The organism is Clostridium sp. CAG:221 (assembly GCA_000435835.1).
Lineage (GTDB): Bacteria > Bacillota > Clostridia > Clostridiales > Clostridiaceae > Clostridium.
The window spans coordinates 1-115,343 of sequence record FR883366.1; the positions used below are offsets into that span (position 1 = coordinate 1).

Consider the following 115,343-nt stretch of genomic DNA (forward strand, 5'->3'; position numbering starts at 1 on the left):
TAATATATAAGAAAAGGAGGCGGCAAAATGAGCAGAAAGAAAAAGAGCTGGTCAACAACAAAAAAGGTAGTCTTATCTTTAGTAATGGTTTTAGTTATTTTAATAGGAACTGTATTAGGATTTTATAAGCATATAAAAAATAAAATTTATGTAAAAAAAGAACCATCAATTTCTAACAATGATTCAGAATTCAAAGAAGTTGAAGGAATTACAAATGTTTTATTAATAGGAGTAGATGCAAGAGATTTAGATGAACCTTGTAGATCAGACTCTATGATCATTGCAACATTGGATAATAATAATAAAAAAGTTAAATTAACATCGTTATTTAGAGATACTTTAGTAGATATACCAGGACATGGAGAAGCTAAACTTAATTCAGCATATATGCTTGGTGGGCCAGAGCTTTTAATGAAAACTGTTAAGGAAACATATAATGTAAATATAGATAAATATATAATAATTAATTTTTGGGGATTTGAAACTATTGTTGATTACATAGGTGGAATAGAGGTTGATGTAAAAGATTATCAATTAGAAGAGCTTAATAAATATATAGGTGAATCAACTGGTGGAAATGATTGTCCTGTTGAAAAGACTGGTATACAGACTTTAAATGGTAAACAAGCTTTATCGTATGCGAGAATTAGATATAACGTTGGGGATGAATATGAGAGAACTGACCGTCAAAGAGAAGTAATATTTAAAGTGATAGAAAAATTACAAAATACCAAGCCAAGTAAATATTTGGGAGTAATGAATACTATGCTTGAATATATCAAGACAAATATTGATCCGTTGGAAGCTTTAAATATGGCATATACAATATATAAGTTCCCAAGTCTTGATGTGGAACAATTACAAATTCCATTAGTTGCTTTATCTGAAACAAGAAACTATAAGGAGTTAGGTTCTGTATTCTTGATGGATAGACTACAAAATGCAAGTATATTATATAACTTTATATATGAAAATATATATCCAAATGAAGAACAATTTAATTATGATTCATTAAAAACAGAACTTCAAAAATATGCAAATCAAGAATCAGTTTATAATAAAATGTACGATATAAATCCAAATGATTATATTGAAGCACAAGATGGTGAAGTCAAAAGAGGTAATAATTCTATGGAAGCACCGCAAGAACCAAATTATGTACCGAATGAACCAATTTCTGCACCTGAAGAAGAAGCAGGTGATAATAGTGGACAAGTTCCACCAAATGAAGATTCTGGAGAGAATATACCAAGTACACCTGTCCCAGAAGTACCTAAAGAACCATCTGAAGGAACTGAAGATAGTAATTCTGGAACTGAAGAAACTGAAACTCCAAGTGAAGGAGTGCAGCAAGGGGTAAATGATAATTTAAATGGAAATTAAATTTAAAAGAACTGCAATGTTGCGGTTCTTTTAAATATGTAAAATTATAAACTTATTATTAAATTTATATTATTTGAAAAAAAATTATGATATAATAATAAGCAAATTATGCAAAAGAGGTGAAAAGATGAGAAATTTTGATTTATTTAATTTGATTATATCTGTACCAGCAGTATTGATAGCTTTTACAGTACAGGGATATGCTAAAGCTTTAGTAGCTGATAAGTTAGGGGATAAGACACCAAGATTTCAAGGAAGACTGACATTAAACCCAATAGCTCATATTGATCTTGTAGGATTTATAATGATTCTTCTATTTCATTTTGGGTGGACAAAACCTATAGAAACAAATCCAAGAGCTTATAAAAGAGGATATAAAGATGCAATAAAAGTATCTATTGCAGCACCTATAGGTAATTTAATAGCAGCATTTATTGGTATGTTTATATATGTATTCTTAATAAGATATATGGGAACAATGTTAACAGGTGCAGGTGGAACTGTATTATTAAGCATGGTTTATGCTGTTGTAAGTGTAAATGTAAGTTTATGTGTATTTAATTTATTACCGCTTCCAGGTTTGGCAGGATTTGAAATACTTAGAGATTTAGCGCCAAAACATTTTTATAAAATAGCAGATAAGATATATCAATATCAATTTTTAATCTTAATGGTTGTGGTTTTTGTGGGATCAAGTTTTCTTTATTATCCTGTAAGTTTTATAATTAATTTATTTTATAGAATTGTGAGAATTATACTTTAAAAGAAGTGGCTCTGCCACTTCTTTTGTCTTATAATTACTATTGAGATGTAGATATATTCAGGGAGAAGTTTATGAAGCATATAAATATTTTAGTGGGGATTATTGAAAAAGAACTTCAAGTTGAGAGAGAAATAATCAAAAAATCTATACGGATAAATGATTCAAAAGAGTATGGAGATTATACTATATTATGCTTTATGTTTAAAAATCATTTTAAAGAAAGCCCTTTAATTATTGCAAAAAAAATATCATCTATTTTAGCGGAAAATGGAATAAAAGGTTCTGAAGCAGTAGGGCCTTATGTCAATTTATATATAGAAAAAGAAAGAATGTTAGAAAAAATTTTTTCACAATTTAATGTTGAAGATAAAAGTATACAAATTGATGAAAAGATATTAATTATAAATAAGATCAAAAGTTCATCTACAGTAATACAATTAAATGATTTATATAAATTAATCATAAATGAATTTATTGAAGGGTTATATGGAAATAAGGGATATAAAGTTGAATGCTATAATTCCATTTGCGAGAAAGAAAAAATTCTAAGTATTAATTATATTTTAGAAAAAATGAAAAATATGGAACTAATAAAGTATTATGATAGTGAAGAAATAGTAGAGCTTAAAGAATTTAATCTTCCACCTTTAATAATTAGAGATAAAGATTATAATTTGACCATAGAAGATTTAGCTTATCCGTTACATAGAGCATATGATAAAAATACTACTAAGATAATAATAATTAGAAATAAATATGAAAATACCAGATACAATCAAATATATTCTATTATGAAAAAGGTAGATTATGAAATAGCAGAAAAGCTAGAAAGTGTATCCTTAGGATTTATTAAATTAAATGAAAATATAAAAAAATATATAAGGAATGAAAATCATATTATAAAATTATTATTAAAGAGGTCTAGAGAAGAAGTGGTTCTTGCTTTGGATAAAAATGAAATAAATATTAAAGAAGTAGATATTGAGAGGATAGCTATTGAAAATTTGATTTTTAAATTTTTTAAAAAAGATATAGGTAGTGATGTTATTTTTGATTACTATGAATCATTTAGCATTAAAGATAATAGCTATTTAAAAATTAAAATTATGGAATGTTATCTTAATGAAAAGTTTAATAATATGCAAGGAAAAGAGTCAGCTATAAATTATGATTATTACCACTTAAAAGATAAATTAGAGTTAATAAATTTAATAGAGGAGTATATACAAGCTATTAAAACTAGTAGAAAGAATTATAGTAGTGCACAAATAATAAAATTAATAGATAGAGTTGCAGAGCAAATATCAATAATACGTGAAGAAAAAATAGATGATGAAAAGATTTATTTATTAATAGCGATTTGTAATGTTACAAAAAAGGCTTTTAAGTTGCTAGGGGTCAGCAATGATATGTTAATAAATAAGATACAAAAGTTAACTGTATCTTAATAAATTTTTTGGTATAATCAAATTATGTAATAAAGGAGTGAAATGATTGTTTTTAAAAGATAATAAATATAAAGATGTAATAATAGCTGTTTTGATAACATTTGCATTTTGCATAATTATTTATAAAGCATTTGATATATTAGGTCCAGGAATAACTTATTTTTTTAAGGAGTTTGTATCATTATCAATGCCTTTTGTTTATGGAATTGTAATTGCGTATATTTTAAGTCCTGTTGTTAGGATTTTTGAAAGAAGATTAAAGTTAAGTAATGGAATTTCTATTGCACTAACATATGCAGTATTTTTAGGAATAATATTTGTTTTATGTATTTATGGTATACCATCTTTAATTGATTCCATAAAGGATATAGCTTCTAATGCAGATAGTTATATGGAGTCAGTACGAAGTTTTATTGATAAAATAACAAATAATCCTATGTTAAAGGATTTTGCAAGCACTACTGGAGTTGTAGCAAATTTGGAAACATATATTAGTAAGGTTGGCACAATAGCTGTTAATTTATTAGAAAGCTCATTAAGTGGAATATTTAGTGTATCTTCCCAAATAGTAAAAGTTATTTTAGGATTTATAGTATCCATATATGTTTTAATAGATAAAAATCGTTTAATTGCAGCAAGTAAGAAATTTTTAGAACTTTTTATTAAAAAAGAAAAAACGGAAAAAATTATTGAATTTATGAAAATTTATAATGATATGATAGGAGCCTATATAGGTATAAAGGCTTTAGATTCATTGATAATAGGCATAATGGCATTTATATTACTATCTATCGTTAATTCTGAATATGCTGTACTTTTATCAATTATTGTAGGATGTACTAATATGATTCCTTACTTTGGTCCTTTTGTGGGAGAAATAGTGGGATTTTTAATTAATTTATTTGTTTCACCTATAAAAGCAGTTATAGTGTTTGTGGTGCTATTTTCTTTACAGATGTTTGATGGATGGTATCTAGATCCTAAATTAGTCGGTAATAAAGTTGGTGTAAGACCTTTTTGGATTATATATGCTGTGGTTATTGGTGGAGGATTCTTTGGAGTGGCAGGAATGCTTTTAGGCTCACCTACAGCAGCAGTAATAAATATTTATTATAAAAGAATAGTTGGAAAAAAACTATCTAAGAAAAAAGCAGAAAAATAGAAGGCAGAAATTAATCTGCCTTCTATTTTTCTAATTTAATATTACAATTATCACAAGAACCTTTGCAGTTTTTGCATGAATTATTTTTTGAAGATCTATATAATATAAAGATAGCTGAAATTAATAATAAAGCTGTTATAAATATTTCAATATAAGATTTATTGTAAATAATTAGTGATCCTATATTATATACAGCAAATGATGCTATCCATGCTAATAATACTTGATATATAACAGAAAAAGCACACATTTTATTGCCAAATTCTTTTTTCATAGTTCCAATAACTGAAATACATGGTGTATATAAAAGTACAAAAACCATAAATGAAAATGCTGAAAGTGCCGTAAAGTGTAGTGGAAGCACAGCAGATAAATCTCCAGAGAAGATTACTGACATTGAGGCTACAACAGATTCTTTAGCTAATAGTCCTGTTAATAAGGAAACAGAAGATTGCCAGTTTCCAAAACCAAGAGGTTTGAATATAGGTGCAATAAAGGTACCTATTGAAGCTAATATACTGTCATTTACATCACATAAGCCATGGATATTAAAGTTTGATAAAAACCATAATACTATGCTCATAGCAAATATCACTGTACCTGCTTTAGTTAAAAAGCTTTTAGTTTTTTCTAATAATTGATTAGAAAGATTTTTAAATGATGGTGCTTTATATTCAGGTAATTCTATTAAAAATGGTTCTTCATCATTTTTAAATATAGTCTTATTAAATATAAGACCTATTACAAAGGCCATTATTATACCTAAGAAATATAATGAAGCAACTACTATTCCAATATGTTTTGGGAAAAATACTAAAGCAAAAATACTGTAAACAGGAAGTCTTGCATTACAACTCATTAAAGGAACAAGCAATGCTGTTAACTTTCTATCTTTTTCACTTTCCAATGTTCTTGCATTCATTATAGCTGGTACAGAACAGCCAAATCCCATGATCATAGGAATAAATGCTTTGCCAGATAAACCAATTTTTCTCATAATCTTATCCATTAAGAAAGCTACTCTAGCCATATATCCACTATCTTCAAGGATTGTTATGCATGTAAAAAGAGAAAGTATTATAGGTAGTAATACTATTATTCCTCCTACACCAGCAATAATACCATCTAGAATTAATGATTGAAACCATGGGTTAAAACTAGAAATAGAATTTGCTACAAAAGGAGTGAAATAATCATCAACTAATACTCCTAATAAATCTGAAAGAGGTTGTCCAATCCAAGAAAATGTTACTTGGAACATCAATGCTAAAATCATAAAGAATATAGGATAAGCAAGCCATGGGTTAAGAAGTAGACTATCTAGCTTGTCATTTCTTTTAGAAGTCTTTGATTTGATGTTTTTTTGAGACTTTGACAAAATTGTCTCTATGTATTTATAAGTTTCTTTTTCAGATGAAAAACTATTTATTTTATTTGTACATTTTAAAGCTTCTAAATTTTTCAAAGTAGCTTTGATTTCACTAATACCTAAGCCCTTAGAAGCTTGAATTGGTACTATAGTAACATCTAATAGAGAAGATAGTATATTGAAATCAATAAAAATACCTTTCTTTTCAGCTACATCAATCATATTTACTGCTAATACTATTGGTTTATTAAATTGTTTTAACTGAGTTGTAAGGTATAGATTTCTATCTATGTTGGATGCATCTACAATATTTAATATTATATCTACATCTTCATTTAGTAAAAAGTTCTTAGATACAATTTCTTCGTTAGAATAAGTATCCATAGCGTATATACCAGGCAAGTCCACAATTTTGATATCATCAAAAAATCCTTCCTTTTTATCAATGGTTACACCAGACCAATTTCCCACTTTTTGATTAGAACCTGTTAACAAGTTAAATAAAGTGGTCTTACCAACATTAGGATTACCAAGTAATGCAACAGTTTTCATATAATTCACCGCCTATTTAATTAAAAAAATATTCTTTGCATCTTTTTTTCTTATGGCTAAATCAAAGCCACGTATATTTATTACCAAGGGGTCACCAAGAGGAGCAACGCGTTTTAGTTCTACTTCCGTACCTTCTACTAATCCTAAAGCAGAAAGTCTTTTTGCTAACTTTAAGTCTCCTTTAATGCTATGAATTTTACCTTTTTCCCCTAATTTCAAATCACATAAACTCATAAAATCACCTCGAATTGAAAATCATTATCGTCTGATTAGTTATGTCAATATAATATCAAAATCTTTATAAAAGGTCAATGAGGTGTACTTGTTATCTAAAAATTACATATATCTATAACAAAATAATTTTGTGTGATATAATATATTTTATAAGTGTAGAAATGATTTATACAGGCGATAAAATTATGTAGAGAAAGAGTGATATTGTGATTATTCGAGAAAATGTCATTGAAGTTGAAGGCTATGATGAGATTGATATGCTAGAAGTTAATGGGGAAAAGTGTAAGCCAGAGGAATTGATATTTTTTGATTTAGAACATTATGTATATAAAAAGCCTAAATGTATAGGTGTTTTTGGTGCTTGTATATATAATAATATAGACAAAAAACTTTATGTTACCCAATATATGATTGAAAATAAAGGCGAAGTAGTAGATATATTAGTATTAGCAAAGAAGTATTTTTTAAAGATGAGGGAAATAGGTAAGAAGTCTATTGTGACCTTTTCTGGAAATAATGATTATACTGTTATTAATTATTTATTCAAGAAATATAATATAAATTTCAATATTGAAGGGGAATTTAAATCTATCGATATTCAAAAGGAATACGAAAAAAGTAAAAAGACTTCCATTGGGCTTAAAAACTTAGAAAAGCTATTTGAAATATTTAGAGAAGGCGAAGTAATAAGTGGATCAAACTTAGCTAAAACTTTTCATAAGGTTTTAAAAGATGACGAGTATATTGAAAGAATGCCTAAAGAAAAAATTGATACTATTTTGTTATATAATGAACAAGATGTAGTGAACTTATTTAAAATTCTTACCTCATGGGGAAGATATATGAAAGAAGAAGTTTTAAGTAATGATAATAAAAAAGAAGAAGAGGAAACTCAATAAAATAAATGAAAGATAGATTCTTAAAAAGAATCTATCTTTCATTTTTTCATTGATATAAGATTGAAAAAGATGAACCATCAGATTTTAAAATTATAGTTCCTAAAAGATCAGTTCTGTATAATTTTATATGGTAATTTTTTAAAAGATTTAATGTTGAAGCAGCTGGGTGCCCATACTTGTTGTTAGAACCTACAGATATAATAGCAACTTTAGGATTTACTGAATTTAAAAAAGCTTCACAGGTGGAAGAACTAGAGCCATGATGGCCAATTTTTAATATATGAGACCTGAGATTAATCTCATTTTTAATTAAAAATTCTTCGTTTTTTAGTTCTGCATCTCCAGTAAATAAAAAGGAAATATTTTTATATGTAAGTTTTATTATTGGTGAATAAAGATTTAACTCATCATCTGTATTTAGATTTGGTAAAGTATAAAACATAATAGAAGTTTCTTTTCCTAAATTAATAGAGTTAGAACCAGTGGATATAACGGAAATTTTTAAGTTTTTATCATTTAAAGCAGTAACCATATTTTCAAAAGTTAAGGTTGAAGCAGTTACTTTAGGGGCAAGAAATTTTCCAATGTGATATTTACGAATTATGGCATCCATATTTCCTATATGATCTTCATGAGGGTGAGTAGCTATTACATAGTCAAATTTACTAATAGATAGTTTATCTAAGTAGCCCAGAAGAGATTTTCTAGCACTGGATGGCCCGGAATCTATTAATAGATTATAACCATTAACATTAACTAAGATGCAGTCACCTTGGCCTACATCTATAAAATAAACTGTAAGGTAATTGCTATTTGAATTAGTTTTATTATATAATGAGGTGAATTGGAGACAATACAGTAAGGTAAGAATTAATATTAAAATGGTAGTAAAAGTTTTTAAGTATGTCTTCTTCATAATTCACCTCCGTGGTTAAGAGTTTTGACATGATGAGATAATAATATTCATTAAAGACAAAAAAATAGACTTATATTTAGATATGACAGAGTAAGGAGAATTAAAATTAATATGTTTTTTAAAGGGATAATGTACATAATATATATGCTTGCAGTAAGAATTAAAGGGATTAAATATTCTTATTTAAAAAAATATAAAGGAAATGAAGCTGCAGACAAATTTGTGGAAGAGATAGCTGTGAAATGGTCTACCTACACTATTAAAACCATAGGTATAGAAATTGAAGTTGAAGGAAAAGAAAATATTCCTACAGAGCCTTGTGTATTTATAAGTAATCATACCAGTATATTAGATATTCCAATTCTTTTTAAAACTATAAGCAAGCCTATAGGATTTATAGCAAAAAAAGAAATGTTAAAGGTGCCTGTACTGGGATATTGGTTAGAAAAAGCACATTGTGTTCCGTTAGATAGAAGTAATGCTAGAGAGGCTGTTAAATCTATTAGTGAAGGAGTAAAAAATATAAAAGAAGGATTTTCTATGGTAATATTCCCTGAAGGTACTAGAGGAAAAAGAGGGCGTGTAGGTGAATTTAAAAAGGGGAGCCTTAAATTAGCCACAAGAGCTAAAGCATTAATAGTTCCTGTAACTATAGAAGGAGCTAACAAGGGATTTGAAGATGAAAGAAGATTTAAACCTTGTAAAGTAAGAGTTGTATTTGGTAAGCCTATAAATCCTTCAGAATTATCTAAAGAGGAATTGGTTGAACTTGCTACAAGTATTAGAGAAGAAATAGTAATGAACATAAAAGAAAATGGATTAAATTGATGTGATAATTCAATTTAATCCATCTTTTTTATAAAAAAATAAAAAATCAAAAAAGAAAATGCAGGAAATGCATTGGGGAAATTGCAAAATATAATAAGGAAAATATTATATTATTATACAAAATTTAATATAGTGCTATAAAAATACAAATAATAGATATAAATAACAAGTAAAAAATCGAAAAAATCAGAAAAAGTCCATACAAAATATTTAAAACATAAAAAAACATACGTAAAAAAAGTAAGTAGAAATGAAATAATATTAAAAAATGAATAAAAATATTTTAATTATTGCAAAATAATGATATAATGTAGAAAAGCAATAAGTATATTTGTGATACAAATTGGTATAAAAGTATAAATGGAGGAGATAAAAATGAAAAAAGAATTTTCTATAAGTAATGATAAAGTTTTATTGAATTTTTCAGCAAAATATTGTACAAATTTTGAGTCTGTTTTAGATAGTGAAGGATTTAGAAGGGTTTTAGATGTATATTTAAAGAAGTCAGAAAAAAATGTTACTCTTTCATATAGATTTTTATCTGATTCTTTAGGCAGTAATGATAGTCATTTCATAAAGACAGAATTACTTAAATTATTTAAATGGCTTACTATAATGGATGCTAATGAGATATTAGAAATAGAGAGTAATTACAAAGCTATTTTTCAGGATAAGCAAGAGTTTATTAAGGTAGTAGAAGATTTATATTTATTTTGGAGAAGATTAGAAAGATATACAATTATTCATACAGATAAAGTAAGGCAAGGTATTGCAGCAATGAATTTTACAGAAGCTAACTCTGAATTTGCCAAGCTTATTTTAAGATTATATAGAAGAATAGAAGAAAATATCTTAGGAGTTTCTCCAAAGGTTTTCAGACAGATACCAGCAGGAGGTAACTGTAGTCTTATGATTAATTCTCTTTTATGGCCAGTACCTAGTGGTTATGAAATATTAGAGGATATAAATTTTATTGATTCTATATTATTAGAAGCTCCATTCATAACATATCCAAAGAAAAATACAAGGAATGGAATCTTTAAAGAAATAAAACATAACCCATTAAAATATTCACACATAACTAAAGAGCATTGGTTCTGTTACCCTGCTAAAGTAGGAGAACTATTAGCTTATGTATATTTCCATAGAGATTTTATGGAACATGGAGTTACTCTTTGCAACCTTTTTGAAATGGCAAAAGTTGAAGAGTGTAGAGGTAGAAAACCAGATATGATATATGTTTTTGGTGCAACTGATGAAGATAAAGAGTTAAAAACAGTATTTTATGATGATGAAGAAAACAATATAATGCTTGGATATGTAAATTATTCAGATGAAATAGATTATTTTGGTTACATGAAAAAAATGCTATTAACATTGCATAATCTAATAATGATAAAAAGAGGATATCTACCAATACATGGTGCAATGGTAAATATTGAAATGAAGAATGGAAAGCATGCTAATGTTGTAATAATGGGAGATAGTGGAGCAGGTAAATCAGAAAGCTTAGAAGCCTTAAGGGCACTTGGTGAAAACCAAATAAGTGGTATGATAACTATATTTGATGATATGGGTATCTTCAAAGAAAAAGATGGAAAAGTTTATGGCTATGGAACTGAAATAGGTGCCTTTGTTAGATTAGATGACTTGGATCAAGGGTATGCATTTAAAGAATTAGATAGAAGTATATTTATGAACCCAGATAAGATTAATGCAAGGCTTGTTATGCCAGTAGCACCATATAGCGAAATAATAAAAGGATATAAAGTAGATTTATTCTTATATGCTAATAATTATACTGAAGTAAAAGAAAATGAAAAGCATATAGATTATTTTGAAAATGCTGAAGAAGCAATTAAAGTGTTTAAATCTGGTGCTAGAATGGCAAAGGGAACAACTACAGAAAAAGGTTTAGTTGAAAGTTATTTTGCTAATCCTTTTGGACCAGTACAAAAACAAAAGGAAACAGATATATTAATTGAGAAATACTTTGATACACTATATAGTACTGGTGTTAAAGTAGGACAGATTAAAACATGCTTAGGGGTAAAAGGACAAGAAAAGAATGGACCTAGAGTAGCAGCTTTAGAACTATTTGATATAATTAAATCCATTAAATAATAATAAGGTATTGGCTTTTTTGCCAATACCTTATTTTCATATTTTATTAAAGGAAATTAACAACCTCCAATGAAGCTTGTCCTTTATCAGTGGTTTGTAAAAGTAATATTGATGAAAGGTGAGAGAAATTATACAACTTAGAAGCCAGTAAATGTTTTCTAAAAATATTTTTACAAAGGTTAATTTATATGAACTCATAATAAGGTCACCAATGAAATAGAATAGAATTAAAAAACAAATGGAAGTTAATTTGGTAGAAGGGATCAAAGATATAAGAAAAGAAATTACCGGATTTAATATTTTAATAACTATAATGGAACCAATACCCCAAATTAGAGAAAAGTAGAAACATATATATCCTTTTATATTTAAAGGATAAGAAGTATAATCCCAGTACCGTATATGGAAAAGAGTATCCAGAGCCCAACCTGTAATAAGCTCTAACGCAGAAGTGAATAAAATTGAAAAAATAAAAAGTGAGCAGATTTTGTTTTTGAATTTATTAAGAAATAAGTAAATCATAAGAAAGCCGAAGCCGTAAATAGTGCAAAAAGGACCAGTGAAGAATCCTCTATTGACGAAGTGATGATGAAGTGAATAAGCATATAATACTTCGCATGTCCACCCTAAGAAAGAATAAAAAGCAAATAAAATAATCATGGTACAAATATTTGAATTTATGAATTTATAAATTTTCATTAAGTATCAATCCTTTTTTAAAATATATCTATCATGAAAAAATATAAAAAAAGCCCTACATATAGTAAGGCTTTTTCATCATTAGTTTTATAATTAATCAATTACCTTACTTTTTGCAAAGAAAGAAATTGCATATAAGCCGCTTATTCCAACAAGGGCATATATAATTCTACTGAATATTGTCATTGATCCAAATAATGCTGCCACTAAATCGAATCTAAAGAAGCCTATTAAGCCCCAGTTTACTGCACCTATTATTACTAAAAGTAAAGCTATAGTATCTAATACTTTCATAAAAACAACTCCTTTATATTTTGTTTATATATATTTTTTACATAAAGAAGTATTTTTATGTATTCTAAATTGTAATGTTTCTGTCAATTGGCTGATTTAGTGAAATAATAGTATCAGTTCTTTGTATACCGTGGATTACATTTATTTTATTTAAAAGAATATCCTGTAAATCAGAGATATTTTTACATATAACCTTAGCAAACACAGTATAATCTCCAGTTGTTAAATGAAGCTCAACAACTTCGTTGATCTTGGACATTTCATTAACAACTTCTGTATAAGAAGAGGTTTTATCTATATAAATTCCTACAAAACAACATACATCATAACCAAGTTTAGGAAGATTTAAAAGAATTCTACTTCCTTTAATTATGTTTAATTCCTCCATTTTTTTCATTCTTACATGGATAGTACCGCCACTAACATGACACATTCTGGCAATTTCCAAGTATGGAGTTCTACAGTCTTTGATTAATATATCTAAAATTTGAAGGTCTAAGTCATCAAGTTGATAGTTTTGATTTAAACCCATAATAACACCCCTTTTAATAATTTAATAATATCTTTAATACATTTTATCAAAATATATATAAAAAATGAAGTAAAAAATAAAATCTTTTAATAGTGAGCTTTAAATTTAATATTTTATCAAAAAAATGGAACATAAAATTATGTTGAAAATATATTCATTTCCTTATAATATATAAGTATATTGTTATGAAAGGAGTATATTAATGTTGAATTTCTTAAGATGGATATTATATTTCATATTATTATTTGCTTTGACTTTGGGAGTGTCATTTTTAGGTAGAAAATATGTTTTTTCAAAAGTTAGAATAAATAAATTTATTCCATTGGCAATTGCAATTATATTATTAGTTATACAAATGTTCCTACCAAACATTGTTAGTTGGGGAAGTAATATCATTGTTGTGATTACAATGACTATACTAACAGTTACTTTTTTCATGTGGTTCTTAGAGATACAAGCTACTGGAGGCCCTAAGAAAAAAGAAAAAGAAATAGTTATTAGACCTAAGGCTAAACCTAACAGAGTTAAGCATTTAAATAAAGATGCAAAATAATCATATTTCATATTGGACTGCTGATTAAATTTCAGTAGTCCAATTTTTGTTTTTAATTAACGCATCTTCAACAAAGATAGGAGAGCTTAATGCTACTTTATTGTTTTCTTGCAACACTCGAACTACATACCATGTTTCGTTTTCTTCATGAATGTGTTCATAAAAATAGCGAATATAGTTTAGATTTATATTTTCAATACTCTTTATTATATTTCCTTTATTGGAGATAATTTGTATATGAAGTATTCTGTATTTTACATCTTCCACAAAGATACTGAATTTTAATTTATTTGAAGTAATAAATAATGTATCTCCCATGAATGTGTCATTTAAAAGGAAATGGAATTTTAAAAATTTAGATTCTGTTGAATAGGTACGATGGTTTCTAAATGCATCAATTAATGCGTTTTTAGATAATTCATTACCTATATAGGCTGTGAGGTACTCTGAATCAGAGAAGTTTATGCGGTGATTGTCTTGACCGTTTATGGCACTTAACTTCCAGCCTTTATCTAGTAGAGCAAAGTAATATTTATCATGCCTAGTGTATTTAGAAGCAGGATTTCCGTTACAAACTTCAATGGAAGTTATAAGCTTATTTAAAATAGAATTATACTGAAGATTAAGTATGTTTTTATGAGGATGATTTATTGATATAAATGAGTTATTATTATTTAGCATCCATAAGGTTAGTAAACGGATATCAGATACAGTTCCAGTAAAAAAAGAATTTGGATTTATTATATTTAAATCACCATAAACACTTTTACATTCAAAGCCTAAAATAGGAATAAAGTTAGAGGAGTTTTTACAAGCTTTAGTAGTAATTATGGTACTTAATTCCCATTTGGTGATAAGGTCATCTTTATATTTTGTTTTAGTAATTAAAAAGTCATTATGGTCAGTTAAGAATAAAAAATCCAGGCCGCATTTAATAGCTGCAGTATATATTTCAAGTGGATTTCCTTTTCCAGTTGAATAACTACAATGGCAATGAGGAATACCATAATAGTATTTAATTTTATTTGGATCAAAAGTTAAATTATTTCGATGCCTACTTTTACTCAAAAACTTTCCTCACAAAATGTTATTTATTCTATATATAGTATTCTAATCATTAAAATAATGACAATAATAACAAAGAGTGATAAAATAAAGTGATAATTTTAGCCAAGAGGTGAGTGGGAGTATGAAATTGCAGTTTAATGGCGTAGCCCCTAGTATAAATGAAAATGCATATGTATCGGAATCAGTAGATATTATAGGTGATGTTAAAGTTGAAGAAAACGTAAGCATTTGGTTTGGTGCCAGGTTAAGAGCTGATATGAACAAGATAGTAATAGGAGCAAATAGTAATATTCAAGAAAATGCTGTAGTGCATGTTGATATAGAAAGTCCTGTAATTATAGGTGAAAATGTTACTATAGGACATAGTGCTATTATTCATGGGTGCAATATAAGTAATAATGTTTTAGTTGGAATGGGTAGTATAATATTAAATAATGCTAAAATCTCAAAAAATTCAATTGTTGGAGCTGGTGCATTAGTAACTCAAGGTAAGGAGTTTGAAGAAGGGGTACTTATATTAGGTAATCCTGCAAAGGCTGTTAGGAAGTTATCAGAAGAAGAAATTAAAAGCATTAAGAGGTCAGCAGACAATTATGTTGCTTTAAGTAAAAAATATAAGTAATTAGGAGGTCTACATGTTAAGAATAGGCGAGTATAATAAAATGAAAGTTGATAGAGAAAAAGACTTTGGATTTTATTTAAGAGAATTAGATGGAAGAGCTGAAGTACTACTTCCAAAATCATTACTAGAAGGAAATAAAGTAAGTGTTGGTGATGAAGTAGAAGTATTTATATATAGAGATTCAAAAGATAGAGCTTTAGCTACATTTAAAAAGCCTTTAGCAAAGGCTTTTGACGTTGCGTATTTAAAAGTTGTACAACAAAGTGAATTTGGTGCATTTATAGATTTCGGTTTAGATAGGGATATTTTTGTTCCTCTAAAAGAGCAAAGATATAAATTACATACTGGTAAGAAATATTTATTCTATATTTATGTAGATAAGACAGATAGATTAGCAGCAACAACTGAAGTTGAAAATTACATAGAAATTGGTGAAGGATATAAAGTAGGTGACGAAGTTACTGCAATGGTATATTCAAAAACACCAGCTGGAACTTTAAATGTTGCCATAGATGGAAAATATAAGGGGTTAGTATTACCAAATGAATACTATTTCGAAGTTCATCCAGGTCAAGAAATGAAATTAAGAGTTAAAAGAGTATATGAAGATGGCGTAATTGGTTTAACACCTAGAAAGACAAGATTAAATGAAAGAGATGCCCTTCAAGAAAAAATTGTTAAATATATGGAAAAAAACGGTGGGTTTATGACTTTCAATGATAAATCAAGTCCTGAAGATATAAAAGCAACTTTTGGAACAAGTAAAAATTACTTCAAAATGGCTTTAGGTGGATTAATGAAAAAAGGATTAATAGCACAAGATGCAGAGGGATGCAGATTATTATAGTTTATGAAAAAATATAGGTAAATCAGAAAAGCTGATTTACCTATATTTTTATATTAATTTATAAATGAAACTATTTGGGGTGATTAATGCTATACTTTAAATCATCACCAGATATAATTTGAATATAATAATCATTAGGAATAGAAGCAAGTGAGTCTTTAAGAGCCTTGCTTATTGTACCAGTGGTCACTACAATTCCTTTATGAATATTATCTAAAATCATGGATCCTAACAAAGAATCGATATCATCTTTAGTAAGACTTTCAGTACTAGATGATTGCTTACAAAGTACATAAAATGTATTTTGATCTTTAGTGCATACTATATCTTGTGAATGACATTGAGAGTTTGAACAAGTAACAATATTGCTGAAGTTATTATTATATAAAAAGTCACAGGCCCAAATTGTAAATTCATCCTTGGTTAAAGACTGCATATAATTTAAGATATCTGCGGATTTAACGTATTCTTTCTTCAGTTTATAAATTAGATATATGTTTTTAATAAGCTTACCTATGAAAGGAGAAATAAGTACTAAAAATATATAGATATAATCAAACATATTTACCCTCCTTAGAAGTAAGTGTATTTAAATTTCTAATGAATCTGCTGAGTTCATAACCATCTATTAGCTTAATTTCAAAAGAAGAGTTATTGTTAAATGCATTGACAGCTTTAATATAATCAGTATTAAAAACTGAGTTAGTAAATAAAATTCCTTTTTTACATTGATGCTTTACCATATTAGCAATAAATATATCAAGCCAAGGTTTATTTGTTGAATCAGATTCTTTCTTGTGGTAGGAAATAAGCGAAATATAAATGTTATCTTCATTTAGGGAACAAGTAAGTGATGGATTTGATATATCTGAATCCTTTAATACTCTTATATCTTTATATCCTTTTTTAGAAAGATAAGTATTTACCAAGGATAGTAAATTACAAGAGTCAATGCCTATTAAGTCTTTTATTGATAAAAATCCTTTACTCTTTTGCATAGTGTTAATTTCTTTAGTGATTGCATGTTGTTTCAATTGAAGCAAATAATTTACAATTTTTATAAAAAATAATAAAGAAAAAAACACCATTAAATAAATTAAAAATTTCATAAATATATCACCTCTTAGTTTGAAGTATATCCTAAAAAATAACCTATTATACAAATGAAGAAAATGGGAAAAAGATAATAAAAGTGGTAAAAATAAAAAAATATTTGAATATTTTTGTCAGAAAGTTATAATAGAAATAAGATGAAAAATATATACATAAAATTAATTGATAATTTTTTATCAGTTATAGGAGTGGAGGATAGTATGGGAAAGGTTGTTAAATCTACTATAGTTATTTACGACGATTTTAAAAATATACTTATTGCAGAGAGGGGAAAAGGAAAGAACACTCCAAAGCAATGGGGGCTATTTAGCAAAGAATTAAAAGGAAAAGAAACGGCAGAAAGGGCTATAATAAAGGCTGTAGATAAAGATATAAAATGTACTATCTTTGATTTAGAGACTTTTAACGAATATAGTGTTAATGATAATAGTGATGAAATTATTCAAGTTTATACAGGAACAGTAAGAGAGTATATTACTACCCATAAATCAATTAACACTGTAAGATGGATAGGTAAAAAAGACATAGAGAATTATAATTTTTCTGATGAAGATTTAAAAATTATAAAAGAGTATTTTTCAATATAGTAAGAAATGCTTAAGATGGCATAGTGCATATGTATCTTAAGCATTATTTATATAAAAATAAATAAACAGAGGATGAATAATATGGAAATAGGAAGAGTTCGAAGAGGAAATGCATTGACTCAAGAAATAAAGATGTCAGGGAATAAAAAAGATTTTTCCCAAAGTTTTAATCAAGCTAGAGATAGGCGCTCACAAGAACAACTTAAGCAGCTTATTGATGATATAAAAAAGAAGGGCAATAGGCTTATAATAACAAAGACTTATATAGATGTAATAAATTATAAAAAGATGATTAAAGAATATTTAGAATCTGTATTAAAATATATGTATGAAACTAAGAAGGATATAAGCTTTTGGCAAACTCAATATTTTATTACAGTAAATACTATAGATGGAAAGTTAGAAGAATTAACATCCGCATTTTTGAATGGAGAAATGGAAAATATAAATATTGCAGCAACTGTTGATGAGATACAGGGATTAGTGGTGGATATTTATAGATAAATAAAAAAAGGGGGAAAATTAATGTTAAAAAGTTTTATAAGATTTTATAAGCCATATAAAAAATTATTCTTTTTAGATTTGTTGGTGGCAACCATAGCATCGGTATGTGAATTAATATATCCAATGCTTACAAGAACATTAATAAATGAAACTATACCTAATAGAAATATAAGGACTATTGGTGTATTTGCAGTAACTTTAATTATATTATATGTAATCAAGGCAGCCTGTGCATATTTTATGCAATATTGGGGACATGTAGTTGGTGTAAGGATGCAGGCTGATATGAGGAGGGAGTTATTCAATCATTTAGAAAGGCTTCCTAATAAGTATTTTGATAATACTAAAACTGGGGAAATAATGAGTAGGATGATTAATGATTTAATGGATATTTCTGAACTTGCTCATCATGGGCCAGAAAATATATTTATTTCGGCAATAATGTTTATTGGGTCATTCATAATATTAGCAGGAATAAATATAAAACTTACTTTTATTATATTTACAGTACTTCCTATTATAGTTGTCTTTACATTGTATGAAAGAAAAAAGATGAAAAAGGCTTTTATGCAAACGAGAATTGAAACAGCGGAAGTAAATTCAACTTTAGAAAATTCCATAGCAGGAATTAGGACATCTAAAGCTTTCTTAGGACAGAAGTATGAAGAAGAAAAGTTTGAAAAGGGAAATGTTAGATTTAAGGAAGCAAGAGAAAAAGCGTACAAGGTTATGGCAGAATACTCTTCAGGAGTGAATTTTGGACTTGATCTTTTAGATTATGTAGTTTTAATAATTGGTGGAATATTTACTTATTATGATTTAATAAATCTTGGAGATTTCCTAGCTTATGTCTTATATATAAAATTATTTAAGCAACCGATAAAAACAATAGTGGAGTTTATGGAACAATATCAAAATGGTATGACAGGATTTAAGAGATACCTTACCATCATGGAAGAGCAAGAGGAAAAAGAAGGAAGTGAAAAGTTAAGTGATGTAAAAGGAAAAATTACTTTTGATAATATTCATTTTAGCTATGAAGATAATAAGGTGTTAAACGGATTAAGCCTTAATATAGAAGCAGGTAAAATGCTTGCCTTAGTTGGACCTTCTGGTGGAGGAAAAAGCACCTTCTGTAATCTTATCCCAAGATTCTATGATGTGGATGGAGGAGATATATTAATAGATGATAAGAGTATTTATGACTTAACATTAGAATCATTAAGAAGCAAAATTGGTATTGTTCAACAGGAAGTATTTTTATTTACAGGAACTATCAAGGAAAATATTAAATATGGTAAGCAGGATGCCACTGATGATGAAATCATAGAAGCTGCAAAAAGAGCAAATATTCATAATTTTATTATAAATCTTCCAGAAGGATATGATACTTTCATAGGTGAAAGAGGAGTGAAGCTTTCAGGAGGTCAAAAGCAGAGGTTATCAATTGCGAGAGTATTTCTTAAGAATCCTCCAATATTAATTTTAGATGAAGCCACTTCTGCTTTAGATAATGTAACAGAATTTTTAATTCAAAAATCCTTAGAAGAATTATGTAAGGGAAGAACTACAATTGTAGTTGCTCATAGGTTATCTACTATAAAAAATGCAGATGAAATTATTGTGCTTACAGATAAAGGAATTGAAGAAAGAGGAAATCATGAAGAGCTTTTAAGAAAAGATGGAATATATGCAGAATTAAATAAATATGCTGAAAAACATAAGAGTATCAGCTAACTTAAAAATAAAATTAAGATAAATAAGATGGACATGCAATATGTATAATTATATCTATTAAAGGTAAATTATTAATATATAGTATGTTCCATTTTTTTATTGCATTAAGTTTAAAATAAAATAATATTGCATAGAATAGTGATGTATAAATAGTGTATTGACTTATTTATAAAGTAGTTGTAGAATTTAAACAAAGAAATACCCCATGGGGGTACAAGGAGGATTTAAAATGGTAGAACATATAAATGAAAATGATTTTGTATCTAAGGTAGTAGAATTCGACGGGATTTCAGTAGTAGATTTCTGGGCTGAATGGTGTGGTCCATGTAAGATGATAGCACCTATATTTGAAGAGGTTGCAGGAGAATTAACTAATGCTAAATTTGTTAAAGCTAATGTAGATGAATGCCCTAATTTAGCTGGTAAATATAGAGTTGCAAGCATTCCAACAATAATGGTATTTAAAGATGGTGCTCCAATTGAAACTTTAGTTGGATTTATGCCTAAAGATCAATTAAAGAACGCAATAGCTAAACATCTTTAAGAGATAGAGGTGCTAAGTGGAAAGAGTTGATATTGCTATAGTTGGAAGTGGTCCAGCAGGACTATCAGCAGCATTAAATGCAAAGATTAGAAATAAGAGCTTTATTGTCTTTGGGAATAACAATTTATCAAATAAGGTAATTAAAGCATCAAAGATAAATAACTACTTAGGTTTCTATGGAGTTACAGGAAAAGACCTAGCAGAAAAATTTAAAGAACATATAAATTCAATGGATATTAAAATAACTGAAGAAAGAGTTAATAATATTTATGCCATGGGTGATTATTTTGCACTTATGGTAAATGAAAAAATGTATGAAGCTAAAACTATTATTTTAGCCACTGGAATGGAAGTTGGTAAGACTTTAGAAGGTGAAGAAAGGCTGCTAGGAAAAGGTGTAGGATATTGTGCAACTTGTGATGCGCCTTTATATAGAGATAAAGTTGTTACTGTCATAGGATATAATAAAGAAGCTGAAGAAGAAGCAAATTATGTCAGTGAATTAGCTTCTAAAGTTAATTATGTTGCTATGTATAAAGATGAATATGATCTTAAGGATGACATAGAGGTAGTAGTTGACAGACCTTTAGAAATACTAGGAGATACAAAAGTAAATGCTGTTAGATTTAAAGATAAAGAAATTGAAAGCGATGGAGTTTTTGTATTAAGAGATAGCATATCACCTGGACAGCTTGTTCCAGGGCTATTGATGGAAAACGGCCACATTAAAGTTGATAGAACTATGGCTACAAATATACCAGGATGTTTTGCAGCTGGAGACTGTGTTGGTGTACCATATCAATATATAAAATCAGCAGGTGAAGGTAATATTGCTGCTTTAAGTGCAGTTAAATATTTAGATGGATTAGGAAAATAATATATTATTTAAAGATAGGTTATCATTAAAATTATTTAATGATGACCTATTATTTTTGCAAAGATATGTTACAATTATACATATATGGTATAAAGAGGGGGAAGAGGTATGGTTATAAGTAATTTATATAAAAATCTAATGGAACATTGGAAGAAAGATGGATATAGCATTTATAAAGATCAAGATCTAAGTGAAGCGGGTAAAAATGATTGTGAAGAATTATATCTAAATGACCCTCTAGAAGCAGAAGTAAAAAATCAGCTAGCTACAGAACTTATTGAGATGTTTTTTGAAAATTATCATAGACAATATGTTGATGATGATATAATAAATTATTTAAATAGAAATCCTTTAGTAAGATATTATTTTGCCTTTGAGGAAAAATTAAATGTTTATATTAAAGAAGGATTAATAAATAGAAATAATCTTTTTTCAATAGCACAATATTATTTATTAGATAGTAATGATGTGGAAGGAATAAAATTTGCTCTATCACTATTAAGATATTGTGGAAATGAAGAAGCTGAAGAAATATTAAAGGCATTTTCCAATCATAATGAATTTATTTTTTATTGTATAGAAGGCCTTAAAGAATATGATAAGTGTAATAGTATAATTTTTGAGATAGCAAAAGTAGCAAGAGGTTATGGCAAGATAATGGCAATAACTAATTTAGAATATATAAATGATGAAATAAAAAAATGGGTTATTGAAGCAGAGGCAGATAATGAAATGCTTGAAACTGTCCTTGTTGCAATGACTTACAATAATGATTACTATATTGAGTATTTCTTTGGTGATGAATATACAGAAGAAAAGTATAATTTATTGACTAAAAAACTAAAGGAATTATATACCTTAAAAGGATTTTTCATTGAACATATAACTATAGATATAGTATATGGTTATTGGAATTATTACAGAAAGTTTGGTAAGAATTTTAATTCTCTATATGTAATGTGCCAATTATTATCATTATTTTTAAAGGAAGATGATGATGATGTACAATTGATGGAAGTCATATCAATGTCATCAGAAGATAAGGTAAAGATAGAGGAAATGAAAAATATTTTAATAAATGATGATAATGATAGTATCATTAAGATGGCACTAGCTGATGAAAGTTGTAATGTAGATGAAATAGTTGACCTAGCCCTAGCTGTAAATGTATGCCTTAAATATGATGATTTTGAAGCAAGATTATGGAAAGATTCATCGCAAGTTAGTATTTATAACTATATTATGACTGAATGCCATAGAGAATCAAAAGAAAAACTTATTGAATTTGCAAAGGTATATTTAGATATAGACAGGGTTACAGAAGGTGCTGAAGCACTAGATGAGGAAAGTCTAGATTATAAATATATTGTTGATAGTTGTTTGTATTTAATTGTAGCATATATGGGTGAATTGAAAGATAAGTATATTGATATAAATATAAAAGCTTTAAGTGCAAGATACACCCCAACTAGACGAGCAGCTCTTAATAATTTGAGAGGTATGAATTATGAATACTTAAATAATTATATTTACATTATTGAAAGCTGTTATAAAAGAGAAGTGAATAGAGAGCTTAAGCAAAGTATCATAAGATTTTTAGATGGGCTTAATAGTAAAAAGAAAAGACAATATGAAAGCATTGGTGATGTAAGAGTATCTCCATATACAAAAGATGCATTTTTGACTATAACAAAAGTTGAGGAAATGGATAAATTTGATTTGACCATAGTAGAAAATAAAATAACGCCAGGAGCATTAGTTTATTTAAAGAGGGATAAAGATAACACTGAAGATAAAAATTCCATTATGGTGTTAACAGAAAAGGGATACTTGTTAGGATATGTGTCTAAGGAAAATAACTATATATTAAAAAATCTAATGGATTGGGGTAAAATATTATATGGACAAATAAAAAGTGTAGATGAAGATTATATGTCTATGGAAATAAAGGTATATTTAAGCTATGTTGATGTAATGAGGGAAGTTAAGGATACATTTAATATGGTGACAGATCAATCAATGGGGTATTTGAATTAAAATATAAGTGCTTGACTTTAATGTATTTTCCAAGTATTATATTTGAACGTACAAAAGAAAAAAAAGGAAAGGTGAAAGATGTTGATAGTTGTAGGTGGAATGATTGGCTTAGGAAAAAGCTCAGTGGCAGAAATATTAGGAAATCACTTTAATAGTGAAGTATTTTATGAAAGTGTGGATGATAATCCTATCTTACCGTTATTTTATAGTGAGTCTGAAGAAGAAATACTAAAAAATAGATATCCATTTTTATTGCAACTTTACTTTTTAAATACAAGATTTAAAAGTATTAAAGAAGCGCTATATAATGATAATAATGTTCTTGATAGATCAATTTATGAAGATTGGTATTTTGGTGCGACTTGTTGCTAGACAAAAGGAAGCGAGGGTTTCCTACAAAACTAGCCTAATTATTAAAGATTAATAATTAGAACTGTTATTGCGAAGAGTAGAATGATAGGGTAACGCCTTGAAATGCTCTCTCAAAGTTACGATTAGCATAACATTGAGTGAACAATGTTATGTTAAAAGCTCGTTAAAACGGATTAGGTATTACCGTAAGATGTGGTTAAACAAATCATAACACGAAAAGCGAACTAGAGGTAGTCGAGTAATATATGGTTCTAGAGTCCATAAACTATCTATGGTTAGGATGCTCAACATAAATTGAGCTGACGAAGTTGGGAATGTACGGGTCTAAAACCGGAACTTCTCGAAAGGGATGTATCATCTAAGTATGATTTTAGTGTGGGTAAGTAAAATTCGAAGTTATGAAAATCCATATAGTGTTACAGGCACTATCAAGCTAAAAGGCTCAGACCAACGACCTAAGGATAGATGTAAGGATAGCGATAATGGAACAAGGGAAGCATGGAATATGGAGTGTTCACTCACTATGAAGTATTAATAAGGAAAGGTTAAACAACTATAACTTATTTTAATCCATGTGAAAGTGGTGGCATGAAGCTATGAAAAATTTTGTAATGAAATGTGAGCAATAGCCACTAGACAATTTGAAGTTAAAACTTTAGAAGTTAAATAATTTTAATCAAGGTTCGAGTAAGACTAAGAGATGTTGGAGAGCTATCTGAAACCGAATTTCAGATAAGGAGACAGACTTGACAACTAAAATCTTAAAGAAACAGAAACTCAGGAACAATGAGTATTACGATATACAAGATGTTTTTGACAGCTTATACAGCAAGTCTCTAGAAAACAAAAACTTCACTAAACTCATGGAGTTAATTACAACTAGGGAAAACATTCTACTAGCATACAGAAACATCAAAAAGAATAAAGGTTCAATGACTAAGGGGACAGATGCAAGAGATATCACTTTTTACAGTAATATGCCACAAGATGTGTTTGTTAAACACATCCAAAATATGTTCCGAAATTACCATCCGAAAAGTGTAAGAAGAGTCGAAATTCCAAAACCAAATGGAAAAATGAGACCGCTAGGAATACCATGCATGGGAGACAGAATCGTACAACAATGTATTAAACAAGTTCTAGAACCTATATGCGAAGCGAAATTCCATAAACACAGCTACGGATTTAGACCTAACAGGTCAACACATCATGCCATATCAAGAAGTATGTCTTTAATAAATATGAACAAACTTCACTATGTGGTTGACATTGATATAAAAGGTTTCTTCGATAATGTGAATCACAGTAAATTAAAGAAACAAATGTGGAATTTAGGAATACAAGATAAAAACCTTATATCAATAATTGATAAAATACTTAAATCAGAAATCGATACTGTAGGTGCTCCAACAAAAGGAACGCCACAAGGAGGTATTTTATCGCCACTTCTTTCTAATATAGTTCTTAATGAACTTGACTGGTGGATAAGTAATCAATGGGAATCATTTCAGACAGCCCATGACTACACAACCGTTAGAAAGAATGGGTATGTAGACCAATCTAACAAATATAAAACAATGAAAACCACTAACTTAAAAGAGATATGGCTCGTGAGATATGCAGATGATTTCAAAATATTCTGTAGAGACTATAAAACTGCAAATAAGATTTACATAGCTACCAAACAATGGTTGAAAGAAAGACTAAGGTTAGAGATAAGCGAAGATAAATCTAAAATAACTAATCTCAAAACAAACTATACCGAATTTCTAGGTTTCAGACTAATGGCTAAACCAAAGAAAGGTAAATATGTATGTCAAAGCAGAATGTCTGAAAAGGCACGAAATAGTGTAACTACAAAGTTAAAACATCAGATAGTCTACATGAGAAGTAATTATGAAGCTAAACAAGTAAACAAACTAAATGCTATGATTCTAGGAGTCCATAACTACTACAAAATAGCAACAAATGTCAGTTTTGACTTCAATACAATAAATTACTTAACATCAATAACCTTACACAACAGATTAAAACAAGTAATTTCTAACAAACCCTCAACTTCCAAAGTCTTTAAAAAGTTTTATGGTAAGTATAAAGGGAAAATAAGAACAATTAGTAATGTAAGTATATATCCTCTTAACGGAATATCTACATCACCACCAATGAACTTCACTCAAGAGATTTGCAACTATACAGTTATAGGTAGAGAGTTAGTGCATAAGAAGTTAAACAACGATTATCACTTTCTAGTTAGATACCTACTAAACAACGTTAGAAATTGTGAATCCACTGAATACAGTGATAACAGAATATCATTAATAATAGCACAAAAAGGTAATTGTGGTGTGACAGGAGAACCGCTTAACATATGCGATATGCAATGTCATCATAAACTTCCTAAATCACAGGGAGGAACGGATACGTATAAAAACCTAATATGGGTTAATGAAGATATACACAAATTGATACACGCAACCAAAGAGGAAACAATAAATAAATACTTACAGAAACTAAGACTTAACGAGAAAAGTCTTGAGAAACTTAATTCTTTAAGAGAACAAGTTGGAAATTTAACTATTTAAATAATAACTGAAAATTGTTGGAACGCCGTATGAGCTGGAAACTCTCACGTACGGTGTGAAGTGGGGGAAAAGATGAAGATAACATCAAAGTCTTACCTATCACTATCTAAAAAGAACATGGAGCTTGGAAGAATTTCAGAACTTGAAATGAACACTTATGAAGGGCTTCTTGAAAATATGCTAGAAGAGTTAAAGGAATTACCTAAAAAATCACCAGATATAATGGTATATTTAAAAGGATCTTTTGAAACAGTAATGAAGAGAATAAATCTTAGAGGAAGAGAATTTGAAATAGATGAAAGCCTTAAAGAATATTACCATTTCCTATGGAAGGATTATGATAATTGGGTAAATAATCATTATAAAGCATCAGAAGTCCTTATAATAGATATGGATACCATGGATGTTGTAAATAATGAAGCTGATAAGCATAAGCTTATAGAAATGGTGGAAGAAAAGCTTAAAAAAGTTAGAAACAAAAATGACGGAGAGTAATCTCCGTCATTTTTAATTATCTAAAGCTGTTAAATGAAGCATCTGAAGGCATTCTCCAATCTCCTCTTGGGCTAAGAGAGATAGAACCAACCTTTGGACCATCTGGAAGGGCACTTCTCTTAAATTGTTGAGTAAAGAATCTGTAAATAAACTTATCTAGCCATTTAGCAATTTCTTCTGGAGAGTAATCATCCTTAAAGGCCACTTCTGCTAAGAATTGAATTCTTTCTTTTGAAGAACCATGTTTAATAAAATGATATAGGAAGAAATCGTGTAATTCATAAGGTCCTACTATATCTTCAGTCTTTTGAACAATGTCTCCATCTTTTCCTTTTGGAAGAAGTTCAGGGCTTACAGGAGTATCTAATATATCTAAAAGAGTTTCTTTAACTTCTTCAGTAGATTCTTTTTCTGCTACATATTTTACAAGATATCTTACTAGTGTCTTAGGAATTGATGGATTTACTGAATACATGCTCATATGATCTCCATTATAAGTACACCATCCAAGGGCAAGTTCAGATAAATCACCAGTACCTATTAATAATCCGCCTTCCTTGTTGGCAATATCCATCAGTATTTGAGTTCTTTCTCTAGCTTGAACATTTTCATAAGTAACATCATGAATATCTTTATCATGACCAATGTCTTCAAAATGTTGAAGAGCAGCTTTTACTATATTAATTTCTCTTAAATCACAGTTTAATTCTCTGCAAAGAGTTAATGCATTGTTATAAGTTCTATCTGTAGTACCAAAGCCTGGCATTGTAATGGTAATTATGTTTTCATGGTTTATTCCAAGCATATCAAATGTTTTCACTATTACAAGAAGAGCTAAAGTTGAATCAAGACCTCCTGAAATACCAATGACAGCTTTCTTTAAATTAGTGTGTTCAAGGCGTTTTGCTAAAGCTGAACATTGTATATTGAATATTTCCTTACATCTTTCATCTCTTGCAAGAGGATTTGAAGGAACAAAAGGATGTTTATCCACATATCTGTCAAAGTTAGTGATCTTAGTGTTTTTAAAGCAGAAATCTATAGTCTTTATATTAAAAGGTAAAAGCTTGTTCATATCTCTAAAGCTTAGATTTTTTAGTCTTTCAGAATTTAATTTAAATAAATCAATAGATGTTGTAATAACTTCATTATTTCTTTGGAATCTTTCATTTTCTTTTATTATTGAGCCGTTTTCAGCAACTATTAAATGACCACTAAATAGTAAATCAGTAGTAGATTCATGAACTCCAGATGATGAGTATACATAAGCTCCAAGGCATCTAGCACTTTGATTTTCAATAAGTGATAATCTATAATCTTTTTTACTTACCAGTTCATTAGAAGCTGAAGGGTTACCAATAATATTAGCACCAGCTATTGAAAGGTATGAACTAGGTGGAATTGTTACCCATAAATCCTCGCAAACTTCCACACCAAATCTTGCTTCGCCAGCTGTAAATATTAAGTTTGTTCCAAAAGGAATATTATCTTGGAAAGGTAATGATGTGGTTTCATCAATTACGTTAACACCTTCAGTAAACCATCTTTTTTCATAAAATTCACTATAGTTAGGTATATATGATTTTGGAACAATCCCCAATATTTTACCGTTAAATATCATATAAGCACAGTTATATAATATATTATTATGTAAATGAGGTGCTCCTATGGTTATAAGCATATCTTTGTAAAGAGAGTGTTCAAGTATATTTTTCATACCGTTTATAGAGGCATTTAATAAAGCAGAGTTTAAAAATAAGTCACCACATGTATAAGAAGTTACAGCAAGTTCAGGGAATACTAAGTACTTAACTTCTTTATCATAAGCTTCATCAATACATAAATTTATATTTTCTACATTAAAATCAACATCTGCAACTTTTGTTACAGGACATGCAGACCCTACTTTTATAAAATTCATAATATCATCTCCGTTATTTTAAATTTTAAATAAATTAAGTGATTCAATTTCTCCATAAGAGTCTGTCTCTTATCTTTAGTATTATATTATCTAACTAATAAAATACATAAGCGGAGGTTTGTTTCATATATAATGATAAAAGGAAAACCTTAGAAAATCAATGATTTATATTGTGTAATGTGGTTAAAATATAAGATAAAATGCCAAAATAAGGAATATAAATAAAAAGTGCATAGGAATATTAAAAGAGTTAATAAAAAACTTATTTAATAATAAAAAATATCTTTATAAGTGTTAAAAAGTATGATAATATAAGAATATACCAGTTGATGGTAAATAAAAAATACTATTTTATACCAATATGATATATAATTTAATATAACAAAAGATAAATATAAGAATGGATTAATGGTTGAAAGGGGGAATAATTAGTGTTTGAAATAATAATTTGGTTATTAATAGCATTTTTAGTTATAGTAATAGATATAGTAACCAGTAGTTTCATATTCATGTGGTTTTCCATTGGTGCAATTGCAGCAATAATTTTATCACTACTAGGACTAGCAATAAAAATACAGATACTTGCATTTCTGATTATTGGAATTGCTATGGTATGTGTAGGATATCCATGGGCAAAGAAAAAATTTAAAGTTGAAAAGAATCATACACCACTGATGGAAGAAACTTATATTGGTAAAATAATGACAGCAGAAAAAGACATTGATGAAAAAAGTGAGATAAAGGTAAGTGGTATATATTGGACAGCTATCAATAAAGGACCTAAGATAAATAAAGGTGATAAATTTATAATTACAGGTATTGAAGGAAATAAATTAACTGTAAAATTAAAGGAGGATTAATATGGGATTAATAGTTTTAGTAATAATACTTGCAATAGTATTGTTTGTATTATTATCATCAGTGAAAGTAGTAAACACAGGATATTTGTATGTGGTAGAAAGATTAGGGCAATTTAGTAGGATACTTGAACCAGGTTGGCATTTCATCATTCCAGGTATTGATTTTGTTAGAAAAAAAGTTTCAACTAAACAACAAATCTTAGATGTACCACCACAATCAGTAATTACTAAGGATAATGTTAAGATTTCAGTTGATAATGTTATTTTCTATAAAATGCTTAATGCAAAGGATGCAGTTTATAATATTGAAGACTATAAATCAGGTATTGTTTATTCAGCAACAACTAATATAAGAAATATATTAGGTAACATGACACTAGATGAAATATTAAGTGGAAGAGATTTGATTAATCAAAATTTATTAAGCATAATTGACGAGGTTACAGATGCTTACGGTATTAAGATACTATCAGTGGAAATTAAAAACATAATTCCACCAGAAGAAATACAAGAAGCTATGGAAAAACAAATGAAAGCTGAAAGAGATAAGAGAGCTATGATCCTTCAAGCAGAAGGTCAAAGACAATCTCAAATTGAAAAAGCAGAAGGTGAAAAACAAGCTAAAATATTAGCTGCAGAAGCTGAAAAACAAGCTAATATTAGAAGAGCAGAAGGTTTAAGAGAATCTCAATTACTTGAAGCTGAAGGTAAAGCTAAGGCTATTGAACAAATTGCCAAAGCAGAAGCTGAAGCAATTATGAAAGTTAACCAAGCTATTATTAACTCTGGTACTGATGAAAGAGTTATAGCACTTAAACAAGTTGAAGCTCTTAAAGAAATGGCTAATAATCCAGCTAATAAGCTTATATTACCAAATGAGACCTTATCATCATTAGGTAGTATTGCTGCCATTGGGGAAATGCTTAAAAAAGATAAATAATAAATTATGTTAATTAAGGAACTCTTGTGAGTTCCTTTTTTAGTTACATTATCATTGAAAAGGTATTGAAATATAGATATAATAACAATTAATTGAAAATATGTAATATTTTATAAGGTGGTAAAAATGGATATCAGAAAGATTAAAATGGAAGATGCAAATAGTTATTTATAGATGCTTTTAAATTCAGAACTTGATAAATGGGCTAGAGAAAATAATCTAACAAGGCTTGAACTTACTGTTGTTTCTTCTAATATAGTAGCTAAACATCTTTATGAAAAGAATGGATTTAAAATAGAAGGCACTAGAAAAAATGCAATGATTATAGATGATAAATATGTAGATGAATACTATATGGCCAAGCTATATAAAGATTAATGTTATTTCATAAAAAGCTTATCTTCAGTTTTAGCAGTTTTAATTTATTATATTCTACTGTATAATTATGTATAAAATGTAAAAGTAAAGAGGGGTGGGGATTTAAATGTTAGATAGAATTGTAATGTATTTAGTGCAAGCTAGGTACTATTTAGAAAGTTCCCTTGCTATATCTATGGGGATTTTTTTGGTAGCTTTGCTACTGATGTGGATAATCAGTAGATATGGATTAAAAAGAAAAATGAAGATATCAATAAAAAATATGATAATTACATATTTATTGTTGTTATACATAATAGTAATTTTAAAAATTACAGGCATCTTGGGAATGTCCTTTAAGATTACGTGGTTTTTAGATGCTATAAAGTACTGTGAAATAAGAATTCCTTTTGTAGGAAGTTCTATTCTTATGGTTACTTTGAATTTATTGCTTTTTGTACCTTTAGGGTTTTTGATTACAGCTGTATTTAAAAAGATTAATTTTAACTATAAAAAAGTATTATTAAGTGGATGCGTATTTTCATGTTCAATTGAATTTCTACAGTTATTTGCAGGAAGATTCTTTGAAATTGATGATATTATTGCTAATACCTTAGGGACATTAATTGGATATTTATTTTGGCAATCATTTAATGGCATGAGAGATAAAAGAACAAGAGGACAAGCTTTAATTAAAGGTATGGTGACAATTTTATCTACTATTTCATTAATTTTTTGCTTATCGCTGGTAGCAAACAATGATTTTATAACAGAAGATTATGATAAGTATAGTGAGATGGGATTTTTGGAAGAAGAGATAAATGATATTTACAGAGTATCGGTGTATGCTAATGGTGCTGAAAAAGAAATGACTGATTATGATACTTGTTGGCAAGTGTATTCTTCTATTGGAGCTAATATTGGCAATAATGCAAGTTCTTATGTTGAATATCAATGTAATCAAAGTAAAGAGGGTATTATAGGAGATATTGATCAATTATATATAGAAGTAGCATTCAATAAGAAACATAGCTTTACATTTTATAATAACCAAGACTTGCTTTTAGAGAATATAAATCATATTATCTATAGTTTAAAAGATGGAACAGTTTATCTTTCTAGGGAAGGTGATGAAAATTTTACTACTGTTTTAAAATATGAAAATAAAGAATATCCATTTATTATGAATGAAGATGTCTATGAAATGATGGATACATTGTATTAGGAATATTAGAAGTGAATATATTTAAGTAGAAATATAAAGAGGGATTAAATGGTTATAACGAAACGATTAAGATTAAGAAAATTTAAAGAAGATGACTTAGAAGAATTATACGACTATCGAAATAATGATAGTTGCAATAAATATCAAAGATATGATGATACTTCTAAGGAATATTTAAATAATTTTATTAAAGTTAACAAAAGTAGCGAATTTTTATTAGAAGAGGAGCAACATTTTGTAATAGCTTTAAGAACAGGAGAATTAATAGGAGATTTATCAATCTATTTTAATAATAATACAATAACCATCGGTTATACAATTTCTTATAAATATCAGAGAAATGGATATGCTTTTGAAATATTATCAAATCTTATAGAAGTAATTCATGAAAGATATAAAAATTATGAAATTGTAGCAATGACAGATAAGGAAAACGAGGCAAGTATTAATTTGTTGAAAAAATTAGGCTTTGTTAATGAAGGATATGAAGAAAGAGTAGAGTCGTATATCTTTAGTTTATATGCTGATTAGAGAAATAAATTGTGGGTCTATGGGAGGTATAAATGAAGAAAAATAAGATATAAAGACAGTTTCCTTAACTAAGGATCCTCTTAAATCATTAGGGGGCTTTACTGTTCTACCTGATTATGATATTCAATAAAAACTATTGCAGAAGAAACCTATTTTTTATCAAGATATCCTGAAGAAGTAATAACTGATTTAGATAAGGAAAAGGAAATACTTCAGGAGGTTTTAAGTAGCCATAGAGATGTAATGATAAGTGCTTTTATAAATGGAGAAATCATAGGCAATGTTGGTGTTAGAGCTTTAAATAGTAATCTTAAAACAAAGCATAGATCAGGATTAGGCATTGCTATAATAAAAAGATATTGGAATAAAGGCTTAGGTAATATATTAATGGAAGAAGCTTTAAAAGAAGCTGAAAAAATGGGATATGAGCAAATAGAGCTAGCTTTATTTTCAAACAATGAAAAAGCTAAGCATATATATGAGAAGCATGGTTTTGAAGTTTGGGGTATAATGAAAAGGGCTTTTAAACTTAAGGATGGCACGTATTATCATGAAATTAATATGAGAAAATTTCTTAAATAATAAAGGAACAAAACTTGGAGGAAGAAAAAATGATAAACATATCATACTTATATATAGCTATAGTATTGCTAGCTATTTGGACAATCTATAGAATATTAGTGTTAAAGAAAAGTAAAGATAAAAATTCATTTAGAGAATTAATTATAAATATATTTTTTATTTATTTCTTAGTGTTAATTAAAATAACTATTTGTAAAATGGATGCCTTGCAAATTGATTTAAATGGGAATAAAGTCATTAATTATATTCCATTAGTGGAAACAATAAAAATGTTTAAAGATGATGGTATGAGATTTGCATTATATAATGTTATAGGTAACATTATATTATTTATGCCTTTAGGTTTTTTTATACCCTTATTATTTAATAAGAAAAATAAAATAAGCTATATAGTTGCATATGGGGCTATAATATCTACAGCCATAGAAGTAATACAATTACAACAAACTTATAATATAACTGATATAGATGATATTATATTTAATACTTTAGGTGCCATTTTAGGATATTTGGTATTTAATATGTTTTATAAGCTTATGGAAAAAACTAAATATTCTAGAAAATTAAAAATAAATTTCCTAGGCAATGAATAGAGTGAAGTAAATAAAAAGTAAGATAAAATAATCCATTAGGCTTATGAGTCTAGTGGATTTCTTTGTTATAGTAAAATTTTAAATTAAGTATAAATATGGTAAAATATAAAAGAGTATTTTATGAGAGGGTTAGTTTTGGAAAAGATAAAAGTAAATGAAAAGGAATTTTTAATTATTAAGTTATTAGGTAAAGGTAAAGGGGGATACTCCTATTTAGTATCTGATGATAAAGATCAGTATGTAGTTAAACAAATTCATCATGAGCCTTGTGATTATTATAAATTTGGTGATAAGCTTCAGTCTGAAATTAATGATTATAAAAGACTTTATAATGCAGGCATAAATATGCCTAAAATGTTAGATGTAGATATTGATAATGAAAGGATACTTAAAGAGTATATAGAGGGTAATACTATTTATCAAATGGTTGAAGAAGATAAGATGAAAGATGAATATATCTTACAAGTGCAGAATATGTGCAAAATATTATATCCTCTTAATATTAATATAGATTATTTTCCAACCAATTTCATTGTGAAAGATGAAGTGCTTTGGTATATAGATTATGAGTGCAATGAATATATGGAGCAGTGGAATTTTGAAAACTGGGGAATAAAATACTGGTCTAAAACTAAAGACTTTAGGGAATATGGCTCTAAAAGATAAAAAGGAAAAAAATAATATGGAATAAAGGGGAGGAATAAGTGGAGATAGGAATGTGGACAAAGTTTGCAATTATCGCAATACTTATGGTGTTATTTATTTGTACAGCGTATTTTAGCAGTAGTAAAAGAAAAGAAAAATTGTTTTTAAAATATAATAAGAGTTTTGGTAAAGAACCGCAAAACTATAATAAAGAAGCTAATATAGAGTTTTTAAAAGATTTTTACAAAGCCAGGAAAGAAAATGAAAATGAAGAAGAGGTAATTGATGAAATTACCTGGAATGATTTGGATATGAATAATGTATTTCAAAGGATAAATTATACTAATACTACCCTAGGTGAAGCATATTTATATAAAAGTATTAAGGAAATAAAGTATAGTAAAGAAAAATGGGATGAATTAGAAGGTCTTATAAAGGTATTTTCAGAAAATGAAGATTTAAGAAATGAAATTAGATACAATCTTTCTACCATTGGAAAGCTAAATGATCCAAAAGTATTTAATTTTATATATAGACCACAATTTAATAAGGTGCAGGGATATTTTAAATATCCCATTTTAGCAGGCGGATTTATTGCTTCGCTGCTGTTATGTATTATAAATTCTAAAATAGGAATTGGATTATCCATATTTTTCTTTTGTGCCAATATACTATTTTATCAAAGTGGTAAAACTGTCTTAGAAGATAGCTTTAAGATTATGAATTATTTAATAAATAATGTTATTGTTTGTCAGAAGTTATGTAAAATAAATCATAAGGAATTTAGAAAATATAAAAAGAAATTTAGAAAGATATTAGCTAGTTGTAGAGAGTTAAATAAGATAAAAAGATATAGCTATTCATTAGTAAGAAAAAATAGTTCAGCATTGCTAGATGCTGATTTAGTTTTAGAGTATTTAAAGATGTTTTTTATGGTAGATATAATAGCATATCATAATATGGCCTCCATATTAGAAAAGAATAAAAAAGAATTCCAAGAAATATATGATTTAATAGCAATGATAGATTTTGCCTTATCTGTAGCTTATTATAGGGCAAGCCTTCAAGAATTCTGTCAGCCTATATTTTTAGAGCAAGATTATATAGAGTTGGAAAACCTTTATCATCCTCTTATTGATGAGCCAGTGAAAAATTCTATTTTCATAAAGGACAACATAATATTTACTGGGTCAAATGCTTCAGGAAAATCTACTTTTATTAAAGCTATAGCTTTAAATTGTATTTTGGCACAAGGATTGAATACAGCTTTATGTTCTAGCTATAAATGTAAGTTTTCTAAGGTTGTGACATCAATGGCCATTAAGGATGATATCTTAGAAGGAGATAGTTACTTTATTGCAGAAATAAAAAGTTTAAAGAGACTATTAAATTCATTAAATGGTGAAATACGTGTTTTAGCTTTTATAGATGAAATCTTAAAGGGGACAAATACCGTTGAAAGAATAGCTGCCTCTGCATCTATCTTAGATTATGGCAAAGAATCAAAGGCTAAGATTTTAGTGGCTACCCATGATATGGAACTTACAGAGATGCTAGGAGAAAAATATGATAATTATCATTTTAGAGAAACAGTGACAGATAAAGAAGTGTTATTTGATTATAAGCTTCATAAGGGGCCTTCTAAAACAAGAAATGCCATTAAATTGTTAAAGGCAATGGATTTTGATAAAGAGGTTGTAAATACAGCCAATGAAATCTATAGTGATTTTATAATTAATAAGAAATGGGACAGGCTATAAAGGGTAGAAAATGATTTATTTAAAGGATATTAGTGAATTTATTTTTTTATGTAATGAACCAAAAAAAGCAGATATTATTTTTGTGCCAGGAGGATCATATCCAGAGATTGCAGAAGAGGCTGCAAGGCTTTGGAAAGAAGGATATGCACCATATGTATTGCCCTCTGGAAGGTATAGCAAGCTTCTAGGGAGTTTTTCTGGCGTAGCTTCCAAGAATCATATATATAATAAAGAATATGAAACAGAATGGGAATTCCTTAAAGATGTATTAATTAAAAACGGCGTCAAGGAAGAGGCAATATTAAAAGAAGATAAAGCAACTTTTACATATGAAAATGCTTTATATTCAAAAATGGTTACCGACAAATTAGATATGGAAATAAAAACTGCAATTATCTGTTGCAAAAGCTTTCATGCAAGACGTTGTCTTATGTACTATGAAACTGTATATGAGAACACTAATTTTATTATTTGCCCTTCAGAAGTTAAAGGGATTAATAAGGAAAATTGGTTTAGTAGTGAAGAAGGTATAATTACTGTTTTGGGAGAGCTTGAAAGGTGTGGAAATCAGTTTAAAGATATATTTAAAGATAAGTATATAAGAAAATAGAGTGGAAAAAACACTCTATTTTACTTTGTTAAACTTTATTTTTAAAAGGTAAATAATATGTTATACTAAATAATAATTAATATTAGGAGTTGAAAAAGTATGAACATAATTATTTCACCAGCAAAAAAGATGAATGTAAATAATGATGATTTAGTTAATGAATATAAACCAGTATTTATGGATAAAACAAATATCCTTTATGATAAATTGAAATCTCTTTCTTATGATGAATTAAAGAAGCTGCTTGCATGTAATGATGATATAGCAGAATTAAATTATGATAGGTATAAATATATGAATTTAGATAAAAATCTATCGCCAGCAATTTTGACATATGAAGGAATTCAATATAAATATATGTCGCCAGATTCTTTTTCTGAAGAAGAATTTAACTATATAAAATCTCATTTAAAGATTTTATCAGGATTTTATGGTGTTCTTAATCCTTTTGATGGTGTAGTACCTTATAGATTAGAAATGCAAGCAAAGCTTAAGGTGGAAGATAGCAAAAATCTTTATGAATTTTGGGGAGATAGCCTTTACAAGGAATTAAGAAAAGAAAGTAATGTGATTTTAAATCTAGCATCAAAGGAATATAGTAAATGCATAGAGAAATATTTAAGTGACGATGATGTTTTTATAACTTGTATCTTTGGAGAACTTAAGGAAGATGGAAAAATAAAAGTTAAAGCAACAGAGGCTAAAATGGCTAGAGGTCTAATGGTAAGATATATGGCTTCTAATAATATTACTGATATAGAAGATATTAAGAAGTTTGCTGATTTATCATTTAAGTATTCAGCAGAACATTCCACTGATAAAGAATTTGTTTTTATCAAGCAATAAAATAAATATAAAAACTGTGGTATAGTTAATTTATATATTATAAGCTAAGGAGAGTAATATGGGATATTTAATTATTTTAATTATAGTTGTTTTTGCAGTATATTATATAGCAAATGACAAGAAAGGAAAGTTAGAAGTCTTTAAAAGATATAATGGAGAGGAAAAAGGTATAGTTAACTCTATAGGTGATATAAGGTGCTTTTTTGATATGAGAGATGAAGATGAATATACCTTAGATGATCAGACATGGTATGATTTGAACATGGATGAAGTCTATAGAAAGATAGATAGAAGTTATTCTAGTGTTGGAGAATCTGTTTTATATAGTATGTTAAGAAATCCTCTTATAAATAAGGAAGAAATAGTTGAAAGAGGCAAAAAGATAGAAGCTATAAATGATGATATAGATTTAAGAGCTCAGCTAAAATTAATTTTCTTTAACTTAGGATATGATAAGAAAAATAGATTTATTGAAATGATTGAAAGTGAAAAAGAACCAAATAAGGCAAAGTATATAATATACAATATTATGGGTAAAGCAATACCTATAGCACTTATACTTCTTTCGATATTTCTACAAAAGCCAGAATTTTTAGCAGCCTTGGCTTTTAATATGTGGATTAATCTTTTTATTGCTGAAAAAGAACGTAAAAATGTTTCAGCAGGGGGACTTATTTATTTAAATAGGATGCTAGAAGCCGCAGCAAAGGTAAGTAAGCTTAAAGGTGATAATATAGTAAATAAAGAAGAAATTAAGAAGATTGTGAAAGAGCTTCAGGGAATTGCAAGTAAAATAAAGTTAATACATATCTTTACTATGTATGGAGGAGTACTTGAAATATTTTCAGTACCGTTTTTAACTGTTGAAAGTGCTTATTATGGAGTAATTAATGAATTAGATGACAAAAAGGAAAGTATCTTAAAATTATACCAACTTTTAGGTGAAATAGAAGCCTATATATCTATAGGTGGATTCAAAGAGGCTAAAGAGGAATATATATCAAAGCCTGTATTCAAAAATGAAATTACTATAAATATAGTAAATGGAGTACATCCATTGCTAGAAGAACCTGTTGCAAATACCATACATTTAAATAAAAAGGGAATGGTGCTTACAGGAAGTAACATGTCAGGTAAGTCAACATTCTTAAGGATGGTAGGAGTAAACATTGTTCTTGCTCAGGTTTTTGATTTAGTATTAGCAGAAAAATATGAAGGTTCAATATTTAATATAGTTACATCCATAAGTCCAAAGGATGATGTTAACGCAGGAAAAAGTTACTATATGGCAGAGGTTGAGGGAATTCTTAGAATTATTGAAGCACTTAAAAAGGATGTACCAGTATTTTGCGTAATAGACGAAATATTTAGAGGAACAAATCCTGTTGAAAGAGTTGCAGCATCAGCAGCAATTTTAGAATATATAAATAAATACAATGCCATAACATTTGTGGCTACCCATGATAGAGAACTAACAGATATGCTTAAGGATAAATATGAATTTAGATATTTTACAGAAGATGTTGATAAGCAAAATGGAATGACTTTTGATTATAAGATGAAAAAAGGAATATCTAAGACTAGAAATGCCATTAAGGTATTAGAATATGTTGGGTATCCTAAGGAAATAACTGATTATTCTAAAGAATATGCTAAAGAGCTGGATAAAATAAGTTGATCTACTTATCTTTAAGAATATAAAAATATTAAACTGCACAAAATAATAAAGACTCGGAGCAGGGTTACGTAGGTTTTGCCGCATGCATAAGCATGTGGCTTTTTTCATATATAAAGATATATATTTAAGGTGAAAAGATTAAAATACATAAAACATATATAATCATTCGTAAATGCTGTCAATTAAATTACTAAATTGGTATAAAAAGAGAAAAAACTCGTTGACAAAGTAAAATTTGGTTGTTAGTATAATAGTATAAACGAAAAATAGTTGTATGAAATTAATTAATATTCGTATTCTCGGAACTGAGATGGAGGTATGATATGATAGGGTGTAAAAGTATATTTGTTGAAAAGAAAGAAGGATTTAATGTTGAAGGCAAAAGCCTTTTAGAAGATTTTAAGACAAATCTTAGAGTAGAAAGTTTAGAAAATGTTAGAGTAGTAAATAAATATATTTTAGGAAAGGTCAATGAAGAAGATTATAAAAAGTCATTATATTCGGTTTTTTCAGAGAAAACTGTAGATAATCTTTATGAAGAGAAGATACCTATGGACAATGAAGAAATAGCTTTTGCTGTTGAGTATCTGCCAGGTCAATATGACCAAAGGGCTGATTCAGCATCAGAATGTTATGCATTATTGACTGCAGGAGAGAGAATAGAAGTAAAAACTGCTAAAGTAATTATTTTAAAAGGAAACTTAAAAGAAGAAGAAGTTCAAAAAATTAAACATTACTATATTAATCCAGTTGATTCAAGAGAAGTAGATGTATATAGTAAAGAACTTTTAAGTGGGCTTGAGGATCCAGCAGATGTGGAAATAATAAATGGATTCATACAAAAAAATGATGAAGAAATTGCTTCTTACCATAAAGAATTAGGATTAGCTATGAGTGTTAATGACCTTCTTATGATAAGAGATTACTTCAAGAATGAAGAGAGAGATCCAAGTATTACTGAAATAAAAGTAATTGATACTTATTGGTCAGACCATTGTAGACATACAACATTTTCAACAGCTATAGAAAATGTAGAAATAGAAGAAGGAAAGCTAAACAATCCTCTTATTAAATCTTATAATGCATATTTAAAATCAAGAGATTTTGTTTATGGTAAGGAAACTACTAGAGATGAAAATCTTATGGATATAGCAGTAATTGTTATGAAGGAAATGCGCAAAAAAGGTTTATTAGAAGATTTAGATGTATCAGAAGAAATAAATGCTTGTTCTATAAATGTAAACATAGAAACTGATAAGGGTAATGAAGAGTACCTTGTAATGTTTAAAAATGAAACTCACAATCACCCAACAGAAATTGAACCTTTTGGTGGTGCAGCAACTTGTCTTGGAGGAGCTATTAGAGATCCATTATCAGGTAGAACATATGTATATCAAGCTATGAGAGTAACAGGAGCAGCTGATCCAACAGTAGAAATTGATGAAACTTTAAATGGAAAGCTTCCACAAAGAACTATCGTTTTAGGGGCAGCTCATGGATATAGCTCATATGGTAATCAAATTGGACTTGCAACAGGACAAGTATCAGAAATATATCATCCAAATTATGTAGCTAAAAGAATGGAAGTAGGAGCTGTTATAGCAGCAGCACCAAAAGAAAATGTTGTAAGAGAAGAACCAAAAGCTTCAGATTTAGTAATCCTTTTAGGAGGAAGAACAGGAAGAGATGGTATAGGTGGAGCAACAGGTTCATCAAAAGAACATACTGAAGAGTCAATAAATACATGTGGAGCAGAAGTTCAAAAAGGTAATCCACCAACAGAAAGAAAAATTCAAAGATTATTTAGAAATGAAAAAGTAGCTAAGATGATCAAGAGATGTAATGACTTTGGTGCTGGTGGAGTTTCAGTTGCAATAGGTGAATTAACAAGAGGATTAGATATAAACTTAGATATGGTTCCTAAGAAGTATGAAGGTTTAGATGGAACTGAAATAGCAATATCTGAATCCCAAGAAAGAATGGCAGTAGTAGTAAATAAGGAAGATGCTAAAGAATTTATCAGTCTTTCAGCAGAAGAAAACTTAGAAGCTATTGTTGTGGCAGAAGTAACAGATACTGAACGTCTAAGAATGTTCTGGAGAGGTGAAAAGATAGTAGATTTAAAAAGAGAATTCTTAGATACAAATGGAGCTAGACAAACTACTGATGTAAAAGTAGAACTACCAAAAGAATATCCATTAGCTATAGGTGAAGAAGTTAATGTTAAGGAAAGATGGATGAAAACTCTTACAGAACTTAACGTGGCTTCACAAAAGGGGTTAGTTGAAAGATTTGACTCTACCATTGGATCAGGAACAGTAATGATGCCTTTTGGTGGAAAGTATGCATTAACTCCAGCAGAAGGTATGGCAGCAAAAATACCAGTTTTAAATGGTGAAAGTAAAGATGCTACACTAATGAGTTATGGATTTAATCCTGAACTTGGTATGTGGAGTCCATATCATATGGCTTATTATGCAGTAATAGAATCTGTAACAAAAATAGCTGCTATGGGTGGAGATTATAGAAAAATAAGATTAACATTCCAAGAATACTTTGAGAGATTAGGTAATAATCCATCAAGATGGGGTAAACCATTTGCTGCATTACTAGGTGCATATCAAGCTCAAAGTGATTTAGGACTTCCAGCTATAGGTGGAAAAGATTCAATGTCAGGAAGCTTTGGTCAATTAGATGTACCACCAACACTTGTATCTTTTGCAGTAGCTGTGGAAAAGGCAAGTAAGATAGTTTCTAATGAACTTAAGAAAGTTGGAAGTAAATTAGTATTACTAATGGCTGAGAAAAATGATGATTATACATTAAATGTTGAAACATTTAAAAACAACTTAGAAGCATTATATAAATTAACTTCTAATAAAAAAGTGTTATCAGCTTCAACAGTTAGATTTGGTGGAATAGCAGAAACACTTTCTAAAATATCATTTGGTAATAAGATTGGTATTAAATTCCATGGTTTAAGCAAGGAAGAGCTATTTGGCTTAAATTATGGAAGTGTAATAGTAGAAGTAGCAGCTGATGAAGATTTAAATAAAGCCTTTGAGGGATGTAGCTATAAAGTAATTGGTGAAACTATAGAAAAGCCTGTAATTATATCAGAAGAATATGATTTCACTTTCAATATAGATGATTTAATAAGCATATATGAAAAGAAATTATCTACAGTATTTAAAATTGAAACTGAAAAGTCACAAGAATCAGTTCCAGAAATTAAAGTTGAAGAAAAGAAAATAATATTACCAAGTAGTCCAAGCATCAAGACTGCTAAACCAAGAGTAATTATCCCAGTATTCCCAGGAACAAACTGTGAATATGATTGTAACAGAGCATTTACTAAGGCAGGAGCTGAAACTACAGAGTTAGTGTTTAAGAATTACTCTAAGAGTGCATTACTTGAATCAATTGAAGCATTGGAAAAACAAATAAGAGAAAGTCAGATAATAATGATTCCAGGAGGATTCTCAGCAGGAGATGAACCAGATGGATCAGGAAAGTTTATTGCTACAATCTTTAGAAATGAAAGAATTAAAGATGCAGTAAATGATTTACTAAAAAATAGAGATGGATTAGTATTAGGTATCTGTAACGGATTCCAAGCATTAATAAAGTTAGGTTTAGTACCATATGGTGAAATAGTTGATATAGAAGAGGATATGGCAACATTAACTTACAATAATATCAATAGACATATGAGTTCAATAATAAGAACTAAGATTACATCTAACAAATCACCTTGGTTTAGTGAAGTAAATGTAGGGGATATTCACAATGTAGCAATATCTCATGGTGAAGGTAGATTTATTGCAAATGAAGAGCTATTAAGACAATTAATTACTAATGATCAAATAGCTACTCAATATGTAGATTTAGAAGGAAATGTATCACTGGATATGCCATTTAATCCAAATGGTTCAGTTTTAGGTATAGAAGGAATAACAAGTCCTGATGGAAGAGTTTTAGGTAAGATGGGACACTCTGAAAGAATTGGAGAAGACCTATATGTAAATGTTCCTGGAAACTTCGATCAAAAGATCTTTGAATCAGGTGTTAAATACTTTAGATAGGAGCGTTTTTTATGAGAGTTGCAATATTTTTTGGATCAAAATCTGATACGGAAATAATGAAGGGAGCTGCTAACTGTTTAAAGGAATTTGGTATTTCATATAAAGCATATGTTTTATCAGCTCATAGAGTTCCTGAAAAGTTAGAAGAAACTTTAAGAGATATAGAAGCTGAAGGCTGTGAAGTAATAATTGCTGGTGCAGGCCTTGCAGCACACCTTCCAGGTGTAATTGCTTCACAAACAGTAATTCCTGTCATAGGAGTTCCTTGTAAAGGAGCAATAGAAGGTCTTGATGCATTATTTTCAATAGTGCAAATGCCAAAATCAATTCCAGTGGCAACTGTAGGAATCAATAATGCTTACAATGCAGGAATGTTGGCTGTACAAATGTTATCAATTGGTGATAAAGAGCTTAAAGCTAAATTAATTCAATATAGAAAAGATATGAAAGAAAAATTTATTGCTGAAAATGGTGAAGGAGTGGATCTATAATGGAAAAATTAGAAATGATGTACGAAGGTAAAGCAAAGAAAATATATGCTACAGATAAAGCTGATGAAGTAATTGTATATTACAAAGATGATGCAACTGCTTTCAATGGAGAAAAGAAAGGTCAAATAGAAGATAAAGGTGTAATGAATAATGCTATAACAGCTACATTATTTGAAATTTTAGCACAAAATGGAGTACCAACTCACTTTATTGAAAAGTTAAATGATAGAGAACAATTATGTAAGAAGGTAGAAATAGTACCTCTAGAAGTAATAGTTAGAAATGTGGCAGCTGGTTCAATGGCTAAGAGATTAGGATTAGAAGAAGGAACAGAGCTTAAGACTACAGTATTTGAATTATCATATAAAGATGATTCTCTAGGAGATCCATTAATAAATGACTATCATGCAGTAGCTATAGGAGCAACTACATTTGAAGAGTTAAATAAAATATATGAATTAACAGCAAAAATTAACGAAGTTTTAAAGGGATTATTCTTAAAAGCTAACATTAATCTTATAGACTTTAAATTAGAGTTTGGAAGATATAACGGAGAAATAGTTTTAGCAGATGAAATTTCACCAGATACTTGCAGATTCTGGGATGCAACAACTGGAGAAAAGCTTGATAAAGATAGATTTAGAAGAGACTTAGGAAATGTTAAAGATGCCTACGTTGAAATATTAAGCAGACTTTCTAAGTAAAAAGATTTCGGGGGTATTAAGGATGAGTCTTAAGGTAGACAATATTATAATGGATCCAAGCAATGATAAATTTAAAGATGAATGTGGTGTGTTTGGTGTTTATTCAAATAGGGAAATGGATGTTGCTTCAATGACTTATTATGGATTATATGCACTTCAACATAGAGGACAAGAAAGTGCGGGAATAGCAGTTGCCAATGGCACTGAAATAAATATGCATAAAGGAATGGGGCTTATTACAGAAGCCTTTTCACAAGAAAGTCTTGCAACCTTAAAAGGAAATGTAGCTATTGGACATGTTAGATATTCAACATCTGGTGATACAAGAATAGAAAATGCTCAACCACTTTTAAGTCAAAGCAAATTAGGATCTATTGCAATGGCTCATAATGGAACGCTTGTTAATGCAGATGTTATAAGAGAGTTATTGGAAGAGGCTGGACATGTGTTCCATACATCAATAGATTCAGAAGTTATAGCAAACCTTATAGCTAGAGGAGCTAAGAAAGGTGTTGAAAAAGCAATTTTAGATGCTATTCAGGCAGTAAGAGGTTCTTTTGCCATGGTTATCTTAACAGAAAATAAGCTTATAGGTGTTAGAGATCCACACGGAATAAGACCTTTATGTTTAGGAAAGATTGATGAAGGATATATCTTATCATCAGAAAGTTGTGCCCTTGATGCTGTTGGTGCAGAACTAGTTAGAGATATCGAACCAGGTGAAATAATAGTTATAGATGAAAATGGTATTAATTCATACAGATATTCAGAAAATACTCAATGTCAAACATGTGCATTTGAATATATATATTTTGCAAGACCAGATTCAGTAATTGATGGGCTTGATGTACATGAAACAAGAGTAAAAGCTGGTGAACAATTATATAAAGAACATAATATTGAAGCAGATGTGGTTGTGGCAGTACCTGATTCAGGAATACCGGCAGCCATAGGATATTCAAAAGCTTCAGGAATACCATATGATACAGGTTTTGTTAAAAATAGATACGTTGGTAGAACATTTATTACACCATCTCAAGAAATTAGAGAAAGAGCAGTAGCAGTAAAGTTAAATCCATTAAAAGCTAATGTAAGAAATAGAAGGGTAATATTAATAGATGATTCTATTGTAAGAGGGACAACTTCTAAGCATTTAGTTGAATCTTTAAGAAGGGCAGGAGCAAAGGAAGTACACTTCTTAGTAGCTTCACCTGTAGTTAAATTCCCATGTTATTTTGGAATAGATACTCCATATAGAAAAGATTTAATAGGAGCTAATCATTCATTAGAAGAAATAAGAGAAGCTATCGGATGTGATTCTATTGGATATTTATCAATGGAAGGCATGTATAAATGCTTTAAAGAAGATCAAGGATACTGTGTAGGTTGCTTTAGCGGTGTATACCCTGTGGCAACACCAATTGAAAGTGAAAAAGGTGTTTAAGAAAGGTAGTGTTTTATAATGATAACTTATAAAGAAGCTGGAGTTAATATAGAAGAGGGTTATAAGTCAGTAAAGCTTATAAAAGAATATGCAAGTAGGACAATGAGTCAATATGTTTTAAATGGTCTTGGAAGCTTTGCTGGAATGGTTGAATTACCAGAAGGGTATAAGAAGCCAGTGCTAGTATCAGGAACAGATGGAGTTGGTACTAAATTAGAGTTAGCTTTTAAAACAAAGAAATATGACACAGTAGGTATTGATTGTGTTGCTATGTGCGTTAACGATATTTTATGTCATGGTGCAAAGCCATTATTCTTCTTAGATTATATAGCATGTGGAAAGCTAGAAGCAGAAGTTGCTGCCGATTTAGTTAAAGGAGTATCAGATGGATGTGTAGAATCAGGTTGTGCTTTAATTGGTGGAGAAACTGCTGAAATGCCAGGGTTCTATAAAGAAGGAGAATATGATATTGCAGGTTTTGCTGTAGGTATTGTAGATAAGGATAAAATCATCAATGGAAAAGACATTAAGCCAGGTGACAAGCTTATAGGTATAGCTTCATCAGGAGTACATTCTAATGGATTTTCTTTAGTAAGAAAACTATATACTGATTTAAATGAAGAGTTTAATGGTGAAGAGGTATGGAAGACGCTTATTACACCAACTAAATTATATGTAAAGCCAGTATTAAGCTTAATTGAAAAGTTTAATATTAAAGGGATGAGCCATATAACAGGTGGTGGATTTATAGAAAATGTTCCAAGAATGTTTAATGGAGCAGAGCTTACAGCTGAAATAAGAAAAGACAGCTATCCATTGCCAGCAATCTTTGAAGATATGATTAGCAGAGGCGTTGCTAGAGATCATATGTATAATACATTTAACATGGGTATAGGATTTGTTTTATGTGTAAATGAAGCTGATGTACAAGCTATTTTAAATGAATTAGAAGCTATGGGCGAAAAGGCATACGAAATTGGCGTTGTTACAGCTGGAGGTGAAGGAGTTTGCTTAAAATAGCAGTAGTTGTATCTGGTGGAGGTTCTAACCTCCAGTCAATTTTAGATTATGAAAACAAAAACTATCAAGTGGAAATGGTTATTGGCAGTAAGGAAGGTATTTATGGCTTGGAAAGAGCAAAAAATGCAGGTGTTGAAACTTTTGTTGTATCTAAAAAAGAATATGGCAGTGAAGTTTCAAATAAAATACTAGAGCTGACTAAAGGTAAAGTAGACTTAATAGTTTTAGCAGGATATCTTTCAATTTTGGATGGGGAAATACTGAGAGAATTTAAAAATAGAATAATCAACATCCATCCATCATTAATTCCAAGCTTTTGCGGTGATAAGATGTATGGAATGCATGTTCATAATGCAGTAAAGAAATCAGGGGTAAGATACACAGGATGTACGGTGCATTTTGTTAATGAAGAAGTAGATGGTGGAGCAATCATCTTACAAGAAACAGTACCAGTGTATTTTGAAGATACTGCAGAAGATATACAAAAAAGAGTATTAGTACAAGAGCATAAATTGTTACCAAAGGCAATAGAGCTTATTGGTCATAAGAAAATTCAAATAATAGACGGAATAGTAAAGATTGGTAAATAGGAGGCTTTTTATATGATTAAGAGAGCGTTAATTAGTGTGTTCAACAAAGAGGGTATATTAGATTTTTCTAAATTCTTATCAGAAAATGGTGTTGAAATAATTTCAACAGGAGGAACTTACAAGCATTTAAAGGATAATGGGTTAAAGGTTACTGAAGTTAATGAAGTAACAAATTTCCCAGAAATGTTAGATGGAAGAGTTAAAACATTACATCCTATTATTCATGCTGGTATTCTTGCAATAAGAGATAATGAAGAGCATATGGAAACTATCAAGGAAAGAAATATAGATACTATTGATATGGTAATAGTTAATTTATATCCATTCTTTGAAAAGGTTAGAGAAAATTTATCTTTTGAAGAAAAAGTTGAATTCATTGATATTGGTGGACCAACAATGCTAAGAGCAGCAGCTAAAAACTTCCAAGATGTTGTAGTTATTTCAGATGTAGCTGACTATGAAGCTGTTATGAATGAAATAAAGGAAACTGGCGATGTAAGTTATGCTTTAAGAAAGAAATTAGCAGGAAAAGTATTTAATCTTATGAGTGCATATGATGCAGCTATTTCTAACTTCCTATTAGGAGATGAAGAATATCCAGAATACCTTTCAGTATCATATAAGAAGAAACAATCTTTAAGATATGGTGAAAATCCACATCAAAGTGCAGCATATTACACATCAACTGAATTTGATGGAGCTATGGAAGACTTTGAAGTTTTAAATGGTAAAGAGTTATCTTATAACAATATTAAAGATTTAGATATTGCTTGGAAAGTAGCTAATGAATTTGAAGAAATAGCTTGTTGTGCATTAAAACATAATACTCCTTGTGGTGTAGCTATTGGAGAGTCTGTTTTAGAAGTTTATAAAAAAGCTCATGATGTAGATCCAGATTCAATCTTTGGAGGAATTGTAGCAATTAATAGAACTATTGATAAGGCAACTGCAGAAGAGATGTCTAAGATATTCTTAGAAGTTATTGCAGCTCCAGGATATGATGAAGAGGCTTTAGAAGTATTAAGAGCTAAAAAGAATTTAAGAGTAATTAAATGTAATACTAAACCATGTGCTAAAAAATATATGGTAACAGTTGATGGTGGTATTTTAGTTCAAGAAGAAGACACTAAGCTTTTAGATGAAGTGAAAGTTGTAACTGAAAAAGCTCCAACTGATGAAGAAATGAGAGATATGATCTTTGGTATGAAGGTTGTTAAATATGTTAAATCTAATGCCATAGTAACAGTGAAGGACGGAGTTGCTGTTGGTATTGGAGGTGGACAAGTTAATAGAATTTGGCCAACACAAGATGCACTTAGAAGAGGCCAAGGGGCAACTATACTAGCTTCAGATGCATTCTTCCCATTTAATGATATTGTTGATGAATGTGCTAAGTATGGTATAAAGGCAATAATTCAACCAGGTGGATCAATAAGAGATCAATTATCAATAGATGCCTGCAATAAACATGGAATTGCTATGGTATTTACAGGAGTAAGACACTTTAAACACTAATTAGGTTAATGATGAATTATGAATTACGAATTATGAATTAAGGATGAAATTCATAGAATTTCTGAAAATATAATTTTTTGAACTTCCTAGAAGTTCATTCCGCAATTCATCATTCATCACTCATCATTCATCATTATCTAAGTTCGTAATTCATAATTCGTAATTTTCATATGATGGAGGATTTAAAATGAAAGTTTTATTAGTTGGTTCTGGTGGTAGAGAGCATGCATTGGCTTGGAAGATGGCTAAAAGCAATAAGGTTTCTAAGATATTTGTAGCTCCTGGTAATGGTGGAACTGCCATAGAAAATAAATGTGAAAATATAAATATAACAGATATAGATGAATTAGTTGTTTTTGCTAAGAATAATGATATAGCACTAACTGTAGTTGGACCAGAAGACCCATTAACTAAAGGGATTACAGATAAATTTAAGGAAGCTGGCCTAAAATGTTTTGGGCCAGATAAAAATGGTGCACAGCTGGAAGGTAGCAAAAGCTTTTCTAAAGACTTTATGAAAAAGTATGGAGTTAAAACTGCCAAGTACGGTACTTTTACTGACTGTAATGAAGCAAAATCATATTTAGAAAGCTGTGAATACCCAATAGTTATCAAAGCTGATGGTTTAGCAGCTGGTAAAGGTGTTGTTATAGCAGAAACTAAAGAGATGGCTTTAAATACCATCGATGATTTTATGGTATCTGACATATTTAAAGGTGCTGGACAAAAGGTTGTTATAGAAGAGTTCTTGGAAGGTGTAGAAGCATCAATACTTTCAATTTGTGATGGTAAAACTATAATACCTTTTATTTCAGCTAAAGACCATAAGCAAATTTTTGATGGTAACAATGGTCCAAACACTGGAGGTATGGGAGTTGTGGCTCCAAACCCATACGTTACAGAAGAGGTAATGAAGGATTTTGAAGAAAATATCATGACAAAGACTTTAAATGGTATTAAGGAAGAAGGCTTTGATTTTAAAGGAATAATTTTCTTTGGACTAATGATTACTAAAAAGGGAACTTACCTTTTAGAGTATAATGTAAGAATGGGAGATCCTGAAACTCAATCAGTTTTATCTTTAATGGAAAGTGATTTAGTGGAGCTTATTGAAGCAGCACTAGAACAAAGGTTAAATGAAGTGAAAGTTAAATGGATGGATGGGTCTTGTGTTAATGTGGTTTTAGCATCAGATGGATATCCAGGAAGTTTTGAAAAAGGCTTTGAAATTACCATTGATGAATCTATAAAAGATAAAGTGTTTTTAGCAGGAGCACAGCTACAAGACGAAGTTTTAAGAACTAGCGGTGGTAGAGTATTATCTGTTGTTGGTTTAGGAACTACAGTAGAAGAAGCAAGAAAAGATGCATATGAAAAAGTGGAGTTAGTTAACTTCCAAGGGAAATACTATAGAAAAGATATTGGCATAGCAAAATAAAAGTATTTTTTTACCCTATAATAGTAAATTTATAAATATGGTCAATAATGAGTAAAAACGGATTAGTAATAATCCGTTTTTTTTTACTATAGCAATTTATGAATTAAATTATATCTTTATGAATAGTATATACTGCAAATAAAAAAGCAATGAGGAGAGCTATGAAGAAGAAAATTGTTAGTGTAATAGTAGCAATTATTTCAGTGGCTTGTTTTATTGGATGTAGTAGGTCAGCTGATAAAGAAAAGGTAGACATAGAGTCAATAAAAGAGCAAGTACGGGCAGAGCTTGAAGAGGAAAATAAGAAAGCTAAGGAAGAAGAGGAGGAAAAACGTCAAGAGGAAGAACGGATTAAAGAACAAGTTAAGGAAGAGGTAGAACGACAAAACGCTAAAAATGATAATAAGGATGTAAATATTAATATAACTGAGGATTCTAAACCAGATCCGGTGATTATTGTGCAAGAAAAACCACAGCCTGTATATTATAGTAGTGATTTTATTTTTCCACAAAGTAGCACTGAATATTTATCTCAAAGTCAAGTAAGTAGCCTTTCAGATTATCAACTTGGCATAGCAAGAAACGAAATTTATGCAAGACATGGATATATATTTAAGTTAGATAGATTTAAAAGTTATTTTGAATCACAAAGCTGGTATGTACCAAGGTACTCAGATGCCAGCAGCATAAGTTTAAATGAAATTGAAACGTATAATGTTGCCCTTATTAAGGCTGAGGAAGATAGTAGGGGAATACAGTGGTAATTTTAAAGATATTAGATGAGCAAAAGCGGAGTATGAACAATCCGCTTTTTTACGTTCTTTATTATTGAAATATTTATATAGGAATAAATAACATTCTTTAGTTTTAAGATTTGCCTCTGTTAGAATACTTCATTGGTGTATTTTGTGTTAAAATGTATATAAAATGCCCAGGTTTTATTTTATCTTTTTTTATTATAGCCTATCATGAAAAGTAGGAATATAATGACAGACTGTAAGTGTTTAATTAGCAGGTGTAGCAATAAGCCATTGTTGTACATCTTGATCTTCAGGTAATATTTTTTTGTCAAGCCACATATAGAAGAATCTTTCAGCAGGTACTATATGATAGCCATCTTGCATATGATCAGAAGTATCATATGGATCAGCAAGGATTATTACATCATCTCCAAAAGAATCAGTACCCATAGTATCATAACCAATTATATTTGACCAATGCCCTGCCCAGTCTATCCATTCTACCATTATAGGAGTATTATCTTTAAGGTTAGTTATAACCCAGTCTCTAAAAAGAGTAGGATCATCAAATGTATATCCACCTTCTAGAGTTCCTTCATTTAAGCTTGAAGTAACATTCCAACCTATTTGCTCAAAGAAGCTAACCATTCTATCAGTAGAAGTTCCATATTCACCGCGTTCATTAGCAACACCAGGATCTTCTGTATTATTGTTATTTAAATCTTTATGGCATTTCATCATTTCAGAAATTTGAAGCTCATCATAATTTTTTTCACCAAAATGCTCTAAAACCATAAGTGCAGTTGCAGGTCCACATGTATACTCTTTAGTTTGTTGATATGTCTTAAATTTGGGTAAAATAGTAAGTGTATCAGTAGATTTTAAATTATAAACGTCTAATTGGGCAAAGTACTTTGAATTTAAGTGATCTCCTGAGTTAGCATAAGAAGATGCGCCTTGAGATGTAGTATCATATCCTTCAGGATAAGAAATGATGTTATCCGCTACTGATGTGCTAGATACCTCATTAGAATTATTTTTAGCACAGCTTGTAAAACTTAAACCTAATAAAACTGCTGAAGTTAAAGTTATTATCTTTTTCATTCATAATTCCCCCTATTTAAATAAAATATTACATACTTTTACAATAATAACATATAATGAATATATATGCAATCATTTGAATAGTTGAAAACTATTAAGTTTCTTGATGAAGAAAAAAATATCATATACAAATTTTCATATAGGAATATAATATATTATTAATATCATTGAGGAAAAGTAATGAGGCATAAATATAAAAAACATCATAAAGTAGGGAAAAAGAATATATCTGAAAAAGATCAAAAAATTTTATATTTATTAAATATTCAGTTGCAAGCAATAATGATATATTTAACTGCAGATGTATTCTTTTGTAATTTTGCACTTATATTACTTGAATCAGCATGTGGCAATAAATCAGACCATAAGCCCAATGAAAATGTATTTTTAGTTAATGGTTGTGTTTTAGCACTTATAGCTAGTATATTAATATCCCATGTAAGTTTTACGGCTTATGAGAATATACACTTTAGAGATTTAAATGGGGAAATTGATTATAGTACCAATCCAGAAGAAAGTATAGCAATTTCTTCCTTATATCTAATATTACTTTTTTTTATTAATTTAATTGGTGCTATAGAGTTATACAAAAGAGTGAACATTTGCACAATAAAAATAACTCCTCAATGGACTGTGGTATTAAAGATTCAGCTTCAAGCATATAAAATTAGATTTTTAGGAGATTTTTCATTTTTAATTGCTACTTTAGAAAGTTTTGAACTTATAAATAGTAAGTATGATAATAGTAAAAGTAATGGTAAAAGTAATATTCAAAATCCAGATATTCCAGCATTAATTGGAGCATGTTTATACTTAGTTGAAAGAATTATGTTATTGTATGTAAGTTATCAAGTGTATTCACACTTAGTTAATGAGTGTGGTGATGTTATAGATTCTAAATACTTAGAACCTAATAAGCTTGCCATATTAGCAAATATAATAGGGATTATTGCAAATAGTATTTCTTTACAAGCTTTTATAGAAATTTATAAGAGAAATGTTGATAGACCTATATTTGGAAGATGAAAAATCAAACTTTATTGTTATAGAAGTGTAAAAATAAAGTTTGATTTTTTACTTTTAATAAAATAGACATAATAATAATATGATATATAGATATAAGATTTTTAAGGTATATTAAAGGAGCATAGTATGAAAAGAGAAACTGAGCAGATTATTCAGCAAACATTAGAAAATGTAGTAGGTTATATTGATCAATTACCTAATGGAGAGTTTATTTCTTCAGAATGGCAACCACCAAAAGGATTTAAAAATGAAAGATTTAAGGTTAATGATATACCAGTTGAGCATTTAGTGCCTAAGGAAAAAGGGACAAACAATATTATATTTCAAATCCATGGAGGTGGATATATAGTAGCATTATGTGACCCATATAGAGATACAGCAGTAAAGTATTCTGAAATGGTTGGGGGAGCAGAAGTATTTAGTGTAGATTATCGTGTTGCACCAACAAATAGATATCCAGCAGCTCTTGAAGATGCAGTAACAGTTTATAAATGGATACTAGAGCAAGGATATGATAGTAATAACATAATAATAACAGGAGATTCAGCAGGAGGTAACTTAGCATTAGCTACAACATTATATTTAAAAGATCATAATATACCATTACCAAAAGCAGTTATTGCTATTTCACCTTGGAGTAATGCAGCAAATGATTTTCCATCAGTAAAAACAAATATTGAAAAGGATGTGATACTTGGAAGATATGGTCTTAAAATGAGTAATCAGATAGATAATCCTATTTATTTCCAAGGTGCCAATTATAAAGAACCCTATTTAGAAGAAAGCAAGGCTGCTTGACAAGAAATGAGAGAATTCCTAGAGGAAATTTTCTAAGTTATATATTATTTTATAAGTTAAGTAGCTAAATTGAAAAAATAAAAAAGTTAATTGAAGCATTTTGTGATTCACCATATATTATGCAAAATAATTATGAAGAAACTTTAGAAGAATTGCAGGATATTTTTTATTTTTTTAAAGGAGAAGCCATGGAGCAGATATCTGATGGTGAACTTATTGAATTTATGAAAAGAGATTTTGATGGTAAATGTCAAGGCTCAATAGAGTATTTAAGTGGAACCAGTTTAGAAGAACTTTGCCGTGGCACAAGATATGGTCTTAATGGTTTAGAGTAAGGCTTAATAGGAGGGTGCTATGGATCATAATAATTTATATCTTGATATTTTAACAGAAAATAACTTGGAAAATCTAAATGAAAATCATAGAGAAATAATAGTATTAAAACTTTGGGAGTTACTGGGAAAAGTAACAGAAAGATATACTATGGGAGATAGTAGTTCTGTTCCGGAAGAAGTGGTAGAGGAGTTACTTAGGTCTATTTGCTTTTTATTAAAGAGAGAGTTAGGAGATTTAAAAACATCAGTTGTGTTATTAGAAAATGGAGATTTAGAGAAAATATTAAAGTTTGCATGGGTTAATATAGAAAAGGATATTGCTAAAGGAAAAAATTATTAGAGGCGGTAATAGATAGCTCTATAGGCGTAGATAATATATCATATATTGATACAATAGCTGAAATAGGGAAAGGCTTAAAGTATTATAACTATAGATTTTTTGCTCACCAGGTAAATTGTAGCATAGATTATCAGCTGTCTAATGCTCTACCTGAAAACCTTCAGGGAATTGAATATATTAATGAGTATCTTAAAAGATTACTTTTTGAAAATAAGTTTTGTAGCAATTTTAAAAAAGAAGATATTATAGAGGTTTTAAAGAGCTATTGTAGCAATTATGAAGAGTTATTAATAAACATTTTTGAACCAGTATTAACCAATGCTATTGGTCTTACTTTATTGAATAAAGACATATATGATTTGGAGATATCTAATATCCAGGCTAAAGTATTATTAGAAAATTTTAGAGGTAATAATAGTGATGATTTAAAAGCAAAAATAGAAAAAGCAGTTGATCACATATGTTTGAAGCTATCCATTAAGGATGATTTTGAAATAAAATATGTTAAGAATACTGCTTTAAATCTAGTTCCAAGAATAGAGGCGGCAGTTAGCAATAATGATTTGCAAAATATCTTTTTAAGCTTCAGATCACAGGAAGAAGAAATAATGCTATTAAAATACTATTTAGATAATAAGGGAAATGATAATCCTTCAAATACTGGGTGGGAAAATAAGTTTAAAGAGTTATTAGATAAATAATAGCTCCTTTAATTAATGAAGAATAATATGCTTTTTAGTGGTAAATATAAATATTGAGGTGAATTAAATGGCTGTAAAACAAAAAAACACTAAAAAGAAAATGGCACTATTAGGTCTTAAAAAGGATAAGGATGGAGATTACAGATATATCGCTCCAGATGATACAACTTCAGAATTTGTTCCTGTAAGAAATAGAAATAAGAATAAAGAAAATAAATAACAATATAAATATGAAAAAGGATGTATGAAAAGTAACCTTCATACATACTTTATGTATTTTTAATAATTAATATTTGTCAGCAAATTTAATTTTACCTAGAGGCTTTTCTGTAGCCCGCGGCAATTGCTTCCTCTTCACTATTAAAGTTAATAAGGTATACAGAGTCAGCCATATTTTCATAATCTCTTTGTCCAGGGCAGTGATATATCTTTGATTTAGAATTTCCTCTAATTATAGTTTCTTCAGTAGAAGAACTATCTGCTGTATTTGATGAAGATGAATTATCAGGAGATTTTCCACTAGGTATTTCTTCACCGGCAAGTGCACTATCCCCAGTGGCATAATCTATAGTTATTCCAGGTTGTACATTATAAACAAATACGTTAAATTCAATACCTTCTCCATTATCTTCTACAGATTTTGCTTCCATTTGTACTCCTGTTGCCACAAGGTTGTTTCCTTCAAAAACAGGAGTTACTCTGTATAAAACATGGTTATTTGTTTCTTTTACATAGTCAGCAACCATATTTTCATAAGGCAGCATTAATGTAGCATTAAAATATCTAGTTCCAGTTATTAAATTGTTTTTGTTGGCGTTTTCTGCTGTTAACTGAAATCCAATTAAGTGTGACCTATTGTAAAGATATTTACCTTCAACTATATCATATTTAATTGATTGCCATCCACTAGGTTTAACTGAACTAATAGATTCTCTACCTTCTGTAGGCATTAAATCAGTACCTATATTGGCATAGGCAACACCACATCTACCTAAGTTGTCCAGTGGGCTATATTCTTCAAATGAAGTAGTAGTTAAATCAGAGTCAGAAAAATTCGGCACATTATTATTTAATACTATGTAGTCATTTCCAGAATAAGCAGGGATATTATTAATGTTAATATTGCTTTCATTAGAATTTTCAGTTGGATTGTTTAAAACTATATTATTCTTATTAGAGCTGTCTATAACTTGTTCAATAATATTAAGAGCTTGTCCAATACCATCAGATGCTGAAGTGGACGAGCAACCAATAAGTCCACTTAAACAAAGTAGTGCTGCCATCAGCATAATTAATGAGTTTTTAAAATTAAGTAGTTTTTTCATTAGTAGTTCTCCTATATATTTCTCTTGTAATCTTTTCATGAGATGAACCATTGAATTCTTCAGAATCAATCAATTCCCATGACACATCATTTACATTAATATCAAAATGTAAATCAGCAGGATAAATTCTATTCCACTTATAAATAATTAAAGTATTGATTTTATCTTCATAAGGTTTTAATGATTTATCTTCTACTAAGAAAAAACCATCATGGGATAAATTTAGAAAGTCTTCAGAAACTTTGATGTTTCCAGTATCAATATCTTTAAAAAGCTTATAGGAATAATTGTTCATAAATAAATTTTTATTATGGATAAATTCCTTTATATTTAATCGAAGGATTTTATCTTGACTTTGTCTTCTTTTATTGAAGAGCATTCCGTTTTTATCATCTAGGCAGACAATAACATTCATATTAAACCTCCTTTTTCTTTTTAGTAATATTATATCAAAGATTACATAGTAAATATAAGGCATTTATTTCCATAGAAATAAATGAAGCTAGTACTTGTGCTAAAAATTATGATATACTTTTTATTAGACATTAAGGTTAATTAAAGAAGTAAGTATAGGAGTTTAGGAAATTATGAAGAAGCACAGGTTATTGGCAGTATTACTTATTCTAGGATGTATGATAAATGTAACTGGATGTAATAAGAATACAGTAAGAGTAGCAAGTAGTACAAATATTCAAAAAAAAGCTGTTGAAGCTAAAGAGATTAATGAAAGTAAGAATAATAATGATGAATATGATATAAGCGTTCAGGAAGAAATAACTGATATTATATCAGAAGATGATACTTTGGAAAAAATAGTAGCTCCAGGCTATGAAGAGGTGGAAAAATATTTAGATGAAGAAAGTGCATATAAGAGTTTTCAAGGAGTAGCATTGGTAGCACAAGGCAATGAAATTAAATTTGCTAAAGCTTATGGAAATGCAGATTATGATGATAATATAGTAAATAAATTAACTACACGTTTTGCTATAGCATCAAATACAAAACAAATTACAGCAGTAGCTATAATGCAATTGGTGGAAGATGGGAAAGTAAATCTTGATGATACCATTGATAAGTATTTTCCAAATTTTAAATATGCAAATCAGATAACAGTAAGAGAATTATTACAAATGAGATCTGGGCTTGTTGATTATTTAAATGCACCAGAATTGTATTTTAAAGATGAAGAAAGTTTAAAAATTTTAAATGATTATAGAGAAAAACCATATTTTGATGAGTATGTGTCAGATTCGAGATGGACAGCAGATATAATTTTAAATAATTTATATTTAAATGAATTACAATTTGAGCCTGGACAAGCATATGATTACTGCAATACAAATTATTATCTACTAGGTTTGATAATTGAACAAGCATCTGGAGTTTCATATGAAGATTATATAAAAGAAAATATATTTAAGCCTTGTGGAATGAAAATATCAAGTATGAGTGCAGAGGATACAGATGCAAAAGGTCATGGAAGTGTTGAATCAGGAGAAATTGTTGTAAATCCTAAATTTACTTTTGCAGCTGGTAATATATATACTAACGTATATGATTTACTTAGATGGGAGAGAATGTTCCATACAGGAAAATTACTTTCACAAGAGTCTTATAATGAAATTATAACACCTTCAGAAGATAGTGGATATGGATTTGGTTTAATAATCAGTGATGGAATTATAAGGCATAGCGGTGTTATTGATGGATTTAATTCTTACACAGAATATGATCCTGCAAAGGATATTACAATAATAATTTTAGAAAATTATGATCCATCAACATCAATTCTTCAAGCTAAGTATGATGGTGCCATCATACGTGGATTAATACAATAGAAATAGAAAAGCAACTTAGATTAATAATCTAAGCTGCTTTTTTTAAAAGTTTATTTTAGCATATTTATTATTTCATCTTCTGACATGGAAGAATCACAATGAATTTCGTATTTACCATTTTTACTGACAATAAATCCAGGTACTGTTACAACATGATATTTTTCTCTAAATGAGCTTATTTCATTATCGGAAAAATCTTCACTATTTACATAGTAAATTACAGTATTTAGCTTGTTATATAAGTTACCTAACTTTTTAGCAAATTTACGGCAATATGGACATGTTTCTCTACCTATATAAACAACAGTAAGTTTTTCTGATGATAATAATTTATCAGCTTCTGTTGAATGTATTTGTTTAAATGATTTTATATCTTCTTTATATGTATCTTCTCCAAACATAAATTTTCCTCCTTGTTTTTTAAAATTATTATATCAAAAAAAGATAATCTATCAACTTAAGTTTGAGCTTAATTAATTAAAATATACCTATAGTGGAAAATTACAATGTGTATGGATACAATTGATGAAATATAAAAATATTTGTAAAATATAGGTATAAGTGAAAATATTAAGGGGGTATTAATTTGAAAAACGGACTTAGATTAAAAAAATTAACTGAAACAGCATTAATGGCAGCATTATGTTTTGTATCATTTACTTATTTGCAAATCAAAATTCCAGTACCAGGAGGAGATGCAACATCACTTCATATTGGTAATGCTTTTTGTGTTTTGGCAAGCTTGCTTCTTGGTGGATGGTATGGGGGATTAGCAGGAGCTATAGGAATGACCATAGCAGATTTATTAGATCCTGTTTATATACTAGTGGCACCTAAAACTTTTGTGTTAAAGCTATGTATTGGTTTAATAACAGGTTTAATAGCACATAAGTATGCTAAGATAAATGAAAGTAATGATAAAAAGTATATTTTAAAATGGAGTATTATTGCAGCAATTGGAGGTTTAGCATTTAATGTTATAGCTGATCCAGTGGTGGGATTCTTCTATAAGCAGTATGTATTAGGGCAACCACAAGATGCAGCCATGATTTTAGCTAAATTAAGTGCTGCTACAACATTTATCAATGCTATAGTTTCTGTGGTGGTAGTAACAATCTTATATAATGCTATAAGACCAGTATTAAAAAAAGCAGATTTATTATTGCCGGTGTAAAAAAATAAAATATAAATATCAATAAAAAACTAGTAACAATATATGTTGCTAGTTTTTTTATGAAGAAGCTTTATTACAAGATTAGATTATAATATTTTTGATATAATACAAATATACTGTAAAATAATGTTAAAGACATATTGGTTATTCATGAGGTGTAATTATGAAAAGTAATTTATTAATAACTAGACTTACAGAAAAAGATATAGAAGGTGCATATGAATTATTTAAAATTACAATTCCTGATACATTTAAAAAATCAGGAGGTGAATGTGAAAAGGAATTAATTGAGGAAGAAATACATCATAAGAAAGAAATATTATATGAAGCTGTAAATAATAAAAGTATATTATTTTGGGTAGCTAAAGATAAATGAAAGTGAAATATGGATTCCTGTAAAAAGAAAATAATTAAGCTTTATAATATTTACTGTAAAAAAGTATAAAAAGCAAAAGCACCATAGAAAAAAGTTTGGTTTCTATGGTGTTTTATATTTAGAAAAAATCTATTTACAATCAAAATACATAATATGGAAAATGTGATATAATTATATATGGATTAATAAGGTGGTTTTAAAATAAAAAGGAAGGTATGAATTTAATGATGAATCTATCAGAATTAGAAATTGGAAAAGATGCAGTAATTGAATCTGTAGATTGTAGTGAGATTTCACTAAGGAAACATATCTTAGATATGGGATTAACACCAGGCACTGAAATTTCATTAATTAAGATAGCGCCAATGGGAGATCCTATGGAAATAAGAGTGAGAGGTTATGAACTTACATTAAGAAAAGATGATGCTAGCTACATAAAGATTAAAAACATACATGAAGCTCATAAGATTGAAGAATGTAAATATGATGATGATTTAAAGACTCATCCAGGCATGGGAGAAAAAAAATCATACCATGTGAAGAGGCGTGGAGAAGAAATTTCTGATGATGAGATAATTACTTTTGCTTTAGCTGGAAATCAAAACTGTGGAAAAACTACTTTATTTAATAGGCTTACTGGAATGAACCAACATGTAGGAAATTTTCCTGGGGTTACAGTTGACCGTAAGGAGGGAACAATCAGAAATCATCCTAATGCCAATGTAATAGATTTGCCAGGTATATATTCATTATCACCTTATTCCAGTGAAGAAGTGGTAACTAGGGAATTTCTTTTAAATCATAGACCACGAGGAATTATAAATATCGTTGATGCAACCAACATAGAAAGAAACTTATATTTAACTATGCAGCTTATTGAATTAGATATTCCAATGGTACTTGCACTTAATATGATGGATGAAGTGAGAGAAAATGGTGGAACCATTATGATTAATAGATTAGAGGAACTTTTGGGGATTCCTGTTATTCCAATTTCTGCAGCAAAAAATGAAGGAATAGATGAACTTATTGATCATGCTATTCATGTGGCTAAATATAGGGAAAGACCTGGAAGAATGGATTTTTGTGATTCTTCTGGTAAAGATGAAGGTGCAGTTCATAGATGTATACATGGAATTCTTCACTTAATTGAAGACCATGCCAAAAGAGCCAAAATACCTACAAGATTTGCAGCAACAAAACTAGTTGAATCTGATGGAATTATCTTAGATAAATTAAAAATGGAAGACAATGAAAAAAAAATGCTTGAGCATATAATAATTCAAATGGAAGAAGAAAGTGGTAGAGATAGACAAGCTGCTATGGCAGATATGAGATTTAATTTTATAGAAAACTTATGTAAGTATACAGTGGTAAAACCACATGAAAGCAAGGAGCGTAAAAGGAGCCAGGCCATAGATAAGATTTTGACAGGTAAGTATACAGCAATTCCAATGTTTATGGTAATAATGGGCACAATTTTCTTTCTTACTTTTGGAGTTATAGGAAAATCACTTTCAAATTTAATGGATATGGCTATTGGATGGATTACAAATATATGTGATAGGTCATTGGAGATTTATGGACTTAATCCAATTGTACATTCATTAGTAATAGATGGAGCTTTTTCAGGTGTAGGAAGTGTACTAAGCTTTTTACCTATTATAGTAGTGTTATTTTTCTTTTTATCAATATTAGAAGATAGCGGATATATGGCTAGAGTAGCGTTTATTATGGATAAGCCACTTAGAAAGATAGGATTATCAGGACGTAGCTTTGTGCCAATGCTTATTGGCTTTGGATGTTCAGTGCCAGCAATTATGTCCACAAGGACTTTACCATCTAATAGAGATAGGAAAATGACTATTTTATTGACTCCATTTATGAGCTGTTCTGCTAAATTACCAATATATGCATTATTTACAGCAGCATTTTTTCCAAAGTATGCAAGTTTAGTGATAGTTGCTTTATATTTTTTAGGGATTTTTATAGCTATTTTATTTTCATTTATATTAAAAACTACTGTCTTTAAAGGTAACCCTGTACCATTTGTTATGGAATTGCCTAATTATCGTATGCCTAGCTTAAAAAGTGTTTTAAAACTAATTGGGGACAAGGCTAAAGATTTTGTTACTAGGGCATTTACTATAATATTTATTGCTTCAATAATTATATGGTTCTTACAAAGCTTTGATTTAAGGCTTAATCCAGTAGCAAATTCATCTGATAGTTTGTTAGCAATTTTAGGTGGAGTTATAGCTCCTATTTTTAAACCACTTGGATTTGGTGATTGGAGAGTTTCTACAGCTTTAATAACAGGTTTTACAGCAAAAGAAAGTGTTGTTAGCACTCTTACAGTACTTTTAGGGGGCTCTACTGAAACAATAGGAAATTTATTTAATTCATTTACTGCATTTGTTTTTTTAGTTTTTTCATTATTATATACGCCATGTGTGGCAGCCATTGCAGCTGTAAGGCATGAGCTTGGTAAAAGGTGGACCATTGAAATAGTGGTAAGCCAGTGTATAATTGCGTGGATAATAGCATTTTTAGTAAAGATAATTGGCAGTTTATTATTGTAATATGAGGAGCGTTATATTATGAATTTATTTACCATAATAGTAATAGGTATTATAATTATTTGGATAATAATTTCAATAAGATATATTTATAAAAATAGAGATGCTGGTTGCTTGGGGGATTGTAGCAAGTGTAGAAATAACTGTGGGCATAATAGAAATAGATAACGTAATTATGGACAATAGATAAATTTTAATATCATCTATTGTCCTTTCTTTATAAGATTATGTTAAATTATTTAACATTATTTTTTCTATAAGTATTTAAGGTAATCACCGTATCCTTTTAGTTCCATCTCTTCTTTAGGAATAAAGCGAAGAGCAGCAGAATTTATACAATATCTAAGCCCACCCAATTCTTTTTAACTCCTTTTTCTTTTGCTCAGAAATTTTCCAGTTTTCTTCAATGAATGATTTTCTTCCAGATCCATAATAATATGCTTTATATCTAAAAGGATTTTTTAGATAATAATCTTGATGATATTCTTCAGCAGGATAAAATTCTGTAGCTTTTAATATTTTAACTAAATGGTTTAACCATACACCAAAAGCATCCCCCGCAAAAATAGCTTTTTTGTTATAGTCAAATTTAAGCCCTCCTAATATTTGTAATATAAATAAAGATGTCTATTTAATTAGTATATGGATAAATAATAAAAATATCAGTAGAAGAAGTATTTATATTAAGTTATCTATGCCATTTACATTAGCTTGCTCATCTTCATCTATAGGAATTACAAGATATTTTTTACCATCAATAACTTCAGATTTTATTTGTGATACTTTTTCTGGTTTTACCTTAAGAACAATATCATAATCTAAATCTTCACCAATAGATTCAGAGTTAGTAATTGTTTCAGAAACTTCATTTTCTAATATATCTTCATTTGAATCTGTAGCAGTTTCTTCAGATACATTATGCTTAAATCTTTCAAGCTTTGTTTCTAAGATTTTTACTTGTCTTTCAAGCATTTCTTCTTTTCTTTTTTGTGCTTTGGCTGCCAATGTTTTATTATCTAATAAAGTTTCTGCTAGCGGTGGAGTATTACCAAAGCTTTCAGTATATGATTTTTCAATTTTTGTAGTGATTTCTTCAGGCACTCCACTTTCCGTTAGAATTTCTTGAATGACATTATTAGTTAAAACTATAGGTTCATTGCTATCTTCATGGATTGTATTATGTTCTTCTATTTTATTATTAAGGCTTTCTTGGATTTCCATAAAGAAATGGTTAGATTTTTTTTCATCACTTCCTAAAGCGTTTTTAATAATACCATTAAATGTTTCTTTTTGTTCCGTTGCTGTTTGCTTAGATGTACAGCCTAAAGCTTCTTCCATTAATTCAGGATGAGGATCTTTAGCATTTTTAGTGTAATAAATAATTGAATTAACGTCAGAACCTCTATCAATAAAAGCTGGGAATACAAATCCATGTGCAGGAGATTCTACTATCCAATCTCTTATACGTGATTTTATAGCATTTTCATCTTCAAAATATCTTAAACCTGCTTTTGATAATTCAACAGGGCAAATAGCGCATAAAATATACTCGTATACTTCTTCAGATTCATCTAATTTAGCATTATCAGTAGTTTTAGTAATGATATCATAAGCATCATGGAATATTAATATAAGAAAGTTTCCTGTATAATGATAGTTTTCAATGATAAGTTTGTAAAAATCATCTAGTAATTTATCATCTTTTAATTGACTTTTTTTTAGTTCCATTAAAGAAAGCTGTCTTTCATTAATATACTCATCATTTAAAGGAAAATTAAGCTCTAGTAAATTATTGCCGATGGTTCCAGAAAGGACCTTTTTGGCGATTTCTAAATATTTAAAATAATCATCTTCTTCTAAATTTAAAAATGTTTCTCGAAATTTTAAAAGGATATTCTTTTCTCCATTAACATAGCAACCACACATTTTAGTAAATGTACAGTTATTTTTCTTAAAACGTTTTTTTAATTCTAATATATCTTTTTTATTCATTTATAATCCTCTCATTTCCTGTATTTAGTAATACATACCTTAGATTAGGTTACCAATATATAAGTATAGTGTTGATTTTATAGCTCTGCAAGTTCAGAAAAAATATTTTAATTCGTTTGGGATGATGTGCTTTTTCATTTATAAAATCCTTATGGTAATATTCGGTATTAATGTATTATTTTTGTCTAAGAATAGATAAAATTATGGTAATAATTTTAAAACAGTTAAAAAATTTTGACTAAAGCTAAAAAACATATATAATAGAATAAGTGATTTTTTTGCGAAAATAGATATGAGGTGACTTAGTTTTTATGAAGGATAAGGATAAATTACAAGAAGCAATTTTAAAGGCTGATATGAAGAGTGCTGAGAAGATATGGAAAGAGTTAGATGGAGAGCAGACATTAGCATCATTATTAGAAAAAATGACTAAAGATGAGTTAGTTAAGATTGCTAAAAAATATGATGTTAAAGGTATTACATCATTAAAGAAAGCCGAAGCTGTTGAAAGAATAAGAGAAGTCGTTATAAATAATGAAGATCATATGATTAATTCATTAGAAGAAACTTCAATAAGATTCTTACAGGAATTAATAAATGATGATGGTGTTAAAAAGTATCAATGTGATTTATTAATAAACTCAAACTTCTTAAGAAATAGAGGCGTTGTATTTACAGCATCTATAGATGGAGAATTATATGTTATTTTACCAGAAGAACTAAGAGTATCATTAAAAGAAAAGATAACAAAAGAAGCTATGGCTGCTGCTAGAGAAAAGAGTGATTTAATTAAGGCTATGGCAGGAAGTACATATTATTATGGAGTAATTTCATATTCAGCCATAAAAGAAATTTTAGAAGCTGCATTTAAAATTGAACTTACAGATGAAAAAATAAAAGAGTTAACTTTAATTGGAGAAGAATTAGGATATGACTATGTTATAGAAGAAGATGGATTATGCCATATTGATGTTGAAAATTCAAGTAAGATTGCTAAACTTCAAAAGAAAAACAAGAAGAATATTTGTAAATTTGATAAGAAGACTTTAATAAAAGCAGGTGTTCCAGACTTTATGGAAGAGCATAAATGTGGAAAGAATCTACAAAGAGTTTTAGGAGAAATGTTTATAATTGATAAAGAAATCCTAAAAGATGAAATGGATTCATTTACTATAAGTATTAAAAATGAAATGCCTATGGAAAAAGCTATAGATTTATTCTTAGATGCATATGAAATTGATACTGAAGAAGAAAAGAATATTTTGGCTTATGAATTAGAACATTTAGCTAAAAGTATAAAAAGATGGTCATTAAATGGATATTCTGAAAATGAAATAACAAAGCAGGAGCAAAGAGTTGTTAATGAAGTGAAGATAGGAAGAAATGATCCTTGTTTATGCGGAAGTAAAAAGAAGTATAAAAAATGCTGTGGAAGATAATATATAATATAGTACAACTATAACATTTTAAAATATGGAATTAGTGCAATTTGGTACTGATTTCATATTTTTTTATTTAAAAAAATTTTAAAAAAATATATATTTTTAAATAAATGGCATCAAGCACTGAGACTTTGTGAAATATTCTCTTAATGTACAAGAAACTAAAAATATCTTCATATAATATATTGAATTGATAGTAAGACTAGTATTTAGCAAGGAGTGGTTAAGGTGTTGAGAATGTTTGTTTTTGCTGCAGGTTTTATAATGATTGCTTTTGCAATAAGGTTTTTTAAAGATGAAATTATGCTGTACAAAAATGGCGTGAAAAATGAAGCAACTTTAATATTGATGAAGCCCTATAATCATGTTGATATAAATGAAGTAAGAAATAAAGTGTATTATGTTGGGATAGAACCTATTTTGGAGGTGAATAATGAAGATAAAAAGGTAATAATTGAATATGATGATTATGATGAATTTAAAGATTTGAAAGTTGGTGATAAGGTAAAAGTTATATATCCTAAAGAAAACATAAGTGAGATAAAGAGATACTCATTTTTAAAAATATTTAAAACCAGTATAGTATTATCTTTAATAGCTATTTTTATTATTTTTGTAGGAACAAGTTTATTATAAAAGTGGAACTTGTTCCACTTTTTCTTTTATGTAGATATTATTTCATTGATTTCGAGAGAAAATTTTATTATTATTAAATATGGGAGTGGCATATTTTTATGGAGAGTGAGCTTATGGAAAAAAATGAAGCAAAATTTGTTTTAAATAGATTATTAGTACAATTATATGGTGATATATTAAAAATTGAAGAAAAGTCTTTACAAGAAGGGGAATTCTCCGATTTATCAGTTACTGAAATACATATTATAGAGGCAATTGGTATTAATGGATCTAGAACTATGAGTGAAATTGCTCATGATTTAAGCATTACAGTTGGAACGCTTACTACGGCAATTAATAAGTTGATTAAGAAAGAATATGTAGAAAGAAAACGTATTGAAGAGGATAGAAGAGTAGTTCTTGTTAATCTTACAGATAGGGGAAAACTTGCTTACGATAATCATGCCAAATTCCATGCAGACATGATAGATAGGCTAATTGAAGGATTTGAAAAAGAAGAGGAAACTGTATTAATTGCTACTTTAAGTAAATTAACAAGCTTCTTTGAAGAAAAATATCATTTAATAAAAAAGAAATAATTATATTTAAGGAATTAATTTTATTTTAAAAAAATAAAATTAATTCCTTTTTTTAAAATAAATAAAAGGCCAGTGAAATATATATATAAATAAATATATATTTTATTGGAGGTGGTGAATAGATGAGGAAAAAAATGAAGCTATTAGCTATATTAAGTGAGGTGATAATGTTAAGTGTATTATATAGCTGCTCAAATAATAAAGAAAATTCAGGAAAAGATGATGAAATTTATAAAATAGGAATAAATCAAATTGTACAGCATTCTGCTTTGGATTCCGCAAGAGAAGGATTTATTGACGGGCTCAAGGAGAAAGGGTATGTTGATGGGGAAAATATAGAAATTGATTATGAAAATGCTCAAGGTGATGTATCCATTGCCCAAACTATAAGTAAGCAATTTGTCAATAATGAAGTTGATATGATTTTTGCAATTTCTACATCATCAGCTCAATCAGCCTATAATGCAACAAAAGAAATACCTATTGTTTTTACAGCTGTAACTGATCCAGTAGCTGCAGGAATAGCAAATAGCTTTGAAAGTTCAGGTAATAATGTTACAGGAATGTCAGATATGGTTTCTATGACAGAGCAAATCGCTTTATTACAGGAAATTGTACCAAGCATAAGGAATATAGGGGTTATCTATAATACTTCAGAAGCAAACTCAATAGTACAGGTTGATGAATTAAAAGCAGCAGCAAAAGAAAGTAATTTAGAAGTGAAGGAAATATCAATTACCACTGTCAATGAAATAAATCAAAATCTATCAGCAAATATAAAAGATATTGATGCATTATATGTTCCTACAGATAACACTGTAGCATCAGCATATGAATTGGTAGGTAATATTTGTTTAAACAATAATATACCGATGTTATGTGCTGAAGAAGCAGGAGTAAGTAAGGGAGGTTTATGTTCTATAGGAATAGATTATTATCAGTTAGGTAAAGAAACTGCATATAAGGCAGTGGAAATCATTGAAGGAAAGGAACCTTCAGAGATAAAAATTGAAAAATCATCAGATATGAATATTACTATAAATTCAGATGCGGCAAAGAAAATTAATATAGAAATACCTAAAGAAATTGAAGAAAAGGCTCAAATTATAACTGGAGGAGTGAACTAAATGAATCTTATAATTGATGCCATTGAAGAAGGTCTGTTATTTTCTATTGTTTCAATGGGAGTATATATAACATATAAGATTCTTGATTTTCCAGATCTTTCAGTAGATGGCACATATCCTTTAGGGGCAGCCATAACAGCAGTTCTTCTTATAAATGGAGTTAATCCATGGTTAGCAATTATAATTTCAGCAGTTGGAGGAGCAATTGCAGGAGGGACAACTGCTTTTCTACATGTAAAGCTTAAGATAAGTAATTTGATGTCAGGTATACTTGTGATGATAGCTCTTTATTCTGTAAACTTAAGGGTTATGGGAAAATCAAATACTCCATTATTTAGCACTAAAACCATATTTAAAAATACTAATTTGAAATCCATATTTATAATAATAATTATGGTGGTTATCTGCAAAATTATCATAGATACATTTTTAAAAACAAAAAGAGGGTTTTTACTTATTGCAGTAGGTGATAATGAGCAAGTAGTATCATCCTTAGGTATAAATAAAAATGGTGTTAAGGTGCTTGGTTTAATGATTAGTAATGGCTTAGTGGGAATGGCTGGGGCAATCCAAGCACAAAAGTATGGTTATGCTGATGTAACTATGGGACAAGGGATTGTGGTAATGGGGCTGGCAACAGTTGTTATAGGCATAACTATTTTTGGTAAGCTTTCGCTTTTGAAATGCACAACATTATCTATTCTAGGAGCAATTATATATAAAGTAGCTATAGCTATTGCTCTAAGGGTAAACTTTAATCCAAATGATTTAAAATTAATTACAGCAATAATAGTTATAATTGCCTTGGCTTCTAATAATGGAATTTTTAAATTTAAAAATAAAAAAATAAAGAGAGAAGGCAGAGAAAGTGCTGAAAATTAGAGATATGTATAAGGTGTTTAATGCAAATACAGTTAATGAAAATAGAGTGTTTGAAGGATTTTCTCTTGATGTTGAAAAAGGAGAGTATGTATCCATAATAGGCTCTAATGGGGCAGGTAAGTCTACATTGTTAAATTTAATAAGCGGAAATTTAGCTGTGGATAGTGGCAGTATAATTATTGATGGAGAAGAAGTTGCAAAAAAAGAGGAATACTATAGATGTCGTTATATAGGACGTGTATTTCAAAATCCTACCGTTGGAGTAGCTCCTAACATGAATATATTAGAAAACATGTCTTTAGCAGATAATAAAGGTAAACCATATGGTATGAAATTTGCCATAGATAAGAAACGTATCAATTATTATAAGGAAGAACTTAAAAAATTAAACTTAGGTTTAGAAGATAAGATATATAATAAAGTAAATTTATTATCTGGAGGACAAAGACAAGCTTTAACTTTAATTATGGCTGTAATGTCAAATCCTAAAATATTATTATTAGATGAACATACTGCAGCATTGGATCCCAAAACATCAATAAAAATAATGGATATAACCGATAAAATTATAGATGAAAAGAAAATAACCACATTAATGGTAACACATAATATTAAGCAAGCTATAGAAAGTGGCGATAGATTGATAATGATGCATGAAGGAAAGATTGTGATAGATGTTAAAAGAGAAGAAAAGTCAAAACTAAATAGAGATAAGCTTATTGAAATGTTTGGCAGAGCTAATATGAAAGATGTTCTCAGTGATAGGAGTTTGCTAAGTACATTTTAGTATATAGCAGATAAAAAGAGAAGAAATTATTCTAACTTAATTTCTTCTCTTTTTTTTGTATTATTTTTATAAAAAAAGATAAAGATAAAATTGCCTTAATATAAGAAGTTAAATTACTTTTAAAGGAAGAAATGGTGATAATAAAAATGCGAAGTTAGTTAAAAAATAATCTATGTCGAAGAAAAATACAAAAATAGACAAGATGTCTGAGAATGTTAATAATGGCTATAAAAAAGGGTTAAAACAATAAATGAATTAGTATAAGATAAAAAATATGAAAAAAATTAGAAAAAAAGTTTGACAAAAAATAAACGATGTAATACAATGAGGTTGTGGACATGTTAAAAATATAACGAAGTCCTGAAAGAAATAAGCAATTCAATAATAATTTATTAATTATAAATTTAAATTCAGGAGGAATTCAAATGAAAGTTACAAATGCTCAAGAGTTAACAAAAAGAATTGAACAATTAAGAGAAGCTCAAAAACAATTTGCTACTTATACACAAGAACAAGTAGATGAAATTTTCAGACAAGCAGCTTTAGCAGCTAACCACAACAGAATCAAGCTTGCTAAAATGGCAGTTGAAGAAACTGGTATGGGTATAGTTGAAGATAAAGTTATAAAAAATAACTTTGCTGCTGAATATATATACAACCAATACAAGGACATGAAGACTTGCGGTGTTTTAGAAGAAGATAAAACAAGTGGAATCACAAAAGTTGCAGAACCAATCGGAGTTATTTCTGCAATAGTTCCAACAACAAACCCAACTTCTACAGCAATATTCAAATGTTTAATAGCTTTAAAAACTAGAAATGCAATAATCATTTCACCACACCCAAGAGCTAAAAACGCAACAATTGAAGCTGCTAAAATAGTTTTAGAAGCTGCAGTTAAAGCAGGAGCTCCAGAAGGAATAATCGGATGGATAGATGAACCATCAGTTGAATTATCTCAAAATGTTATGAGAGAATCAGATATAATACTTGCTACAGGTGGTCCAGCAATGGTTAAAGCTGCTTACTCATCAGGAAGACCAGCTTTAGGTGTTGGTGCAGGAAACACTCCAGCAATTATCGATGAAACAGCTCACATTAAAATGGCTGTTAACTCAATATTAATTTCTAAAACATTTGATAATGGTGTTATTTGTGCATCAGAACAATCAATCATCGTTTTAGATAAAGTTTATGATGAAGTTAAGAAAGAATTAGCTGAAAGAGGAGCTTACATCTTAAAAGGTGAAGAAATCAATAAAGTAAGAAGCATAATCTTAAATGAAAGAGGCGGATTAAACGCTGATATGGTTGGTCAATCTGCTTATAAGATAGCTAAAATGGCAGGAGTAGATGTTCCAGAAACTGCTAAAGTTTTAGTTGGTGAAGTTACTTCAGTGGAATTAGAAGAACCATTCTCTCATGAAAAATTATCTCCAGTATTAGCAATGTACAAAGCTACATCATTTGAAGAAGCTTTAGATAAAGCTGATAGATTAATTGAATTAGGTGGTATGGGACATACATCAGTTCTTTACACTGATCAAGTTAAAAATAGAGATAGAGTTTTAACATTCGGAGAAAGAATGAAAACTGCTAGAACATTAATCAACATGCCAGCAGCTCAAGGGGCAATTGGAGACTTATTCAACTTCAAATTAGCACCATCATTAACATTAGGATGTGGATCATGGGGTGGAAACTCAGTTTCAGAAAACGTTGGTCCAAAACACTTAATCAATGTTAAGAGCATAGCTGAAAGGAGAGAAAATATGCTTTGGTTTAGAGTTCCAGAAAAAACTTACTTCAAATACGGATGTTTACCAGTAGCTTTACAAGAATTAGCTGATATGGGTAAAAAGAAAGCATTCATCGTAACAGATAGAGTATTATTTGATATGGGATACACTAACAAGATTACAGATGTTTTAGATGCAAACGGAATCCAATACAAAATATTCTCAGATGTTGAACCAGATCCAACTTTAAGATGTGCTAAAGCTGGTGCTGCTGAAATGGCTGCATTCAACCCAGACGTTATAATTTCACTTGGTGGTGGATCAGCAATGGATGCTGCTAAAATTATGTGGGTTATGTACGAACATCCAGAAGTTAACTTCCACGACTTAGCTATGACATTCATGGATATAAGAAAGAGAATATACAAATTCCCAACTATGGGTCAAAAAGCTATGATGGTTTCAATAGCAACTTCAGCTGGTACTGGATCAGAAGTTACTCCATTCGCAGTTATCACTGACGAACAAACAGGAGTTAAATATCCATTAGCTGACTATGAACTAACTCCAGATATGGCTATCGTTGATGCTGAATTAATGATGACTTCTCCAAAGGGATTAACAGCTTGCGCTGGTATAGACGTATTAGTTCACTCAATTGAAGCATACGTTTCAATAATGGCATCTGAATACACTAATGGTTTAGCTTTAGAAGCAATTAGATTAGTATTCAAATATTTACCAGATGCTTATAATGAAGGAACTACTAACATTAAAGCAAGAGAAAAAATGGCTCACGCTTCATGCATGGCTGGTATGGCATTCTCTAATGCGTTCTTAGGAATTAACCACTCAATGGCTCATAAGCTAGGTGCATTCCACCACTTACCACACGGTATGGCAAACTCATTAGTAATGACTGAAGTTATAAGATTCAACTCAGCTGATGCTCCAGTTAAACAAGCAGCATTTGCTCAATACAAATATCCAAATGCAGCATGGAGATATGCTAAGATAGCTGATCATTTAGGATTAGGTGGAAACACTATCGAAGAAAAAGTTGAATTATTAATCAAGGCTATAGAAGAATTACAAGCTAAAGTTAATATGCCAAAAACAATTAAAGAAGCTGGTGTAACTGAAGAGAAATTCTATGCTACATTAGATGAAATGGTAGAACAAGCATTTGATGATCAATGTACAGGTGCTAACCCAAGATACCCATTAATGAGAGAATTAAAAGAAATGTACATCAATGCATATGATGTAAAAGCTGAAGCTCAAGCAGAAGCTGCTGCTACAAGCAAGAAAGCTAACAAAAAGAAATAATCAAGAAAATAATTAACAAACTATAAATCAACTCTATAATGTTTATAAATTAATGCTTTGTGAAGTATCCCTAAATAACGAAAGTTATTTAGGGATATTTTTTTATTTAAGGATATCATAATTGATTTCTAAATTACATAATATTGAATATCAAACTTTTTTAGGAGAATTATTGTGAAGAAGCTAAGTATAGTTATTATGTTAATTTTTTTTATGTTTTTATCAGGTTGCTCAGGTTATGTGAGTAATTCTGATAAAAAAGATATCAAGGAAACTGTAGATAAGGTACTTTCCTATGACATAACATATGATGATAATCTTAGTAATTATATTAATGAGGAAAACTTTTATACTAGCAATTATCGTTTTTTCTATACTTTATTTTTGGGAGATTTAAGTACTTTTGAATATAACAGTGAAATTAAATCTGTTAAAAAATATGGTAAAGAGTATATTGCATGTTTTCTATTGAATTTAAAGGCTGAAGGTCAGTTGATTTATGAGGATCAAGAGGATGAAGAAAATGATGAAGGACACAGAGCCAGTGCAGAAGGAATAGATGTTCCTATTAAAGTTGTGCTAAAGAAGACTGATAAGGGATTTTATATTAAATCAGTAACAGAGTATGATACTTTAGATATAGCAAAAGAAGAAAGTGATGGATTTAAATAAAGAAAAATATACTGGTGATTAGTGGTAAGTATAAAAATGGAAAATTGCTTAAAAGCCTATTATATAAGGAAAGTTGCTTAAGAATATTATGGAAATAAATCTTTATATATAAACTAATAGTACATTATGGTCATTGTTCCTTTTATTATTTCAGCAATAACTAAAAAAATATGTTATAACTATACACAGGCAGAGTTAGTAGAAGTAAAAAGTACTTTAACTAATAAAATATTGGACAAGCTATTGTTCGAAAAAATAAAAAGGAGTGGTACCAATGAAAAAAAGACTAATTGCCATAATGTTATCAACATCATTAATAGGAGGAATAGCAGCTACTATAGGAAGCCAAACCACAGAAGCAGCCACATTAAAAGCAAAAAGTGGATGTATTACATCTATAATAAAGGATAATGTAAAAGATTCAGAAGTATTGAATTTAAGTAGTGATTGTGGAGTATATCAAAGAAGAGTTATATTCAAAAAATATTTTGGATGTATAAATGGACAAACTATAAATATATATAAACCTATTTGTAATGGAGGAATTATAATAGGGAATGGAAGCAATTCTAATAATGAAAATGATTCTAATATAGGAAATGACAATAATAACAATACAGAGAATAAAGATGAAATAAATAATAATAACAATAATAATGCTTCAAATGGAGATATAAGTACAATAGTACCTCCTACGCAAACTGAAAAACCATCAACAGATAAAGATACATCAATTGATGAAAAACCATCAATTGAACAAAAACCAAATATAGAACAAAAACCTTCAGTAGATGAAAAGCCATCAGAAGAAATAAAACCATCACCGGAAAATAATAGCAACTTAGGTGAAGTAAATGATCAATTTATGACACAAGTTGAAAATTTAATATATGAAAAAGTAAATGAAGAAAGAACTAAGGCTGGTTTAGAAACTTTATCATATAATACTACAATGGAAAAGTATGCAAGAATTAAATCACAGGATATGGGTGATAATAATTATTTCAGCCATGAGGATTTAAGTGGTAATTTAATAACAACGCAAATGAAAAATGATGGAGTTACATATAGAGCTTGGGGAGAAAATATAGCTTATATAGGTGGAGTATCTGATGCTAATGCATTAGCAGAGCAATTTATGACAAATTGGATGAATTCACAGGGGCATAGAGAAAATATATTATCATCTAAATTTTCAAGTATAGGTGTTGGTGTATATAAAATTGGAAATAAAGTATATGCAACACAAGAGTTTTATAAATAAGTAAAATTAAAAAATATGTATTAAGTTTAATTTTTAAATTACGACAGTTATAAAAATGGGGTAATTTTATTACTGTAAATAGGAGTGAAGAGGTTTGAATAAGAATAAAAAAATTAATAAAGAAAAAACTTTAGCTTTAGTTTTGGCTGGAGGATTAGTTACATCAACTTTAAATGTAGTAAATACTTCAGCAGATATGATACAAGATGTTAATTTAGTAGAATCTGTGAGTACATCTAATGAATCAGTTATACCAAATCAAACATTAAATTTTGATAAAAGTAAGCCATCAGACATAACTATAACTGGAGTTAAATTTAATAGCAAAAATTTAAATTCAATATCTATTACTGATGAAAATGGAAAACCACAAAATATTGAATTAAGTAATGTTAAAAAAGATGAAAGTAATGGAACAATAACAATACCTTCAAATGTTATATCAAATTTAAATTTAACTGTAGGTGTACATGCTATTTCTGTACATTTTTCAGATGGTTCAGCTACTATTGGAGCGGTATCGGTGAATGTAATTGATAGTAATTCAGCAGTGAACCCTCCAAAAGATGATAATACGATAGTTGTACCACCAGTTACACCGCCATCAGATGATAAAAATGATAAAGAAGATACTATCACAAAAAAACCAACAATAGAGTATCAAAAATTAACTTTTGATATGAACAATAAACAAGACTTAGTAGTAAGTAATGTTAATTTTGATAATACTAAATTAGAGTACATATATATTAATGGAAAAGAAATATCAGCAACAGAGCTGAAAATTGAAAATGATAAAATAATAATACCATCAAATGTTATATCTAATGTAATTAGTGTAGAAGGAAATTATACTATTTCATTTAAATTTTCTGAAGGAAGTTCATTAATAAATGCAGTAGACATTGAAGTTAAAGATAAAAATGTTATAGTACCACCAGTTACACCGCCATCAGGTGATACTGTAACGCCACCATCAGATGATACGGTAACACCACCAAGTATTGATAAAGAAAATACAATTGTTATTGATAAAAATAATCTTAAGAGTATAGAAATTCCTAATTTTATTCCTAGTGGAAGCAATGTAAAGTTTGTTACTATTAATGGTAAGAAATTACCTGTAAAATATATGAATATAAGAACTGCTTCTAATGAGGAAATAACTCCTGCAGTTTATGTTTATGGAGATAAATTAGTTATTCCTGTTGAAGTTTTAAAGTATGTTGGTATTGATGTTGATAAATATGATATTGAAGCTACTTTAGAAGATGGAACAACAGTTTCTAAATCAATACAATTAGAAGTGATAAATTCATCGAATAAAGAAGATGATAAAATCACTGAAAAGCCATCAGATAATAATCAAATAACAAATAAACCATCAAATAAACCATCAAACAATGAGATAGCAAATGGTAATGCTAATAAAAATGATTCTATAAAACTAGAGAATAGTTCAAATAACAAACTACCTAACACTGGTGCAGCAGTAAGCAGTGGATTAATTGGTTCATTATCAACTTTAATTGGTGCTGTGTTATTAAGAAAGAAAAAATAATTGAATATAGTTATAATTTTATAATGTTAAAAGGGCTATATTGAAAGAAATTTTGTACTAGTCAACAAAAAAGGGGAATTCAAATTAGAATTCCCCTTTTTTGAAGTTTAAATAAACTAGATGGTGTTTTGAAAGATACCTTCTATGATACCAGTAACACAACCAAGAATAGAACCAGCTTGAAAAGGTGATAAATATATATAATTTTCAAGTAAACTAAATAAAACTACCGATATAAGGAGTATTATGCTGTGTAACATAATTTTAGAGTTTATAGGTCTTTTAGAAATTAATAATTTTTTTTCTTTAAGAAAGAATTTGCTGTATAGATGTAATTTTAATTTGTTGATAAAAATAAAAAAAATAAAAAAGAATACAATAAAACTTAAGAGAATTTTACAAAGAGAAATAAAAATAGTCAATAAATCACCTTAAAAATTGTTGTCATTATAATATATTAAATAAAATGGAAATGTGTTTAATTTTTATGGTAATATATATAAATAGATACATAAAGGCGAGGTGAAAATATGAAGCCATTAGCAGATTTAGTGAGGCCTACAGAATTAGATGAGGTATGTGGTCAAGAACATATATTAGGAAAAAATAAAATACTAGATAGAATTATAAAAAGTGGACATATCTCTAATATGATTTTTTATGGACCTCCTGGAACTGGAAAGACAACAGTTGCTAATATAATAGCTAGAAAAGCTGGTAAGAGATTTTATAAATTAAATGCAACCAATGCATCTTTGAAAGATATACAAGATATAACCAAGGAATTAGATACTTTTTTAGGGATGAATGGTGTTGTCTTATATTTAGATGAGATACAAAATTTTAATAAAAAGCAGCAACAATCGTTGTTAGAATATATTGAAGATGGAAGGATTACTCTTATAGCGTCAACTACAGAAAATCCTTATTTTTATATATTTAAAGCCATCTTAAGTAGATCTACTATTTTTGAGTTTAAACCTGTAGGGGAAGAAGATATAAAGAAAGCTTTAGATAGAGCCATTAATTTAAGAAGTAAGGAGTTTAATGAGATTTCTATTAAAGTTACCAAAGAAGCTATAGAATATTTGGCTGCTTACTGTAATGGTGATGTAAGAAAGGCTCTTAATGGATTAGAGGTAGCTTTAAATTCCACTAAACCTAATGATGATAAAGAGATAGTAATTGATTTAGAAGTTGTTAAAGATTCAACTCAAAGCAAGGTAATAGCTTTTGATATGGATGGAGATGCACATTATGATATATTAAGTGCATTTCAAAAATCCATTAGAGGTAGTGATGCTGATGCAGCAATTCATTATTTAGCTAGACTTATAAAAGGGGGAGATTTGATATCTATATGCAGAAGGCTACAGGTTATTGCGGCAGAAGATATAGGACTTGCTTACCCGCAAGCAGCTTTGATTGTAAAGTCCTTAGTTGATTCAGCTAGGGAACTAGGTTTTCCAGAAGCTAGAATTCCACTAGCAGAAGCTACAATACTACTAGCAACTAGTCCAAAATCAAATTCTTCATATGTTGCTATAAACAGAGCCTTAGAGGATTTAGAAAATATGACTATAGATGATATTCCAATGCATTTAAAAGATGCACATTATGAAGGGGCTAGCAAAATGGGAAGAGGAATAGAATATAAGTATCCTCATGCATATGAAAATCACTATGTAAAACAGCAATATCTACCGGATAATATTAAGAATAAAGTGTATTATGAATATGGTGATAATAAGATGGAAAAAACTACGAAAGAATACTGGAACAGGGTTAAAGGTAAATAATATTAAGATGAAGTGCGTTAAGCTTCATCTTTTTTTATGCAAAATATAGACAATTTTTATAAGTAAATTCTTTTATAAAGAATATTGTTAGCTTTGAAAGAAAAGAATAGATTTATAAATACTATAAATTTAAAGTATTATGAAATGAAAGTGAGAAACAAAAGATGATTCTAAAGGAAAAAAATATAAAGCTACTAATTATAGTTCAAAGCCTTAATTTTTTGATATTAAATATGGGCAATGTATTTATAAGTATTTTCTTAATAAATACTTCAAATGATGTCATGGGAGCATTATTATATAATTTATTTATAGCAATAATGATTTTAGCAGGTTTTTTTATAATTGGACCTTTAGGTGAAAAGTATAAGAAAAGTGGTATCATATTTAGTAATATTTTAAATTGTATATTATATATTTTAATTTTGTTCTTAGGTGAAAAATCTAGTGGTTTGGTATGGATATTAGGTAGTATTTCGGGACTTGCACAAGGATTTTATTGGTTATCAAATAATATACTGACCATAGATTTAATTGATAATGATAATAGAAAAAGCTATAACAGTATTGTAGGTGTAATAAATTCAATACTAGGTATGGTAGGCCCTATTATTTCAGCTACCATAATATCAATGTTTGTTGGAATAAAGGGATATTTGGTTTTATTTGCAGCAATACTTACAATAATGGTATCTGCCATGGTGTTAACATTTTTTATAAAAGATCCACCATCAGGCAGGGAAAAATTTTCTATAAAAAAGACTTATATGAATCTTGATTTAAGAAAATTTAATATAATTATGAAGATAACTTGGAAGTCTCTTTTTAGAGATGGTGCTGTGGCATTTTTAATTAATATACTTATATATGATGTAACAAGATCAGAAATGTTATTAGGTTGGTTTACTGCAGTGATGACTTTAATAACTGTAATAACTTATTGGATAGCTGGAAAGGTGAAAAGCAGGGTGGAGAAGATATATGTCATAAGTGTATATATACAAATAGCTTCAGTATTGATTCTTACTATGTATTTTAAAAATATATATTTTATCATATTGTATTTGATTTTGTATGGCGTAGCCTGCCCACTAAATGCATTATCTTATGGAGTGATGGTTCAAAACTCCATAGCAGAGGCTGATCTAGAAGGTGAATATAGGTGTGAATTAAGTTGTATTAAAGAAGTTTGGATAGGTGTAGGAAGAATATCAGCAATAGCAATTATTGTTGCTTTATATTATTTTGTTAGTGATTTTTCACTTTTATGGATATTTGGTGTGCTATCTTCAGTAACAAGTTGGATGTCTATAAAGGATGCAAAGAGATTAATGGAACATTGACAACTGTGATGAAATCAGGTTTTTGTTTGATTTGAAAATTGCTGTCGATTTTTTTTTTATATCTTTGTTGACAAAAGCCGAGTATTTTGCTAAGATATAAACATCAAGTAAAACATAGTAAAACAGTCAGAAATAAAAAGGGGTGAAGAAATGAAACTTTCAACAAAAGGAAGATATGGAGTAAAGGCAATGGTGGATTTAGCAATTCACTATGGAGATGCACCCGTTTCTATTAAGACAATATCTAATAGACAAAGTATATCAGAGTATTATTTGGAACAATTATTTTCACCTTTAAGAAAAGCTAAACTTATTACTAGTATTAGAGGAGCTCAAGGTGGATATGTTTTAGCCAAAGAACCAAAGGAAATAAAAATCTCTGAAATTATGAATATTTTAGAAGGTCCTGTGGAAGTTGCAGATTGCATTGATAAGGCATCATGTGATAACATAGATTGTTGTGCCACAAGACTGTTATGGACAAAAATTAAGAACAGTATAGATGAAGTCATGGAATCAATAACTTTACAAGATATAGTAGATGACTATAATGAAATGAAATATAAAAATTCACTTTTAGAATTAAAGAGGAGAGAAGAATAATGAAAACAACTTACATGGATTATTCAGCTACAACATATGTAAAACCAGAAGTTCTAGATGCAATGATGCCTTTCTTTACAGAAAAGTTCGGTAACCCATCATCATTCTATGGAATATCAAGAGAAACAAAAATGGCAATAGATAATGCAAGAGCTCAAGTAGCTAAAGCAATAAACTGTGATCCAAATGAAGTATATTTCACTGGTGGTGGATCAGAAGCTGATAACTGGGCAATAAAAGGTATTGCAACAGCTCACATGAAAAAAGGAAATCATATAATAACAACTAAGATAGAACATCATGCAGTATTACATACTTGCGAATTCTTAGAAAAATTCGGCTTTGAAGTAACTTACTTAGATGTTAATGAAGAAGGATTCGTTGACTTAAAACAATTAGAAGAAGCAATAACAGATAAAACTATTTTAGTTTCAATAATGTTTGCTAATAACGAAATAGGAACAATTCAACCAATAAAAGAAATTGGAGCACTTTGTAGAGAAAAGAAAGTATTATTCCACACTGATGCTGTTCAAGCAGTAGGTTCAGTACCAGTAGATGTTAAAGAAATGAATATCGATTTATTATCTTTAGCAGGACATAAATTATATGGACCTAAGGGAATAGGTGCTTTATATATAAGAAGAGGTATAAGAATAGATAACTTAATCCACGGTGGTGGACAAGAAAGAGGAAGAAGAGCTGGTACAGAAAATATTCCAGGTGTAGTTGGTTTAGGAAAAGCTATTGAACTTGCAACTGAAAATATTGAAGAAAATAGAGCAAGATTAACTGTATTAAGAGATAAGTTAATTGATGGAATACTAGAAAGAATTCCATATGCTAGATTAAATGGACCAAGAGGAGATAAGAGATTACCAGGTAACTCTAACATAAGCTTTGAGTTTATAGAAGGAGAATCAATTCTTTTATCATTAGACTTTGAAGGAATTTGTGCATCAAGTGGTAGTGCTTGTACGTCAGGTTCATTAGATCCTTCACATGTACTATTAGCAATAGGATTACCACATGAAAAAGCACATGGTTCTTTAAGAACAACTTTAGGTGCTGCATCTACTGAAGAAGATGTGGAAAAATTATTAAATGAATTACCACCAATAATAGAAAGATTAAGAAATATGTCACCATTATGGTACGATTTTAAAAGAAAAGGAGAAAGATAATTATGATATATACAGATAAAGTAATGGACCATTTTAGAAACCCAAGAAATGTAGGAGAAATAGAAGACGCTAACGGAATTGGAGAAGTTGGAAACGCTAAATGCGGAGATATAATGAAAGTTTATTTAAAAGTTGAAGACAACATAATAAAGGATGTTAAATTCCAAACTTTTGGATGTGGATCAGCTATAGCATCATCTTCAATGGCTACAGAATTAATCAAAGGAAAGACATTAGAAGAAGCATGGGAATTATCAAATAAAGCAGTTGCAGAAGCATTAGATGGACTTCCACCAGTAAAAATGCACTGTTCAGTATTAGCAGAAGAAGCTATACACAAAGCAATCAACGATTACAGAAAAAATCAAGGATTAAGCTTAGAAGGTTGGGAATTTGAAGAAACTGATCACGATGAATTACACGATACAGTACACGGACACGAATAAAATTTAAGGTGTGATTAGATGGAAAATAAGAAAAAAGTAGTTATAGGTATGAGCGGCGGAGTTGATAGCTCCGTTGCTGCTTACCTTTTAAAGGAACAAGGTTATGATGTAATTGGTGTAACAATGCAAATATGGCAGGAAGACAAGGATTACACAGAAAGAGAAGGTGGATGTTGTTCACTTTCAGCAGTTGATGATGCAAGAAGAGTTGCTAATAAGATAGGAATACCTTTCTATGTAATGAATTTTAGAGATTCATTTAAAGAGAAGGTAATAGACTATTTTGTGCAAGAATACATAGATGGTAAGACCCCAAACCCATGTATAGCATGTAATAAGCATTTAAAGTTCGATGAGCTATTAAGAAAAGCAAGAGGAATTGGAGCTGATTATGTTGCTACAGGTCACTATGCTAAGATAGAAGAAAAGGATGGAAGATATCTTTTAATTCGTTCAGATGATGATAGAAAAGACCAAACATATGCATTATACAACTTTACTCAAGATCAATTAGCACATACTCTAATGCCATGTGGAGAATACACAAAGGATAGAATTAGAGAAATAGCTAAGGAAATTGGATTATCTGTATATAATAAAAAAGATAGTGAAGAAATATGTTTTATACCAGATAATGATCATGGAAGATATATTAAAGAAGCTAGACCTTTAGAGGTAGTTCCAGGAAACTTTGTAGATAAGAATGGTAATGTTTTAGGACAACATAAAGGGATAGTTTACTACACTATAGGTCAAAGAAAAGGTCTAGGAATAGCTCTTGGAAGACCTGTATTCGTTACAGATATCAATCCAATGACCAATGAAGTAGTTTTAGGACCTGAAACTGATATATTTAAGACAGATTTAGTTGCTAAAGATGTAAACTTTATTCCTTTTGATAAATTAGAAGGTGAAATTACTGTAGAAGCTAAAGTTAGATACTCAGGAAGACCAGCTGAGGCTGTTATATCACCAATGGAAAATGGTAGAGTTAAAGTTAGTTTCAAGGAAAAACAAAGAGCAATAACTAAAGGACAGTCAGTAGTGTTCTATCAAGGAAACATGGTTGTTGGTGGTGGAATAATCGAAGGACTTATTTAGTTAATGATGAATTAGTACCATTTAAGAGGAAACTCAATGATTTGAGTTTCTTTTTTTTTATCTATTTGATAGAATTTATTTATCGAAAAAAATAACAAGAGATGAGTAAATAAACTATGAAAGAATTATTAGAGCAATTAAAAAAATTAGTTATACATAAAGACTATAGAAAAATAAAAAAACTTTTAGAAGAAGCTGATAAATATATAAAAGGTAAGCTTTTTGAAGAGTTTTTAGCCATGCTTTTTGAAGGAAATGGATTTATAGCTACCATAAAAGGGGGAGCTTTTGATGGAGGAGCAGATATACTTTTATCTTATCCTGATAATCCTAATAAGATAGTATGGATTGTACAGGCTAAGAATTATATTAATCCATTAAATAATAGTGATATAATTGCCGAATTGAAAAAGTTTGAAGAAAAAGCCAGTGAGGAATATAAATGCAGGCAATTTATGATTATATCATTAAATGGCTATATAGAAAGTATAAGAATTTTTAATAAGACAAATATGTCTTTAGAAAATTTTAAATTTGTACAAGTGTTAATAGACAATTATAGTGAAGAGCAAAATAGAGACATAGTTTTGCCAGACTTAAAGCCCCATAATAGATATACATACAAAGAAGTAAAAGCTATCTTAGAAAGTGAAAAGAGAGTTGCTGTTTCCAATGCAACAGGTACAGGGAAAAGTTTTATTATATTGCAAATGCTATTTGATTATTTAGGTAGAAAATCTATTCTTATAGCACCTAGTAAAGAAATTATAACTCAGCTTAAAAATATAGCTCCGTGGTGTGTTAAAAGTTGCAAGTTTTATACCTATAGCAAGCTAGCAGCTATGGAGAGAAGTGGTAAATTAAATGATATAAATGTAGATTTAATATTATTAGATGAATTACATAGAGCTGGAGCTGAAACTTGGGGTAAGGCAGTGAAGAAAATCATTGAGACAAATAAGGAAGCAGCAATCATAGGTTTTTCAGCTACTCCTATAAGATTTTTAGATAATAATAGAGATATGGTAGAAGAACTTTTAGAAGGAAATTGTGCTACGCCACTTAGTCTTTCTGATGCCATTGTAAGAAAAGTATTACCTAATCCTGTTTATGTTTCAGCAATTTATAATCTTGACAAAGAAATAAAGAAGCGTATGGATCAAATGGAGGAACAAATCCTTACTAAAGAAGATAAAAAAAGATACATGAAAGAACTTGAAGATTATAAGAAGATATGGCAAAAGGAAAATAATATTTCAGATATAATAAGAAAGCATCTCACTTATGGGGCTAATATTAAGTTTATTGTATTTTGTGAAAATAATGTCCATTTAACAAAAATGATACCAATGGTAAAGGAATGGTTTAAAAAAGCATTTCCTACTTGTAACAAAATTAAGAGTTATATCATAACATCTCAAAGTAATAACATAAATAGAGAAATAAATGATTTTCAACAAGATAATAATAAAGATGAAATAAAACTATTATTTGCTATAAGTAAATTAAACGAAGGTCTTCACTTAAAAAATATCAGTGGCATAATGATGCTTAGAAATACTAGATCGCCAGTGGTTTACTATCAGCAGTTAGGGAGATGCCTCACTAGTGAAAATGTGGATAATCACCCAATAATATTTGATTTTGTAGATAATATTGATAATTTGGAGTTGATTAATTTTAAACATGATTTAATGAAAAGTGTGGAAGAAAATAATAAATATAGAGTTTCTTTAGGATTATGTGAAGAGAGAATTAATTTTGCCTTATATGAAGAACATGAAGATGTAATAAGCAAATTTAGAAATATTGAAAAAAAGATTACTTATAACTGGTATGATAACTTTAATAATTTAGTAAAATTCTATGAAGTAAATGGACATGTTGAAGTGCCTAAGGATAAAACAAATGAGAGACTTTATAAGTGGTGTACTTTACAAAGAAGTTTATATAATAAACAAGTTCTTAATGAGGAATTTGTTCAATGTTTGGAAGCTATAGATTTTAAATGGGATTTGAGGCTAGAGAGATGGAAGGATAACTTAAAGGCTTATCATAATATATTAGAGACCCAATATCATAGTAAAATATTATATTATGATATTATTAATGAGAACTATTATTTACCTATTTATCAATTTGAAGGACTATCTTTAGAAGAAGAAAAAATAATCAAGTGGTTTTATAGGCAGATAAACATATTTAAGAAGAATGAAATGGAAGAAAATAAAAAGAAGATTTTTATCAGTGAGTTACGTAATATTGAAAAGTATGAAGAGAATCAATGGCTTAAATCAATATGGAAGATAAAGAGTTTTTATAATTTTATGCTGACAGAATATAATATTGATTGCAATAAATTTAAAATTGCTCCTAAAAAGGATGAATTAAAAGAGCAAATTTGTTCAGTATTTAATAATAAGAGTATTATTGAAAATACAATAGATAAAAATTTACCTAAATCATCAGTAAAGAGTATAGTTAATTTAAAAGAAAAAGAAGAAATGTATTTTGTTGCATCATTTATTGAAGAAAATATGTATTTAGAGAGTATGGAAGGTTATATAGACCATTTAAACTATATTTATTATAAGAAATTATTGGAAATTTTAAATGATATATAACCATAAAGTGGAATTTATTCCTAAAAAAGCTTTGACCAAAATCAAAGCTTTTTTGCTATTTTTTAATATCTGAAAATTCAAAGTCAATTCTTTCACTTTTAGATGTTTCGAAATTATTGTTAATTGTATTATCTGTTCTTTTATTAGGTAGAGTAAAAGTAAAAGTACTACCTTCATTAACCTTACTACTTACGGTGATTGTTCCTTCGTGAAGTTCTATTAAAGATTTCACAAGAGCCAATCCAATACCACTTCCGTGTTTATTCATTGATTGTCCTTCCACCTGAGTAAAGCGATTGAAAATTGAATCTAACATGTTTTCAGGAATTCCTATGCCGTTATCTTTTACTGAAATGTAAATATATTCATTAGTTGTGCTAATGGTAACTAATATATTACCACCTTTAGGTGTAAATTTAATGGCATTGGATAAAAGATTTAAAATGACTCTTTCCATTAAATCAGGATCGAAAGTAATTATTTTTTCTTCACAATCAGTATCGAAGGTAAGGGATAATCCATTATCTTTTACATATGAAACAGCTGATAAGCTGATATTTTCAACAACTTTAACAATATCTTCATTTACTAAATTAATCTTAAAGCAACAGGTTTCTAGTTTACTTATATCAATTAGGTTTTCAATAAGTTTAGTTAAGGTATTTGTATTATGCTTAATTATATTTAAATATTTTATGTAGTTAGTATTATTAATATTTTTTTTTTCAATCATAAGCTTAAGCATTTGCTGTGCTGAGTAAATTATATTTAAAGGTGTTTTCAATTCGTGAGAAAAATTAGTAAAATATAGACTTTTACTGCTTTCTAATTCTTCAAGCCTTTTATTAGTTCTCAGTAACTCTAAATTTCTTTTATAATTATTAAAAAAATGAAGGTATAGATTATATGAGATAACTAATGAAAATAATAATCCTATAGTACAGCTTATAAAGGCTGATATTTTTATATTAAGTGGCATAGAATTATTATAAAAAATAAATAAAATAGTAATTAAATAGGATATTCCAAAGGTTGGTATGCTTGTAGCAGGAGGAATATAGAATATGGCACAAGCAATAAATATAATCATAATATATGCTGATATTTCAGAATAATTATTAGGATTATATAGTCCTATTAAAGTAGTGGCACATATTATTAAATTGATAAAAGTCCAATAAATAATGCGATTATAAATAAATTTTAAATTATTATATAATAGTTTATAATAAATACACCACAATACACAAATTATACATAAAAAAATATGAAGAAAGAATATTGTTTTTTTATGTAAGTAATTGCTTTTAAATCTATTATAAAATAAAACGCTAAAACAAGATAAAAAAAGCATCAAAGGAAAAAGTAAAGTAATACAAATATTTGTTCTAGAAGTATTAATTCCTATTCTATAATTTTCAAATTCTTTAAAATCATTTGAAGATGAAAAAAATTTTTTTCTATCAAAAATCTGATAATATAAGTTTTTTAACATTTTACAACCTCATTTTATAAATATATACATATAATACCAAAAAAATATTTATTAATCAATAAAACTGAAACTAATAAGTTGATTAACAATATAAGTTATATATGTTTAAACAAGTAAAAGTCAATATTTTTCATTGCATTAACTTAAAATTTAAAGTAAAATCATTATGTTTAATAAATTTTACTTTATGTTTAAGGAGAAAAGCATGAGAGCAGTATATAGAAATCCAAAAGAATTAGCTTCAAAAATAAAAGATTTAGTGGATACTTATTTAGAAGATATGATAACTGAAGAGAAATTTGAAGAAACTATCATAGCTATGATAGAAAGAAATGAAGATAGAGTATATAAAAATGGTTTTATGCCATCTAAGCTAATCAGTGTTATAGGTGAAGAAAGAAAAGCTGTAATAGATAAAGTTTATGAAAAAATGAATAAATAATATTTTTAAAGAACAGAGTAACATCTGTTCTTTTTTTATAAAATTTTAACTATTAATTAATATTATATAAAATATAAAAATAGTTACAAAATATATAAACAAAATTTCTTTCCTGCATAAATATATGTTATAAGGGGGATTTATTATGGGGCAGGAAAAGAAAATAAAAGACTTTAAATTTTTATATTTAAAAAATGACTATTTTAAAATAGGTATAAGAGAAGAAAGATTGAGAAATGACATTTTGTTAATAAAGTTTGATGATGATACCACAATCTGTAGAATGTATATGAACAATACCCATGCATATGTTCAGTTCCCTTATAATAAGACAATGTTAAATGAAATAAGGTGCAATACATGGACACTAGACAATATAGGACGTGGTAGTGGTATCTTTCTTAAAAGTCAAAGAGATGGCAAAAGTTTTAGAGAAGTATTGAAATGGTATGATGTGAATAACAAAGGATATGATTATACAATTCATGATTCAAGAAAAGATACGATATCAAAAGAAGAATATGAAAAAAAGAGAAAGCTATATATTCGAAAGCATCCATTATCCAATACTAGTTATGCAGTATAAAATAAATAGAAATCATAGTTAATATGATTTCTATTTATATAATATAAAGCAAAGGATGAATAAAATTATGCACGTATGAATAAAATTATGCACAAATGAATAATTTTATTCATAAAACTGAAAATTAAAACAAAAAAGGGATTTTAAGTAAAATAATATATAATAATTTTGTGAGAAAAAACTATAAAATGATTATGGGGTGAAGGGTAATGATATTTAAAAAAGACAGTGGAAAAAATTATATTTTTAGCAAGGATGTATATTTAGGTAGTGACGAAAGAGTGGAAAAACTTACAGAAAGTCAAATTGAAGAATTTGATGGAATGAATGTGAAAGTAGCACATAGCTATCTTGGATATATCAATGATGCAAGAATATCATCAAGCTGGTGTAAAGAGGCATAATGCCTACTTTACATAAGAATATTTTCTATTTATTAAAAATATCTTAAGAGTATATTTATTCTTTCATGGCTGTGCTAGAATATATTAAACAAAAGAAAAGAATTAGGTGAGAAAGATGAGTAGAAAAAGAAATAAGTTGAAATTAAAATTAAAAATATGTTCAGTAATGATGGTATTTTCATTTGTAGGATTGGCTTTTATGATGAAACAAAGAAATACATATTTGGGAGTTAAAGTTTATTATAACCAAGAAGATTCAAAGTGGGCTGAAATACCTTATGATACTGAAGAAAGTACAATTGGGACATCGGGATGTGGGGTAATAGCTATGGCCATGGTGCTTTCAACCTTAAAAGATAGGACCATAGATCCAGTAGAACTTGCTAATTACTCTATTGAAAATGGATACTGTGAAGGATACACCAAAAGACAATTTTTTAGTGATATAATTAATGAAGAAAAATACAAGCTTGGGCTTACAAGAGTTAGTGGAGAAGAAACAGAAGTTTTAAAGGAATTGCTAAGTGATGGAAAGCACATGGCTATTGCCATAATGAAACCAGGTCACTTTACAAAAGAAGGTCATTATATAGTTATATATGGCGTAGAAGAAATTGATGGGGAGAATTATTTTAAAATAATGGACCCTAATATGGATAATGAGAACTATGGAAATGATGGACAAGTATTATATAATCATAAGAAAAATGGAAAAGTAAAAGCAAGTGAATTTATATTTAAAAATGAATGTGATGAATATTGGATATATAGCAAAGTTTACTAAAATGTTAGAAAAATAAATTTACTCAGACATTGACTAGTTATGTAAATAATAATAATATGTTAATATAAATAAAAGTTAGCCATATTATCTGCTGATGGAGGTGAATTCCCTTTTATATAAGGAAAAAGGATGAAGAGTATGGATTTAAAAAACGAAAGAAATTTAAGTATGTTAGTGGATTTCTACGAACTAACAATGTCTAATGGATATTATGAAAACGGATATGCTGATTCAGTGGTATACTGTGATATGTTCTTTAGAAAAAATCCTGATGGAGCAAGTTTTTCAATTACAGCAGGCTTGCAGCAGTTTATAGAGTATATTAAGAACTTAAGCTTTTCAGAGGATGATATTGAATATTTAAGAGGAAAAAAGATATTTAATGAAGAGTTTTTAAAATATTTAGGAGATTTCAAGTTTAGCGGAGATATTTATGCAATTCCAGAAGGAACTGTAGTATTTCCTAATGAACCAATTGTTACAGTAAGAGCAAAGGTAATGGAAGCTCAGTTTATTGAAACAATGCTATTATTATCAATAAATCATCAAAGTCTTATAGCTACTAAAGCTAATAGAGTTGTTACAGCAGCTAATGGCAGAGTGGTAATGGATCTTGGAGCAAGAAGAGGTCAAGGTGCAGATGCAGCCATATTAGGTGCCAGAGCAGCTATAATCGGAGGCGTTTATGCAACAGCAACTACTATAACAGGAAAAGACTTTGGTGTAGATATAGTAGGGACAATGGCTCACTCATGGGTTCAATTCTTTGGAGATGAATATAAGGCATTTGAAGCTTATGCAAAAACTTATCCAGATAACTGTATGCTTCTTGTTGATACATACAGCGTTCTTAAGTCAGGAATTCCTAATGCCATAAGAATAGCTAAAGAAGTATTAGAACCAATGGGAAAAAGATTAAAAGGAATTAGACTTGATAGTGGAGATTTATCATATTTATCAAAGAAAGCAAGAAAAATGCTTGATGAAAATGGATTAAGAGATTGTAAGATAATTGCTTCCAATAGCTTAGATGAATTTATTATAAGAGATCTTGTAAGTCAAGATGCTAAGATTGATATTTATGGAGTTGGTGAAAGACTTATTACAGCTAAATCAGAACCAGTATTTGGTGGAGTTTATAAGCTGATGGCTGTGGAAGAAAATGGTGAAATAGTACCTAGAATTAAACTTTCAGAAAATGTAGAAAAGGTAACTAATCCTGGATACAAGCAAGTATGGAGATTATTTGATAGAGAAAGCAATAAAGCAATTGCAGATGTTATTACTTTAGCTCATGAAGTAATAGATGATAGCAAAGAATATGAAATATTTGATCCAGTTCATACTTGGAAGAAGAAGCTTGTAACTAATTTCTATGCTAAAAAGCTTCAAGTTCCTGTATTTTTAAATGGGGAATGTGTTTATGAAAGTCCAGCTGTATTAGACATTAAAGCTCATTGTAGAGAAAGTGTAAATAGTTTATGGGATGAACAAAAGAGATTTACTAATCCACAGGAGTATTATGTAGATTTATCACCTGATCTTTGGAATTTAAAAAATGAGATGATTAATAAATATAGCGAAAAATAATAAATAAAAAAAGACAGTAAATAGAATGAAAAAATCAATCTATTTATTGTCTTTTTTATTATAGATAACTAATCTGCTATAGTTTTCTATATACTCTGAAATTGCTTTATTTATAACATCATCTTTATTTAATTCAGGATGATTTTTTAAAAAAGTATTTAAGGTATCCATTACAGAATCTTTCAAAACTATTCTATCCTGAAGTGAAAAAGTTTCTTGTAATGCGTTACCATTATTTTGATGATTTTGTTTGTGATTTTGTAAATCATAATTAATGTTTCTAACAATTGTTTCTAATTCAAATATTCTCATTTCTAAGGCATATAATCTATCAGTTGGAGCAGAAGTTTCAGGGATGCAAGTTTTTGTAGATTTGGATACTTCCTTATATTTTAAAAAGTTTTTTCCATTGAAAGTGTAATTATATTTTTCCATAAGAGACTTAATAGAATTTTTCTTTATGCCTAAAAGAGTACTGATTTCATTTAAGCTATTTTTCTTGCTTAATTCTAAAATACAATTTACTTTGTTAATTTCGCTTAAACCATTAAATTTAATTTTATCCATAACTCACCTCATAAAATAAAGTATATGAATATTATACCATAAAATGGAAAACGATTAATAATTTTGTGGATAAATTTTCTTTGTAGTATAATATAGTAATTAACAGTAATAAAAGGAGAGAAAAACATTGATAAACCCATTATTTTTAATACTTCAAAGTATTTCAGGGGGAGTGGCAGGATATATTACTAATAAGTATGCTGTAAATATGCTTTTTAAGGAATACACACCATTAAAGCTAGGAGGAGTAGTTAAGAAAAATAAAGAAAAATTTATAGATGAAATAAGTACTTTAGTGGAAAAAGATATTATTAATGGAAAGACATTAAAGGAGCATATACATGGAGAAGAATTTAAGAAGCAGTTAGACATAACTGTAGAAGAGTTTTGGAATAGCGGTCTTAAAGAAGTATTTAATGATGTGAAAATAAAAGATATTTCATCATTTGAAGAAAGCAAAGAAAGTATCTTAGAATTTACAGAAGTTAAAATGAAACTTGTATCAGATAAGCTATTAAAAAATATAGTAGACAATGTAAAAATTACAGAAATTTTATCAGCAAAGCATATATCTTATATAACAGATATTGTTTATGAAGAAGCTTTTAAATACATAAAGTCAGAGCATAAGATTTCTGTTTTATTAACAGATATTTATCATCAAAATAATAGTTTGATAATAAAAGATATCATTGATGAAGCTACGGAAAGAAAGATAAAAGCCAATATAGAAGAATTTATAATCAATTCATTAGAAAAGATATTAACTGATAAAGAAAAATTATCAAATATGATGGGAAAGATATATGATGTCATTAATATAGATGAAATAATAAATAATTTATTTAAGTCAATAGGATCTAATACATTAAATGATTATTTTTCTGCAGAAGAAAAAAAAGAAATATCTTCAGCTTTATTTGCAAAAGGATCTGCACTTATAAATTCAGATAAGGGTGCTCATAGCGTAAATACTATTTTAAGTCAGTTAATAAAAATAGCAAAAGATCTAGATTTTACATTGTATGAGTTATTGCCAGAAGAATCATCCATTAATCTTTCAAAGTTTATTGAAGAAATGACCATCAAAGCTATACCAAGCATATCAGAGTGGATTAGATTTAATAAAAATGAAGTTAATAAGATAATTGAAGACTCTATAGATGAATCCATTGAAGGCATGAATGGAAGTATCAAAAGGATAATAGTACAAAAAGTTAGAGATAGTCTTTTTAGTGATATATCAGAAAAAGCCAGTGTGGTAGATAAAATTATTTCTTATATAGATTCATATGAAATTAATGAAGAATCAGTAAAGAAGATATCAGAAGGTATAATAACTTATTTAGAGAGTAATAAGGTAAAAGATATAATAGTTAAGCTTGAAGAAGCAAATATCATAAGTTCAGATAAAATAACTGCATTAAGTAAACTGATTATTGAAAAGATTAATATACATGGTGAAAAAATATTAAACCTATTAGTTGAATCAATATTTTCTAAAAAAATAAGTTCTTTCATTACAGAAGAAAGTGTTAATTTATTAAAAAGAAATGTGAAAGAAGAGCTTTTCTTATTGATTTATAAAGAAAGAAAAGAAATATTAAGCTACTTACAGCCAAGAGTTATTAATAGTATTAATAATAAAATTGAGGAAGTAATTCATACTCCAATGGAAAAGCTTCTGCCAGAAGAGAAATTTACTAAGTTTTTAAAGAATGTAGATAGCTCATTATTACAGCTGCTACAGAATAATAAAAGAGAAATACTAGAGCCTATTAATACAAGAATAATAAGTAAGGTAGCTGAAATAGATTTAATTAAGGTGCTAGATAATGAAAAAGACAAATTAGAAAATTTCATGGTAAAACTTGTGGTAAATCTTGAAAAAGAAATCATAAGTAAATATTCTGAAAATACTTTAGATGAATTTATAGATTATATATGCAATAAAGAAAAATTAATAGAAACTTCAAAGGATAAGTTATATAAGTATATAGATAACAATATTGAAGAAATGCTTAATGGCAATATAAAGAATATTATCTATGATAATTTGATAAAGTTTAATGAAGAGGAAATATGTGATCTTGCTCAAGCATTTATGGGAAATGAACTTAAGCCATTATCAGTATTTGGAGGTATTTTAGGGCTTATTGTTGGATGTATTTATGGGTTATTTTATGGAAATGCTTCTATAAGTGGATTTTCAAGTAGTATAGGTTCTACAGTGATATCTTGTATTATTATGGCTATGATAGGCGTAGGCACCAATGTTATAGCTTTAAAAATGTTATTTTATCCATATAAGAGAAATAAGTTCTTAGCTAAAATACCATTCTTAAGGAAATTTTCTTTGGGATATATTCCAGCACATAAGGATACCATGGCAAGAGGTATAGGTTATGTTATTGATGAAGAACTGTTAAATGGTGAAAGAGTAAAAATGCTATTAAGTTCTAAAAAAGATATGTTTAAGGGATATCTTATCAGCAGTATATCTGAAAGTAACTATAAAGTAATAATGGATTCAATAAAAGAAAAGAAAGAAACCATAGTAGACTTTTTATATAATGGAATGAAAAAAAATATAGAAAATAATAAAGCGAAGATAGCAGAAAGAGCAGTGGAAGGTATAGGAAATGTAAGTGTTGAAAAAATTGTAAAGCCAAGAACTATATCTAAAATCATCCTTGATACTAGAAAGCTATCATTAATTTTTGCAGAGAAAACAGCAGATTATCTTGAAGATAAAATAAAAACTGATAAAAAGTGTAAAGAGTTTATGAAAGAAGAGCAGTTTATTAAAATAAGAACAGATGTGAATAGTAGCTTAAAGGACGTTTTACTAAATAAGAGTAAAGACATATTAAATGAAGAAAATATTAAAAAGATAATCCTTAAAGGTGAGGATAAATATCAAACTATCATTAATAAGCCTTTATGTGAAATTATCTCTAAAGAAAAAAGTGAAAATTTAAGAAAATATATTAAAGATAAATCAATGTTATGGATATTTAATGAAAGTGAAAGCTATTTTGAAAATGAAATTTCAGGGTTTTTACAAAAAGAAATTGATGGTGATAATACCATTGGCAATGTATTTGGTGGAAAGCTAGCAGCATATATTGATAGTAATATACCTAAGTTAAGTAGATATGTTATTAGCAAAGGGGAAAACTATTTAAAAGCCAATAGAAATAATTTTAGTGAAAAGGTAAGAAACCAAATCAAATCAGGACTTAATTTCCTTGAAAGAGGAGCATATATGATGTTTGGTGGGGATGATATTGTTGACAGATGTGTAGATACAATAATAGATATTAAAGTGCCTATATTTTTAGATAATAAATATTTAGAAATTACGTCAATAGTTCAAAATACATTATCATATTCTGTTTATCCTACACCAATAAAGAGTTTACAGCTTAAAGCAAAAGAAATTAATTGTAGTAAAGTACTAGATAGTATATATATAAGCCTTAATAAATCTCAGTATGTAAAAGAAAATATTGAAGATGTTATTGATGAGGCTATTAACATAATATTAAATGAAAATCTTAAGGAGTTTCTATCTTTCACAGATTTGACTTCATTAAAAGATATCTGTCATAAATTTAGTAACCAGTTAAAGCTTGTTATAGAGGTCAGTAGAGATAATTTAGTAAATAATATAGATGAAATAATTAAGTGCACAGATAAGATAATAGATGAAGAATTTATACAGCATATACAAGAAACAGCTATAAATAAAGTAATGCTAGCAGTAAAAAGAGAAGATATAGTAAGGTGTACTAAAGGAATATTGAATATAGTTGTTAATAATGAGCAGTTTGCAATAACCCTTGAAAAAATAGCAAATGAATTTTATGAAGAGGTAGTTAGAAAAGCATCATTAAATGATTTTATTGATAAAGAATATTCTATAGAGTGTATGAAAGCTTATATTGAAACTGCATTTAATAATAAAAGCTTCAATGATACTAATAGAGAAATAATCAATGTAATTTATGAAGAGATAATTAATGACGGTGTGAACTTTATTAAAGAGGATACAAAGGATGATGTCATCTGTAGAGTTATTGAAGCTGTATTAAATGTTACATTTAACAATACTAGTGAACTTTTAAAAGCTGTAAATTTAAAGCAGGTCACTATGGAACAAATAGCAATAATGGAGCCAAAGGAAATACACATTATGTTTAATGGTTTTGCCGGAGATTTCTTTAAAAAATTATATTTATATGGAAGTTTTGGTGCTATCTTTGGAATCAATTTATGGCTTTCAATTGCCTGGGGAATAATAGAAGAGATTAATAATAAAAGGACAGCTTAAAATATTACTATGGAACATTTTCTTTTTTTAGAAGATGTTCCTTTTTTATCTAAAATTATATTGACAATATTTAAGGTAAAGAGTATATTATAAATGTAAATAATAGTAAAAAGTTTATTTGCTTTTTATACAGGGAGTCGATTTTATTCACTATTCTTGGGGAAACTGTGTTTATAATCCGTAGATGTAACAAAGTATGTAGCTTTGCGTATCTGCGGATTTATTTTATTTTGCAATGTAGAAAAATGTGTTATTATATATGCTGGTGAAAAAATAAAAAGGAGATGAATCAATGACAAACGATATGACAACAGGCAATCCAGTGAAACTGATATTGCTATTTTCAATTCCGCTTTTAATAGGAAATATATTTCAGCAGTTTTATAGTATGGTTGATACAATTATTGTTGGAAGATTTGTAGGAGTTGAAGCATTAGCAGCAGTAGGAACAACAAGTTCCATGGTGTTTTTAGTAAATGGATTTGTAATGGGGCTTACAAGCGGATTTGCAGTACTTATTTCTCAAAAGTATGGTGCTAAAGATGAAGCAGGAGTAAAGAAAGCTGTTGCAAGTTCAATTACTTTATCAATAATAGCCACTATAATTGTGACTTTCATAAGCGTAATTTCAGCAAAGCCTCTTTTAGCTCTTATGAACACTCCTTCTAATATAATGAAGGATGCGTCAACATACATAATTATTTTATATGCTGGAAATGTAGCTATTATATTCTATAATATGATGGCTGCCATATTAAGAGCTTTAGGCGATAGCAAAACGCCTTTATATTTTCTTATAGTATCTTCAGTACTTAACATAATTTTAGATTTAGTACTTATTATAAACTTCAAAATGGGAGTTGCAGGAGCGGCTTATGCAACAGTAATATCTCAAGGGGTTTCAGCGCTTTTATGTGTAATTTATACTTATAAGAAATATAAAATATTAAGACTTAAAAAAGAAGATTTTAAAGTTAAGAAAAAGTATTATAGAAAACATTTAAAAGTTGGTATACCTATGGCACTTCAATTTTCCATAACAGCCATAGGAATAATGACTGTACAAAGTGCTATAAATATATTTGGATCTACAGTAATTGCATCTTATGCAGCTGCTTCAAAAGTATTACAGTTAGTTATGCAACCAGCTACTACTTTAGGTGTAACAATGGCAACATATTGTGGACAAAATATAGGAGCAAAAAGATATGACCGTATTAAATTAGGAGTTAAGAAGTGCGTACAAATTTCTATAATTACAAGCTTGATTTCTGCCATGGTACTTATTTTCTTAGGAAAATATTTTGTAATGATTTTTGTTAGCAATCCAGATGCAGAAATATTATCTTATGCACAGCAAGTTTTAAATATTTCAGCAATTTTCTTCATTCCATTAGGGTTAATATTTGTTTATAGAAATGCACTTCAAGGAATAGGAGATTCATTTATTCCAATGATGGCTGGAGTTTATGAACTTGTTGCTAGAGCTGTAGTAGCTTTTACCTTACCTAAAGTTTTAGAATTTATGGGAATATGTCTTGCAGATCCTGTTGCTTGGTTTGCAGCAGTAATACCATTAGCTTATACTTATTATAAAAGAGAAAAAAGTTTTAAGTATGAAAGTGAATAAAATTTCTAAAAAAGTTAGTGGGAAATATTTACAATGGTTATTTGCCATAGTATAATATTAATATAGATAAGACAAAGGAGTCACAAAAGATGTTTTGTGACTCCTTTTTGTCTATAAAAACTTAACCATATATGTGTGAAAAGGGAGGGATGCTTGGCGATGATAATATCAAATGATATAGAGTCTTTTATTAAGACTAAGGGAAAGGAGGAATGCTCAAACCTTAATATTGTCCGTGAAGAAGCAATAGTTTATTGGCACCATAGTGATATGAATAACTATGAAGCAGCCCAGAGGGAGATGATCCAATTATCTAATCTACTGTAAGGGAGATGATAATTAAATTTATATAAATATTGTTAATGTTTAATACTTGAAAATAATTAAAATCATAGATAGAAAAAGGAGTAGAACAAAATCTACTCCTTTTGATTTATACTATAAATAATCTCTCCAGATAATAAGAGTACAAAGTTAAGGTCTTAAGAAAAAGGGGGAAGGAAGATGTTAAAAGAAATTATAGGAAGCGTAAATATAAAGGTTATTTTAGAAATTATTTTTAAGACTTTACTTTGCATAGTTCTTGTAGGAGCAATTGGTTATAATCGTGAAAAGAAAGGTATGGTTGTAGGAATAAGAACCCATGTGCTTGTAGGGATGGTTGGTCTTTTAATTCAAATTACATCCCTAGAATATTATCGCATTAATGGAGGAAATAATGATCTATTTAGATTGGCAGGACAATATATATCAGGCATAGGTTTTCTTGGTGCAGGTACTATCCTTAAGGATAAAAGAAGTGTAAAAGGATTAACTACTGCAGCATCAATATGCCTTGCAGCTTGTATAGGATTAGCTGTAGGATCAGGGGTATATTTAGGGGCTGTTATAATAACTATAGCATCCTATATTTTCTTAACAGATATCTTTAGATTAAAAAAAATAAAGTCAATAAAAAGAAACTCTCATGTTTTTATTGAACTTGATTTAACAGGTGATACAGTAGTGTCCATGGAAAAGGTAAGAGATGGCTTAAAAATTGCTGGAGTTTGCATAATATCAATAGAGACAAAAAAGGTATCTATTGATAAAGCAAAAATAATCTTAAAGCTTAATGTAGATGATGAAGTAGATATTAATGATATTTTATCAGAACTTACTTATATAGATGAAGTTACTAAAGTTGAAGTTATTGGATAAATAATTTTCAGGGGCCAAAATACCTGCATTTTATGCAGGTATTTTTATATTAACCACATTGAAGGTTTTGGTAAAATAATGTATAATATACCATAAAATAACAAGTAAGGAGATAAAGTATATTATGTGGGGAAAAAGAAATGGTAATAATGGAACATATGATAATGAAGATAAACCTTATAAAAGACTGAAGGCTACAGCTATAGTACTTGCTATTTTGGCTGTTGTCTTAGGAGTTAGCTTTGCCATTGAATTAACTTTAGGTGGAAGTTCTTCAAGTAAAAATGTAGCTGTCAGTAAAGAAAATGAAAGTTCTATAGAGTCTTCACCTAAAGAAACTTCATCACAACTTCAGCAGGTATCTAGTAGTGAAGTAGAAGTGGATAATGGGTATAATATAGAAGATTTATATTATGAAGTCCATTTAAGAGCTAACACAATAATTATTGCTGAAAATGATGAAATATGGGAAGAGATAGAAATAGATAAAGGCTTTTTAAATGAAACAGTACCATTATTAAAGGGTAAGGATGATTATTTATATAAAGAGTTATTAAAGTGGGATGATTTAGATTTTAGCAATGCTGTAGAAGTACATAATTATGTATGGGAAAAGCTTGGTGGAACAGTAGGTAAAGCAATTGCTATAAATGAAGATGCAGTACAAGCTTTAAAAGAAAGATTATCACAGTAATCATTAAAAACAGATAAATAAAAAAATAAGCCATAGCAAAAATTTTTGCTATGGCTTGTTTTTATCATAAAAAATCGTTACTTATATATACTATAAATAAGCAAAAATAAGAAGGTGATATAAAATGTTAGGATATTTTTTAATGCCACATCCACCAATTATAGTCCATGAAGTAGGAAAGGGAAAAGAAGTAGAAGTAAATAATACGGTAAAAGCATGTGATGAAGCTGCAAGAAGGATTGCTTCTTTAAAACCAGATACTTTAATATTAATAACTCCTCATGGTGCTATGTTTAGAGATGCAATGGCAATGGTTACAGAAAGGAGTATTTCAGGAAACCTTGCTCAATTTAATGCTGCAAATGTTAAATTTAATTATCATATTAACTTAGATCTTACCAGAAAAATAATTAAATATGCTGATGAGGAAAATTTAAATGTAGCAGCTTTAAATAAAGAAAATGCATATGTTTATGGCGTTGATTTAGAGTTGGATCACGGTGCCATGGTTCCTTTATATTTTATTGAAAAGTATGGCAAATATAAATTAGTTCATATTACTTATGGATTATTATCTCCATTAGAGCTTGCTAAGTTTGGTACTGTAATCAATAGAGCAGTAGAAGATAGTAAGGAAAGAGCAGTATTGGTAGCTTCAGGCGATTTATCTCATAGGCTTACTAAGGATGGTCCTTATCCTTATACACCTTTAGGTGCAGAGTTTGATAGAGAACTTATCAGTATTTTACAAAGTGGAAAATTAGAAGGCTTATTTAATATGGATAAGGTTCTTGTTAATGAAAGTGGACAATGTGGATTAAGATCTTTATACGTACTGGCAGGAGCAATTAATTCCAATGAAGCAAAAGCTGAGTTATTAAGTTATGAAGGACCTTTAGGTGTTGGCTATGGAATAATGGAGTTTAAGGGAAAAGAAACAAATTTATATGATAAATTATTGCAAAAAAGTGAAATGGAAAATCAACGAAGAATGAAGGAAGGAAATCCATATACCATTTTAGCCAGAAAAAATTTAAATAGCTATTTTGATAGGGGAACCTTGTTAACAATAGATGATGTTAAGGATGAGGAATTATTAAATGATAAAAAAGGTGTGTTTGTATCTTTGAAAATCAATGGAGAATTAAGGGGCTGTATTGGAACAATAGCACCAGTAACAGATACCATAGCTGAAGAAATAATAAGAAATTCATTAAGTGCTGCCATTAATGATCCAAGATTTTCGCCATTAACACAAGAAGAACTTAAGGAAATTGATATTTCAGTTGATTTATTACATGAACCAGAAAAGACTACATTTGAAGAACTTAATCCTAAGGAATATGGAGTAATTGTTTCTTCTGGCTCTAAAAGAGGACTACTTTTACCTAAACTGGAAGGAATAGATACAAGTGAACAGCAAGTAGCTATAGCCATGGAAAAAGGTAATATAAGGCCAAGTGATAATTATGTTTTAGAAAGATTCAAAGTAGAAAGATTTAAGGAATGTGAAGATGATGAATAAGGAAGCGATGTTTTATGAAGAAAAAGATGGATTAATAAATTGTTATCTTTGTCCCCATAGATGTAAAAAAATAAGTGAAGGACATAAAGGTGTATGTGGAGTAAGAGAAGTTAAGAAAGATGAAGAAGGGGCAATAAAGTTATATAGTATAAATTATGGTGAAATAACTTCTCTTTCCATGGATCCAATAGAAAAGAAGCCATTATATGAATTTTATCCAGGAACCATGATACTTTCAATAGGATCTTTTGGTTGTAATTTCAAATGTTCATTTTGTCAAAACTATTCAATTTCTCAATATAGAGCTGAAAGTAAGTATATACCACCAGAAGAAATGTCAGAGATATCTATGGAAATAGAAAATAATATTGGTTTAGCCTTCACTTATAATGAACCATCCATATGGTATGAATATGTTTATGATGTAGCTAGAAAGATTAAAGAAAGAAATAAAGAGCACAAGGTAGTATTAGTTACCAATGGCTATATTTGTAATGAGCCTTTAAAGAAGTTATTGCCTTATGTTGATGCATTAAATATAGATTTAAAAGGCGGAAAAGAGTATTATAAGAAGTTATGCTTTGGAGAACTAGAAGCAGTGAAAGAAACCATTAAAATAGCTTATGAAATGGGAAAGCATATTGAAGTTACCACATTGCTTATACCATGTGAAAATACTGATGATGAAACATTAATGGAAATAGCAACTTTTTTAAGTTCATTAAATAAAGATATCCCTTTACATCTTTCCAGGTACTTTCCAAGATATAAAATGAATCTTCAACCAACACCAATAGATGAAATTAAAAAAAGCTACCATATATTAAAGAAGTATTTAAATCATATTTACTTAGGAAATTTGACAGCAGAAGAAATTGAATACTGTATAAATGGGGAATAAGCTGTTTTATTAAGTTTATACCCATTTATTATGCATATAAAAAGTAAAAGTGAATAAATATTTATTAGAAATATGTTATATTAATTTAAAAAGGTATACAATATAAACATACTCATAATATTTATGGTATATCATAGGGAGTGTATGTTTTATGAAAGATATTAAAGGAATAATTTATAAAATAATATTAATCCTAGTAGCATGTAGTACAATTATAAATTTTATGTACTGTGAAAGAATCATTTCATGGGGATTTGTCTTATTAGGATTTATAATGATAATGATATGCAGCATTACTTTAAATTCAATTTCTATCAAAGAGAGAAAAGAGGAGCTTCCTCCAATGAAGAAAAGTCCTTTATTAATTTTATTAACTGCAGTTATATGTATAGCATGGGTTATATCATTTTGCATGACTTTTTCATCAAAGTAATTAAATGAAGGAAATTTATAAAATATAGCAAAAAAATTGTTTACAAAAGCCTAACTATCTAATATAATACTATTGAAGAAGAAAATGGCGCTATAGCCAAGTGGTAAGGCAGAGGTCTGCAAAACCTTTATTCCCCAGTTCAAATCTGGGTGGCGCCTCCAATAAAGCAGTTGTACTTTAGAGTATAACTGCTTTTTTATAAAGAAATTTAAATACAACTAGCATTTATAACTAATATGTTTATAATGAAGTAATATAATATTTAAATCAGAGGATGAAATTATATGAGTGAAAGAATTACAATGGATATTTGGCAAGAACTATATGATAATGCTGTGGCGGTAAAAACAGAAGAGCCTTGGAAAAGTCTATGCAATTTAGATATTATAGCAATAAAACTTAAAGAAATGGAAGAACCAATCTTTTGTGTAGTACAAGGTTATGGGGATTTATGTTACGGGGTAAATGCATATGTAGGTTATAGAGGATTTAAGGATTTTCTTTTTATAATTGAAAGTGAAAGATATGGTATGCCACCAGAATATGCTATGTTTGAACAAAATAGTATTAGCATGTTCTTAGGAGATAGAAATGAATTAACAGAAGGCGAAAGAAAAATAATTAGGGAAGTAGGACATAAATTTAGAGGTAAAAACCAATGGATATATTTTGAATCATATAAAAAGGGATATGTTCCAGATAAAATAAATAAAGAAGAAGCTATTTTACTTTCTAAAGTACTAAAAGAACTGGTAATAATTTTACGTGATTTTAAGGAAGGAAAAATAAAGGTAAACTTTGACCAAGGTGAAATGCTATTACGTAAATTTGATGAGGATGGTAATTATATTAATACCAAAGCAAAACTTCCATTTTATGAAAATGAATATTACTTATTAGTTATAAATGATGAAGTTTTAAAGCAAAGAATGAAAAAGCAACCACAAGTAGATATTTCGTTAGAAATGGATATGGTATATTTAAATACTGCAATAAATGATGAAAAAAGTCATAGAAAGATTAATGCTAAAATTGCTTTAATTATGGAACATAATAATGGAATGGTATTAGGGCAACAGTTAATGAATCCTCATGATGATGAAGAAAATATACTTTTAAATATGTTTATAGGTTTTATAATGCAAAATGGTAGACCTAAGGAAGTAGTAGTGAGAAATCCATTTATCGGGAGTATTTTATATGATATTTGCCAAGAATGTGATATTATATTGATTAATGATGAGCCACTAGATGCAACAAATGAATTTGTATATGGTATGGCAAGATTTAAAATATAAGAAGAAAAGGAGAAATAAAAATGAGTGAAAATAACAATGTAAGATTAGGATTAATTGAATTATATAAGAATAAGGTAAGATTTTTGAATTTTACTGATGTGGAAATTAATGAAAAACATGAAAGTAAATTCTTATCAGATGAAGAGTATGAAATATTAATAAACTTCTATAATGAATATAAAAGTGAAAATAAATAATTAAATTATAAACGAGGAATAAGAAATGAAAATTAGAGTCCCAGAATACTTTAAGGATTTTAAATGTATAGCATCAAAATGTGAAGATACATGCTGTGCAGGCTGGGGAATAGTAATAGATGATGCTACATATGATCGTTATAAAAATGTGCAAGGAGAATTTGGGGATAGATTAAGAAGTGAAATAGTTCATGAAGCAGGAGAAAATATATTTGTCCTTAAAGGTAATAATTGTCCATTTTTAAATGAAGAAAAGACTTGTGACATATATATAAACATTGGTGAGGAGAACCTTTGTTATACATGTCAGCAATATCCTAGATACACAGAAGAATTTGGTTCTTTAAGAGAAGTAGGAATATCACTTTCATGTCCAGAAGCAGCAAGAATAATGCTTAATAATTCAAAAAAAGTAGAGTTTGAATTAAGTGAAAATAATGAAGTTGTAAGTTCATATAATGATATAAATGCACAGCTTTTTATAGAATTACTTCAAAGTAGAAAGATAGTAATGGATATAATCCAGGATAGAACTATTGATTTAAGAAAAAGAGCTGTTGTGGCACTTTTATTTGTTGATGAAATTCAAGAAAAAATAGATGAAAGTGAAATTAAGGAAATAAAATCTGTAAGAGAGAAATATCTAGATAAAGGATTTTTAGAAGAACTTATAAATGAATTGGAAGAGTATAGAGATAATGAAGGTTCAAAGTATGATGATATGCATGAGTATTTCAAAGTCTTTAAAGATTTAAAACATATAACTCCAGATGATCCTTTAGGTCTTAACGATGCCTTAAGATATTTTTGGCAAACTGATGAAGATGAAGAATTATACATAATAAAGCATAGGCAGTTTGAAGAATATTACAAGGATAAGTTATATAAATTTGAAAACATATTAGTTTACTTTGTATTTAGATATTTTATGAAAGCTGTATTTGATTATGACATATTAGCAAAAATAAAGACTGCTCTTGTAAGTTATATGATCATAAGAGAGCTGGCTGTGGTGAGATATATAGAAAATAATGAGTTCACTGATGAAGACATGGTAGATATAGCTCATACATATTCTAAAGACATTGAACATTTAGAAGAAAATATAGAAGCCTTATCAGAACTTTTTGAAACAAATGATGTATTTGACATAGAGGAAATGGTAATAGCTCTAATGAATTAGAATATAGTTAAGTACTTGCTTTTTGCAAGTACTTATTTTTAGGAGAAAACATTTTTCATATAAAAATATTAATAGAAGATTATCATTTAAACACTTGCAGCTTGTAGGTGTTTTTTTGATTAGAAAAATAATATATAAATTTAAATATATGTAAGAAAAAAAATAAATGATGTATTGACATGTTATGGAAGTGAATGTATACTAATAATATAGTAAATGAAAATGATTATCAATATTAGGAAAGAGGATGATTGAGGATGCCTTTATCAATGGTTAAGAAAGGTGAAGCCAATATAATAAAAAGAGTTGGTGGAAAAGAAGAAGTTAGAAAGTTTTTAGGTAATATAGGGTTCGTTGTAGGAGCTGCAGTTACAGTTATATCGGAAATAAAAGGCAACATGATTGTGGAAGTTAAGGATTCAAGAGTTGCCATTGGTAAGGATATGGCTAATAAAATTATGGTATAAATTTTGCAAATAAAAGGAGTAAATATGAAAACTTTAAGAGATATAGCATGTGGAAACACTGTAAAAGTAAAAAAAATAGTTGGTGTAGGTCCAGTAAAGAGACGTATTATGGATATGGGAATTACAAAAGGGATAGAGATATATATAAGAAAGGTAGCACCTTTAGGAGATCCTATTGAAGTTACTGTGAGAGGATATGAGTTATCACTTCGTAAAGCAGATGCAGAAATCATTGAAGTTGAATAATTTTTATAGAAATTCAATGAGAATGATTCTAGATATTAATTAGCATAACAAAGGATTTAAAACTATTATTATAGAAGAAAGAAGTGATGGATAAAATGACAATAAAAATTGCCTTAGCCGGTAATCCTAATTGCGGTAAGACAACACTATTCAATGGTCTTACAGGTTCAAATCAATTTGTAGGTAATTGGCCTGGTGTTACGGTAGAAAAGAAAGAAGGAAGATTAAAAGGAAGTAAAGATACCATAATAATGGATTTGCCAGGTATTTATTCCTTATCTCCATATACTTTAGAAGAGGTAGTAACAAGAAATTATTTAATTCAAGAGCGTCCAGATGTAATTTTAAATATCATAGATGGAACTAACCTTGAAAGAAATTTATATTTAACTACTCAGCTTATGGAACTAGGTATTCCAGTGGTGGTAGCGGTAAATATGATGGATATTGTTGCAAAGAACGGAGATAAGCTGAATACGAAGAATTTAGCTAAGGAACTTGGCTGCACAGTAGTTGAAATTTCAGCATTAAAGGGAACGGGAGTGATGGAAGCAGCCAATAAAGCTGTGGAAGTTGCTAAAAGTAAAGTGGTTCAAAGTCCAAAACATAAATTTGCTGGATGCGTTGAACATGCCTTAGCACATATTGAAGAAGCAGTGCTTCATAATTTACCAGAAGAGCAACAACGTTGGTATGCCATTAAGATATTTGAGCGTGATGAAAAAGTTATTGAACAATTAAAAATAGCAGAAAAAATAGCTACTCATGTGGAGGCAGATATTAAGAGATGTGAAGATGAAATGGACGATGATGCAGAAAGTATCATTACCAATGAAAGGTATGTATATATTTCATCTATTATAGAAGATTGTTTTGTAAGAAAGAATAAAGGTGGACATACTGTTTCAGATAAGATTGATACCATAGTAACAAATAGATGGTTAGCACTTCCTATTTTTGCAGCAGTAATGTTTATAGTTTATTATGTTTCCGTTACAACAGTAGGTTCAATTTTAACAGATTGGACAAATGATACTTTATTTGGTCAGTGGATTATTCCAGCAGCGCAAAATGGCTTAGATACCATAAATTGTGCTCCATGGCTATCAGGGCTTCTTGTTGATGGTATTATCAGCGGTGTGGGAGCAGTACTTGGGTTTGTACCACAAATGCTTGTGTTATTTGCTTTCTTAGCATTCCTTGAATCTTGTGGATATATGGCAAGAATAGCCTTTATCATGGATAGAATTTTCCGTAAGTTTGGACTTTCAGGAAAGTCATTTATTCCAATGCTTATTGGAACAGGATGTGGAGTTCCTGGAATAATGGCCTCAAGAACTATCGAAAATGATAGAGACCGTAAAATGACTATCATGACCACCACATTTATTCCATGTAGTGCCAAGCTTCCAATTATTGCTTTAATTGCAGGAGCATTATTTAATGGAGCATCATGGGTAGCACCAAGTGCTTATTTTGTAGGAATAGCAGCAATTATTTGTTCAGGAATTATATTAAAGAAAACAAAGATGTTTGCAGGAGATCCAGCACCATTTGTTATTGAATTACCAGCATACCACATGCCAACAGTTTCAAATATTCTAAGAAGTATGTGGGAACGTGGATGGTCATTTATTAAGAAAGCTGGAACAATAATTTTACTTTCTACAATATTTATTTGGTTTGCTCAAAACTTTGGCTTTGCTAATGGTGGATTTGGAATGGTAGATGATATGAATGACAGTATTTTAGCAGCCATTGGAAGTATTTTAGCACCGCTATTCAAACCACTTGGCTGGGGAAATTGGAAAGCAGCAGTGGCAGCAATTACAGGTCTTATTGCAAAAGAAAATGTTGTTGGAACATTTGGTATACTTTATGGATTTGGTGAAGTTGCTGAAGATGGAGTTGAAATTTGGGGAACACTTGCAGCTAGCATGACTGCACTTGCAGCATATTCATTCTTAATATTTAATCTTTTATGTGCACCATGTTTTGCAGCAATGGGAGCTATTAAGAGAGAAATGAATAATGCTAAATGGTTCTGGTTTGCCATCGGTTATCAGACAGTGCTAGCTTATTGCGTATCATTATGTGTTTATCAAATAGGTATGTTATTTACAGCAGGAACATTTGGTATAGGTACAGTGGCAGCATTTATTGTAATAGTTATCTTTTTATATTTATTTTTTAGACCATATAAGGAAAGCGAAAACTTAACTGTAAATTTAAAGGCAGAGTAAATCTTAAATTGATAATATGGAGGGATTCATATGGGAACTGCTATAGTAGGACTTGCATTATTAGCAATAGTAAGCTTAATTGTTAGAAAAATGATAAAAGATAAGAAACAAGGTAAATCTATTCAATGTGGTTGTGATTGCAAACATTGTGGTGGACATTGCCATTAGAAAATAGAGCCTCAGCATTTGCTGAGGCTTTTGCTTATGAAATAAATAATATATAATAAATTAAAAGTACAAAGGAGAATTAAGTGATGATAGATGTAGTAGCTGCTGTAATAGTGAAGGATAATAAGTTTTTAATAACAAGAAGAGCGCCTAAGTTAAAGCTTGAAGGAATGTGGGAATTTCCAGGTGGAAAAGTAGAGCAAGGGGAAACGCCAGAAGAAGCTCTAAAAAGAGAACTGGTGGAAGAATTAAAAATTGAAACTGAAATAGGTAATTACATAGAGACAAGTATCTATGAATATCCTAATGTAACAGTAAAGCTTATGGCGTATTTTGCCACAGTGATTTCAGGAGAAATAAAGCTAAGTGTCCATGATGAAGCAAAATGGATAAGTATATCTGAAGTAGAAAACTTTAAATTTGCACCGGCAGATATACCTTTTATAGAAAAATTAAAGGAAGTTTTATGATAAAGTAATAAGAAAGAGGTTATTAAAGAAAAAATAGTTACAGCAGTTAAGGAAAATAAGAAAAGGACTATTGCAACTGCTTTATCTTTAATTTTAGGGATAAGTGTTGGTACAACATTAAATATTTCTAAAGAAGAACATAATAATAATATTAAAGCAATTGCAGCAATTTCAGAGCAAGTTAACCAATGTAACAATGAATATAATGAGCTTGAAGAACATATCCATAAGCTTACTGCAACTAAAGATGAATTAACTACCAAGCATACAACATTAACTACTACAGTAAGTTCTTTAAAAACTCAGATAGCCACAGAAGAAAGTAGAATAGCATCTGAAGAAAAAGCTAAGGCTGAAAGAGAAAGACTAGCAGCAGAACAAGCAGCTAAGGAAGAAGCAGCCAGAATAGCAGCTGAACAAGCTGCCAGAGAAGAAGCGGAAAGGCTAGCAGCTAGTCAAAATTATGCAAGTTCATCAAATGGATATGTGGCAACGGTAAATGAAGATAATATAGGATCTATGGTTTGGATAACAAAAACAGGTTCAAAATACCATAGTCATGGAAATTGTGGGAATTCAAAATATGTTTCACAAGTTACAAGAGAAAGTGCTGAAGCAAGAGGCTTAGACCCATGTTCTAAGTGTTATTAGGGGGAAATACAATGGAAAATAATTTTAAAAAGGAAAATAAAATGAGCTCTTACAGAAATAAGAGTATATTACTTTGTATTATTACTTTTCTTATAGGTTTTATGTTTTTAGACTTTGGAAAAAGGGATAATTCAAAAGAGGTAGAAAATATGAAATTTTCTTTAGAGAGCGTAGAAGCACAAGTATATAAGAAAGAATCAGAGAAATCAAGTTTAGAATCGCAAATAGAAAATTTAAAAAAGAATATTAGTAATTTAGAAAGTGAATCTTCTAATTTACAAAATAGATTGGAAGAATTAAAAAATACAAAAATACAATAATATAAGTATAAAAGAAAAGTTTACATCAAAAGGTGTAGACTTTCTTTTTAATTATTATATAATTTGAAAAGATAATAAAGTAAACTACTTTATTAGTCAATAGTAAAATAAAAGGAGATAGAGTATGAGATATGTTGTTGTGACAGTGGCGGATGGAGAAGCAGGAGTTTTTAATAAAAAACTTAGTGCTGAAGCATTTGAAAAGTTTAAGGTTAAATCATCAAAGTTACCTGCACATATTACCTTAAAAGCACCTTTTGAAACGGAAGAGCCTATAGAAGTATTAGAAGAGGCAATAGAAAAATATATTAAAGACAAAAAAGCAATACCTTATGAAATTAAGGGGTTTGAACATTTTGATAATAGAGTTATTTATATGAATGTTATTGAAAATAAGGAAATGAGAGATTTTCATAAAGGTTTTGTAAAGGCCATAAAAGAAGTAAATTATATAAGCTTTGGAAGCCATGAAGGTGAAAATGCAATATTTCACGTAACAGTTTCATCTAAAAAAGTTTCTTTCGTATTTGATGAAATGTGGCAATGGATCAATCAATTCAATTGTAATTATAATGTTTTATTAAATAATATTTCCATATATAAGTGGCAGGATAACACATGGAAGCTTCATAAAAGATTTGAATTAAAAGAATAAATATGACATATCAAATAAGTACCTTTGAAGATAGGTACTTATTTTTTAATTTAAAAATGTTTGTAGCAGAAAGTTTGTGGAAATAATTAAATAAAAAGGTAATAAAATATGAAAATAAATAAGGAAAAAGCAAAGAGAGTTTTTAATGAATATGTTGAAAAATATTATAGCAATATTGAAAAGATAAAATTAAAAGAAGTTTAAAAAAGACAGCAGTAGATAATAGAGTAGGTCATATTTCATTGGTATTTGGACTAATATATGATGAAAGCATAAAAATTACAGTGAAGCAAGGGTATTTAAATGAAATGATGAAGTTTCAATCTAAGATAGATAGTACTAATAAGCATTTTAGTGAAATCAGAACTGTTGTTGAAAGCTATGTTAATGAGAGAATGAATGAAGATAAGAAATAATAAATAAAGAATTAAACTGGTGAAAATATCACCACAGTATTGATATTAATAATTATAATTATCAATAAATATGCTATTATAAGTGAATTTATGGAAAATATTTGGATATAATTAGTAAATATAAAATAATAATAGTTATGAATAGAAGGTGATATTATATTTACTATAACAAGAATAGAATTTATTTCAGTAATGTCAGCAATTATTTTACTTTTAAATTTAAAAGTGCTAGTTAAATTAATAATATATAGAGAGTTTGACCATAAGATTAAAGAAAAGGTTATGCATTTAATTTTTAGCTTATATATCACTATTTTAGCTGCAGTGGTATATTTTCCAATACCTTTAGCCTTGGGTAAAAACGTCATAAGGAAATTAGCTAAAATTCACTTAATACCTTGGGAAAGTACTATCAGTATTTATAGGATTGGTGGTATAAGTGAGGTAATTACCAATGTAGGTGGTAATTTAATTTTATTATCTCCATTTATATTTTTTATTTGCTATCATTTTAGGGATGTTACTTTTAAAATAAATCAAATTATAGCAATGGCCTTTGCAATATCTTTATTTATTGAATGTAGCCAGGTTGTTTTGTCATATTTAGTTGCTAATTTAAGTAGATCCTTTGATACCATGGATTTACTTTGTAATACCATTAGTGGACTTTTAGGTTATTACTTATATAAGGTATATAGCAGAATAAATATAAGCTACTCAATTAGAGAGAAAGTAGTTTAGTATTGATACCATAGAAAATCTTAGGCTAAAATTAAAAAAATCAGTAAATGTGTAAATTGCATTTACTGATTTTTTATTTATTAATATAATTAAAATTGGTAATAAAACGATAGACAAGGGAGTATGTAAATATGGCCACAATGAAAGATGTTGCAAAAGAAGCAGGGGTAGCAGTAGGTACAGTTTCTAAGGTTATTAACAATATACCAGTTAAATCAGAAACAAAGGTTTTAGTAGAAGAGGCTATAAAAAAATTAAAGTATGAGCCTAATGTTTATGCTAGGGGTTTAAAAATTAATAAAACTAATACTGTAGCTGTAATTTTACCAACAATTTGGCATCCTTTTTTCAGCGAATTAGCTTATAATATTGAGAAATGCCTAAGAGAAGTAGGCATGAAGATGATTTTATGTAATTCTGAAAAAAATCAGCAAAGTGAAATAGAATATATATCTATGGCTAAACAAAATAAGATGGATGGGATTATTGCAATAACCTATAGTAATATAGATGAATATGTTTCAGAAAAAATACCATTTGTAAGTATAGATAGATATTTCTCTAAGGATATAACATATATTTCCAGTGATAACTTTCAAGGTGGAAAATTAGCAGCAGAAAAGCTTATTGAAGCTGGTTGTAAAAATATAGCTTATATAGGTCGTGGATCGAAAATAGATAATGCCACAAGAAAAAGAAAAGAAGGATTTATAAGCTATTGCACAGAAAATAATATTAATTATAGTATATGTGAATTACTAGGAAGTGCCAATGAGTTTGAAATTTTACTAGATGAATTTATTGAGGAAAATTTTAAAGAAAAGATAAAGATAGATGGAGTTTTTGCAGTAACTGATAGACATGCATTGGATTTTATTAAAAGGCTGGAAAATATAAATGTTAATGTGCCAAAGGATGTTCAAGTCATTGGTTTTGATGGAAGTAGATCATTTAACCAAGATGAATTTAAAATATCCACCATAAGGCAACCAATTGAACTTATGGCTAAAAAATCAGTGGAAGCATTAATAAATATAATTGAAGATAAACCAGTGGAAAAGAAGGTAATTCTTCCAATAAGTTTTATAAAAGGATATACAACTAAATAAATATTAAGAAAAAGATTTCCCGAATTAAAATTTTTTGGGAAATTCTTCTTTTAAAAAAATACTTGACTTAATGATGAAAACGTATTAATATTTAAACATAGAAAAAATGAAACGTTTCAATTTATGAAATAATTACCAATAAAAATCTTTTGTCGCAAAGGGGAGATGGACATGAGTAAAAATTACAATCAAATAAGTAAAGAAATATTAGAAAATGTAGGGGGAAAAGAAAATATAGTTAGCGCTGCACATTGTGCTACAAGATTAAGATTAGTCCTTAAAGATGATAAGAAAATTAACATTAAAGCAATTGAAGAAATGCCAGCAGTAAAAGGTAATTTTAATACTTCAGGACAATTCCAAATAATTTTAGGTTCGGGTGTTGTTAATGAAGTTTATAAAGAATTAATTAAAATGGCAGATATATCTGAAGGAAGTAAAGAAGAATTAAAGAAAGAAGCTGATAAAAAGCTAAATCCAGTTCAAAGATTAATTAAATCTTTAGCAGATGTTTTTGTACCGGTACTTCCAATTCTTGTGGCTGCAGGATTATTGATGGGTATAAATAATATTTTAACTTCTCAAGGTTTATTTATAGAAGGACAATCTTTAATTGAGGCTCATCCACAATTTAAAGATTTAGCAGAAATGATTAATACATTTGCCAATACAGGATTTGCATTCTTACCAATATTCTTAGGATTCTCAGCTACTAAGGTATTTGGTGGTAATCCATATTTAGGAGCTTGTATAGGAGCTTTAATGATTCATGGAGATTTATTAAATGGTTATAGCTATCCAGCAGCAGTTATTGAAGGAAGTGTACCATATTGGAATATATTAGGTTTCTCTATTCTTAAAGTAGGATATCAAGGAACAGTACTACCAGTTTTAGCATCATCTTTTGTATTAGCAAAAGTTGAAAAGGCATTACATAAGATAGTACCATCAATTTTAGATAATCTTTTAACGCCATTATTTACAGTATTTATCACAGGATTATTAACATTTGTAGCTATAGGACCAGTAATGAGATTAGCTGGTGATGGAATCACTGCAGGATTAATAGGTTTAATTAATACATTAGGACCAATAGGTGGAGCTATTTTTGGATTCTTCTATGCACCAATAGTTATAACAGGTATGCATCACAGCTTTACAGCCGTTGAAACTCAATTGCTAGCAGATATAGCAACAACAGGTGGATCATTTATTTTCCCAGTTGCAGCAATGTCAAATGTAGCACAAGGGGCAGCAGCTTTATCAGTACTTCTTGTTCTTAAAAATGATAATAAAATGAAAGGTATAGCATCAGCATCAGGTATTTCAGCTTTACTTGGAATTACTGAACCAGCTATATTTGGAGTTAATTTAAAATTACGTTATCCATTCTATGGAGCAATGATAGGAACAGCAGTTTCAAGTGCATATATAATGTTAACTAAAGTATTAGCATTAGCTCCAGGGGCTGCAGGTTTACCAGGTATAATATCAATAAGACCAGATTCAATGATAAATTATATAATAGGTATGGCTATTTCTATGGCTGTGGCAGTGGCATCTACTATTATTTTAGCTAAGACTACAGCAAAGAAACAAAACTTAGAAGTGGCATAATGTTATGAAGCTATAAATAGGAGGAATTAGATTATAATCTAATACCTTCTATTTTTGGCTTAATGATTTCAGTTTATTAGATTAATAGTTTATATAAAAGGAGAGAAATTTTCATGAAAGAGTGGACAAGAGAAGAACGTTATAGAACAATATTAGAAGCAAGTGATGAAGAAATGTCAGCATTAAAAGAAAAGGTAGATACTTGCCCATATAGACAAAAATTTCATATTCAGCCTACAACAGGATTATTAAATGATCCTAATGGTTTTGCATATTTTAATGGAGAGTATCATTTATTTTATCAATGGTTTCCTTTAGGGCCTGTACATGGAATTAAACACTGGTATCATGTTTCATCAAAAGATTTAGTACATTGGAATGATTGTGGCGTTGGTATTATTCCTAGTGAGTACTTTGAAAGTCATGGAGCATTTTCTGGTAGTGGATTAGCTGAAAATGATAAATTATATTTATTTTACACAGGAAATACAAGAAATGATAAATGGGAAAGACATCCATATCAATGTTTAGCTATTATGGATGAAGAAGGGAAA

General features: G+C 28.8%; 112 protein-coding genes, 1 tRNA gene and 4 pseudogenes (1 of these 117 running past the window's edge). 98 read left to right on the plus strand and 19 right to left on the minus strand.

All coding sequences use genetic code 11. The features are described from left to right. Window positions 1-84: 84 nt before the first annotated feature. The 4 genes from Q5O44_RS01635 to Q5O44_RS01650 all read left to right on the plus strand — a co-directional run bounded on the left by Q5O44_RS01635 (window position 85) and on the right by Q5O44_RS01650 (window position 4,756). Window positions 85-1,383, plus strand: coding sequence for an LCP family protein (locus Q5O44_RS01635; RefSeq protein ID WP_370545558.1), 1,299 nt, complete (start codon window positions 85-87; stop codon window positions 1,381-1,383). 127 nt (window positions 1,384-1,510) lie between these two features. Then, entirely contained in the window at window positions 1,511-2,146 is a 636-nt protein-coding gene (locus Q5O44_RS01640) for a site-2 protease family protein (RefSeq protein WP_022166640.1), read from the plus strand. Between the two features lie 71 nt (window positions 2,147-2,217). Further along, window positions 2,218-3,594: an arginine--tRNA ligase gene (locus Q5O44_RS01645; RefSeq protein ID WP_022166641.1), complete on the plus strand. Its 1,377-nt coding sequence runs from the start codon at window positions 2,218-2,220 to the stop codon at window positions 3,592-3,594. A gap of 46 nt (window positions 3,595-3,640) precedes the next feature. Beyond that, the gene (locus tag Q5O44_RS01650; protein WP_022166642.1) at window positions 3,641-4,756 is read left to right on the plus strand and encodes an AI-2E family transporter; all 1,116 of its coding nucleotides are present in this window, start codon (window positions 3,641-3,643) and stop codon (window positions 4,754-4,756) included. A gap of 22 nt (window positions 4,757-4,778) precedes the next feature. Here Q5O44_RS01650 and feoB (Q5O44_RS01655) read toward each other — a convergent pair whose 3' ends face one another. Both feoB (Q5O44_RS01655) and Q5O44_RS01660 read right to left on the minus strand, forming a co-directional pair. Further along, the gene (feoB, locus tag Q5O44_RS01655) at window positions 4,779-6,677 is read right to left on the minus strand and encodes a ferrous iron transport protein B (protein WP_022166643.1); all 1,899 of its coding nucleotides are present in this window, start codon (window positions 6,675-6,677) and stop codon (window positions 4,779-4,781) included. Between the two features lie 12 nt (window positions 6,678-6,689). Continuing rightward, window positions 6,690-6,911, minus strand: coding sequence for a FeoA family protein (locus Q5O44_RS01660; protein WP_022166644.1), 222 nt, complete (start codon window positions 6,909-6,911; stop codon window positions 6,690-6,692). Between the two features lie 206 nt (window positions 6,912-7,117). On the opposite strand from Q5O44_RS01660, the gene Q5O44_RS01665 reads away from it, so the two are divergent. Further along, complete coding sequence (locus tag Q5O44_RS01665; RefSeq protein ID WP_022166645.1) at window positions 7,118-7,810, plus strand: ribonuclease H-like domain-containing protein; 693 nt, start codon at window positions 7,118-7,120, stop codon at window positions 7,808-7,810. Between the two features lie 46 nt (window positions 7,811-7,856). Here Q5O44_RS01665 and Q5O44_RS01670 read toward each other — a convergent pair whose 3' ends face one another. Next, entirely contained in the window at window positions 7,857-8,726 is an 870-nt protein-coding gene (locus Q5O44_RS01670) for a ComEC/Rec2 family competence protein (protein WP_022166646.1), read from the minus strand. 111 nt (window positions 8,727-8,837) lie between these two features. On the opposite strand from Q5O44_RS01670, the gene Q5O44_RS01675 reads away from it, so the two are divergent. Together Q5O44_RS01675 and Q5O44_RS01680 are read left to right on the plus strand one after the other, a co-directional pair. Continuing rightward, complete coding sequence (locus tag Q5O44_RS01675; protein WP_022166647.1) at window positions 8,838-9,554, plus strand: 1-acyl-sn-glycerol-3-phosphate acyltransferase; 717 nt, start codon at window positions 8,838-8,840, stop codon at window positions 9,552-9,554. A 375-nt stretch (window positions 9,555-9,929) separates the two neighbouring features. Next, on the plus strand, window positions 9,930-11,678 hold the full coding sequence (locus tag Q5O44_RS01680; RefSeq protein WP_022166648.1) for a hypothetical protein: 1,749 nt from the start codon (window positions 9,930-9,932) through the stop codon (window positions 11,676-11,678). 36 nt (window positions 11,679-11,714) lie between these two features. Here Q5O44_RS01680 and Q5O44_RS15200 read toward each other — a convergent pair whose 3' ends face one another. From Q5O44_RS15200 to Q5O44_RS01690, 3 genes are all read right to left on the minus strand, one after another. Further along, window positions 11,715-12,377, minus strand: a complete 663-nt coding sequence (locus Q5O44_RS15200; protein WP_022166649.1) for a putative ABC transporter permease — start codon at window positions 12,375-12,377, stop codon at window positions 11,715-11,717. Between the two features lie 93 nt (window positions 12,378-12,470). Then, window positions 12,471-12,671, minus strand: coding sequence for a DUF378 domain-containing protein (locus Q5O44_RS01685; RefSeq protein ID WP_022166650.1), 201 nt, complete (start codon window positions 12,669-12,671; stop codon window positions 12,471-12,473). A 64-nt stretch (window positions 12,672-12,735) separates the two neighbouring features. Further along, window positions 12,736-13,203 carry an Lrp/AsnC ligand binding domain-containing protein gene (locus Q5O44_RS01690; protein WP_022166651.1) on the minus strand — a complete coding sequence of 156 codons (468 nt, stop codon included), beginning with the start codon at window positions 13,201-13,203 and terminating at the stop codon, window positions 12,736-12,738. 205 nt (window positions 13,204-13,408) lie between these two features. On the opposite strand from Q5O44_RS01690, the gene Q5O44_RS01695 reads away from it, so the two are divergent. Continuing rightward, window positions 13,409-13,756: a hypothetical protein gene (locus Q5O44_RS01695; RefSeq protein WP_291660930.1), complete on the plus strand. Its 348-nt coding sequence runs from the start codon at window positions 13,409-13,411 to the stop codon at window positions 13,754-13,756. A 24-nt stretch (window positions 13,757-13,780) separates the two neighbouring features. On the opposite strand, the gene Q5O44_RS01700 is transcribed toward Q5O44_RS01695, so the two are convergent. Further along, entirely contained in the window at window positions 13,781-14,824 is a 1,044-nt protein-coding gene (locus Q5O44_RS01700) for a CehA/McbA family metallohydrolase (protein ID WP_022166653.1), read from the minus strand. 121 nt (window positions 14,825-14,945) lie between these two features. Here Q5O44_RS01700 and Q5O44_RS01705 point away from each other — a divergent pair, with 121 nt between their 5' ends. Both Q5O44_RS01705 and Q5O44_RS01710 read left to right on the plus strand, forming a co-directional pair. Further along, window positions 14,946-15,446, plus strand: coding sequence for a gamma carbonic anhydrase family protein (locus tag Q5O44_RS01705; protein WP_022211099.1), 501 nt, complete (start codon window positions 14,946-14,948; stop codon window positions 15,444-15,446). Window positions 15,447-15,459: 13 nt separating this feature from the next. Continuing rightward, window positions 15,460-16,293, plus strand: coding sequence for a S1 RNA-binding domain-containing protein (locus Q5O44_RS01710; protein ID WP_022166655.1), 834 nt, complete (start codon window positions 15,460-15,462; stop codon window positions 16,291-16,293). A 70-nt stretch (window positions 16,294-16,363) separates the two neighbouring features. Here Q5O44_RS01710 and Q5O44_RS01715 read toward each other — a convergent pair whose 3' ends face one another. Then, entirely contained in the window at window positions 16,364-16,855 is a 492-nt protein-coding gene (locus Q5O44_RS01715; RefSeq protein WP_022166656.1) for a restriction endonuclease, read from the minus strand. Further along, window positions 16,848-17,402 carry a restriction endonuclease gene (locus Q5O44_RS01720; RefSeq protein ID WP_022166657.1) on the minus strand — a complete coding sequence of 185 codons (555 nt, stop codon included), beginning with the start codon at window positions 17,400-17,402 and terminating at the stop codon, window positions 16,848-16,850. The genes Q5O44_RS01715 and Q5O44_RS01720 overlap by 8 nt, the downstream gene beginning before the upstream one ends. Before the next feature lie 204 nt (window positions 17,403-17,606). Between Q5O44_RS01720 and Q5O44_RS01725 the strand changes: the two genes are divergently transcribed. From Q5O44_RS01725 to Q5O44_RS01770, 10 genes and pseudogenes are all read left to right on the plus strand, one after another. Beyond that, a complete protein-coding gene (locus tag Q5O44_RS01725) occupies window positions 17,607-17,993 on the plus strand; it encodes a hypothetical protein (protein WP_291660886.1) in 387 nt (128 codons plus the stop codon). Between the two features lie 81 nt (window positions 17,994-18,074). Next, a complete protein-coding gene (locus tag Q5O44_RS01730) occupies window positions 18,075-18,497 on the plus strand; it encodes a YaaR family protein (RefSeq protein WP_022166659.1) in 423 nt (140 codons plus the stop codon). 21 nt (window positions 18,498-18,518) lie between these two features. Beyond that, window positions 18,519-20,234 (plus strand): ABC transporter ATP-binding protein, encoded by a 1,716-nt coding sequence (locus tag Q5O44_RS01735; protein WP_022166660.1) that lies wholly within the window; start codon window positions 18,519-18,521, stop codon window positions 20,232-20,234. Window positions 20,235-20,463: 229 nt separating this feature from the next. After that, on the plus strand, window positions 20,464-20,778 hold the full coding sequence (gene trxA, locus Q5O44_RS01740; RefSeq protein WP_022166661.1) for a thioredoxin: 315 nt from the start codon (window positions 20,464-20,466) through the stop codon (window positions 20,776-20,778). Window positions 20,779-20,794: 16 nt separating this feature from the next. After that, window positions 20,795-21,655 carry an NAD(P)/FAD-dependent oxidoreductase gene (locus Q5O44_RS01745; RefSeq protein WP_022166662.1) on the plus strand — a complete coding sequence of 287 codons (861 nt, stop codon included), beginning with the start codon at window positions 20,795-20,797 and terminating at the stop codon, window positions 21,653-21,655. A 108-nt stretch (window positions 21,656-21,763) separates the two neighbouring features. After that, complete coding sequence (locus Q5O44_RS01750) at window positions 21,764-23,692, plus strand: HIRAN domain-containing protein (protein WP_022166663.1); 1,929 nt, start codon at window positions 21,764-21,766, stop codon at window positions 23,690-23,692. 78 nt (window positions 23,693-23,770) lie between these two features. Further along, window positions 23,771-24,046, plus strand: a pseudogene (locus Q5O44_RS01755) (deoxynucleoside kinase); the annotation flags it as partial. Between the two features lie 382 nt (window positions 24,047-24,428). Continuing rightward, window positions 24,429-24,599 carry a hypothetical protein gene (locus tag Q5O44_RS01760; protein WP_302637139.1) on the plus strand — a complete coding sequence of 57 codons (171 nt, stop codon included), beginning with the start codon at window positions 24,429-24,431 and terminating at the stop codon, window positions 24,597-24,599. A gap of 211 nt (window positions 24,600-24,810) precedes the next feature. Next, entirely contained in the window at window positions 24,811-26,646 is a 1,836-nt protein-coding gene (gene ltrA, locus Q5O44_RS01765) for a group II intron reverse transcriptase/maturase (RefSeq protein WP_022166665.1), read from the plus strand. 105 nt (window positions 26,647-26,751) lie between these two features. Next, a pseudogene (locus Q5O44_RS01770) lies at window positions 26,752-27,141 on the plus strand (deoxynucleoside kinase); the annotation flags it as partial. A gap of 16 nt (window positions 27,142-27,157) precedes the next feature. On the opposite strand, the gene Q5O44_RS01775 reads toward Q5O44_RS01770, so the two are convergent. Continuing rightward, on the minus strand, window positions 27,158-29,062 hold the full coding sequence (locus Q5O44_RS01775; protein ID WP_022166667.1) for an NAD(+) synthase: 1,905 nt from the start codon (window positions 29,060-29,062) through the stop codon (window positions 27,158-27,160). Between the two features lie 431 nt (window positions 29,063-29,493). Here Q5O44_RS01775 and Q5O44_RS01780 point away from each other — a divergent pair, with 431 nt between their 5' ends. From Q5O44_RS01780 to Q5O44_RS01880, 21 genes are all read left to right on the plus strand, one after another. Continuing rightward, window positions 29,494-29,922 (plus strand): NfeD family protein, encoded by a 429-nt coding sequence (locus tag Q5O44_RS01780; protein ID WP_022166668.1) that lies wholly within the window; start codon window positions 29,494-29,496, stop codon window positions 29,920-29,922. A 1-nt stretch (window position 29,923) separates the two neighbouring features. Beyond that, window positions 29,924-30,862: an SPFH domain-containing protein gene (locus tag Q5O44_RS01785; RefSeq protein ID WP_022166669.1), complete on the plus strand. Its 939-nt coding sequence runs from the start codon at window positions 29,924-29,926 to the stop codon at window positions 30,860-30,862. A gap of 174 nt (window positions 30,863-31,036) precedes the next feature. Continuing rightward, window positions 31,037-31,240 (plus strand): GNAT family N-acetyltransferase, encoded by a 204-nt coding sequence (locus Q5O44_RS01790; protein WP_022166670.1) that lies wholly within the window; start codon window positions 31,037-31,039, stop codon window positions 31,238-31,240. Between the two features lie 106 nt (window positions 31,241-31,346). Further along, window positions 31,347-32,444 (plus strand): VanZ family protein, encoded by a 1,098-nt coding sequence (locus Q5O44_RS01795; protein ID WP_022166671.1) that lies wholly within the window; start codon window positions 31,347-31,349, stop codon window positions 32,442-32,444. A 48-nt stretch (window positions 32,445-32,492) separates the two neighbouring features. Next, window positions 32,493-32,975 (plus strand): GNAT family N-acetyltransferase, encoded by a 483-nt coding sequence (locus tag Q5O44_RS01800; RefSeq protein ID WP_022166672.1) that lies wholly within the window; start codon window positions 32,493-32,495, stop codon window positions 32,973-32,975. 180 nt (window positions 32,976-33,155) lie between these two features. Then, window positions 33,156-33,557, plus strand: a complete 402-nt coding sequence (locus Q5O44_RS01805) for an N-acetyltransferase family protein (RefSeq protein ID WP_370545559.1) — start codon at window positions 33,156-33,158, stop codon at window positions 33,555-33,557. A 29-nt stretch (window positions 33,558-33,586) separates the two neighbouring features. After that, window positions 33,587-34,150 (plus strand): VanZ family protein, encoded by a 564-nt coding sequence (locus tag Q5O44_RS01810; RefSeq protein WP_022166674.1) that lies wholly within the window; start codon window positions 33,587-33,589, stop codon window positions 34,148-34,150. A gap of 135 nt (window positions 34,151-34,285) precedes the next feature. Next, window positions 34,286-34,816, plus strand: a complete 531-nt coding sequence (locus tag Q5O44_RS01815; RefSeq protein WP_022166675.1) for a hypothetical protein — start codon at window positions 34,286-34,288, stop codon at window positions 34,814-34,816. Window positions 34,817-34,854: 38 nt separating this feature from the next. Further along, entirely contained in the window at window positions 34,855-36,555 is a 1,701-nt protein-coding gene (locus tag Q5O44_RS01820; protein WP_302637140.1) for a DNA mismatch repair protein MutS, read from the plus strand. 10 nt (window positions 36,556-36,565) lie between these two features. Next, a complete protein-coding gene (locus tag Q5O44_RS01825) occupies window positions 36,566-37,165 on the plus strand; it encodes a YdcF family protein (protein WP_022166677.1) in 600 nt (199 codons plus the stop codon). Window positions 37,166-37,264: 99 nt separating this feature from the next. Beyond that, the gene (yaaA, locus tag Q5O44_RS01830) at window positions 37,265-38,011 is read left to right on the plus strand and encodes a peroxide stress protein YaaA (protein WP_022166678.1); all 747 of its coding nucleotides are present in this window, start codon (window positions 37,265-37,267) and stop codon (window positions 38,009-38,011) included. Between the two features lie 58 nt (window positions 38,012-38,069). After that, a complete protein-coding gene (locus tag Q5O44_RS01835) occupies window positions 38,070-39,689 on the plus strand; it encodes a mutS domain protein (RefSeq protein WP_022166679.1) in 1,620 nt (539 codons plus the stop codon). 323 nt (window positions 39,690-40,012) lie between these two features. Further along, entirely contained in the window at window positions 40,013-43,774 is a 3,762-nt protein-coding gene (locus tag Q5O44_RS01840; RefSeq protein ID WP_022166680.1) for a phosphoribosylformylglycinamidine synthase, read from the plus strand. Between the two features lie 11 nt (window positions 43,775-43,785). Next, the gene (gene purE / locus Q5O44_RS01845) at window positions 43,786-44,265 is read left to right on the plus strand and encodes a 5-(carboxyamino)imidazole ribonucleotide mutase (RefSeq protein ID WP_022166681.1); all 480 of its coding nucleotides are present in this window, start codon (window positions 43,786-43,788) and stop codon (window positions 44,263-44,265) included. Beyond that, complete coding sequence (gene purC, locus Q5O44_RS01850) at window positions 44,265-44,969, plus strand: phosphoribosylaminoimidazolesuccinocarboxamide synthase (RefSeq protein WP_022166682.1); 705 nt, start codon at window positions 44,265-44,267, stop codon at window positions 44,967-44,969. The genes purE and purC overlap by 1 nt, the downstream gene beginning before the upstream one ends. Window positions 44,970-44,991: 22 nt before the next feature. Then, window positions 44,992-46,413: an amidophosphoribosyltransferase gene (gene purF, locus Q5O44_RS01855; RefSeq protein ID WP_022166683.1), complete on the plus strand. Its 1,422-nt coding sequence runs from the start codon at window positions 44,992-44,994 to the stop codon at window positions 46,411-46,413. Between the two features lie 18 nt (window positions 46,414-46,431). Continuing rightward, entirely contained in the window at window positions 46,432-47,433 is a 1,002-nt protein-coding gene (purM, locus tag Q5O44_RS01860; protein ID WP_022166684.1) for a phosphoribosylformylglycinamidine cyclo-ligase, read from the plus strand. After that, complete coding sequence (gene purN, locus Q5O44_RS01865) at window positions 47,421-48,023, plus strand: phosphoribosylglycinamide formyltransferase (RefSeq protein ID WP_022166685.1); 603 nt, start codon at window positions 47,421-47,423, stop codon at window positions 48,021-48,023. Before purM ends, purN begins: the two co-directional genes overlap by 13 nt. Before the next feature lie 12 nt (window positions 48,024-48,035). Next, on the plus strand, window positions 48,036-49,538 hold the full coding sequence (gene purH, locus Q5O44_RS01870; protein WP_022166686.1) for a bifunctional phosphoribosylaminoimidazolecarboxamide formyltransferase/IMP cyclohydrolase: 1,503 nt from the start codon (window positions 48,036-48,038) through the stop codon (window positions 49,536-49,538). A 187-nt stretch (window positions 49,539-49,725) separates the two neighbouring features. Beyond that, window positions 49,726-50,976, plus strand: coding sequence for a phosphoribosylamine--glycine ligase (purD, locus tag Q5O44_RS01875; RefSeq protein WP_022166687.1), 1,251 nt, complete (start codon window positions 49,726-49,728; stop codon window positions 50,974-50,976). 161 nt (window positions 50,977-51,137) lie between these two features. Continuing rightward, entirely contained in the window at window positions 51,138-51,740 is a 603-nt protein-coding gene (locus tag Q5O44_RS01880) for a YARHG domain-containing protein (protein ID WP_022166688.1), read from the plus strand. 240 nt (window positions 51,741-51,980) lie between these two features. Here the strand turns inward: Q5O44_RS01880 and Q5O44_RS01885 are convergent, their stop codons facing one another. Further along, the gene (locus tag Q5O44_RS01885) at window positions 51,981-52,820 is read right to left on the minus strand and encodes a C39 family peptidase (RefSeq protein WP_022166689.1); all 840 of its coding nucleotides are present in this window, start codon (window positions 52,818-52,820) and stop codon (window positions 51,981-51,983) included. Between the two features lie 180 nt (window positions 52,821-53,000). On the opposite strand from Q5O44_RS01885, the gene Q5O44_RS01890 reads away from it, so the two are divergent. From Q5O44_RS01890 to Q5O44_RS01910, 5 genes and pseudogenes are all read left to right on the plus strand, one after another. Continuing rightward, entirely contained in the window at window positions 53,001-53,846 is an 846-nt protein-coding gene (locus Q5O44_RS01890; protein WP_022166690.1) for a hypothetical protein, read from the plus strand. A 126-nt stretch (window positions 53,847-53,972) separates the two neighbouring features. Further along, the gene (locus tag Q5O44_RS01895) at window positions 53,973-54,644 is read left to right on the plus strand and encodes an alpha/beta hydrolase fold domain-containing protein (RefSeq protein WP_022166691.1); all 672 of its coding nucleotides are present in this window, start codon (window positions 53,973-53,975) and stop codon (window positions 54,642-54,644) included. An 89-nt stretch (window positions 54,645-54,733) separates the two neighbouring features. After that, window positions 54,734-54,979 (plus strand): DUF6323 family protein, encoded by a 246-nt coding sequence (locus Q5O44_RS01900; protein WP_368075157.1) that lies wholly within the window; start codon window positions 54,734-54,736, stop codon window positions 54,977-54,979. A 148-nt stretch (window positions 54,980-55,127) separates the two neighbouring features. Beyond that, window positions 55,128-56,020, plus strand: a pseudogene (locus Q5O44_RS01905) (DUF6179 domain-containing protein). Between the two features lie 67 nt (window positions 56,021-56,087). Then, window positions 56,088-56,240, plus strand: a complete 153-nt coding sequence (locus tag Q5O44_RS01910; protein ID WP_022166695.1) for a hypothetical protein — start codon at window positions 56,088-56,090, stop codon at window positions 56,238-56,240. A 91-nt stretch (window positions 56,241-56,331) separates the two neighbouring features. On the opposite strand, the gene Q5O44_RS01915 is transcribed toward Q5O44_RS01910, so the two are convergent. Both Q5O44_RS01915 and Q5O44_RS01920 read right to left on the minus strand, forming a co-directional pair. Then, window positions 56,332-57,345, minus strand: coding sequence for a DNA/RNA non-specific endonuclease (locus Q5O44_RS01915; RefSeq protein ID WP_022166696.1), 1,014 nt, complete (start codon window positions 57,343-57,345; stop codon window positions 56,332-56,334). After that, entirely contained in the window at window positions 57,329-57,760 is a 432-nt protein-coding gene (locus Q5O44_RS01920) for a hypothetical protein (protein ID WP_022166697.1), read from the minus strand. Before Q5O44_RS01920 ends, Q5O44_RS01915 begins: the two co-directional genes overlap by 17 nt. 172 nt (window positions 57,761-57,932) lie before the next feature. Here Q5O44_RS01920 and Q5O44_RS01925 point away from each other — a divergent pair, with 172 nt between their 5' ends. Further along, window positions 57,933-59,183, plus strand: coding sequence for a serine hydrolase (locus Q5O44_RS01925; RefSeq protein WP_022166698.1), 1,251 nt, complete (start codon window positions 57,933-57,935; stop codon window positions 59,181-59,183). 50 nt (window positions 59,184-59,233) lie between these two features. On the opposite strand, the gene Q5O44_RS01930 is transcribed toward Q5O44_RS01925, so the two are convergent. Continuing rightward, window positions 59,234-59,584 (minus strand): thioredoxin domain-containing protein, encoded by a 351-nt coding sequence (locus Q5O44_RS01930; protein WP_022166699.1) that lies wholly within the window; start codon window positions 59,582-59,584, stop codon window positions 59,234-59,236. A gap of 185 nt (window positions 59,585-59,769) precedes the next feature. Between Q5O44_RS01930 and Q5O44_RS01935 the strand changes: the two genes are divergently transcribed. The 4 genes from Q5O44_RS01935 (at window position 59,770) to Q5O44_RS01950 (ending at window position 63,480) form a co-directional block, all read left to right on the plus strand. Beyond that, window positions 59,770-60,357, plus strand: a complete 588-nt coding sequence (locus Q5O44_RS01935) for an ECF transporter S component (RefSeq protein ID WP_022166700.1) — start codon at window positions 59,770-59,772, stop codon at window positions 60,355-60,357. Window positions 60,358-60,520: 163 nt separating this feature from the next. Then, window positions 60,521-60,733, plus strand: a complete 213-nt coding sequence (locus Q5O44_RS01940) for a hypothetical protein (RefSeq protein ID WP_022166701.1) — start codon at window positions 60,521-60,523, stop codon at window positions 60,731-60,733. A gap of 227 nt (window positions 60,734-60,960) precedes the next feature. After that, the gene (gene feoB, locus Q5O44_RS01945; RefSeq protein WP_291662140.1) at window positions 60,961-63,315 is read left to right on the plus strand and encodes a ferrous iron transport protein B; all 2,355 of its coding nucleotides are present in this window, start codon (window positions 60,961-60,963) and stop codon (window positions 63,313-63,315) included. An 18-nt stretch (window positions 63,316-63,333) separates the two neighbouring features. Further along, window positions 63,334-63,480 carry a FeoB-associated Cys-rich membrane protein gene (locus Q5O44_RS01950; RefSeq protein ID WP_022166703.1) on the plus strand — a complete coding sequence of 49 codons (147 nt, stop codon included), beginning with the start codon at window positions 63,334-63,336 and terminating at the stop codon, window positions 63,478-63,480. Window positions 63,481-63,566: 86 nt separating this feature from the next. Here the strand turns inward: Q5O44_RS01950 and Q5O44_RS15205 are convergent. From Q5O44_RS15205 to Q5O44_RS01960, 3 genes and pseudogenes are all read right to left on the minus strand, one after another. Then, window positions 63,567-63,674, minus strand: a pseudogene (locus tag Q5O44_RS15205) (peptide-methionine (R)-S-oxide reductase); the annotation flags it as partial. Continuing rightward, the gene (locus Q5O44_RS15210; RefSeq protein ID WP_368389931.1) at window positions 63,655-63,927 is read right to left on the minus strand and encodes a peptide-methionine (S)-S-oxide reductase; all 273 of its coding nucleotides are present in this window, start codon (window positions 63,925-63,927) and stop codon (window positions 63,655-63,657) included. The gene Q5O44_RS15210 and the pseudogene Q5O44_RS15205, both read right to left, overlap by 20 nt. Before the next feature lie 63 nt (window positions 63,928-63,990). After that, entirely contained in the window at window positions 63,991-65,304 is a 1,314-nt protein-coding gene (locus tag Q5O44_RS01960; protein ID WP_022166704.1) for a DUF4317 domain-containing protein, read from the minus strand. A 311-nt stretch (window positions 65,305-65,615) separates the two neighbouring features. Here Q5O44_RS01960 and Q5O44_RS01965 point away from each other — a divergent pair, with 311 nt between their 5' ends. From Q5O44_RS01965 to Q5O44_RS02045, 17 genes are all read left to right on the plus strand, one after another. Continuing rightward, window positions 65,616-66,743: an SEC-C metal-binding domain-containing protein gene (locus Q5O44_RS01965; protein ID WP_022166705.1), complete on the plus strand. Its 1,128-nt coding sequence runs from the start codon at window positions 65,616-65,618 to the stop codon at window positions 66,741-66,743. A gap of 231 nt (window positions 66,744-66,974) precedes the next feature. Continuing rightward, on the plus strand, window positions 66,975-67,382 hold the full coding sequence (locus Q5O44_RS01970; RefSeq protein ID WP_022166706.1) for a hypothetical protein: 408 nt from the start codon (window positions 66,975-66,977) through the stop codon (window positions 67,380-67,382). A gap of 113 nt (window positions 67,383-67,495) precedes the next feature. After that, window positions 67,496-67,960, plus strand: a complete 465-nt coding sequence (locus tag Q5O44_RS01975; protein ID WP_022166707.1) for a MarR family winged helix-turn-helix transcriptional regulator — start codon at window positions 67,496-67,498, stop codon at window positions 67,958-67,960. Between the two features lie 122 nt (window positions 67,961-68,082). Next, a complete protein-coding gene (locus Q5O44_RS01980) occupies window positions 68,083-69,087 on the plus strand; it encodes an ABC transporter substrate-binding protein (protein ID WP_022166708.1) in 1,005 nt (334 codons plus the stop codon). After that, entirely contained in the window at window positions 69,088-69,969 is an 882-nt protein-coding gene (locus tag Q5O44_RS01985; RefSeq protein WP_022166709.1) for an ABC transporter permease, read from the plus strand. Next, entirely contained in the window at window positions 69,956-70,756 is an 801-nt protein-coding gene (locus tag Q5O44_RS01990) for an ABC transporter ATP-binding protein (protein WP_022166710.1), read from the plus strand. Before Q5O44_RS01985 ends, Q5O44_RS01990 begins: the two co-directional genes overlap by 14 nt. 425 nt (window positions 70,757-71,181) lie before the next feature. Then, a complete protein-coding gene (gene adhE, locus Q5O44_RS01995; protein WP_022166711.1) occupies window positions 71,182-73,824 on the plus strand; it encodes a bifunctional acetaldehyde-CoA/alcohol dehydrogenase in 2,643 nt (880 codons plus the stop codon). Between the two features lie 174 nt (window positions 73,825-73,998). Continuing rightward, the gene (locus Q5O44_RS02000) at window positions 73,999-74,496 is read left to right on the plus strand and encodes a hypothetical protein (protein WP_022166712.1); all 498 of its coding nucleotides are present in this window, start codon (window positions 73,999-74,001) and stop codon (window positions 74,494-74,496) included. Window positions 74,497-74,770: 274 nt separating this feature from the next. Next, entirely contained in the window at window positions 74,771-75,760 is a 990-nt protein-coding gene (locus Q5O44_RS02005; RefSeq protein ID WP_022166713.1) for a CAP domain-containing protein, read from the plus strand. A gap of 94 nt (window positions 75,761-75,854) precedes the next feature. Then, a complete protein-coding gene (locus Q5O44_RS02010; protein ID WP_022166714.1) occupies window positions 75,855-77,321 on the plus strand; it encodes an LPXTG cell wall anchor domain-containing protein in 1,467 nt (488 codons plus the stop codon). A 530-nt stretch (window positions 77,322-77,851) separates the two neighbouring features. Next, complete coding sequence (locus Q5O44_RS02015) at window positions 77,852-79,120, plus strand: replication-associated recombination protein A (RefSeq protein WP_022166716.1); 1,269 nt, start codon at window positions 77,852-77,854, stop codon at window positions 79,118-79,120. Between the two features lie 164 nt (window positions 79,121-79,284). Continuing rightward, window positions 79,285-80,463 carry an MFS transporter gene (locus Q5O44_RS02020; protein ID WP_022166717.1) on the plus strand — a complete coding sequence of 393 codons (1,179 nt, stop codon included), beginning with the start codon at window positions 79,285-79,287 and terminating at the stop codon, window positions 80,461-80,463. Window positions 80,464-80,613: 150 nt separating this feature from the next. Continuing rightward, the gene (locus Q5O44_RS02025; RefSeq protein WP_022166718.1) at window positions 80,614-81,066 is read left to right on the plus strand and encodes an Rrf2 family transcriptional regulator; all 453 of its coding nucleotides are present in this window, start codon (window positions 80,614-80,616) and stop codon (window positions 81,064-81,066) included. Continuing rightward, entirely contained in the window at window positions 81,066-82,250 is a 1,185-nt protein-coding gene (nifS, locus tag Q5O44_RS02030; RefSeq protein ID WP_022166719.1) for a cysteine desulfurase NifS, read from the plus strand. The genes Q5O44_RS02025 and nifS overlap by 1 nt, the downstream gene beginning before the upstream one ends. A 2-nt stretch (window positions 82,251-82,252) precedes the next feature. Further along, window positions 82,253-82,696: a Fe-S cluster assembly scaffold protein NifU gene (nifU, locus tag Q5O44_RS02035; RefSeq protein ID WP_022166720.1), complete on the plus strand. Its 444-nt coding sequence runs from the start codon at window positions 82,253-82,255 to the stop codon at window positions 82,694-82,696. Between the two features lie 18 nt (window positions 82,697-82,714). Next, the gene (mnmA, locus tag Q5O44_RS02040; protein ID WP_022166721.1) at window positions 82,715-83,797 is read left to right on the plus strand and encodes a tRNA 2-thiouridine(34) synthase MnmA; all 1,083 of its coding nucleotides are present in this window, start codon (window positions 82,715-82,717) and stop codon (window positions 83,795-83,797) included. A 116-nt stretch (window positions 83,798-83,913) separates the two neighbouring features. Further along, the gene (locus Q5O44_RS02045; protein ID WP_022166722.1) at window positions 83,914-86,421 is read left to right on the plus strand and encodes a DEAD/DEAH box helicase family protein; all 2,508 of its coding nucleotides are present in this window, start codon (window positions 83,914-83,916) and stop codon (window positions 86,419-86,421) included. A gap of 55 nt (window positions 86,422-86,476) precedes the next feature. Here the strand turns inward: Q5O44_RS02045 and Q5O44_RS02050 are convergent, their stop codons facing one another. Next, the gene (locus tag Q5O44_RS02050) at window positions 86,477-87,511 is read right to left on the minus strand and encodes a sensor histidine kinase KdpD (RefSeq protein ID WP_302637141.1); all 1,035 of its coding nucleotides are present in this window, start codon (window positions 87,509-87,511) and stop codon (window positions 86,477-86,479) included. Window positions 87,512-88,121: 610 nt separating this feature from the next. On the opposite strand from Q5O44_RS02050, the gene Q5O44_RS02055 reads away from it, so the two are divergent. The 5 genes from Q5O44_RS02055 (at window position 88,122) to Q5O44_RS02075 (ending at window position 91,722) form a co-directional block, all read left to right on the plus strand. Next, entirely contained in the window at window positions 88,122-88,358 is a 237-nt protein-coding gene (locus tag Q5O44_RS02055) for a TIGR04540 family protein (RefSeq protein ID WP_022166724.1), read from the plus strand. A gap of 145 nt (window positions 88,359-88,503) precedes the next feature. Further along, window positions 88,504-88,944, plus strand: a complete 441-nt coding sequence (locus tag Q5O44_RS02060; RefSeq protein WP_022166725.1) for a hypothetical protein — start codon at window positions 88,504-88,506, stop codon at window positions 88,942-88,944. A 209-nt stretch (window positions 88,945-89,153) separates the two neighbouring features. Then, window positions 89,154-89,348, plus strand: coding sequence for a hypothetical protein (locus tag Q5O44_RS02065; protein WP_022166726.1), 195 nt, complete (start codon window positions 89,154-89,156; stop codon window positions 89,346-89,348). A gap of 115 nt (window positions 89,349-89,463) precedes the next feature. Then, window positions 89,464-90,132 carry a C39 family peptidase gene (locus Q5O44_RS02070; RefSeq protein ID WP_022166727.1) on the plus strand — a complete coding sequence of 223 codons (669 nt, stop codon included), beginning with the start codon at window positions 89,464-89,466 and terminating at the stop codon, window positions 90,130-90,132. 129 nt (window positions 90,133-90,261) lie between these two features. After that, on the plus strand, window positions 90,262-91,722 hold the full coding sequence (locus tag Q5O44_RS02075; RefSeq protein ID WP_291662714.1) for a nicotinate phosphoribosyltransferase: 1,461 nt from the start codon (window positions 90,262-90,264) through the stop codon (window positions 91,720-91,722). A 39-nt stretch (window positions 91,723-91,761) separates the two neighbouring features. Here the strand turns inward: Q5O44_RS02075 and Q5O44_RS02080 are convergent, their stop codons facing one another. After that, window positions 91,762-92,289 carry a hypothetical protein gene (locus Q5O44_RS02080; RefSeq protein WP_022166729.1) on the minus strand — a complete coding sequence of 176 codons (528 nt, stop codon included), beginning with the start codon at window positions 92,287-92,289 and terminating at the stop codon, window positions 91,762-91,764. 127 nt (window positions 92,290-92,416) lie between these two features. Here Q5O44_RS02080 and Q5O44_RS02085 point away from each other — a divergent pair, with 127 nt between their 5' ends. The 25 genes from Q5O44_RS02085 to Q5O44_RS02205 form a co-directional block, all read left to right on the plus strand. Beyond that, entirely contained in the window at window positions 92,417-96,625 is a 4,209-nt protein-coding gene (locus Q5O44_RS02085; protein WP_022166730.1) for a DUF445 family protein, read from the plus strand. 292 nt (window positions 96,626-96,917) lie between these two features. Further along, window positions 96,918-98,255, plus strand: a complete 1,338-nt coding sequence (locus Q5O44_RS02090; protein ID WP_022166731.1) for an MATE family efflux transporter — start codon at window positions 96,918-96,920, stop codon at window positions 98,253-98,255. A 153-nt stretch (window positions 98,256-98,408) separates the two neighbouring features. After that, on the plus strand, window positions 98,409-98,582 hold the full coding sequence (locus Q5O44_RS02095) for a hypothetical protein (protein ID WP_291662721.1): 174 nt from the start codon (window positions 98,409-98,411) through the stop codon (window positions 98,580-98,582). Window positions 98,583-98,759: 177 nt separating this feature from the next. Further along, a complete protein-coding gene (locus tag Q5O44_RS02100) occupies window positions 98,760-99,455 on the plus strand; it encodes an MgtC/SapB family protein (protein ID WP_022166733.1) in 696 nt (231 codons plus the stop codon). Between the two features lie 124 nt (window positions 99,456-99,579). Beyond that, a complete protein-coding gene (locus Q5O44_RS02105) occupies window positions 99,580-100,149 on the plus strand; it encodes a DUF6241 domain-containing protein (protein ID WP_022166734.1) in 570 nt (189 codons plus the stop codon). Between the two features lie 124 nt (window positions 100,150-100,273). Beyond that, on the plus strand, window positions 100,274-101,674 hold the full coding sequence (amrA, locus tag Q5O44_RS02110; RefSeq protein WP_022166735.1) for an AmmeMemoRadiSam system protein A: 1,401 nt from the start codon (window positions 100,274-100,276) through the stop codon (window positions 101,672-101,674). Then, a complete protein-coding gene (gene amrS, locus Q5O44_RS02115; protein ID WP_022166736.1) occupies window positions 101,664-102,575 on the plus strand; it encodes an AmmeMemoRadiSam system radical SAM enzyme in 912 nt (303 codons plus the stop codon). The genes amrA and amrS overlap by 11 nt, the downstream gene beginning before the upstream one ends. Before the next feature lie 151 nt (window positions 102,576-102,726). After that, complete coding sequence (locus tag Q5O44_RS02120) at window positions 102,727-103,008, plus strand: hypothetical protein (RefSeq protein WP_022166737.1); 282 nt, start codon at window positions 102,727-102,729, stop codon at window positions 103,006-103,008. An 86-nt stretch (window positions 103,009-103,094) separates the two neighbouring features. Continuing rightward, window positions 103,095-103,169 (plus strand) — tRNA-Cys (locus Q5O44_RS02125). 123 nt (window positions 103,170-103,292) lie between these two features. After that, window positions 103,293-104,306, plus strand: a complete 1,014-nt coding sequence (locus tag Q5O44_RS02130) for a hypothetical protein (protein ID WP_022166738.1) — start codon at window positions 103,293-103,295, stop codon at window positions 104,304-104,306. Window positions 104,307-104,326: 20 nt separating this feature from the next. Then, window positions 104,327-104,503, plus strand: coding sequence for a hypothetical protein (locus tag Q5O44_RS02135; RefSeq protein ID WP_022166739.1), 177 nt, complete (start codon window positions 104,327-104,329; stop codon window positions 104,501-104,503). A 25-nt stretch (window positions 104,504-104,528) separates the two neighbouring features. Continuing rightward, complete coding sequence (gene fliB, locus Q5O44_RS02140; RefSeq protein ID WP_022166740.1) at window positions 104,529-105,686, plus strand: flagellin lysine-N-methylase; 1,158 nt, start codon at window positions 104,529-104,531, stop codon at window positions 105,684-105,686. A 257-nt stretch (window positions 105,687-105,943) separates the two neighbouring features. Beyond that, a complete protein-coding gene (locus Q5O44_RS02145; RefSeq protein ID WP_022166741.1) occupies window positions 105,944-106,153 on the plus strand; it encodes a FeoA family protein in 210 nt (69 codons plus the stop codon). A gap of 24 nt (window positions 106,154-106,177) precedes the next feature. After that, window positions 106,178-106,399 (plus strand): FeoA domain-containing protein, encoded by a 222-nt coding sequence (locus Q5O44_RS02150; protein ID WP_022166742.1) that lies wholly within the window; start codon window positions 106,178-106,180, stop codon window positions 106,397-106,399. Between the two features lie 95 nt (window positions 106,400-106,494). Then, complete coding sequence (gene feoB / locus Q5O44_RS02155) at window positions 106,495-108,642, plus strand: ferrous iron transport protein B (RefSeq protein ID WP_022166743.1); 2,148 nt, start codon at window positions 106,495-106,497, stop codon at window positions 108,640-108,642. A 30-nt stretch (window positions 108,643-108,672) separates the two neighbouring features. Next, complete coding sequence (locus tag Q5O44_RS02160; RefSeq protein WP_022166744.1) at window positions 108,673-108,810, plus strand: FeoB-associated Cys-rich membrane protein; 138 nt, start codon at window positions 108,673-108,675, stop codon at window positions 108,808-108,810. Between the two features lie 86 nt (window positions 108,811-108,896). After that, window positions 108,897-109,280, plus strand: a complete 384-nt coding sequence (gene mutT / locus Q5O44_RS02165; RefSeq protein ID WP_022166745.1) for an 8-oxo-dGTP diphosphatase MutT — start codon at window positions 108,897-108,899, stop codon at window positions 109,278-109,280. A 486-nt stretch (window positions 109,281-109,766) separates the two neighbouring features. After that, window positions 109,767-109,931, plus strand: coding sequence for a hypothetical protein (locus tag Q5O44_RS02170; protein ID WP_291662734.1), 165 nt, complete (start codon window positions 109,767-109,769; stop codon window positions 109,929-109,931). Window positions 109,932-109,942: 11 nt separating this feature from the next. After that, window positions 109,943-110,251 (plus strand): DUF4094 domain-containing protein, encoded by a 309-nt coding sequence (locus Q5O44_RS02175; protein WP_022166746.1) that lies wholly within the window; start codon window positions 109,943-109,945, stop codon window positions 110,249-110,251. 124 nt (window positions 110,252-110,375) lie between these two features. Beyond that, a complete protein-coding gene (locus tag Q5O44_RS02180) occupies window positions 110,376-110,906 on the plus strand; it encodes a 2'-5' RNA ligase family protein (RefSeq protein WP_022166747.1) in 531 nt (176 codons plus the stop codon). Window positions 110,907-111,148: 242 nt separating this feature from the next. Next, window positions 111,149-111,322, plus strand: coding sequence for a hypothetical protein (locus tag Q5O44_RS02185; RefSeq protein WP_022166749.1), 174 nt, complete (start codon window positions 111,149-111,151; stop codon window positions 111,320-111,322). A gap of 192 nt (window positions 111,323-111,514) precedes the next feature. Further along, entirely contained in the window at window positions 111,515-112,063 is a 549-nt protein-coding gene (locus Q5O44_RS02190) for a VanZ family protein (RefSeq protein ID WP_022166750.1), read from the plus strand. Window positions 112,064-112,194: 131 nt separating this feature from the next. Continuing rightward, complete coding sequence (locus Q5O44_RS02195; RefSeq protein WP_022166751.1) at window positions 112,195-113,172, plus strand: LacI family DNA-binding transcriptional regulator; 978 nt, start codon at window positions 112,195-112,197, stop codon at window positions 113,170-113,172. A gap of 171 nt (window positions 113,173-113,343) precedes the next feature. Further along, entirely contained in the window at window positions 113,344-114,789 is a 1,446-nt protein-coding gene (locus Q5O44_RS02200) for a sucrose-specific PTS transporter subunit IIBC (protein WP_022166752.1), read from the plus strand. A gap of 113 nt (window positions 114,790-114,902) precedes the next feature. Continuing rightward, a protein-coding gene (locus tag Q5O44_RS02205; RefSeq protein WP_022166753.1) for a sucrose-6-phosphate hydrolase crosses the window boundary here: on the plus strand, window positions 114,903-115,343 show its beginning. Its footprint extends 1,047 nt past the window's final position; only the first 441 of its 1,488 coding nucleotides appear in the window; its start codon is at window positions 114,903-114,905; its stop codon lies off the right edge, out of view.

What these genes read in the sequence shown, in the direction of transcription:
- Q5O44_RS01635 (WP_370545558.1), top strand. Translation starts at nt 85, where the DNA reads ATGGTTTTAGTTATTTTAATAGGAACTGTATTAGGATTTTATAAGCAT.
- Q5O44_RS01640 (WP_022166640.1), top strand. Translation starts at nt 1,511, where the DNA reads ATGAGAAATTTTGATTTATTTAATTTGATTATATCTGTACCAGCAGTA.
- Q5O44_RS01645 (WP_022166641.1), top strand. Translation starts at nt 2,218, where the DNA reads ATGAAGCATATAAATATTTTAGTGGGGATTATTGAAAAAGAACTTCAA.
- feoB (WP_022166643.1), bottom strand. Translation starts at nt 6,677, where the DNA reads ATGAAAACTGTTGCATTACTTGGTAATCCTAATGTTGGTAAGACCACT.
- Q5O44_RS01660 (WP_022166644.1), bottom strand. Translation starts at nt 6,911, where the DNA reads ATGAGTTTATGTGATTTGAAATTAGGGGAAAAAGGTAAAATTCATAGC.
- Q5O44_RS01670 (WP_022166646.1), bottom strand. Translation starts at nt 8,726, where the DNA reads ATGAAGAAGACATACTTAAAAACTTTTACTACCATTTTAATATTAATT.
- Q5O44_RS01675 (WP_022166647.1), top strand. Translation starts at nt 8,838, where the DNA reads ATGTTTTTTAAAGGGATAATGTACATAATATATATGCTTGCAGTAAGA.
- Q5O44_RS01680 (WP_022166648.1), top strand. Translation starts at nt 9,930, where the DNA reads ATGAAAAAAGAATTTTCTATAAGTAATGATAAAGTTTTATTGAATTTT.
- Q5O44_RS15200 (WP_022166649.1), bottom strand. Translation starts at nt 12,377, where the DNA reads ATGAAAATTTATAAATTCATAAATTCAAATATTTGTACCATGATTATT.
- Q5O44_RS01685 (WP_022166650.1), bottom strand. Translation starts at nt 12,671, where the DNA reads ATGAAAGTATTAGATACTATAGCTTTACTTTTAGTAATAATAGGTGCA.
- Q5O44_RS01690 (WP_022166651.1), bottom strand. Translation starts at nt 13,203, where the DNA reads ATGGGTTTAAATCAAAACTATCAACTTGATGACTTAGACCTTCAAATT.
- Q5O44_RS01705 (WP_022211099.1), top strand. Translation starts at nt 14,946, where the DNA reads ATGAAATTGCAGTTTAATGGCGTAGCCCCTAGTATAAATGAAAATGCA.
- Q5O44_RS01710 (WP_022166655.1), top strand. Translation starts at nt 15,460, where the DNA reads ATGTTAAGAATAGGCGAGTATAATAAAATGAAAGTTGATAGAGAAAAA.
- Q5O44_RS01715 (WP_022166656.1), bottom strand. Translation starts at nt 16,855, where the DNA reads ATGTTTGATTATATCTATATATTTTTAGTACTTATTTCTCCTTTCATA.
- Q5O44_RS01720 (WP_022166657.1), bottom strand. Translation starts at nt 17,402, where the DNA reads ATGAAATTTTTAATTTATTTAATGGTGTTTTTTTCTTTATTATTTTTT.
- Q5O44_RS01725 (WP_291660886.1), top strand. Translation starts at nt 17,607, where the DNA reads ATGGGAAAGGTTGTTAAATCTACTATAGTTATTTACGACGATTTTAAA.
- Q5O44_RS01730 (WP_022166659.1), top strand. Translation starts at nt 18,075, where the DNA reads ATGGAAATAGGAAGAGTTCGAAGAGGAAATGCATTGACTCAAGAAATA.
- Q5O44_RS01735 (WP_022166660.1), top strand. Translation starts at nt 18,519, where the DNA reads ATGTTAAAAAGTTTTATAAGATTTTATAAGCCATATAAAAAATTATTC.
- trxA (WP_022166661.1), top strand. Translation starts at nt 20,464, where the DNA reads ATGGTAGAACATATAAATGAAAATGATTTTGTATCTAAGGTAGTAGAA.
- Q5O44_RS01750 (WP_022166663.1), top strand. Translation starts at nt 21,764, where the DNA reads ATGGTTATAAGTAATTTATATAAAAATCTAATGGAACATTGGAAGAAA.
- Q5O44_RS01760 (WP_302637139.1), top strand. Translation starts at nt 24,429, where the DNA reads ATGATTTTAGTGTGGGTAAGTAAAATTCGAAGTTATGAAAATCCATAT.
- Q5O44_RS01775 (WP_022166667.1), bottom strand. Translation starts at nt 29,062, where the DNA reads ATGAATTTTATAAAAGTAGGGTCTGCATGTCCTGTAACAAAAGTTGCA.
- Q5O44_RS01785 (WP_022166669.1), top strand. Translation starts at nt 29,924, where the DNA reads ATGGGATTAATAGTTTTAGTAATAATACTTGCAATAGTATTGTTTGTA.
- Q5O44_RS01790 (WP_022166670.1), top strand. Translation starts at nt 31,037, where the DNA reads ATGCTTTTAAATTCAGAACTTGATAAATGGGCTAGAGAAAATAATCTA.
- Q5O44_RS01795 (WP_022166671.1), top strand. Translation starts at nt 31,347, where the DNA reads ATGTTAGATAGAATTGTAATGTATTTAGTGCAAGCTAGGTACTATTTA.
- Q5O44_RS01800 (WP_022166672.1), top strand. Translation starts at nt 32,493, where the DNA reads ATGGTTATAACGAAACGATTAAGATTAAGAAAATTTAAAGAAGATGAC.
- Q5O44_RS01810 (WP_022166674.1), top strand. Translation starts at nt 33,587, where the DNA reads ATGATAAACATATCATACTTATATATAGCTATAGTATTGCTAGCTATT.
- Q5O44_RS01825 (WP_022166677.1), top strand. Translation starts at nt 36,566, where the DNA reads ATGATTTATTTAAAGGATATTAGTGAATTTATTTTTTTATGTAATGAA.
- yaaA (WP_022166678.1), top strand. Translation starts at nt 37,265, where the DNA reads ATGAACATAATTATTTCACCAGCAAAAAAGATGAATGTAAATAATGAT.
- Q5O44_RS01835 (WP_022166679.1), top strand. Translation starts at nt 38,070, where the DNA reads ATGGGATATTTAATTATTTTAATTATAGTTGTTTTTGCAGTATATTAT.
- Q5O44_RS01840 (WP_022166680.1), top strand. Translation starts at nt 40,013, where the DNA reads ATGATAGGGTGTAAAAGTATATTTGTTGAAAAGAAAGAAGGATTTAAT.
- purE (WP_022166681.1), top strand. Translation starts at nt 43,786, where the DNA reads ATGAGAGTTGCAATATTTTTTGGATCAAAATCTGATACGGAAATAATG.
- purC (WP_022166682.1), top strand. Translation starts at nt 44,265, where the DNA reads ATGGAAAAATTAGAAATGATGTACGAAGGTAAAGCAAAGAAAATATAT.
- purF (WP_022166683.1), top strand. Translation starts at nt 44,992, where the DNA reads ATGAGTCTTAAGGTAGACAATATTATAATGGATCCAAGCAATGATAAA.
- purM (WP_022166684.1), top strand. Translation starts at nt 46,432, where the DNA reads ATGATAACTTATAAAGAAGCTGGAGTTAATATAGAAGAGGGTTATAAG.
- purH (WP_022166686.1), top strand. Translation starts at nt 48,036, where the DNA reads ATGATTAAGAGAGCGTTAATTAGTGTGTTCAACAAAGAGGGTATATTA.
- purD (WP_022166687.1), top strand. Translation starts at nt 49,726, where the DNA reads ATGAAAGTTTTATTAGTTGGTTCTGGTGGTAGAGAGCATGCATTGGCT.
- Q5O44_RS01880 (WP_022166688.1), top strand. Translation starts at nt 51,138, where the DNA reads ATGAAGAAGAAAATTGTTAGTGTAATAGTAGCAATTATTTCAGTGGCT.
- Q5O44_RS01885 (WP_022166689.1), bottom strand. Translation starts at nt 52,820, where the DNA reads ATGAAAAAGATAATAACTTTAACTTCAGCAGTTTTATTAGGTTTAAGT.
- Q5O44_RS01890 (WP_022166690.1), top strand. Translation starts at nt 53,001, where the DNA reads ATGAGGCATAAATATAAAAAACATCATAAAGTAGGGAAAAAGAATATA.
- Q5O44_RS01895 (WP_022166691.1), top strand. Translation starts at nt 53,973, where the DNA reads ATGAAAAGAGAAACTGAGCAGATTATTCAGCAAACATTAGAAAATGTA.
- Q5O44_RS01910 (WP_022166695.1), top strand. Translation starts at nt 56,088, where the DNA reads ATGGCTGTAAAACAAAAAAACACTAAAAAGAAAATGGCACTATTAGGT.
- Q5O44_RS01915 (WP_022166696.1), bottom strand. Translation starts at nt 57,345, where the DNA reads ATGAAAAAACTACTTAATTTTAAAAACTCATTAATTATGCTGATGGCA.
- Q5O44_RS01920 (WP_022166697.1), bottom strand. Translation starts at nt 57,760, where the DNA reads ATGAATGTTATTGTCTGCCTAGATGATAAAAACGGAATGCTCTTCAAT.
- Q5O44_RS01925 (WP_022166698.1), top strand. Translation starts at nt 57,933, where the DNA reads ATGAAGAAGCACAGGTTATTGGCAGTATTACTTATTCTAGGATGTATG.
- Q5O44_RS01930 (WP_022166699.1), bottom strand. Translation starts at nt 59,584, where the DNA reads ATGTTTGGAGAAGATACATATAAAGAAGATATAAAATCATTTAAACAA.
- Q5O44_RS01940 (WP_022166701.1), top strand. Translation starts at nt 60,521, where the DNA reads ATGAAAAGTAATTTATTAATAACTAGACTTACAGAAAAAGATATAGAA.
- feoB (WP_291662140.1), top strand. Translation starts at nt 60,961, where the DNA reads ATGAATCTATCAGAATTAGAAATTGGAAAAGATGCAGTAATTGAATCT.
- Q5O44_RS01950 (WP_022166703.1), top strand. Translation starts at nt 63,334, where the DNA reads ATGAATTTATTTACCATAATAGTAATAGGTATTATAATTATTTGGATA.
- Q5O44_RS01960 (WP_022166704.1), bottom strand. Translation starts at nt 65,304, where the DNA reads ATGAATAAAAAAGATATATTAGAATTAAAAAAACGTTTTAAGAAAAAT.
- Q5O44_RS01965 (WP_022166705.1), top strand. Translation starts at nt 65,616, where the DNA reads ATGAAGGATAAGGATAAATTACAAGAAGCAATTTTAAAGGCTGATATG.
- Q5O44_RS01975 (WP_022166707.1), top strand. Translation starts at nt 67,496, where the DNA reads ATGGAAAAAAATGAAGCAAAATTTGTTTTAAATAGATTATTAGTACAA.
- Q5O44_RS01980 (WP_022166708.1), top strand. Translation starts at nt 68,083, where the DNA reads ATGAGGAAAAAAATGAAGCTATTAGCTATATTAAGTGAGGTGATAATG.
- Q5O44_RS01985 (WP_022166709.1), top strand. Translation starts at nt 69,088, where the DNA reads ATGAATCTTATAATTGATGCCATTGAAGAAGGTCTGTTATTTTCTATT.
- adhE (WP_022166711.1), top strand. Translation starts at nt 71,182, where the DNA reads ATGAAAGTTACAAATGCTCAAGAGTTAACAAAAAGAATTGAACAATTA.
- Q5O44_RS02005 (WP_022166713.1), top strand. Translation starts at nt 74,771, where the DNA reads ATGAAAAAAAGACTAATTGCCATAATGTTATCAACATCATTAATAGGA.
- Q5O44_RS02015 (WP_022166716.1), top strand. Translation starts at nt 77,852, where the DNA reads ATGAAGCCATTAGCAGATTTAGTGAGGCCTACAGAATTAGATGAGGTA.
- Q5O44_RS02020 (WP_022166717.1), top strand. Translation starts at nt 79,285, where the DNA reads ATGATTCTAAAGGAAAAAAATATAAAGCTACTAATTATAGTTCAAAGC.
- Q5O44_RS02025 (WP_022166718.1), top strand. Translation starts at nt 80,614, where the DNA reads ATGAAACTTTCAACAAAAGGAAGATATGGAGTAAAGGCAATGGTGGAT.
- nifS (WP_022166719.1), top strand. Translation starts at nt 81,066, where the DNA reads ATGAAAACAACTTACATGGATTATTCAGCTACAACATATGTAAAACCA.
- nifU (WP_022166720.1), top strand. Translation starts at nt 82,253, where the DNA reads ATGATATATACAGATAAAGTAATGGACCATTTTAGAAACCCAAGAAAT.
- mnmA (WP_022166721.1), top strand. Translation starts at nt 82,715, where the DNA reads ATGGAAAATAAGAAAAAAGTAGTTATAGGTATGAGCGGCGGAGTTGAT.
- Q5O44_RS02045 (WP_022166722.1), top strand. Translation starts at nt 83,914, where the DNA reads ATGAAAGAATTATTAGAGCAATTAAAAAAATTAGTTATACATAAAGAC.
- Q5O44_RS02050 (WP_302637141.1), bottom strand. Translation starts at nt 87,511, where the DNA reads ATGATTATATTTATTGCTTGTGCCATATTCTATATTCCTCCTGCTACA.
- Q5O44_RS02055 (WP_022166724.1), top strand. Translation starts at nt 88,122, where the DNA reads ATGAGAGCAGTATATAGAAATCCAAAAGAATTAGCTTCAAAAATAAAA.
- Q5O44_RS02060 (WP_022166725.1), top strand. Translation starts at nt 88,504, where the DNA reads ATGGGGCAGGAAAAGAAAATAAAAGACTTTAAATTTTTATATTTAAAA.
- Q5O44_RS02065 (WP_022166726.1), top strand. Translation starts at nt 89,154, where the DNA reads ATGATATTTAAAAAAGACAGTGGAAAAAATTATATTTTTAGCAAGGAT.
- Q5O44_RS02070 (WP_022166727.1), top strand. Translation starts at nt 89,464, where the DNA reads ATGAGTAGAAAAAGAAATAAGTTGAAATTAAAATTAAAAATATGTTCA.
- Q5O44_RS02075 (WP_291662714.1), top strand. Translation starts at nt 90,262, where the DNA reads ATGAAGAGTATGGATTTAAAAAACGAAAGAAATTTAAGTATGTTAGTG.
- Q5O44_RS02080 (WP_022166729.1), bottom strand. Translation starts at nt 92,289, where the DNA reads ATGGATAAAATTAAATTTAATGGTTTAAGCGAAATTAACAAAGTAAAT.
- Q5O44_RS02090 (WP_022166731.1), top strand. Translation starts at nt 96,918, where the DNA reads ATGACAAACGATATGACAACAGGCAATCCAGTGAAACTGATATTGCTA.
- Q5O44_RS02100 (WP_022166733.1), top strand. Translation starts at nt 98,760, where the DNA reads ATGTTAAAAGAAATTATAGGAAGCGTAAATATAAAGGTTATTTTAGAA.
- Q5O44_RS02105 (WP_022166734.1), top strand. Translation starts at nt 99,580, where the DNA reads ATGTGGGGAAAAAGAAATGGTAATAATGGAACATATGATAATGAAGAT.
- amrA (WP_022166735.1), top strand. Translation starts at nt 100,274, where the DNA reads ATGTTAGGATATTTTTTAATGCCACATCCACCAATTATAGTCCATGAA.
- amrS (WP_022166736.1), top strand. Translation starts at nt 101,664, where the DNA reads ATGATGAATAAGGAAGCGATGTTTTATGAAGAAAAAGATGGATTAATA.
- Q5O44_RS02120 (WP_022166737.1), top strand. Translation starts at nt 102,727, where the DNA reads ATGAAAGATATTAAAGGAATAATTTATAAAATAATATTAATCCTAGTA.
- Q5O44_RS02130 (WP_022166738.1), top strand. Translation starts at nt 103,293, where the DNA reads ATGAGTGAAAGAATTACAATGGATATTTGGCAAGAACTATATGATAAT.
- Q5O44_RS02135 (WP_022166739.1), top strand. Translation starts at nt 104,327, where the DNA reads ATGAGTGAAAATAACAATGTAAGATTAGGATTAATTGAATTATATAAG.
- fliB (WP_022166740.1), top strand. Translation starts at nt 104,529, where the DNA reads ATGAAAATTAGAGTCCCAGAATACTTTAAGGATTTTAAATGTATAGCA.
- Q5O44_RS02145 (WP_022166741.1), top strand. Translation starts at nt 105,944, where the DNA reads ATGCCTTTATCAATGGTTAAGAAAGGTGAAGCCAATATAATAAAAAGA.
- Q5O44_RS02150 (WP_022166742.1), top strand. Translation starts at nt 106,178, where the DNA reads ATGAAAACTTTAAGAGATATAGCATGTGGAAACACTGTAAAAGTAAAA.
- feoB (WP_022166743.1), top strand. Translation starts at nt 106,495, where the DNA reads ATGACAATAAAAATTGCCTTAGCCGGTAATCCTAATTGCGGTAAGACA.
- Q5O44_RS02160 (WP_022166744.1), top strand. Translation starts at nt 108,673, where the DNA reads ATGGGAACTGCTATAGTAGGACTTGCATTATTAGCAATAGTAAGCTTA.
- mutT (WP_022166745.1), top strand. Translation starts at nt 108,897, where the DNA reads ATGATAGATGTAGTAGCTGCTGTAATAGTGAAGGATAATAAGTTTTTA.
- Q5O44_RS02175 (WP_022166746.1), top strand. Translation starts at nt 109,943, where the DNA reads ATGGAAAATAATTTTAAAAAGGAAAATAAAATGAGCTCTTACAGAAAT.
- Q5O44_RS02180 (WP_022166747.1), top strand. Translation starts at nt 110,376, where the DNA reads ATGAGATATGTTGTTGTGACAGTGGCGGATGGAGAAGCAGGAGTTTTT.
- Q5O44_RS02190 (WP_022166750.1), top strand. Translation starts at nt 111,515, where the DNA reads ATGTCAGCAATTATTTTACTTTTAAATTTAAAAGTGCTAGTTAAATTA.
- Q5O44_RS02195 (WP_022166751.1), top strand. Translation starts at nt 112,195, where the DNA reads ATGGCCACAATGAAAGATGTTGCAAAAGAAGCAGGGGTAGCAGTAGGT.
- Q5O44_RS02200 (WP_022166752.1), top strand. Translation starts at nt 113,344, where the DNA reads ATGAGTAAAAATTACAATCAAATAAGTAAAGAAATATTAGAAAATGTA.